Here is a 115,343-nt window from a genome sequence, read left to right on the forward strand (position 1 = left end):
AAAGCGTTAGATTGGCTTACACCATTAGAGAAATTTGCTCAGCTTGTTGATTATCATAAGACTTTTCAAACTGTCGCACCTCATGTTTGAATTCGCCCTATATTCAACTGAGCCAGAACCTAGGTCATCAGTTTGGTGCTGTTTCAGCCAGTTTTTCACAGTATGAATTCTGGCATCAAATCAATACACAAAAATTTTATCAAATTAGCTATAGCAATAGTTTTAAAGGCATCAGTTACTATGTGGGTATGCAACATACTCAAAATGATCAATACAAATTAGATAAAGACACTCAATACTTTGTGAATGTGAATATTCCTCTGTCGTTTAAAAAGAAAAATAGTAATTTACGTCTAAGTAGTGAAGTCTATCCAGATAATAATGCACTCAATACCAATCAAGTCGGCATATTTGGAAATTTAGGTGAAAATCAACAGTTCGGCTATAACTTCAATTATTCAAATAGTAAAGATAAAGATCTCTTCAGCAGTTCTTTGAGTTATCGAACTAATCCGGTTTATTTAGCATCAACTTATGCAACCGACTTTGACCAACAGCATCAATACTCTTTACAAGCACAAGGCGCTATTGTTGCACATCAACACGGCATTACTTTAGCCAATGATTTAAATGATACTTTTGCAATTATTCATGCCAAAGGCTTAGAGGGAACCAGCCTCTCCAATGGAAATAATATTAAAATTGATCGCTGGGGCAATGCGATTATTCCCTATCTAAATCCTTACCAATACAATAGTATCAACTTAAACCCCAATACAATTCCACTCAATACCTATGTTAATGCTACCCAATTACAAGTTGTACCTAAATTAAACGCCAGTATTTTGGTGGATTTTAAAGCATTAAAAAGCACAAAAGCCTTAATTGAACTTAAACACGCAAATGAGGTGCTCATTCCAATGGGTGCTCAAGTGAAAGATGCTTTGGGTAATGCAGTGACTACAGTAGGACAAGGTCAGCAAATTTTTATGCAAAATATAAATCCTGGACGCTATAGCGTTTATTGGAGTAATACTGATTCTTGTCAATTCGATATTTCCAAAGAAATATTGGAGCAAAGTAAAACTCAAATCCCTTTTGCAAGCTTTAACTTAAACTGCAAATAAACACGGAGTAATTTTATGCTGAAATATAAATTGTTATTTATGTTATCTACACTCCCTGCAAGTTTTGCAGTATTTGCAGATTGCAGTGTCGGTAGCAATTTCACCAGCGGTTATAGCATGCCAACGATGAATGCCAGTACCATGAATATCAATAAATATGAAGGAACATCAGTACAGTCCAATGTTTATTCCCGCGAAGTTGCTTCAGCAAATTTTGATATTTTCCGTGTCTATACTGGATGTACTGTTGGGGTAAATAGAACCATTTTTGGTAATGTTTTTGCCACCAATGTGACGACCTATGATGCCAATATTTCGCGCTTAAATGCTTACCCAGCTTTAGGGATTAAAGTTGAAATGGGCGATGCACCGACGAGTGGTACATTAAAAACACTAAATACTACTGAATTAGCAATTTATAGTTATAGTGGTGATACGCATGGTGTAAAAATGAGGGTGACATTATATGTTTTACCCAGAACATCAACAATGACCTCATACCCAACCACGATCAATGTTTCGAATCTACGAATAGCAACCATCAGTTTAAAACGCGTTAGTGATAATGTTCTTATTCCTGCAAATACACAAATTCCAGTGTATTTAAATGCAACAGTCAATATCTCTGAATCCACATGCTCACTGAGTCAAAGCAGCTATACCATTGCGCTACCTGATGTTAGTGTACGAAACTTGGGTTTAGTCGGAAATGAAACCGCATTGAGCTCAAGCAATACAGCAACCCTCAGTATAAATTGTGCAAATTTAAATGATGGTGCAGGTCGTGAAATAAAAGCTTATACCACCGATGCATTGAATCAATCCAATGCAACAAATATATTAGAGAATCAAATCGGGGCTGGATATGCTACAGGTGTGGGGATTCGTTTACGTGATAAAAATAATGCGATAATTAGTCTAGACCCAAACCAATCAAGAAGTACCAATAAATGGACCTTTGGTAATTTAAATACATCACAATTGATTCAGCATGTAATTAAAGCCAATTACGTAAGAACAGCAAATACCGTAACACCAGGTTTGGTGAGATCTCAAGCTTATTTAAATATCGTATATGATTAAAAAATAGTGAAATTATATTCTTTTGTTTTATTTGATGATATTAAACAAGGTTTTTGATGTTAAATAATCGACAGACTCAGAAATCAGTAAAAATAAAAAAGCGCTTTCCAGTGGTGGTAAAGCGCTTTTCTATCATAATGATTAAAGCGGATTGACATTCTTATTTTCTGGTTGAATATCTAATACCGTCTTTTCATGACGAGCACTTGCGGCAGCTTCAGCAGCGGCCAATTGTGCTGTCTGTATTTGTTCTTTTCGAAGATGATCAATATCTTTACGAAGACGCTTAACTTCCCATGCGTTTTGGAATACACGAAATACCTGTACGCCAAGCAACAATCCAAGAACAATCCCGAGCACCAAAGTTAAGAGTAGCAATAACCCTAAACGCATTGCTGGTACTTGAGTAAACAATAAATCTACAGGTAGTTCCGCTGGATTCTGCAAGACTAATGCTAAAGCGTAACCAAAGACTACCAGTAGTAATGCAATTAAGAAATAGCGCATACTCACCTCATTCGAATTTTTTTATTAATTAGCAGATTCGTTTACTGCATCACGGAGTGCTTTACCAGGTTTAAAGTGAGGTACAGCTTTTGCTGCAACTTCCACTGATTTACCTGTTTTTGGATTACGACCCACGCGTGGCTCGCGGTGATGTAAAGCAAAACTACCAAACCCACGAATTTCAATACGGTCATCTGAAGATAATGATGCAATCATTTGATCGATCATAATCTTAACTGCTTCTTCGACTAATGGCTCTGCTAAATGCGGATTTTTGAGAGCAATTCTTTCTATTAAGTCAGACTTATTAAGTGCTTCAGTTGTCATTTAAGACCTCATTAATTTTAATGCTAATTGATATACACCAGATAATATCCTTTTTAAATACAAAAAGGTAGCGCAGTCATCATATACTACGCTACCTTTTACACTATTTGAATAAAAAATATTAATTAATTACATTAAATAATACTTCTTAACAATCACTTAGTGGTTCATCTGCGCTTTGATTAAATCACCAATAGTCTTAGGACCATTGTCTTGACCAGTAGGCGCAGTTGTAGTTTTCAAGTTTGCTACAGCTTCTTTTTCTTCAGCTTCGTCTTTAGCTTTAATCGACAAGTTAATAGAACGTGATTTACGATCTACATTGATGATTTTAGCTTCAACTTCTTGACCAACTTCTAAGAATTTAGTTGCATCTTCAACGCGATCGCGGTTGATTTCAGATGCTTTCAAAGAAGCTTCAACTTCGTCAGCTAACTTAATTGTTGCGCCTTTAGCATCAACAGCAGTTACTGTACCTTTAACCAACGCACCGCGTTCGTTAGTCGCTAAGAAGTCATTGAACGGATCGCTGTTCATTTGCTTGATACCAAGACTGATACGATTGCCTTCAGCATCTACAGACAAGATAACTGCTTCAACTGTATCACCTTTCTTGTAACGACGAATAGCGTCTTCGCCTTGCTCATTCCAAGAAATATCAGACAAGTGAACTAGACCATCGATACCGCCAGGTAAACCGATGAAGATACCGAAGTCAGTAATAGACTTGATCGTACCAGAAACTTTTTCACCTTTGTCGTGTGACTTAGAGAACTCTTCCCATGGGTTCGCACGAGTTTGCTTGATACCCAATGAAATACGACGACGCTCTTCATCAACTTCAAGAACCATAACATCAACTTCATCACCAATCTGAACAACTTTAGATGGGTGGATGTTTTTGTTTGTGTGATCCATTTCTGAAACGTGTACTAAGCCTTCAACGCCTTCAGCGATTTCAGCGAAACAACCGTAGTCAGTTAAGTTTGTAACACGTGCTTTAACGATAGAACCTTTAGGATAACGGTTCATGATCGCTAACCATGGATCTTCGCCTAATTGCTTAAGACCTAAAGATACACGATTACGTTCTTTGTCAAATTTAAGTACTTTAACAGTAACTTCTTGACCCACTTCAACAACTTCTGAAGGGTGTTTGATGCGTTTCCAAGCCATATCTGTGATATGTAGAAGACCATCAATACCGCCAAGGTCAACAAATGCACCGTAATCAGTAAGATTTTTGATCGTACCAGTAACTGTTTGACCTTCTTCCAATTGAGAAAGAAGCGCTTCACGGTCAGCTGAAGATTCAGCTTCCATTACAGCACGACGAGATACAACAACGTTGTTACGCTTAGCATCAAGTTTGATTACTTTGAATTCTAACTCTTTGCCTTCAAGGTGAGTTGTATCACGAATAGGGCGAGTATCTACCAATGAACCTGGTAAGAATGCACGAACTGGACCGATGTCAACAGTGAAACCGCCTTTAACCTTACCAGAAATAACACCAGTAACGATTTCGCCGTCTTCAAAGATTTTTTCAAGTTTAGTCCAAGTTTCAGCACGTTTCGCTTTTTCACGTGATAAAACTGTTTGACCCATACCGTTGTCAAGCGCTTCAACAACAACATCAACTTCATCGCCAACTTGAACTTCAAGTTCACGTTGTTCGTTTAAGAATTCTGAACGTGCGACAACACCTTCAGATTTAAGGCCAGTGTCAACAGTAACCCAGTCAGAGTCGATGCTAACAACGATACCTTTAATAACGGCACCTTTGTCGATATTGAGAGTTGATTCGCTTTCTTCAAAGAGGGCTGCAAAAGATTCGGTCATGATATACCTAGTAAAGTCAACGGTCTTGGATCAGACAAGGCCGGTTTAGTTAAGCCATCCACATAGTCCGTATAAAACTGATCAAGCTATGCTTTGGCTAATATTTGATTAAATATTCTTTATTTAGCTAAATGTAACTCAACATAATCAGTCATCAGTTTAAACACTTCATCGATATTCATTTCTGAGCTATCAATGATATAAGCGTCTTCTGCTGGCTTGAGTGGAGCGACTGTGCGTTCCATATCTCTTTTATCTCGAGCTTGTATATTTGCTAAAATGTCGCTTATTTTAACATCCAGCCCCATTCCCTGCAACTGTTTTACACGACGCTCTGCTCGGGACTCTGCTGAGGCAGTGAGATAAATTTTTGCTTGCGCTTGCGGAAAAATAGAAGTGCCCATATCACGCCCATCTGCAACTAAGCCAGGCAACTGAGCAAAAGCATGTTGTCGATCTACCAATGCCGCTCTAAGCACTGGAATTGCTGCGACTTTTGAAGCAAATTCACCAACGCGTTCAGTCCGAATCGTTTGTGAGACATCTTCACCATCCAACAAAATCACGATTCCGTTGTCAGTACTCTTAAATACGATATCTAAATTTGTTGCAATCGTCACACTTTGTTGCAATACAGATTCAGTATCTAATGAGTCCAACAATTCTTTTTGATGCAATGACAATCCAAGCAAACGATATAGCGCACCAGAGTCTAATAAATGGAATTGATAGTAATTCGCAAGTTTTGCTGCAAGTGTTCCTTTACCAGAACCACTTGGCCCATCGATTGTGATAATTTGAATTGTCATTGAATTTCCAATTAAGCTACAGACTTAGCAAGTTTCTTAAATCCAAGTGTAATCGCTAGTTTAAGCTGTGCAAGTATTAATTTACTCACAAATGGTGCACGTGCTTGTAATTCAATCGTATAGTCAACACGGGTTTTGTTCGCATCAAGCGCTGTAAACTCAATAATTCCAATATGATGTTTAATCAATGGATTCTTAATTAACTTATATTCAATACGTTTATTGACATCCAGATGAGTAATTTGCTCTTGAATCGGTTTGATCGGACCAAACCCCATACGACGGATAGACCCCAATCCATCTGGGCGTTCAGGATCAGCAGCATCTTTCACTCGTATAACTTGGATGGGAGCAAAAGCCACATTATAAGTTGAATGTTTTGCTAACAAGTCAAAGACTTGATCGATTGGTGCATCAAACTCTTGTTTTACTTGAATAGAATTCATTGTTATATCCTTTTAAATTTTAACTATATTTTTAAACCTTAAGTTGACAATTTTAATTGTCACTAAAATCTTGTGTATTCTAGATCATTTTAATATGTCATTTAAGGTCTTTTGTTGTAACTTTAATTGTTTTTTTTGCTCACGACGCTTTTTAAAAAAATCAGACAGTTGGGTTGAACACTGTGATTGTAAACAGCCCCCTTCAAACTGAAATATATGATTGTAATAGCCAATCTCTAACAGTTGACGACTACTGATGAGTGAACCTGCTTTAGGTTCGACCGCGCCAAAAACCACACGTTTGATTCTTGCATGGATTAATGCACCGACACACATAGTACAAGGTTCAAGTGTGACATATAAAGTTGCGTCTTCAGGTAGGCGATAATTTTCAATCTTTTGACACGCATTGCGCAGTGCCTGAATTTCCGCATGGGCTGTTGGATCATGCTGAGCAATCGGTTGATTATAACCTTCACCGATAACTTGCCCCTGACTTACAATCACAGCTCCTACTGGAATTTCACCGATAGATGCAGCAAATGCAGCTTGCTCTAAAGCCAGCTGCATCCATTGTTGATCTATGTATTGTTGAGCTTCTTCAGTCATACGACCTTAAATAATACCATACTGACTTAGAAGCGCATTCCAACTGTCAATCGTTGTGACAGGTGGATTTTTGGCAAGTATTCCACGCAATGTTCGAGACTCAACCTGTTCCCACTCTGGGGATAAATCTTTATCAACCAAACGTGCACGTACACCCTCAACAAAATCAGGATGACGAATTTTCCAATCAGAAATTTGTTTTTCTAATTCAAAAACCTCAGACCAAGGATGAACTTGACGTCCCCACTGCCATAATAACCACGTAATCGCAGCAGTACTTGGTGAGCCCTTTTGTAGATTCTCGCTGGCTTGACGCAACCAATCACTACGCGCATCGCTTAGACCAATAATCGCTTCATAATCATGTTCAAAGTTTACACCACGACAAACACTATGAATCACATCCAAAGAGTTTTGCAACGGGCCTGGTGAAACAGGACGATGTAAACTATTTAAGGTGTCATCTAAAGCACGGAAATCACCAGCAGGATAATGCTCCCAATCGATATCAATCAGTTTCTGTAAAACCACATCACGTTGGGCATCACAAATATGAGTTGCCCAGCCAATCCCATAACCACCCGCTGCAGTCATGATCGAACCTGTTAACCCCGTGAATAAACCTATTGGACCACGATCTGCCAAGAAACGTGTAGCTCCCACATCTGGATATAGACCGATATTCACTTCAGGCATAGCAAGACGCGAATATGGCGTAACCAAACGGAATGGGGCCGCCATAAATAAGCCTAAGCCCCCCCCCATAACATAACCTTCACCCCAAACTACTATAGGCTTAGCATAATTATGCAACAGTAAATCTAAAGCATATTCCGTTTCAAAAAACTTATTGGCTGTTTCAACTTCATTGTTGATCACCAATTGGCGAAGTTTACGAACATCACCACCTGCACAAAAAGCTTTTGGCGTGGTTGAGTCCAACCAAATTGCCTTAACCGAGTCATCATGATGAAAATCCTCAAACAGCTTCAATAATGCCGTAACGATGGATTCATCAAGTGCATGAAGCGACTTAGGACGATTTAAGCGAATAATTCGCCATCCCTTTTTTGCTTCTTCGATAATCAGATCTGGGTGATAATTATTTATTTCGGGAGAGTTTGTCATGCGTCCAGCTGCCAGTCGATTGGCTCAATGCCATATTGTTTCAGATAATTATTTGTTTTTGAAAAAACCTTACAACCAAAAAAGCCACCACGATTTGCCGCCAATGGAGATGGGTGTGCAGCTTTTAATACCAGATGCTTCGTTTGGTCTATACGTTGCCCTTTTTTCTGAGCATATGCGCCCCAAAGTATAAATACAATGTGCTCTCTATGCTCATTCAACACATCAATCACATGATCTGTAAAATTTTCCCAACCGCGTTTTTGATGTGATGTTGGTTGCCCCGCTTCCACTGTCAACACGCTATTTAAAAGCAATACACCCTGTTGAGCCCATTTGGTGAGATCACCATGTCGGGATACAGGCACAGCTAAATCTGTATTTAACTCATGAAAGATATTACGTAAAGACGGAGGCAATGCAACGCCTCTCTGTACGGAAAAACTTAACCCATGCGCTTGATCAGGACCGTGATAAGGATCTTGTCCTAAAATGACCACTTTTACATGATTCAATGGCGTTGTGTCTAATGCATTGAAAATAAGTGAGCTGGGTGGGTAAATGGTTTTATTTGCATTTTTTTCAGTAACTAAAAAAGAACGCAAATCATCCATTTGCTGACTCAAAAGGAACTCAGCTAAACCTTCTTTCCAACTTTGATCTAACCGAACTTGATTTAATTTTGTTTGTTCGAGTTCAGATAATTGCATCAACTTTCATCCTAAATTTCATTTTCCTAAAAATTTATTTGTCCTAAGATAGATTTCACTCAAAAATCATCATTTAAATTTTAACCTGTAAATCCACTTCAGGGTTTTGAAACAGAATACCTTGTTTCAATTTTTCATACATGTCTGGGTCAGACCATTCAGATTTAACTTGCTCAGAAAAAATAATTTTATCCAGACTCAATAGCCCCATCTGAGCATTTTCAATATCTTCTTGAAAACTTTGCGCATAACCTGTATCGGTTTCATGCACAATCACAGAATAGACTTCAACATCCCCTTCCCCATTTTGGGTAATGGTTGATTTTAAAATCTGTTGAGCAAGGAAAAAGAATATCCGTGAAAACTGTTCAGCTGATGGAGAAACAGGCAAAGCCACCCAACGTGCACTAAAAGTTTTACAAGCCTGAATATATTCAGGATTATCTTCTTGCCAAAAACAGATCGCATGGTCAAAACTGTCGAAAATTTCTTTGATTACACCTTTAAGCAATCCAAAGTCATATACCATTTGACCATGATCAAGTTTTGAAGCTTTAAGTAGTAATTCAACTTTATAGCTGTGCCCGTGTATAGACCGTTTGCAACGATCTGACGTGCAATTCCGCACAATATGTGCATTTTCAAACTTAAATAACTTACGAATTAACATGAGCCAAATTTTATAAACAAATCGGTAAAGAATCTCGATTATAAAGCAAAACTCGAACCCTGAGCATTAATTTTCACGTTGATTGCAATTAGCAAAAAGGATAATCTCATTTTTTAGGCCTATTTAGCTTATCGAATCATATTTACGCAATCAACCAACCTTTTAACTACCTTTTATAGTTATTTAAAATCATATAGTTAAAAAAATATTTAGCAAAATTTTCAAAATGGCGCAAGGCTACGTGAATAAACATAAACTTGCGATTTATCATTACGCATAAAGCGCGTGGTAAATTGGCGCTTTCGATTGCTTAAAGATACTTCTATCTTAGCTTTAAAATAATTGGATGTTACACCGAAAATCTTGTCTGCTTCGGTTTTGCTTGTAGCCTCCAAGGTGTCAAATGGTGCGACTTTCATCAACTCTCCCACATTGGCAAAGTGCTCCAGTTTTTCTTGTCGCGCTTTTAAAGCTGTTTGTATACTATTTACGTCTAATTTTTCATCTATGGCTGCCAAAACCATTGCAGGTGCTGTATTGACATTAATTCGTGTGGCAATATCAGGCAGTGCCGATATATATGGTGCGATTAAATCATACTTCTTTTCTTCAAAACCACGTACTTGTTTAAGTTCTTCAACACTGGCAAATTTTCGATTTGCAGCCAAATAAGGTTTAGGCAAACCTTGGTAATAACTTGTTTCAGCGCCTAAGGAACCTATCGTTTCATTATCTGGATCTTGCCAATCAATCACTGCTTGAACAGCATCAGCGGGTAAACCGACACGAACCAACAGTTTAGAAAAATATTTCTGTGCAGCATCGTTGGGCTTACCTTCATTGGTTAATAAACTGTTTAAATTGAATTTACCTGACTCATCTTCTAACACACCTGCAACATATCCATCTTCAACCGGAAATGCTGGCATTGGTTTTGCCCAAGTTTCCTGTAAATAATCTGCCTCTTTACTGTTTTCACTGTCTTGCACCAATATTTCAGAGTAAAACGCTTCTGCACTCTTTGCATAAAAAAGGGCTTGGCTTTGACGTTTTAAAAACCCTGTACTTTCATTGGTATAATTTTGACGTTTAGCAATCGTCGCGGCAATGATGGTTGCTAAAGCAACCATTACTAAAATCGTAATTAATGCGATACCCTTTTGCTGCTTCAATTGCATGATTGATTTACCTAAATTTAGTGATCCGCATCTACCACAATACTGATTTTAAATAGCTGGGCTGTTATTGATCAAATAGTCAGAATTGAGCAAACTAAAAATCCATTCATATTCTATATCACGAATCGTGACTTTGATTTTAATCCCACGTGGTAATTGCCCTTCATTTTTAATCATATCGTTTGGCCAGCGATCTAATTCAGTTGGATTTAAAGCATCAATACGATACTGATCCACATCTGCCAATAACACACTCGACAAAGGTTGTTCTGAATTATTTCGATTTAAATTTGAATATTTCAGACGGTAAAGTTTTTTCTCTTGTGGATTGTAAACATATTCAATTCGTTCATAGGGTGACAACCCTTGTTTAAGCGGATCGGTTACACCAGTTTTACTGAAAGATAGTTTTTGGTTATCTAAGCGTAAAGCGGGTTCAATTTCCTCACCATTTCTTGCAGAAATGGGAACAATTTGCAAAGTATCACGTTGAATCTGTTGATACGCGCCTTGTAATTGGCCTAAATTTTCCTCATGCATAACATTGCGATCTTTAACTTTTATCAAATAGTCAAATATTTTCCACCCCAATGCTGACAAAACAGCAAAGATTGCGATGGCCACCAAAAGTTCAATTAAGGTAAAGCCTGTGCTTTTCTGTGAATACACAGTTTGATTTTTTTTATGCTTGATTAGATTCATCATTATTTTTCTTTGATCGGATAATTAAAGAACACCATATTGGTAATCCCTGCTTCTACTTTACCCGTATCAGGATCAAAAAGGCTCACTTGCACATCTATTTTTTGTACATTTGGGCTCAGTGTAGTTTCTGCTTTTTTATCTACCTGCCAAGTTTCACCTTGTGTGGTGATTTGTTTGGATGACGTTCCTGACAGCCATTCACTATTAATCATCATCATCGAAATTTCGTTCTGTGCAACAAACTGAGCCTTGGTTCGTAAAATCGCATTGGCTGTCGACTGTGTATATTGCATAGCTACTTTGGTCAATGCCATTGCTGCGACTGCAAAAATCGCCAAAGCCACGACCACCTCAATTAAAGTAAAGCCTTTATTTTTCTTCATCTACCTTACCCAAATAATCAACTCGAATTACCTCACCCACTGGCTTTTGCTGATAATACATTTGAATTGTGACAGGTTTGACTTCACCATTTCCAAACCAAATCAATTTAGGTGCATTATTGCCCAAAAGTTCTGAGTTATTTGCATTTTGGAATTGATGATCTTCCGTTTCAATAGAAAATGAAACGTATTCTGGTAACGCTCTTTTAGGAAAGTCTGTCACTTCTTTCCATGGTTTATTGTCAACCACTCGGGTAGGTTGTTCGGCATCTTCATTTACTTGAATATATTCAATAACGCCATATTGTGCATCCGCAACATCTGTAGCATTGTGTAAATCGAGTGCATAAATACGCGCTTGATCATTGGCTTCACGATTAATCTGCTTTAAATCCAGCAACAACATCTCACGCGCTTGCATAGCTTTACGCTGATCTACACCATCAATATTTAAAATGATCAATGAGGCTATAATACTGATGATGACGATCACCACCATCACCTCAATTAAGGTAAAACCTCGCATTTTTTGAGATGATCGTAGATTTTTCATTGCAGCTAAGCAACCTGTTCTGAGGCTTGTGGATGTTTTGGCACAGCCAATGCCTGATCAATCAATGCGACACGCAAGGTATCTCGACAACCTAAATAACGCTGATAGAAGCTTGAATTCAGTATCGCGGCTCCACCATGAGTAATTGACCAAATTGAAGCCAAATAATCACGTACAGACATCAAACTTTGAATTGACTCTAGATAACTTTCAGTCATTCGAATAATGATACGTAAACGTTGTTTACGCACTTGATAAAGTTCACTAAATAAATGATGGATGCCTTGCCCAGTGGTGGATAATCGCTCTTCGATCTGATGGAATAACACTGCACGTTCAGGATGGTGTAAATGGTGCAACATAAAAAAAGCCAAATGCTCAGGAAATGCTTTTTCAGTATCACGAACCATTTCAAGTAACATACGTTCATTACGAATGATGAGCAATATATACAACTCATCCTTACTCTGAAAATGCTTATAAAGTGTTCCCTTGGCTAGATCTAGTTCTGCAGCAAGGGCATCCAATGTCATCCCCGCTTCACCATTTTCTAAAAGCAGTTGTTCAGCAACCTGAAAAATCAATGCTTCTCTTGCTCTAAACTGAGCCTGTCGATCCATCTTCACCCGATAAACTCTCTTGTTAATTCTATCCGTTAATAAATTGAGGCACTTCTATTGATTGCTTTTTAAAAATCAGTACTTTTCAATCACTTTTGTCGAAGCAGGTTTTCAAAATTTTGTGTCGTAATGAAAGCGATCTCTTCAAGCGTTTTATCATATACATCACTCAGCGCTTTGGCTACATAAGGAACATATTTTGGTTCATTCGGCTTTCCTCGATAAGGCATAGGTGCCAAATAAGGACTATCCGTTTCAATCAACAAGCGATCTAAAGGCACTTGCTTTGCTACATCTCTTAGTTCTTGTGCGTTTTTAAATGAAACAATTCCAGAGAAGGAAATATAATAGCCACAATCTAAAACGGCCTTTGCAGTCTCCCAATCCTCTGTAAAACAATGCAAAATACCATGTGTTGATTTTTCAGCTCGAATAATATCTACAGTTTCATGTTTTGCTGAACGGGTATGGACAACTACAGGTTTTTTAACCTGTTGCGATGCGTGAATATGTCGTGCAAAACAGGCTTTTTGTTCAGTAATAAATTCTGTGCTATGAAAATAATCCAAGCCTGTTTCACCCAAGGCCCAAACTTTTTCAGCTTGCGCCAGATCAACCAGTTTTTCAACACTTGCTCGTTGCATCACAGCAGGATCTTCACATGGATGCACACCGACACTATAGCCTACATCTGAATGTCTTGCGGCAATTTCTGCAAGTGCGATATGGTCATCCAAATCTACAGAAATCCCCATAAATTTGGACACACCAGCATCTCTTGCTTGTTGTAATGCGGCATCGAGATCCCCAGCATAAGGTTCAAGATTTAACATGGTTAAATGGCAATGCGTATCAACAAACACAGAAATTCCTAAAAATTGAAAATTGGCTTACATTGTAAAGCTAGGACGGTCTAAAGACATACTGCCTGCGAGTAATTTTTCAGCTTCCATTTTGTAATAGATGCCTTTTTCACCAGTGAGTTGAATCGCAAAACCTTGTGGCTTAATTCCATTTTGCTTTTGCGAAATCCAAATCACTTTCCCTGTTAAAGGAATTTTCTGCGATTGATCCGGCAAACCTGCCAATACAAACACTTCATCGCCCATTTTTACAGGATTCTTTGACGGTACAAATAAACCACCACCTAAAATATAAGGCATATAACTGGCTTGTAAGGTTGCACGATCATTGATGTTAACTTGAATCAAACCGCCCATACGTGGTTGCATGATTATTCCCCCTGAATATTCAAATTTTATGTCACATTCATTAACTGAATCGACAATTGATCAATAATTAGATTTGTTTGTACATTTTGATCAACTTTTAGCTTCGATTGTTGTAAGTCTTGATAAATTGAGAATAAAGTTTGCAATTGATACTGCGCTGCAAGCTCATCTAATTCCAAATCTGAATTCTTTACAACTTGATTCAGCTTGACACAAATTATATCTGACAACAAGTATTCAAACATTTGTAAAAAATCATAAAAGCTCAGTTCTTTATTCCATTTTGAAGCAAACTGTAAAGGCATACTTTTCTGACTGACCAGTTTTTGCCAATCCTGTAAAAACTCCCCACGTCGGTTTAACCAATCTAGCTCAGCAAGCGCCAATGCTTGCAGTGGCATATTATTAGATAAATTCATCAACAAGTTAATTTTAGAATGCATTTCAGTTGGTAAATGCTGTTGCAAATATTGTTCTGAAAGCGTGGGGCTAATACGATCCATAGCAAAATGCTGTAATCGACTACGAATTGTTGCTGGGAGCTTTAGATAATGTTCCGCAAGTAAAATAATCTGTACCCGGTCACCTGGCTCTTCTAGCGTTTTTAATAATGCATTTGCAGAAGCAATGTTTAAAGCTTCTGCAGGTTCAATCACAATAACACGCCAACCATCTACTGTTTGCTGCACAAATGGTAGTAGATCACGGATCTTCTCGATCTTAATTTTCGCGTTTTGCTTCTTATTCTCTTCATCGGTCGTGATATTAACATAGTTAGGGTGGGTATCTGATTTGAGCCACTGACAACTTGTACACTCGCCACAAGCACCTTGAGGTGTTTTATTTAAACACAAAACCCATGACAAAAAATGTTGGGTAAATGCATGTTTACCACAACCGTTTTTACCATAGAACAATAAACCATGCCCTAATTTTGGAAAGCGACCTGTTAAGGTTTCCCATGTCTGTTGCTGCCAAGGATAAACCTGAGAATTAGAAGCATCCATGAATCAAAAACCTAAATACAAGTGAGGTAAAAACAAGTGACGCAAATTCAAACTATTCAAAAACCGCTGCATCTAAAATGTTTAAGCGATCTAAATCTTCTTGAGTATCGACACCTGGTGGTAAATTTACTTGTGCGATATCAATCGCAATACGATGTCCATTTTCTAAAACACGTAATTGCTCTAAGCTTTCCAATTGCTCCAAAACACCCATATCCCAACTGACATATTCCTGTAAAAGCTTGACACGATAAGCATATAAGCCCAAATGACGATAAGCATGTTGATGTAGCTTTTGCTCAGCCTGTTTAGCACCCTCTCGATCATAAGGAATTTGCGCACGACTGAAATAAAGCGCTTCTTTAAACTTTGACATCACTACTTTTACAATGCTGTCACGCTGAAACTCATCAAGCTGATGTATAGGCTCACATAAGGTCGACATTGAACAATCAGCTTTCTGCGCCAATAGCTCAGCAACTTGAATCACCAATTGTGCAGGCAACAACGGCTCATCACCCTGAACATTCACAATAATATCCTCAGCATCCCAACCTTTGATTCGAGCAACTTCACTTAAACGGTCTGTGCCCGAAGGATGATTCGGATCTGTCATCACAACATCCACACCTTCTGATCGACAAAGCGCTGCAATACGTGGATCATCTGTCGCTACACAAAGATCATCAAAACCCTGTACTTTTTTTGCTTGGTCGACCACACGTAAAATCATGGCTCGCCCATGAATTTCTAAAAGAGGTTTACCTGGAAGGCGTGAACTCGCAAAACGCGCAGGAATAACAATATGTTTCATCAAATTAACCTTGTATTAGATCAATACCAAGTTGAGTAAGTTGTTGGTTGAGTAATAAATAACATTCATCAGACAAGACCGCTCCAACTGGAACCACCCAAATCTCACGACTAAATGTAGAATGATTTTTCAATAAGGGTAAAAGCTTTACCGCATCTTTTTCAGTGGTGATAATCGGATTATTATCCTCAAACTGTAAATCATCAATTTCATAATCATAATGGTCTGGAAACTCATGACATTGAAATTGAGTTACACCTATACTTTCCAAAGTGTTATAAAAGCGTCGAGGAAAACCAATTCCAACGACTGCATAATAATCGAGTGTAGGATCAAACTGCTCAGATTGGTCAAAACTTGGATTTAATAGATAAGGTTCAGTCACCTCTAAATGCATATTCAGAGATGAATGTGGCTGATGGGCATGCTCAATCACGGTACCGTGTTTTAAACGACTCACAGGCTCGCGTAAATAACCTTCAGGAAGTAGCTTCTGATTTCCCAGCCCACGATTATTATCCAGCACAATCCATTCGATTTGGCGCTCTAAAGCCCAATGCTGTAAACCATCATCACTAATGATTAAATCAAGTTCATAATATTGAAGGAGTAATTCAATATTTTTTTGGCGATTCGCACCCACCACCATGGGAACTTCTGTAGACTGAACAATTAAACAAGGTTCATCGCCTACTTGATCAGGCACAGAATCTAATGTAACCAGTGCTGGAAAAGGTCCTTGACCACCATAACCACGACTAATCACGCCAACACGCACATGGTTATGTTTCAAATGCTTCACCAACTGAATCAACAGTGGTGTCTTGCCACTCCCACCCACAGTAATATTTCCAATAATCATTACTGGGACAGGTGCTTTATAGGTTTTTTTTATACCTGTTTGATACAGCTGCTTATTTACCGTAAAACCGAACTGATATAACCATGATAATGGCCGCAATGCAATCAACCACTTGGACTGTTTATTCCAAGCATCTTGAATGATTTGCGCAATAGACATGTTGGGTTATTCCTCAAAGTTACGTTCATACAATTGATAGTAAGCGCCATGCTTCGCCAATAACTCAGTATGAGTACCTTGCTCTATGATACGCCCTTTATCCATAACCACAATCTTATCCGCTTTCTCAATCGTGGATAGACGGTGAGCGATCACAATCGTAGTTCTGTTTTGATCAAGCATCGCTTCATCAAAAGCTTTTTGAATAAAGTGTTCAGACTCATTGTCCAAAGCACTAGTGGCTTCATCAAGAATCAGAATCGGTGCATTTTTAAGGATTGCACGCGCAATGGCAATACGTTGACGTTGACCACCAGAAAGACTTAAGCCTTGCGCACCTAAAGGCGTGTCATAACCTTTAGGTAATTCCATAATAAAGTCATGTGCATAAGCTGCTTTAGCTGCTGCAATAATGGCTTCTTCAGATGCTTTTTCTAACTGACCATATGCAATATTTTCACGCACCGTTCGATCAAATAAAACGACTTGCTGGTTAACCATCGCAACTTGAGTACGTAAACAACTCAGTTCAATGTCTTTTATAGGCAACTGGTCTAAATAAATTTGCCCTGCACTAATCTCCTGAAAGCGCACCAACATATTCACCAATGAAGACTTACCCGCACCTGAACGCCCAACCAGAGCAATCGTTTGTCCAGCCTGGATCTCTAATGAAAAATCATCAATTGCTTTCACTTTATTTTTATATATCAAAGACACATGATCAAACTTGATATCACCCAATAATTTAGGTGTTAAATTTCCCGTATTCTCTTCTTGTGGTAAGTCTAGAACCTCAAATACAGAATATGCTGCCGCAATACCACGTTGTAATTTTTCATTAATATCAGTGAGGTTTTTAATAGGTTTAGCCAGCAACCCAGCTGCTGTAATATAAGCAACAAACTCTCCTGCAGAAGTATCACCTAGAATTTGTGGACGTAATGCCAGCCAAATAATGATACTCAGAGCAAAGGCCATGACCAATTGTACCAATGGACTATTTAAGTTTTGTACGACGACCATTTTCAAACCACGTTTTAAGTTTTCTTCTGAAGACTTATAAAAACGTTTTTGTTCACTTTCTTCGCCAGCAAAGCTCTTTACAACAGCATTACCGCTTATTGTTTCTTGAACAATATGATTCACATCCCCCATAGTGTTTTGCACTTGAATGGAGAGTTTACGCATACGTTTTGAAGCTTTACGCACCAACAAGCCAATAATTGGCATAAAAATAAAAATACATAAGGTCAAACGCCAATTGGTGTAAAGCAGATAACCCAATAAACCTAAAGCAATTGCACCATCACGAAGTAATATTTTTAATGATTCAGATGACGCTGCGGTTAACTGCTCTACGTTATACATAATTTTTGCAGTGATATGACCTGATGAATTATCCAAATAATACTGTGCTGGTAGTTTTAAAAGTTTGGCATAAACCTCTTGACGAATACTAAATACCAAACTTCTTGAGATGACTGCGGTAAAGTAGCCTCCCATAAACAACCCTAAGCCACGGAAAAAGATCAACAGGATAATCAGTGCAGGAAACCAATCAAGATCACCACGATTGCCACCCTGAATTGCATCAATTATATATTTAAGTAACTTCGCTACGGAGACTTCAGTTGCTGCATTTATGCCAAATCCAACAATAACGAGTAAGGCTGCCCCCCAATACGGCTTTAAATACGCCAAAAGACGGACATAGACCTTAAAATCCTGATTCACTAATTAATAACCTCGAGATGGAACTTTGGTACTGATATTGATGTTAACGAAACCTAGCTGTCCTGCAACATCCATCACTCGAATAACATCTTGATGGGTTGCTTTAGCATCTGCAGCAATCACAAACATCAGATCACGATTATCATTTGCTGCTTGCTTAATTGCAGTACTTAAATCAGCAGACTCTTTACTCGAAAGCGCCTGCCCATTTACTGCATAATGTCCTGCGGAGTCTACCATGACTTCAATTTTATTTTTGTATTCTTTTGGCGGAACACCATGTGCATCAGGCAAAGAAAGATTGATTCGACTTTGCTGATTAAACGTGGTGGTCAGTAACAAAATCACCAATATAAATAATAAGCAATCAATCAGTGGAGTAAGATTGATATGAATATCTTCAACTGTTTTGCGTCTAAATTTCATGAAACACCCCTAAAACGGATTTAACCAGCTTTCTTTTTTTCACTTTCAAGGTGCGTCTGAAAAAATAAGGCTGCATGAAATAAAGTCGACTGCTGCTCTAGTTCAGCCACATATTCCTGAACTAAACGCTGATAATAACGATAAGCAAATAGTGCAGGAATGGCGATAACCATACCAGCAGCTGTGGTAATTAATGCTTTAGATATCCCTGGAATCATCATGGTTGGATTGGCATTGGAACCCAAATCAATGACCAGAAAGGACTCGATAATCCCTATCACTGTACCCAACAAACCCAATAAAGGTGCAACAGCGCTCAATGTACCTAAAAAATTTATATTTTTTTCTAGATATCCAATTTCGCGGGAAGCTGTAGCTTCCATTTGAGCACGCGCAAACGCTTCACCTTGAGTATAAGCATCTATACCATCTTTAAAAATATAGCCTAATGCTGTTTGGCAAACAGTTTGATCTTGTTCCATTTCATCTAAAACATCGTCAACATTGCGACCTTTTTGCATTATAAGCGACTTAGGTAGAACTAAAGATCGTTTCAGCCGTATAAATCTCTCGATTGAAATCGCAACAGTAAAAATTGAACATAAAACCAATGGCAGCATTAACCAACCGCCGGCTTTAACAAGTTCCCACATCTTTAGTTCCCCAAATTAATTAAATCGCTTAAACATTATTGTTCTGGTAAACAGATATTTAAAATTCCATCTAACTCATCAAGCGAGTTATAACTGATGACCAGCTTGCCTTTACCCTGTTTGTTATAGTCTAATTTTACACTTGCACTAAAACGTTCTGACAATTTTTGGGTCAGTTGCTGTACATCAGGCGCAAGTGGATCTTTAGATTTTTCCTGCTTTGGCGTATTCCAATCACGCACCAACTGTTCGGTTTGACGTACAGACAAACTCTTATCAATCACAATTTTTGCAATTTGCAATTGATCTTTAGCTTTTAGGGTCAATATCGCACGAGCGTGCCCCATGTCTAATAAACCTTGTTGCATTAAATCTTTGATTTCATCTTCTAGGCTTAATAAACGCAATAAATTACTCACGGTAGTCCGTGCTTTACCTACAGTATCTGCAATTTCTTGATGACTCAAACCGAATTCTTCATGAAAGCGTTGTAATGCCAGTGCTTGATCAACTGGGTTTAAATCTTGGCGTTGAATATTCTCAATCAATGCCAGGGCAATCGCAACTTGATCGGTCAAATCACGTACAATTGCAGGAATTTCTGTCAAACCCGCCAATTGTGCCGCACGCCAACGACGTTCACCAGCAATAATTTCATATGGAGTTTCGTCATTTTCAATAGGACGAATTACAATCGGCTGCATTACACCATGTTTTTTAATTGATGCTGCAAGTTCTTGCAAATCTTGCTCACCAATAAAACGACGGGGTTGATAAGCGCCACGTTTTAATTGGGTTACATCCATCTGTTTTAATTGGCCATGATCCAATGCTTGAACTTCAAGTTGTAATTTTTCTTTTTGGATTGAACCTAATAACGCATCTAAGCCACGACCCTTTGCCAATCCTCTTTTTTTCACGGTCATGCTTTATTTCCTTTTTTCACTTTACTCTTTTTCAACATTTCAGCTGCTAAATTTAAATATGCAATTGCACCTTTAGAGCTTTTCTCAAAATAAATAATCGGCAATCCATGTGCTGGCGCTTCGGCCAACCTCACATTACGCGGAATCACTGTATCATAAAGTTTCTTACCAAAATACTGTTCTAATTCGGCAGAAACATCACGGGTGAGAGCATTACGCGCATCATACATCGTGCGAAGTACCCCAATAATTTCCAACTCAGGGTTTAAAGCTTGTTGAATTTTATCAATAGTCTGCGTCAGATCTGCCAATCCTTCTAATGCATAGTACTCACATTGCATTGGAATAATCACTGCATCCACTGCTGCTAAAGCATTGACCGTAATTAAACTCAAACTTGGCGCACAATCAACAATAATATAATCAAAGTCTTTTTCAATTTGCTGTAAAGCGTTACGCAAAATAAACTCACGTCCATCTTGCTCTGCAATTGCTAACTCAACACCTGCCAAATCACGATTTGAACCAAGCACTTTATAACCAACTTCGGCTTTACTAATTGCAGTTTCAATCGGTACTTCACCCAGAAGTACATCGGTGACAGAATACAACAAATCATTTTTTTGAATACCCGACCCCATTGTAGCATTACCCTGAGAGTCCATATCGACCAATAAAACACGCTTTTTCAACACTGCCAAAGAGGCAGCCAAATTCACGGCTGTCGTGGTTTTACCTACGCCACCTTTCTGGTTTGCGATAGCAATAATTTGAGCCATGGTAACCCCAACCCTTAGTCTGTTTTAAATCTGTTTTAATAAAAGTAAATGACGTTGTTCGTCCAACCGAGGTACATGCAATTCAATAATGTCACAACTCCACTTATCTTTTAAAGCATCAACCTCTTCAATGGGAATCAAACCTTTCATTGACGCAATGATACTGCCTTCATGCATATAAGGTTTTGAAGCTGTCACAAAATCTGTCAATGAAGCAAATGCACGACTGGTGATCACATCAAATTGCCCTAGATCATGGATACTATCTTCGTTTTCTACACGAGTCTGAACTGCGACAACATTTTTTAGTTTTAAATCTGCAATAAATTGTTTCAGAAAACGAATTTTCTTACCATTTGAATCCAACAAAACACATTGGCGTTCAGGTTGACACAGTGCAATGATCATCCCTGGCATGCCCCCGCCAGTACCAATATCGAGTAAACGACCAGCGGGTAAATCATTTAAAATACTTAAGCTATCCAATAAATGCTTAACCAACATTTCTTTTGGATCGCGAATCGCTGTTAAGTTATAAGCTTTGTTCCACAGGACGAGTGCATCTTGATATTGCAACAATAATCCTAATGCTTCATCACTAAGTTTTAAGCCAAGCTTTAGACTGCCTTGCTTTAACTCTTGAAAAAATGGATGCATGATCAAATAACATCTTTAAAAAATTAGCTGAAAGTATACCTATTTCTCGCCCGTGGAACAGTAGTTAACGATGAGTTAATACGCACTTAGGCCTATTTATTCGCACTTAAGTATACTCACCCTGTCTTATTTGCAAATCTAAGGCTGTTAAACGCTCAGGTGTACCAACATCAACCCACGCCGCTTGCATTTTCTCTGCCGAAATTTTACCGTCTAGCATGCCTTGTTTAAGCAAAGGTGCAAGTGGTCTTTTACCATGCTCCAGCCCATCAAACATTTTTGGATTGATCACAGCGATACCACTGTAAGTTAAATTTTCTCCTTGCTGATTTTGATCAAAGGTATAAGCACGACCATTTGCCAAGGTAAAATCACCTTGTGGATGTTGTTCAGGATTATTGACAAAAACCAAATGCGCAAGATCATCAGCAAGATCCATATTCAATAATGATGTAAAATCAAAAGTGGTCCATACATCGCCATTGACCAGAATAAAAGGTTGATCACCGAGAAGTGCTAAGGCATTGATAATCCCACCTGCGGTTTCCAAGCCCTCATCTTCACGCGTCCAGCGTATAGTCACACCAAATTGTGAGCCATCACCTAACGCACCGATCAGAATATCTGCCAACCATGCAGAGTTAATCACGATTTCAGTTACACCCATTTTTTTTAATTTTTCAATATGCCATACAATTAGTGCTTTGCCGCCCACTTCCAATAAAGGCTTTGGCTTATAGAGGGTCAAAGGTCGCATTCTATTGCCTAGACCAGCTGCTAAAATCATCGCTTTCATGCTGCAACCACCTCATATGCGCCATATTTTTCTTCAAATTTTGGCAAAACCCGTGCACGAATAAAACTCATGAACGGTTGTAATTCTGGGTAAGATTTTGACTCTTCCAATAAATACCACATGACACGAGGCAAGTCCTTGAGATAACCAGATTTACCGTCACGCTCAAACAAACGAACAAAAATACCTAAAATTTTGATATGGCGCTGAATTGCCATGAAGTCAGCATCTTGTTTGAATTGATCAAAATCACGATCTTGCTTCGCAGATTCTGGCAATAAGTCATAAAATACTTTAAACCACTCATACACACGCTCAGGACTCCACTGTACGTAGGCATCACGGGTAATCGAAATCAAGTCATAAGTGTCAGCACCAATCACTGCGTCTTGAAAATCAATCACACCTTGATCTTTCTCAGCTTCAAGAATCATCAGATTACGACTATGGAAATCACGATGTACGATTACTTGAGGTTGTGCCAAAGCAGCATTGGCAAGAATAGCAAAAGTTCGTTTAATTAATCCAAGCTCATCATCTGTTACTTGGATTGCTAATGATGGTAACAACCAATCTGTTAACAATTCCATTTCTGAGATCAGCTTTTCATAGGCATATGCGGGCAAGTGTGATGAATCAGCAAAAATAGATTGCAACTGCACCAACTGTTTAAAACTTTGTGCATAATGTGCATCTACCGTTTGATCATTCAATTGTGTAGATAGCAAGATATCGCCAAAATCTTCAAGCAACAATAAACCTTGATCTAAATCCTTGGCAACAATATGAGGTACACGCACCCCATTTGTGTCAAAGAACTCATCAATCGCAACAAAAGGACGACAATCTTCCTTCTCAGGAGGTGCATCCATAAGCATAAATGTTTTATTATTCAAGGTAATTCGTGCATAACGACGGAAACTCGCATCGCCTGCTAAAAAATTGATTTCAAATTGATCTGAACTGAGTACAGATGTTAACCATGTTTGTATCAATTGTTCACGTTGTGTATTCATTTGCAATTTAATCTAATTCAGGCTGAATTTTTGAAGTGCTAAGTGTAGCTACTTATCGACTTTTTCTCTATGATGCGACAATAATTAATTGCGATTAGCATATTTGGTTAATGAGACAAATGAAGCATCAGTTTAAATTTAATCCTTTAGCGACTGCTATTTTGACACTTCTTTGTGGAAGTTCAGTATCCAGCTATGCTGAATCGACAGACACTGTTTCTGAAGTTAATAATAAGCAACTGAATGCAGCCATCAAAGAAAGCTTTGCAGGGCAAAATTTCTTTGAACAATATTATGTGGACAAAAACTCGCCTGAAGCACAGGTACGTGATTTAAAAAATCCAAGCACGCGTTATTGTGAAGGTGTTTGGGTTACTCCTTTTAGCACCCAAGCTAAATCGACAAACCCAGAAGAAGCATCATCTGTGATTACCGCAGACAATGGTTATTACAATCCCAATGGTGACTCTTTCCTGTCTGGTGATGTGGTCATTGACCAATCTGGACGTATGATCCGTGCTGATGAAGTGACCATTGATAAAACACAAACTTTCGCCAAAGCGAAAGGCAATGTACAAATGGCACAAGGCGGTATCATCGCGCAAAGTGATCAAATCGATTACAATCTGAAAGATGAAACTGGTCAGTTAAATAATAGTTTCTATATTGCAGAATTGACCCACGCACATGGTCATGCAGAAAAAATAGAAAGAACTTCACCAACCAATATCGTTCTTGAAAATGCCACCTACACCACCTGCCCACCCGATGAAAAACCCACTTGGAAAATTCAGGCCAATAAAATTGAATTGGATCAAGATACGGGGCGTGGTGTAACGCGTGGCACCAAACTCTATGTTAAGGATGTGCCTGTACTCGCAGTTCCATATTTCAACTTCCCAATCGATGACCGCCGTACTACAGGGATTTTAAATCCTAGTTTCGGTTTTACTAATGATGGTGGCTTTGAACTCGCAGTTCCCGTTTATTTAAATTTGGCGCCCAACTATGATGCCACCATTACACCACGGCTGATAACTGACCGTGGTCTTATGGCTCAAGGTGAGTTTCGTTATTTAACTGAGAACTTTGGTGCTGGTAGCGTTTGGGGAAGTTATTTACCTTCTGACCGTGATTATAATGATGAAGATCGTAAAGACCTACATTTCCTACACAAGTGGGATATCACCAAACAATGGTCAACCAATTTAGAATACAATTATGTTTCTGATAAAGATTTTTTCTCGGATCTAGATAACAATCCAAACACACGAACAGAACTTAACCAACGCCGTGCTTGGGAACTCAATTACAATCACGGTATTCCAGGGTTAAAAGCTCAACTTAAAGTTGAAGACTTCCAAACACTCGATAAAACCATCAAAGATGTTGATAAGCCATATGCCCGCCTACCGCAGTTTTTACTCAACTATGTAGCTGGAAATCCACAAGGTTTGGAATACGAGTTTAACAACGACACTGCTTATTTCCAAAAAGACATCAATGATGCCGATTATAATAACCAGCCAAGTGGTACACGTTTATATAACCAATTTGCAACACGTTATAATTTCCGTAATCCATGGTCTTTTGTAATTCCAGAAGTCTCTGTACGTAGTTTAAATACCTTTTATGATCAAACTACTGTAGATCAACTTAACTTAAATAACCAAAGCCAAGATAGCAAAAATAAATCTGTTGTTGTTCCTCAATTTACCTTGGATACGGGTTTAACTTTCGAAAAGGACGGAAAATTCCTCCAGACCATTACACCTCGCGCTTTCTACGCCTATGCACCATATAAAAATCAAACAGGTTATCCAAACTTTGATTCAACAACAGCTTCTATTAGCTATGATCAATTGTTTAGCCCGTACCGTTTCTATGGACACGACCGCTTAGAAGACAATAACTTTTTATCGCTTGGTTTAAGCTATAGCTTGTTTGATACAGTGGGCTTAGAGCGTTTAAGAGCAAGTATCGGTCAAAGTTATTATTTTGATGATCGAAAAGTTACCTTACTCAACAATACAGATGATTTAGACAGAGAAAAACATACTGGTCCTGTGCTGAGCCTTTCTAGCCAACTTTCACAAAACTTCACACTGAGTACCAATTCAGCATGGATGTCAAATGGTGATAGCGCTCAACATGACTTCCAATTGTATTATACAGGGCAACGCGGAAACCTTTATAATGTTGGTTATTTTTATCGTAATAACCTCCCTGACCGTCAACGTGCATATGATCAAGCAGTTGCATCATTTATACAGCCTGTAAAAGACAACTGGCGTATTATGGGACATGTTCAATATGACCTTGACAACCATGTCGCACGCGAATATTTATTGGGTGTGAATTATGAATCTTGTTGTTGGGGAATTTCCGTCTATGGTCGCTCGTATTTTAATGATCTAGATGATGTTTCTCTTCCTGATACAAAGCCAAAACGCGCAGTGATGGCTGAGATCACACTAAAAGGACTTGGTGGTTTGAACAACAAGTTAAGTTCATTACTTGAAAATCGTATTTTAGGTTTTGATAAAGCTAATCAATCTTGGACACATTAATGAAGACGCAAAAATTTAAAAAATTATTTAAAGCATCAACCTTAGCTTTACTCATCTCCACCGCGGTATCAGTTTATGCTGCTCCGCAGGACCAAATCATAGCAATTGTTGGTTCTACAGCAATTTTAAAAAGTGATTTAGACCAAGGTGTTGCTGAAGCGACACATCGACTTCAGGCACAAAAGAAAGAAATCCCACCACAAAACATTCTGCAACAGCAAGTACTGAGTCAGCTCATCACCCATGATGCACAGCTTGAACAAGTGAAGAAGTATGGCTTAAAAGCAGATGAAAAAAGCTTAAATGAAGCCGTATTGAAAGTTGCCCAACAATCTGGTGCAAATTCTTTAGAAGCTTTTCAAAAAAAATTAGATGCTGTTGCGCCTGGTACTTATGAATTACTGCGTAACCGTGTTGCGGAAGATTTACTCATTCAACGATTGAGTCAACAACAAGTAATGTCTCGTATCAAGATCACTGACCTTGATGTTGAAAACTTCTTAAAATCACCTGAAGGTCAAGCTGCTGTTGGTAGTCAAGTCCATGTACTACATATGCGTATTTCAGGAGAAGCGCCAGCAAGCGAGTTAGAAAGTATTGCAAAAGCAGTCCGTACTGACTTAAAAGATAGCAATGACGTAAAAAGCTTAGAAAAGAAATTTACTACAGCACAAATCAAAGTCGATGGCGCTGATATGGGCTTTCGTCCGCTTTCAGACATTCCAACAGATCTTGCTGCACGTGTGACTACCCTTGAACCAGGTCAAACCACTGACTTAATTCCAGCAAAAGACGGGGTTCATGTTTTAAAATTATTAGAAAAAAAATCGAATGAACAAAAAGCATTGGTTTCACAGTTTAATACTCGTCATATTCTGATTAAAACATCAGAAGTTGTTAGCCCTGAAAATGCAAAGCAAACCATTGACAGTATTTATAATCGCTTAAAAGCGGGTGATGATTTTGCTACGCTTGCTTCAACTTATTCAAATGATCCAGGTTCTGCTCGTGATGGCGGAAGTCTTGGCTGGGTAAGCCCTGGCATGATGGTTCCTGAATTTGATAAACTCATGCAGAGCTCGCCAGTCAATGAAATTAGCAAACCATTTCAAACTCAATTTGGCTGGCATATTCTTCAAGTCACAGGTACACGTCAACAAGATATGACTTCAGAATACCAAAAGCGTATGGCACGCCAAATTTTAGGCGAACGTCAATTCGAATCAGAATATGACGGCTGGCTACGAGAGTTACGTGCAAATACTTACATTGAAATCAAAGATCCCAGCTTAGATCCAAAGAAAAGTGAAAGTTAAGCCTGCGCTTAGTCTTTAAATTAAAAAGCCAGTGTTCTACACTGGCTTTTTAATTTAAAAATCTTGGTTTATCTTATTATTTCATAAATGGCTTGCATTGTAGGTTAAAATTGAGCTGATGAAGCATGAAGCATGAAGCATGAAGCATGAAGCAAAGAGAATAGCGAGGCTATCTTCAGGTTTCATAACGTAAACCCAAGAAAATTTTAAACACAACCCCAAGCAAGAACAATGCGTGGCTTTGTTTGCAGCGCAAGGACCAACGTTTTTACCATTACGTCTATACTCAGCGAAATGACGTTTACATCATTCAGAATGACTAAATTTCGTATCATCTAAAAACGGTGTAGGTGCAAACATAGATAAATTTCAACATAGTCTCATATTAAGAGAAGCCAATAAAAAAGAGACGCCAATTTGGCGTCTCTTTTACAATCGTTCTTGTTAAATCAAGAAATTAACGATTGTTTTCATCTTCTTGTGAATCTTCAAATTTTGTTTCGCCGCCAAAGTCAGTACCTTGACCGCCGAAGCCACCTTGACCACCGAAGCCACCTTGACCACCGAAGCCACCTTGGCTACCGAAACCACCTTGACCACCGAAACCGCCTTGTTGACCACCAAAGCCGCCTTGTTGACCACCGAAGCCACCTTGACCACCAAAGCCACCAGCTTGACCGCCGAAGCCACCAGCTTGACCACCAAAGCCACCAGCAGCGCCTTGAGCACCAGCAGGAGCACCAGCAGGACGTGGATTACGTGCAGGTACAACAGTTGAAATAGCATGCTTATAAACCATTTGGCTTACTGTGTTTTTCAACAAAACAACATACTGGTCAAAAGATTCAATATGACCTTGTAATTTAATACCGTTTACAAGAAAAATAGAAACAGGAATACGTTCTTTACGGAGAGAATTTAAGAACGGATCTTGTAAAGTTTGACCTTTAGACATTTTATACTCCAAAAAAAATTAAAATCAGCGCAAAAACTACCTTTATTTTTCAATTAAAATTTATAAAAAAGGTAGTTGTTAAATTTTGCTTTATCCGTATAAGTTTCGCAAGTCTTCTTGTGCTTGGTTTATCGTAAAAAAAGTTTGAAAAGAGTGTGTTTCTTGCAAAGATCGTAACCAAGTGTATTGACGTTTTGCTAATTGTCGTGTTGCAAAAAGTGCTTTATCCTTCATTTGGCGCTCACTTTCTTGACTCAAATCACTGTTTTTTAAAAAATCTATCGCTTGTCTATATCCAACTGAGCGTGAAGAAGGTAAATTTTCTTCAAGATCGTATTTTTTCATAAGATTTTCAACCTCATTTAAAAATCCGATTTCCCACATTTTTTCCAAGCGTAACTCAATTCGCTTGTGCAGCTCAAGACGATCAGGCAATAAAGCATAATTATGAAAATGATAACGGTAAGGTTGATTCTTCGGTTGTTCTGCCTGTAGTTGAGTAATAGGACGACCAGTAATTTTATACACTTCTAAAGCACGAATGATTCGTTGCTTATCACTGACTTTAAATTTTTCACCTGCCAACACATCAACAGATTTTAATTCATCATACACCGATTGCCAGCCTTCCGTTTCACCTTTTAACTCAATCGCAGCACGAATCGCATAATCAGCACTCGGTAAATTTGTAGAGAGCCCCTCAAGCAACGCTTTAAAATATAGCATTGTACCGCCAACTAAAATAGGTGTTTTACCGCTTGCATGGATACCATCAATCAGTCGACAAGCATCCTCGACAAATTCAGCAGCAGAATAAACCTCAAGAGGCGTAATAATATCAATCAAATGATGCGGATAACACTCCTGCTCCGCTTTGGTTGGCTTTGCAGTACCAATATCCATATCTTTATAGACCAAGGCAGAATCTACAGAAATAAGCTCATAATTCCCATGATCATACAGTTCACATGCCAAAGCAGTTTTACCGCTTGCGGTTGGTCCCATTAAATTGATGACGGGCAATTGATTTGACATGTACAACTACTCTCCTCGAGCAAATAATTTATCTAATTGGGGTAATGGAAATGCACGCCAAGTTGGTCGACCATGATTACACTGACTTGCAAATTCTGTATGTTCCATTTGTCGCAGCAAAGCATTCATTTCTGAAAGACTTAGCATTCGATGTGCGCGCACTGCGCCATGGCATGCCATTCCTGCTAAAATTTGATCACGCTTCTGTTGTAGTGCTTGAGCTTCATCATTTGGATCTAAATCATTGAGTAATTCAGGTACCAAGGATTCAAAATCTGCTTTATGTAAAATCGCAGGCACACCACGTACAATCACTTGATCATCACCATATTGATCAATTTCTAGACCTAAGCGTTCCAACTGTGGTTTTAAATCATCAACACGGGTTGCCTGCATACGTGTAATTGAAATAATTTTAGGAATAAGCAACTGCTGTGAGGTCCAAAATTCTGGTTTATCCCATGCAGATTTCATTTGTTGTAACAAAATACGTTCATGCGCTGCATGCATATCGACAATAATCAGTCCTTCCGTATTCTGTGCAAGAATATAAATTCCATGTAATTGCGCTATTGCAATTCCCAACGGATATTCATCAACCTGATGGACCTGTTTATTTTGGATTTCTTGTACAGATCGCTCATAGGACGCTTGATCTGTTAATTCTTGATCAGCATCCCCAGACTCACGTAAAGGGGCTAAATAGCTTTTCAAGGCGTTATTGAGTTGTTGAGTGCCACGATACTGCTGTTGTGGTTCATAGTGGGAATAATTGACTGTTTGGGCATGTCCATCACTAAAATCTGTTAGACCACTATGCTGTATAGACCCATCTGAATTGCTTCGGTTATTTTGATCAACCACATGTTGCTCAGCGGTTGCATTTCGATGTAAATAAAACTGTTCTTGATAACGTGGCTGAGCTGGTAATAATTGATCTGCTATTGATCCATCCTGCTTCATTGCAGAAGATAAATCCGCAGTTGCAGTTTGAAATTGAGATAAGGTGTCTTTAGCAAAATGTCGTACAAACTCATGCACTTCACGTTGATTAAGGAAGCGAATTTCATGCTTGGTTGGATGCACATTCACATCAATATTTTCAGGATCTACTTCTAAAAATAGCAAATAGGCAGCATGTTGATGCCCATGCAAAATACCATCATAAGCCATCCGTAAAGCATGCGAAATGGTTTTATCTTTGACGATACGACCATTCACATAGACATATTGCAAATCGGCTTGTGCACGCGCATCTGAAGGATGTCCTAACCAACCTGATAAACGCATACTAATACTATCTGCATCAATCCAATACGCATTTTCAGTGAATTGACGACCTAATAATTGCTGTACTCGTTGAAATCTCAATTCACCACTGTCAGCAATCGGCAAATTGAGACGAATATTATCATTATGTTCTAAAACAAAGCGGATATCGAAATGCGTAAGTGCCATTCGACGTACAATTTCTTCAATATGACCAAATTCAGTACCTGGTTTCTTTAAGAATTTACGCCGCGCAGGCACATTAAAAAACAAATCCTGAATACGGATATGTGTACCTTGTTGGGTTGCTACTGCTTGAATATCTTGATGATCGAATGCTGTACCATTGACTTCCAGTTGGTAACCGACACCTGAATCATCCTGACTACTGGTTAATGTTAAACGCGAAACAGCGGCAATAGATGCAAGCGCCTCACCACGAAAGCCCAAACTCATAATTGCTTGTAAATCTTCAGCAGATTGAATTTTACTGGTTGCATGACGGGTAACTGAAAGTGCTAGATCCTCAGCGTGAATACCTCGACCATTGTCAATAATTTCAATCAGGGTACTGCCGCCATTTGCCACACGAATAATCAGCTCAGTCGCACCTGCATCTATCGAATTTTCAAGTAACTCTTTCACTACAGATGATGGGCGTTCAATCACTTCACCTGCAGCAATTTGGTTGGCAAGGGCTGGATCTAAACTTTGGATACGTCTTAAACTGATATCTTCACGTTGCATTCAATTAACCTAAAATATAAAAAAATCAGAATATCTGGTTGGTTTAAAATGCTGAAAGCATTGATCAACTCAACGCTTCAATCAATTCAGCAGAAACACTTTCAATCATCACTTCACGAGCAACTTCATCGTCTGTTTTTAAAATAGTAATCACATGATCTGCTTGTGGGATCTCATCAGCGCCTTTAGAAGGCCATTCAAATAAAAATAAAGCATTCTCGACTTCCAAATAATCTCGAATACCCATTAGTTCGAGTTCATAAGGATCATTTAGACGGTATAAGTCAAAATGAAAGATATCTTTCACATTGATCTTGTAAGGTTCTACCAATGTATATGTGGGACTTTTCACCGCACCTTGATGCCCTAAACTTTGTAACCAATAACGTGTGAGTGTGGTTTTTCCCGCACCTAAGTCACCGATTAAATAAATTACGCCTTTTGCAATATGTTGAGCGAGCTTTTGTGCCAACATTTGGGTGTCTTGTTCATTGCTCAGAGTTAATTTATATGAATATTGCATAACGCTCACGATATGATTCAAACTAGACAATATGATAGCATTGCGTGACTTTAAAACCTATGTTGCATTGTTTAGAAATCATGTTTTGATACTTTCCAACGCGCTTAGACAACTCACTTTAAACTTATCTGCATAAAAAATACGCTTATGAAACCCGTCACCCTTGTTTCAGAATATCAACCGCCAATGAGAGATGGTGTAACAGCTTCAAAAGTTTATCTCCCTAAATTAGAAAATTTACCTACAAATTTATTCAGTTATTTATGTAACCATTTTCCGCATATTTCAACCAATGAATGGCAACAACGTTTTGAAGATCAACTCATCTTGGATATGCATGGTCAAGTATTAACAATAGATCATCCCTATCTAGCGAATACTCATCTTTACTATTATCGATTTCTAACGCATGAGATTTATGTGCCTTTTCAAGAAAGTATATTATTTGAAAATGAGGACTTCATTGCCGTAGATAAACCTCATTTTTTGACCATCAGTCCCTCAGGCCAATATATACAAGAAACATTATTAGTCCGTTTGAAAAAAACCACAAATAATCCTGACTTAACCCCCATCCATCGTTTAGATCGTGAAACTGCTGGCATTGTAATGTTTTCTAAATGCCCACAAACACGTGGTCTATATCAACAAATGTTTGCACAACGGCAAGTCAATAAAACCTATCAAGCAATTGCAAAATTTGATTCTGAGTTAAGCTTTCCACGTTCTGTAGATTTAAGAATGGAAAAGGGCGAACCTTTTTACACCATGAAAGTTGTTGATGGAAAATCAAACTCATATACCGAAATTGATCTCATTGAACATAATCAAATTTGGGCAAAATACTTACTTAAGCCATCAACGGGTAAACAGCATCAATTACGGGTACATTTAAATTGGTTAAATATTCCAATTAAAAATGACCCCTTTTATCCGCGAGTTCAACATAAAGATGCTGCTGATTTTTCACAACCTTTGCAGCTTTTAGCCAAAAAAATTCAGTTTCTTGACCCAATTAGACAAGTAGAATATTGCTTCTGTTCTAACTATGAATTGACACTGTAATTTTGACGTAATGACAAATATATGACTTTTTGGCGATTAAGCATTGAAATTCCGAAAGCTTTGATTAAAATAAGCATTCAAACTCTAATTTTGTTTGGTCACTATTCATGAGAAAAACCGAAGTCTATCAAGTACGTCTTGATTCACAAGAAAAAAAACTAGCATTTGCTGTTTTTAAACAATTGGGGATTACGCCTGCACAAGCAGTTCGACTGTTTTTTAAACAAGTTGTCATCACAAAATCCATCCCTTTCGCTATAGAAAATCAAAATATCAATATGGATCAGTTACTCAAGCTGAGAAAACTTAAGCAAGACCAACAAAACGGGCAACTCAATTCATCTGTTGATTTAAATGATGACGATGAAGATCTATTTGCAGAGTTAAATGCCATCTTGGGTGAAAGTGACAAAAAATAACACTGTCGCATTTTTAAACAAATAATTAAGTTTACTTTTCTATTTTTTGGTTATGCTCTTTTGCAAAGATAAAAATCATTGCAAGGAGTAATAAATGATCGTTAGACGAGCGACCAAAGAAGATTTAAATCAACTTGCTACTTTATTTGATGAATATCGCCAATTTTACGGCGCATCTTCCAATATCCAACAGTCCTTTAATTTTTTAAAACAACGTTTTGAAAATAAAGAAAGTGTAATCTTCATCCATGTCAAAGATGATGTTTTTACAGGCTTTGTGTTGTTATACCAAGGCTTTTCATCTGTTTCTTGTTCAAAGTACTATATTTTAGATGATGTTTATGTAACACCTGTTTTTCGTCGACAAGGTTCTGCCAAGCAACTGATTGATACTGCAATTCTTTTTGCACGTCATGAAGATGCGCAACGAATCAGTTTAGAAACCCAGAAAAATAATTACCATTCACATCAGCTCTATGAGCAAATGGGTTTTGTTAAAGACAATGAATTCCAGACATTTCATTGTTTTCTTAAGTAATTTGTACTATACAATTTTTAATCAATTCAATACAGGTTTCAACATCTTTGCGAATTTAAGTACATTGGGTATCGTGTCCTGTGAAATAGGAAAGACCACAGCACAGGATTTTTTACTATCCAATACTGTACTTTCATGTCCTAAATAACACTTTAATTTGAGCAATTTTATCAAATTCTTTTTGATTCACTTTAACCACAACTTTACGAAAAGAATGTTCTAACCAATTTTTATAACTTTCGGCATCAGCATCTTGAACAAATTGTAAATGCGCAGCCAAAACTGCATGCGCAACAAAAGTTGGAACCATAAAGTCTGGCATTTTATCTAAAACAGCAATAAAGAGCTTTAAAGCCATGATCAAATCACTATTTGTTCATTTTGACTATTTCTAGCAGCATTCACCTGATCTTCTGTCAAATAAACCCACTCGCCTTCAACCAATTCTTTAAGTGCTAATTGTCCGACTTGTGCACGATGCAAGCTTTCAACCCTATTACCCACTGCAGCTAACATCCGTTTGACTTGATGATAAACCCCTTGGTGTACAGTCATTTGTAATGCATATTCAGCCAAGCGCTGTACATCTGTTGCTGCAAATGTACCTTTTTCATTGCGTAATTTTACACCCTGTTCAAGTTGTTGAATCTGATCATCTGTAATTGGATCTGCTGTTTGTATTTGATAAACTTTAGCCACGTGCTTTTTAGGATGAGTCAATGCTTGCAAAAACTGCCCATCATCCGTGAGTAGCAATAGACCCGTCGTGTCCTGATCTAAACGACCAACAGTTTGTAAACCACGGTTCATAAGTACATCATCGAATAAATCAAAAACACTAAAATGGTGTGTTGATTGATGGGAACATTCGTAATCCTGCGGTTTATTTAAGGCAATATAGACTTTTTCACGGTATTTAAATGTTTCGGTATAGACTGAAAATACTAGATTTTGGGTATCAAGCTTAAATTTAGGGTCTGTAACGACCTCGTTTTGGATTTGAATTGCACCATTTTTGATGAGTTGTTGGCAATGCTTACGTGAACCAAAGCCTTGTGATTGCAACATTTTTTCCAAGAACATAAATCAATACCTTAAAAATTCACGATACATTTTAAAGTATCGTGAATTGAAACCCAAACAACATTCAGGCTTTTTTAGCCTTATTGATTAATCAATATATGCTTTTATCAAGTATTAAAGATAAATGACTTATGTACAGCAACACCCGCCAATGCTCCATCTGCAACTGAAAAAGCAACTGAACCACCTGAACGGGTGATATCACCACAAGCATATATCCCTTTAAGATTGGTTTCTTTCATGGCTGTGGTTTGAATGGCTTCGCTATATTCATTTACATCAAGCGCTACACCCAGTTTTTTGATCCAAGGGGCATTGATGCGCATAAAAGTGGAAATGAATAATCCATCTAATTGAACCTGCTCACCATCTTCCAAGACTAAATCACAATGATTGTGTATTTTAAGAATTTTGCGGGTATCCAATTTCACATTTCTTTGTTTAAGCTGTTTAAGTATGACGGGATCTAATTCAGCTTGTGAAATTGCATCATTTAAAAATAAAGTGGTATTGCCCCAGTCGGGTAACATCAGTGCCATATGGATCGAATGTAAACCTGAACATAACACTCCAAGTGTCCCCAGATTTAACTCATAGCCATCACAGTATGGACAATGAAAAATACTTTTCCCCCACCGTTCTGCTAAACCATCGATTTTAGGTAAATCATCGTTAACGCCTGTAGCAATAATTATTTTTTTGACTTTAATGATTGTACAGGTCTCATCAGCTTGATCTATTTGAATTTCATATTGCTGCCCGATAGCTCTCACATCGGTGACTGATGCGTTAATACATGACAAAGTTTGATATTTATCTAACTGTAATTTTGCATCACGAATAATTGCTGCTGGCGTATTGCCATCTTGGGTTAAGAAATTATGCGAATGTTCAGCAAAACGATTACGACGCATGCCTGCATCAATCATTAACACTTTTTTTCTAGCACGAAGCAATGGTAATGCTGCTGATAAACCTGCATAACTCCCACCAATAATTGCTACATCATAGTTCATTTTCCACACCAATAGGTAACTTTTAAAGTTACTATATTCAGTTATTTTTATAATTGCAACTTTTAATGTTACAATTAGAAAAAGAGCGTTGACTTAAAAACTATGCGTAAAGACAGTAAGCTTTCTCGAATGTTGCATGTGCTATTACATATGGCACGTGAAAAAAAACCGTTCACCTCTGAACAAATTTCAATCATGTTAGACACCAATCCTGTCGTAGTGCGTCGTACCATGTCTGGTTTAAAAAAAGCAGGCTTTGTTCATGCAGACAAAGGCCCTGGTGGTGGCTGGACTTTAGTGCAAACCTTAGAACAAATATCATTATTTGATATTTATCAGGCTGTTGGAGAACCTACTATTTTTGCGATTGGCAATGAACAAGAAACACCCAACTGTCTGGTTGAATTGGTGGTAAATAAGGCTTTAAACCAAGCCATGAAAGAGGCACAAAACATTTTAATACAACAGCTTAAATCAACAAATCTGTCTAAACTAGCACAAGACTTTGAGTATGAATGGAATTTATTGGGTGCTGAAACTCAAAAATTTATTGTCCATTAAATCCGCATTCAGCTGAATTTAAATGTAACTCATCGCCTGACAAGACAAATTCACATGCTGCTTTTCAGTATAATGGGGCGATATATTAATTTTTAATGATGAATATTGATGAGTTTTTCTAGTCTAGACCTAAATTTAATTGTGCTTCTTGTTTTATTGGTCTGCGGCATTTTCAGTCACAATACTGCGGTCACCATTGCAGCTGGGATTTTGATCGTCTTTAGAATCACACCGTTAAGTGAATTTTTCCCATTATTACAGACCCACGGTTTAGAAGTAGGCGTTATTATTTTAACTATTGGTGTGCTTACTCCAATTGCCAGTGGCAAAATCCCTGGTGATGTCATTTTAAAATCATTTATGCACTGGAAATCATTAACAGCTATTGCGATTGGTTTATTAGTTGCATGGTTAGGTGGCCGTGGAGTTTCCTTAATGACCAGCCAACCCAATGTCGTTGCAGGTTTATTGATTGGAACTGTCGCTGGAGTTGCTCTGCTCAGAGGTGTACCTGTGGGTCCCTTGATTGCTGCAGGAATTCTATCTTTACTGATTGGAAAAACTTAAAGTATTTTAAAATATACTCTCTTAACCCTGATCTGATAGTTTCGAGATTTGCTTAAAACTATCAGGTTAAGTAGAGCTACATTCAACTCATAAAATTGATAAATGCTTATACATAACGATTGGCAGATACTCTCAATGCATATGATCCACATAAATGATATTGAACAAACCTAAACTATACTAAAATTTATTTCAAATTAAAGATTTTAAATCTCAAGTGTTTAGGTTGATGATTTTTCTAGAACGTTTATGTTCATACATTTTAAGGTCTGCAAATTCAATCAACTTATTGAGTTCAATGCCATCTTCAGGAAATAAAGCCAGACCTACACTTGCACCCATAGTCAATTTGACGTTTTCAAATACAAATGGTAATCCACATGCTTCAACAATACGATTCATGACTTTTTTTGCCAACTGTTGATCGCCAAGACTGCTTAAAATCACTGCAAACTCATCGCCCCCCAAACGTGCAACCAAATCATCGTGTCGCGTAGTATTGACAATACGTTTACCAATTTCCTTTAATGCCTCATCACCTAAACGGTGTCCATATTGATCATTGATTGGTTTCAAGCCATCCATATCAATGATCAAAATCCCAAGTAGTTTTTGTGTACGTTTCGCTTTTTCAACACCTTGTCTTAGACAATCAAGAAACAAAGCACGATTGGCAAGTCCTGTTAACTGATCCTGTGTGGCAAGTTTATAGAGTTCTTGGGCACCAAACTTACTAGCATGATACATTGCAGCAGCAATCAGTTCAGACATGAGAGTAAGTAAATTTATATCACTTTCTTTAAAAGCATTTACGCGTTCTGAATAAATTTTTAATACACCAATCGGTTCATCACAATGAATTAGTGGTACAACAGCCATAGAACGCAGCCCAACCCGTCTACATGCTTCACGATCTACACGCGCATCAGTTTCACTATCTTTACAATACAAAGTCGTATTCTGCGCGATACAGAGCCCTGAAAGGCTAGAGCCCATCTTTAATCGTAGGCCTAGAAATTGATTAGCGCCATTTGAAACGGCACGATAAACCATATCACCTTCTTCAGCGAGCTCTACAATTGCACCTTTTGCATGGGTAATCAATTGAACTTGCTCTGCCACTAAAGTCATGACAGCATTGATATCTAAGCCTAATTTTGCAATTGCTGTCTGCGTCTGAATCACTGACAGTAATTGTTTTGAGGTTGGTTGTTTCGTTTTAGACATACATCATCCTAGACGAGGGTGATCCAATTTAAGTATATAAGGTCAAACTCTACATTGATGAAATAAGTATGAGTGCCTACTAGCGCTAGCTTCATTTCAAAGCCTGAATAAGTAAATTATTATCAAGCACAGAGTTTATGACATACATATTATGATGATTCATATTTAAAGTATATTACTGTGTTCATTAAATTTTTGAGTAAAATTCAATCCATTACATCTTTTAAGCTTTAATTTAACTCAAACATTCAATCACTCATCTAATCATTTTTGAAAGTTTAAAGTCTTAAATAGAAAATCTTAGTCTAAATCAAGATTTACCACCCCAATATAGATCTTATAAAACTGTTTCATATTCAAATGAGTAATGAGTAATGAGTAATGAGTAATGAGTAATGAGTAATGAGTAATGAGTAATGAGTAATGAGTAATGAGTAATGAGTAATGAGTAATGATAAAACTAATTTAAATACGAAAAACAGCCACTTTTATGGCTGTTTTCAAATCCTTAAGTGATCGCATCACTTTTTGTAAAAGAACATTTAAAAAAACTTTGTGATGGTTTGAATGACTATAGCATTCACAATATCAACAAAAAATGCACCTGTTAGAGGGATAATTAAAAAAGCTTTATGCGATGGCCCATAAGTATTCGTCACTGCTTGAATATTGGCAATGGCAGTTGGTGTTGCGCCTAAATTCACCCCACACTGACCTGCACACAATACTGCTGCATCATAGTTTTTACCCATAACACGGAAAGTAACAAAAAACAGATATAAAGCAAGAAAAATAGTCTGAACAATCAGAATAATCACCAAAGGACCTGCTAAATCAGCAAGTAGCCATAATTGTAAAGACATCAAGGCAATAGCTAAAAATAATGCCAGCGACGCATTACCAAACACATCAATACAACGGTCAAACAGTTCAATTTTAAATACATATTCCAACGTATTACGTAAAAATACTCCACATCCCAATGCCCATACAAAGGTCGGTAGCTCAAACCATTGCCCTTTGGCAACACCTGTCATAAAGTTAGCAAATACAATACACAGTGCAAACATTCCTATGGTTTTAACTGCATCATCAGCGGTGATTAAACGGGTTTTTTCTGGATATTCAAATGGCGCTGTTTCAGCCGATGGGGGAGCTTGCATACGCGTTGCTGATGGCGCAATTTCTTCAGCCAATTGATAGCGACGAATCAGAAACTTTGCAACTGGACCACCCATCATTCCACCAATGACCAGACCAAATGTCGCACTCGCCATTCCTAAGACAACCGCACCTTTGATACCATAATTTTCTTCAAAAATACTGCCCCATGCTCCAGCTGTACCATGTCCACCAGTTAAAGTGACGGATCCTGCAATCAAGCCAATCAAAGGATTTAAATCCAATACAGTTGCCAAACTTATACCAACAGCATTTTGCAATAACACATAAATCACCACGCAAACCATAAAAAGAAGCAGCGATTTACCTCCTTCTTTTAATTTAACCAGACTTGCACTCAGTCCAACAGAAGTAAAAAACATCAACATAAAACTTTGTTGAATATTGGCATTAAAATTTACGGTTAAATTAAATTGCTTAAACAGTACAAATGTTACAGCAGCAGCAATTAACCCACCTACGACAGGTTCAGGAATATTATATTGCTTTAATATACTGATCTTATTTACAAGAAAATAACCAATAAAAAGAACGGCTACAGCAATTGCAATCGTGCCAAAAATATCAACATTAATGTTCATTGTTAACCATTCAAAACTTTTATGGCGTTATTAATACTTAAATTTACTCAATAATTCATTAAAAAATATGTAAAACTATTATTAGTCTATTCATTGGTCAAAATATTTAGAAGAATTTTCATCACTAAGCAGATTGAAATTATCACTTTTATTGTGAAGCTTTTAAAGCAAGGATTGATTCGTCTTAGCCAATGTAAGAATCGATAGAGCTATACAGATGATGACCTAATTAAACATTGATAAAGGTACATTAAAATAAAATAAGGAAGCGATGTGCTTCCTTGTTTCTATTCTCATAAAGTATTCATCTATTTTTTAACTTCTATTTCAGCTGTAGAATTTGAATCATTTTTATACTCTGACATTGTCAATAATTTAGAGCTTTCTAAACGATCATCAGCATCAAAAACCATTTCATAAGAAGTTTTTTTCCCATTAAAAGCTGATTCTGTTGGTGTGCCAATAATTTCCCAAAGTCCTAAAGTGAAGACATCTGCCGCACCGTGCCAAACCGCACGGCTTATTTTATTAGCCTTTGAATATCCCTGCATAAATGTGTAAATTTCATAACGTTTACCATTTTTAAATTCAGATGTAATAGGTGCCCCAATTTCAGCAATAATTAAACTACGATCTACGCCTTTATTAAATATTGATAAATCTTTTTTTGTTGGTTGCTTTGTTGCCATGACAGCAGCGCAGCCTGTATTTAGAGAAATTACAGCAAATAAAACAATTTTTGATAAACTTTTAATTTTCATACTTAATTACAATCCAATGCGTTATGTCGACAATCCATTCTTTTGTTCAGTTGTAATTGCCTGATCTTTTACATTGTATCTGAAGTGTAACTTTAGAAAAAGTTATTTTTAATCGTTACACTTCAATTTTTCATTTATTTTTTATTGTATAAATCCCTTTTTAATCATACTCACTCAGGTAACTTATATCCGCAATTTGGACAGAAACAATACTTGTTTTTTTCTCTTTCCAATTCCTGCTCTTTACGTTCACGAATCAGTTGTAAAACAATATCTCGCGTCTGCTCAGCGGATAAGCCAACATCTCTACGAATCTCATCAATTTTGTCTTCATCATGAATAATATCAATTTCGCAACTTTCTAACAGATCTCGAAACTTCAACTCCAGTTGTTGTTTTCTTAACTCTAATTCATTGGCTAAACCATTTGCCAAAATACCTGCAGGTAAAGCGGCTAATCCGACGCCAAGTATGGTAATCAATGCACCAAGAAAACGTCCAAGGGGTGTAATCGGTGTTACATCACCATAACCAACAGTGGTTAATGTCACCACGGCCCACCACATAGATGCAGGGATTGAGCTAAAGACATCAGGTTGCGCTCGACCTTCCACGACATAGATACCTGCTGCTGCCATTACGATCATAATGACCAAAATAAAAATTACTGCTTGAAATGAACCTTTTTCACGTTCTATAACACGCAGTAAAATCTGTAGTGAAATGAAATATCGGGTAAGTTTCAATAAACGTAATAAGCGTAAAATCCGCAAAAATCTCAAATCAATATGTACAAAGAAGTTGATATATGCAGGTAAAATCGCCAGTAAATCGATAATCGCAGCACCACTGGTCACATATTTCCAGCGTACTCTCCACTCAGAATCAAACGGTTCTTTTTCTACAACACTCCAAAAACGTAAAATATATTCAGCTGTAAATACAATGATTGAAAAATCTTCAAAAGCATCGAAATAAAGTTGATAGGCTTTATAGACATCATTGATTGATTCTAAAAGTACCGCAACAACATTACCAATAATTAGAAAAATCAAAGAAAAATTGATCGCACGACTAAACCATGTTTCATAATCTTCATTATGCAAATTGTCATATACAAATTTTCGAAGTGTGTACCAAGCTGTGAATCGCATGCATTATTCTTTATTTTAAAAATAAAGCATCTTAATACTTCTCGATTTAATTGCACATCTTCAGCTACTTGAGATTACAATTTTGTTGACTATTTTGAATGTTAAAGCCTCGAACTCAAAGTATAAATATATCTTATTCATTGCATAATTTTTTGTTATAGAATAAATAAGATTACAATGTCTTATTGAATCATATGCATTTTGTGAAGGCGCGGTTGAATTTTATCGTTTTAAAGCTATTTTTATAAATTTTTTAAAGCGTAGAATAAGGTCGCGGACAGTATCGTTAAAGGCACCCTTTCCTCTAAAGATACTATCCGCTAAATCAAAGCCAGTCTCCCAAATGTCTTTGATTTGATAAGTTTATTCTAACGTTCTACTGAATAGAATGTTTCCCGTATTTAATATAAATCTCCAGTATTTTCGGAATGATTTTTCACATATTTCATTATTATCGAAAATATTTTCTGTGGTAAAGCTCATGAATGAAAGTCAGTACACTTTAGATAGGATTGATCGCAAAATTTTATCGGCACTTCGAAAAGATGGACGTTTAACAGTCGCTCAGCTTTCTGATCTGGTTGGACTCTCCTCTTCACCATGTTGGACACGCGTTAAACGTCTAGAATCTTTAAATGTCATTGAAGGCTATACTGCAACCATTAATGCCAAAGCCATCGGGATTAATGAGCTATTTTTTATTGAGATCACTTTAGAACGTCATGACGACGAGATCTTAGAACAATTTAGTGATGCGCTTAGTCAAATGCCTGAAGTTATAGAAGCGCATTTGGTAACAGGTGATTATGATTATTTGGTCAAAGTTGCGGTGAAAAATGCTGAACATTATGAACGCTTTTTACGTAAAAACTTATATTCAATGAAAGGTATTCGTCATACCCGCTCTATTTTTGCTTTACGTCCTTTAAAGCTTGAAAATAAATCAGACCTAATGATGATTGAATGAGCAAAAAAACTGAGAAGAGTTTTCATATTTAGACTGAAAACTCTTGTTTTTAGCATATTTTTCAGCCAATTTAAAGATACAAAAAGCTTAACACCTACAAAAAATAGTACTTTAGTCTAAGACTTTTTTGAATATTTATTACACAAATATACTAATCAAATTTTAATCTGGTTGTTTTTCGTACACATCTTTACAAATTTAAAAACAAATTATTTCATATATTTAAATCATTTACGAAAAAAATCATTACACAAACTAAGATTTATGTAACTTTTCTACATTACAATATTATTAAAACTTGATGAAACAGGAAATATATGAAGAGATTTTTTAAATACCTACTGATTGTCATCGGGGTTATATTTGTTATTGGATTGATCTTTTTATTTAGACCAATTGCTTCTAAAAAAGTCAACACAACAGCAGATGAACCAGTTGTAGATGTGGTACTTGTTGGTGGCGGTATTATGAGTGCAACCTTGGGGACTTACCTCAATGAAGTTGAACCAGACTGGACTATCAATATGTATGAGCGTTTGGATCAAGTAGGTCAGGAAAGTTCTGCGGGATTCAACAACGCAGGAACGGGACACTCTGGCTTTATGGAAATGAACTATACCCCTGAGAAAGACGGTAAAGTTGATATTAAAAAAGCCATTGATACTGCTTCACAGTTTGAAGTAAGTAAACAATTCTGGGCTTATCAAGTCAAAAATGGCGTGCTGGGTCAACCAAACAGCTTTATTAATCCTGTACCACATATTGCCTTTGTTTGGGGCGATAGCGTGAACTACATGAAAAAACGTTATGAAGCGATGAGCCAAAGCCCAATGTTCGAAGGATTAAAATATACTGAAAATCCTGCTGAAATTAAGCAATGGGCGCCTTTAGTTATGCAGGGCCGTGATGCAAACCAAAAAGTTGCTGCAACACGTATGGACGTAGGTTCTGATGTAAATTATGGTTCAATTACGACTCAATTAATTGATCATTTGAAAAAACAGCCTAAATTCAAACTTGAAACTTCATCTGAAGTAACAGGTATTAGTCAAAATGCAGACAAAACTTGGACTGTATCGTTTAAAAATCTAAAATCCAATACAACCAGTCATGTTAAAACTCGCCATGTGTTTATTGGTGCGGGCGGTGCTGCAATTAGATTATTACAAATGACAGGTCTGGAAGAAACTAAGCAATATGCTGGCTTCCCGATCGGTGGTATTTTCTTGATGACAGACAATCCGGCTGTTACATCACAACATACTGCAAAAGTCTATGGTAAGCCTGAATTAGGTGCACCTCCAATGTCTGTACCACACATTGATACTCGTTACGTTGATGGTAAAAAGTATGTATTGTTTGGTCCATTCGCAACCTATTCAAACAAGTTCCTAAAAAATGGTTCTCAGTTTGATTTGATTGATGCGACCAACAAAAACAATGTGATTCCGATGGCAACCATTGGAATGGAAAATCTGGACTTGGTGAAATATTTAGTCAGCCAAGTGGCGATGTCTAAGCAAGATCAGTTCAATGAATTGAAAAAGTATTATCCAGATGCAAAAATTGAAGACTGGACTTTAAGCCAAGCTGGCCAACGTGTTCAAATCATCAAAAAAGCACCGGGTAAACCTGCAACACTTCAATTCGGTACTGAGATTTTCACCTCTAAAGATGGTTCAATCACAGGTCTTCTTGGTGCTTCTCCTGGTGCATCAACCTCTCCATACATTATGTTGAGCTTGATGGAAAAAGCGTTCCCTGAGCAAGTGAAAGGTAAATGGAATCTAAAATTGCATGAGATTGTGAAGTCTTATCAACAGGATTTAAATACCAACCCTGCTCTGCTTGATCAAGTGCGTACATATACCAGCTCAACTTTAGGTTTAAACTACACACCTACTCGTAAAGCTGCAAATGATGCGACAGCCGCTGCTGCACCTGCTGTAGCAAATGCACATTAATTTTCTTGTGTAAAAAAGATGAGCTACGGCTCATCTTTTTTATGGCTGAATATCTCATTTTGTGTTTTAATACGACCAGTATGAGATGAGCCTTATATAAGTATAGAGTGATCTATACGACTAGCCCCTGAATAAGGGGCTTTTTATTGTCTGATCATTTTATCTATAAGTTAAATGAGTATTATTATTTTAAAACACAGTTAGAATATAAAAGTGATAAATTTCAAAGACACATACGGGTTCATTTTAATTATATCAAGTTAGATTAAATTGTTTAAAATCATTATGCATAATGAGATAAATAGAAAATGAAGATCAATCGTAGAAGATTAATAAATATGAGATATAGAATTAGGACTTATTTTTAATCAAGCTATATATAAGCTGTTTTAAATTATCTTGAATATCTTTTGGGAGTTGTATAAATAGTGCATCTATGGGCATCTGATCCCAGTTCTCAGCAATGTTTTCATCATCATCTAAGCTTTCTGCCAATAAAAACAATTGTGCTACAGTGCAATTAAAAGCCTCAGCAAGGTACTGGAGTATTGCAGGACTGTACCCTTGATTGCCATTCTCAAGATTGGAAATATTACTTTTTGAAGTATTGGAAAAATCGGCTAATTGCTGCTGAGTCCAGCCTTTCCGTTTTCTCAAATAACGTATTGCATGACCTATATTCATTCTTTGATATTAGCTTAACAAAGTATCTTAGACGTATTGCAATGCAATATATTCTGCACCATAAGTATTGTTTTACAAAACAATAGTTTTGCAATACAATACACATTGATTCACTAAAACTTAAAAAAATGATGACGTATTCTAATATTATTCAAAATTTATCTGCGGATTTAGCAAGTTCATTTGCCTTGATTCAAAGTATGCTTAAAAACTATTTTATGGATTTAAATATTTTAGTGGTTAATAAAGATGAGTTTGACTACTTCTGTATGGCATTATTATTTACCATATGTTCAAAAAATCTAAGCAATGATGATCAACAACTCATTTTATCTGGTTTTAAATACTCAGAATATGCAAAAATAAAAGTTAATTATTATATTGAGTATTTTAATTTAGACTCCTCTTGTCTTATCGATGATTTAAATATTACTCCATTAACAAATACATTATTTGATTCTGTGAACACTGATTTTGATCCATCGAGTATCAATCATTATGTCGTTATTTTAGATTTTAAAAATATGATGGCTGATGTTATAAAAAATCTATATATTTAAACATCTTATTTATAGCAAAGTAAAAAAAAATTAAAAGTTATTCCCTAAATTCTCCACATTTTTACATGGTTGCAAATTGTAAGTCGGTGAATACTCCTACTGTCGCTAGTGTAGATTATTTCTCTTCTATAGAGAATTTCTTAAAAAATCACTGAGTTGTCTTTACAACATTCTCCTGAATAAAAGATTTTGAGATAAATTTTCCTATTTGTGTTTATAAAATTTGAATTTAAGGCAATAATTCAATAAGATAAATAAAATCAACAACAAATTATCATTGATAATGTTAAATTCAAAAAATTTTACGGAATCTACAAGTGCCGATAGCACCATTCTAGGTTTTGATTATCAATTTTTTTTCTTTCTCTGTAAATTGCTAGAGTTAAAGACAGGTGAAACTATAGGTTTAGAAGTAAAAGATGATGTACATGTAACAAATAAAGATGGTTCAACATTACTTTATCAACTTAAACACTCCATACAAAAAAATGCCGATGGCAGTATCAAAAATTTAACAGAATTAGATACTGATCTTTGGAAAACCTTATCTAATTGGTGTAAAGTAATTATTGATAAGAATGATGGTAGAGCAAAAATAGAGCAACAACTTGAATTTATAAATCAGCATGAGTTCCTATTAGTTACCAACAAATCACTAAGCGACTCCAATGAATTTATCAATATACTTTATAAATTTCATAATAAGCGCATTAAATTTGAAGATTTTTATAATTATTTAGTTAATGTTAAGTCATCAACATCAGATAAGAATATTTTAACATATATTGATAATTTAATAAATTTAGATATAGATTGTTTAGAAAATTTCTTATCTAAAATTTCCATTATTTTAAGTTTTGATAATATAATAATTAAGATAAAAAATAATATTAGATCAAAAATGGTGGATGATGAAAAAATTAATGACATACTTGTCCGGCTGATTGGAGTTATAAAATTAGACAACTATATTGAATTAAAATCAGGAAATAAATATGAGATAAAATTTGAAGAATTCCATAACAAGTATCGAAATATTTTCAACACAGCCAGAAATAAGCTACAAAAAATCCCATATAATTTTGATATTCCCAAAGATTTATTTTCCCAAAAATTTATTCTAAGATTATTAGAAATTGGAGCCATTCAACCAGAAGATTACGATTATGCAATTGACTTGACAACTTATAAACTGAGATTAGAGTTTTCTCTAATGCATTGGCATCAATCGGGTGACATAGTAATAGATGAAATTGAATACTTTCATGAGGATACACTTCTATTAATTAAAAATAATTTTAGATTTGTATTTAATAGATGTCAAGATAATGATGAAATAGTTCAAACCGCTATAAAAATATATTCAGATTTACTAACAAAAAAATTTACTATTATTGGAAATGAGCTTGGTTATGATCTAAGTAATGGTGAATTATACTTTTTATCAGATACAAATCAAATAGGCTGGCATAAAAATTGGGATAAAAATGAAGATTGAAAGTTACAATAATATTGCCATGTGCACTTCGAGTTTACACCTTATTATATCAAAGAAAAAAAGTATTGAATTATCAAAAGCATTATTAATTTATCCATTAATTATGCATGATGAAACTTTAATTTTTTTAGCAAAGAAAAGTACAAAACCAAGAAGATTAAATTCACTTATCTCAACACACCCTTTATATTTTATAAATTATAACGAACGTTTTATCAATAGCTTACCTATAAGCTTAAATTCAATTCAATTTTTACTATCAACTAAAAAAATTTTATTTCAGAAAAATTTAATTTGTAATTCAGAATTAAAGATTACCAAACAATACGGAAAAAGGCTTTCACTTGTTGAGAAAGCTAGTGATAAAATAATTTATTTATTAGATCAACCTCTAGAAGAGCTTTACTTAAATTTAAGGGTTACATTATGAAATTCGGAATAGATGAAATAATTTTATGGTCTAATAAAAATAAAGTCAGAAGAATTTATTTCAAAAGAAATAAAATTAATATGATTAGCGGAAAAAGTGGCATGGGTAAAACTTCTATAATGAAAATTATAGATTACTGTTTTCTTGCATCAAACCATAAAATCACACACAGCATTATTAATGAAAATATTGCTTGGTATGGTATAAAATTTTACATTAATAATAAAGAATTTATTATTGCCAGAAAATCTCCTAATGGTGAAATAGTTTCTAAAGATTTCTATTTTTCCAATTTAAACTTAAATCCAACGATCCCTAATGCAAATATTGATATTTCAGATTTGAAAAAAATTATTGATTCAGAGTTTAGTATCAACAATGATACAACGCTAAGTCATGGTGGAAATTATCTAAAAAAAGATTCAAAAATTTCATTTAGATATTTTATGCTTTTCAATACAATTTCTGAGGATATTATTACAAATACCAATCAGTTTTTTGACAAGCAAAATCAAGAAAGATATCGTGAAGCGTTACCAAGAATATTCGATCTAGCTTTGCAAATTGATAATGTAGAAAATATTTTAAAAAGAGAGTTTAAAGATAGTCTTCAAAAGAAAATTTCTAAAGAGTTACAAAAAGGAGAAATTATAAAAAACAAATCCTCTTTTTTTGATTTAGAAAGAAATAATGTTCTTAAAGAAAGCTTATCTTTAGGTATTAACTTAAAAAATATAAATGAAAAATTTGAATACACTAAGATATTTTCAGAAGAAGATAATAAAGATTATTCTAATTTCTCAGATAACTTAATGAAACTATATTCTGTTCAAATCAAGATTAAACGGTTAAATAGGCTAAAAGTAGATTACTCAAAGTATAAAGATAGCTTAGCAAAAAATCTTGACAGCCTACTTCCTATTGATTTAATTTTTTCAAATGATGAAACCATTATTAGTGAAGATTTCCTACCAATTATGGAAAAATTAAAAAAAGAATTATTGTCAATAAAACTACTTATAGTAGATAAACAACCACTAGAGCTAGAAATTAAAAACAACTTAATAAAATTAAAAGATGATGAAATAAAACTAAAAAAGCAAATTGAGAACTACCCATATGAAATAAAGGCATTAAAAGATTTCGATCAACTTATTACTTCAGTAGGGAGAATTAATGCAAAAAATGAATTGTTTACAGACGTCGAAAATAATGAAACATATAATAAATCATTAGTTAACAATCTACAAAATCAACTAGATGGCATTGATATCTTAGATGTTGAAAATGAAAGATACCATATAAGAAATTTAATTGATGAAATTGGTAATAAGATGAAATCTTATATAAAAGATTCATTAGATAACTATAGTGATTGGAATTTTTATTTTAATTATCAAGAAAAAATAACTCAACTAAAAATGCCTGCTTCTTCAATCACAGAAAATGTTGGAAGTAGTTCAAATCATATGTTTTTACACCTCCTTCATTTTTTGACTTTACACTATGTTATTATTTTAAAAAAATCACCCTACGTTCCTGGTTTCTTATTAATTGATCAACTTAGCCGCCCATATTATGGAACCGATAAAAATGCTATCGAAGAAGATAAGTTTCTAATTGAGAATAATTCTGATGAAAATAAAGTTTATTCAGCATTGAATCTATTGAATGTATTCATAGATGTAATAAATAGAAGACTAAAACATGAATTTCAAATTATTCTAATTGAACACATCCCAAAGGAATATGCCATAAAATACAAAAATTTTCATATAGTTGAAAATTTTGATTCAGAAAACCCTTTAATACCACCTAGTTGGTATAAATAAAACTAAGGGCTGAATAATCAGCCCTTAGTTTTAACTCAATTTAATCTATTTTTCAATAAATTAGCTTAATTGAGCAGCAGCAATTTTCTTAGTATCGATGTCTTTAGCAGCATCTGTATACTCGCCCATCTTGTCGAAGTTCAAGTATTGATAGATGTCAGCAGACATGCTGTCGATTTGAGCAGCATATTGTTGATACTCTTCTGGAGAAGGTAATTTGCCAAGTACCGCAGCAACAGATGCAAGCTCAGCAGAAGCTAAGTATACATTTGCGCCTTGACCTAAACGGTTCGGGAAGTTACGCGTAGAAGTCGATACACAAGTTGTGTTCGGAGCTACACGTGCTTGGTTACCCATACATAATGAACAACCTGGCATTTCAGTACGCGCGCCAGCTTTACCATAAATGTTATAGAAACCTTCTTCCATCAATTGATGCTCGTCCATACGTGTTGGTGGAGCCAACCATAAACGAGTAGACAATGAACCACCTGGTACTTTATCAAGTAATTTACCAGCTGCACGGAAGTGACCAATGTTCGTCATACAAGAACCAACGAATACTTCATCAATCTTAACGCCTTGAACATCAGAAAGAAGTTTAGCGTCATCTGGATCGTTCGGGCAGCAAAGAACTGGTTCTTTAATGTCAGCAAGATCAATTTCATACACTTTAGTGTATTCAGCATCAGCATCAGCTTTAAGAAGTGATGGATTCGCTAACCATTTTTCCATGTTCTCAACACGGCGAGCCATAGTACGTGCATCGCCATAACCTTGAGAAATCATCCACTTCAACATGGTGATGTTAGAGTTCAGGTATTCAGCAACTTTCGTTTCAGAAAGTGTGATTGAACAACCAGCAGCAGAACGTTCAGCAGAAGCATCAGAAAGTTCGAATGCTTGCTCTACAGTTAGGTCAGTTTCCATTTCTGTTAAGTCGATTTCTAAGATACGACCAGAGAAAATGTTTTTCTTACCTTTTTTCTCTACAGTTAAGTCACCCGCTTGAATCGCGTAGTAAGGAATTGCATGTACAAGGTCACGTAGCGTGATACCAGGTTGCATTTTACCTTTGAACTTAACAAGTACAGACTCAGGCATATCTAATGGCATAACACCAGTTGCAGCAGCAAACGCGACTAGACCAGAACCCGCTGGGAATGAAATACCGATTGGGAAACGTGTATGTGAGTCACCACCAGTACCAACTGTATCTGGAAGAAGCATACGGTTTAACCAAGAGTGAATAATACCGTCACCTGGACGTAATGAAACACCACCACGGTTCATGATGAAATCAGGAAGCGTATGTTGCATTTGAACGTCAACTGGTTTTGGATATGCAGCTGTGTGACAGAAAGATTGCATCACAAGATCAGCAGAGAAACCTAAGCAAGCTAAGTCTTTCAATTCATCACGTGTCATCGGACCAGTCGTATCTTGCGAACCAACAGTCGTCATTTTCGGTTCACAGTAAGTACCTGGACGAACGCCTTGACCTTCTGGAAGACCACAAGCACGGCCAACCATTTTTTGAGCTTGAGTAAAGCCTTTACCAGTGTTTTCAGGTTGAACTGGAACACGGAATAAAGTAGATGCTGGCAGACCTAAAGCTTCACGCGCTTTAGTTGTCAAACCACGACCAACGATTAAGTTGATACGACCACCCGCACGAACTTCGTCAAGAAGAACAGGCGTCTTCAACTCAGATTCAGCGATTTGCTCGCCTGCTTTAAATGCAGTTACTTTTGCTGCAGCATGATCAATTTTAAGAACGATTTCATCGCCCATGTTCATGTTAGCAACATCAATTTCAACAGGTAACGCACCAGCATCTTCCATTGTGTTGAAGAAAATTGGAGCGATTTTAGAACCTAAGCAGTAACCACCGTCTTTTTTGTTCGGGATGTGAGCAATGTCATCACCAAAGAACCAAAGCACTGAGTTAGTCGCTGATTTACGAGAAGAACCGGTACCAACAACGTCACCAACATAAGCAACTTGGTTGCCTTTTGCGATGAGTTCTTTGATTTGGTTTAATGGACCAACTTCACCAGGAACTTCTGGGTTGATACCATCACGTACGTTTTTAAGCATTGCGTTTGCATGCAATGGGATATCTGGACGGCTCCAAGCATCTTGTGCAGGAGACAAATCATCAGTATTTGTTTCGCCAGTTACTTTGAAAACAGTAAGTTTGATTTCTTCTGGAACGTCTTTACGGCTAGTAAACCATTCAGCATCAGCCCAAGATTGCATAACGGCTTGTGCATTTGCATTACCCGCTTTGGCTTTTTCAGCAACGTCATGGAACGCATCAAATACAAGAAGCGTTTTTTTCAATGCTTCAGCAGCTAAGCTTGAAAGTGCAGCATCATCAAGTAATTCAACCAAAGGTGCTACGTTATAACCACCAAGCATAGTACCTAATAAGTAAACCGCACGCTCTTTAGAAACCAATGGAGAAGTCGCTTCACCTTTAGCAACAGCAGTCAAGAAAGCAGCTTTTACATATGCAGCTTGGTCAACACCTGCTGGAACACGGTTTTCAAGCAAATCTACTAAAAATGCTTCTTCACCCGCTGGTGGATTTTTTAGTAATTCAACCAAGTCAGCAGTTTGAGCATCGTCAAGTGGCTTCGGTGGGACTCCGAGTGCGGCACGTTCTGCAACGTGTTGGCGGTAAGCTTCTAGCACGGTGTAATTCCTCTTTTTAAAAATTTACCTGTGAATTCCTGCTTATTAAAGCTTCACAGGCAATATGGACTGTCAAATTTTACTAAAAATCAAGCCAAAAGTTAATGCAATGAGCGTATTAATTCGTGATGACCATTATTTTATAAATAAATACTCATCACTTTTCGCTTCATTTAACTACAGATCTACACAGTACGCTTTCATCAGACGTTTATGTAAATTATTTCTCAAATTAAATCGAAAAATCCCTAAAAATACAGGGTCTGTTGACAATTTGTCTATGTTTGCGACTACGGGTGTTTTTTAGATGATACAAGGCATGAAATATGAAATTTAGTCATTCTAAATGAATAGTTAGTAACGATGTAGCAGCAAAAAACACTCTAGTCCCCCCGCTGCGCCTTGCGCTGCAAACAAAGCAGTGCTTTGTTCTTGCTCAGGGTTGTGGCTAAAATTATCTCAGTCTGCGTTATGAAACTCAAAAATAATCTCGCTATTCTCTTCGTTTCATACCTTGCCTGCTCAATTTTAGCCTACAACTCAAACCATTTATGAAATGCCAGCAGACCCTTATCTTTGTAAAACATGAACTTCTCTTTAATCCGAAAGAAGTTATGCCTACATGGCTTTTAGACTGTTTTAGCCATAAAAAAAGCAACATATGTTGCCTTTTTTTTAGAGCAAAGTACATTCCACCTTAGTGGACTGTTGTACTGTCTACATACTTTTGAAATTCTGTACGACAACCTTCAAATTTCATTTGCACTTCATCTTCATGAAACATTGAATGTTCAGTACACGCAAATGAAATTTTTACTTGGTATAACTTCGCTCGTTCGTCAATGACTTCTTGGAAAAAAACTTGATCACCTAAACTCAGCACATAATGACTTCCGCTAATCACAGCGACACCATTGTCATCTTCTAAGAGCAAATCTGCATTATGTAAATAAGCAACTACTTCCATTGTCTCACTCCTATGCTACTTTTTGTTTTCTATTTCTATATTGTATATATGCTTTTCAATTTATATGCTAATCATTTTTTGTGACGAGGCTTGTCGATTACTTAGAGATTCTCGATAACCCAACATAAAAAACACGTCATGGTAATCTTTATGCAAAAAACACATATAAATGATTTAAAGGGATGGACACTCAAAAGTGTGAATGTATTGACCATTCACGATTCGCATTTCTAATTTACACAAATTCTATTCTTTCATTGTCTGCTAACCAAGCATATTGCCTATTTTGGTACTTTAAGCCATAAAAAACCGCTCCTTAGAACGGTTTATAATCTGGCATTTTTTTGGGATCATGCGGTGTATTTAAACACTGTTCAAATGCTTCGTTCTTAAACTTTGCTTGAACTGCATCTTTATCCGCTTTTAGCTCTGCATCTGATAATGCATAGACTTTTTCTAAATACTCAAGTACAAAGCCTTTAGTCGTTGGATCAGTGACTTTATTTGCATACTCAATTGCTTCTTTCTTGGTAATCCCATTTTGACGATCTAGAGTAATAGAGCGTGCAGCATTACCAATACTGGTACAGTAACCTTTCCAAATTTCTTCAGGAGTTGCAGGCTTTTTCTCAGTACAACCCACCATCAATAAAACAGTGCTTATCGCACCTAAAATTACGAACTTCTGCATTAAAAAATCTCCAATTCCACACTATGATACTTAATTTTTCAGTAAATTGGAGAGTTTCTTGCTTTGAAATTTTACATTCCTCGCCAATCTACACGTGCATTGCGCTCAGTTGCGTAAATTCTTTTCACGTATTGCCCTAAAGGAAGTTCTAACAAATGTTGGCTAAATTCGGTAAACTCTTGAGAAATATTTTCTGCATATTCCTTTTCCCACGGTGTCGCAGGTAATTCTAATAAAGGCGCAAGAATTGAACATACTGAAATATCTGCCAAACCAAGGCGATCACCCACAAAATAGCGGCAACCGTTATCAATCAAGATCTTATTTAAACTGTCGATAGTCAGCTCTAAATTGTATTTAGATTCTTCGACTTTCTCTTTGTCCAATTGATAACTTTTTGAAACCATAGTTTTTAGAATAGGCTTTGAAATTTTTTCAAATTGACGTAAATAGCCTTTTTCACCAATCATAATTTCTAGCGGTTCATCGCCTTCTGCTAAAGCATGTGCCAATCCCCAACGGCGTACATGAATACCTAACTCATTGGCAATCAGATCAATTTCTAAGGTTTTTTCACGAAGCGTGTGATCGGTACGAAGCAGTCGATGTTCAGGATAAACATCATCTAGATACAATGCGATTTGAGTCGACCCCGCAATAAAACGTTCTCCATCTTTTAAAATAGGCAGCTTGTTTTGCCCTGTTTTAAGTTGTGCAAATGCACGATGGACACCTGGGATTAAATTCTGCGCAACAAAATCCAATTCTTTATGATCAAGCAACCAACGGGCTTTTTCACAGTAATGCGAGAGTGGGAATTGGTACAACGTACGCATGTAGTCTCCAAATTATTTTTTTAATTAAAAGCTTAGATAAATCTAAAAGTTAAGATTAATCCTGAGTGATCTTATGTACTTTAGACATTCATCACCTGAATTACAATGTACTTTTTACTTCAATCGCTCGTCATATGACCCAATGCTTATTCTATGGTTATATCAGTTTCTTTATTCTTTATTCGCAATAGGAATAACAAAGCTGACTCAAACTAAAAATCAGACTAGAATAACTTAAACTAAATTATAAATTTCAATATGTTAACTTATACTCAATATTAAAAAACTTTGCGATTTTTATCCTAACAATAATTTTAGATAAGTTAAGCACAATAGTTCGTTTAATTTTTACCGTAATATTGCTTAGCGTTTTGGTATCTATTGAAAGGTGCCAATATGTCTAGTTTGAATTCTTCTACCTCAGCCTTTGTGATCCAAAACGATCAACAAGCCATAAATGCGGCTTACCAAGTTGCTGATTTTGCTTTGGTAGAACGAAATATACGTGATCAACAACGAATTTTACCTGTTGATGTCATACAAGAATTAAGCCTTAAAGGATTAGGCGGAATTCGTATTGCCAAAAAATATGGTGGCGCTCAAGTTTCAAATAAAACCCTTGCGCATGTTTTCCGTATTTTATCTAAGGCAGATGCCAGTGTTGGCCAGATTCCTCAGAATCAATTTGGTTTGTTAAATGCCATTGAGCACATTGCCAATGAACAGCAAAAACAGTTTATTTATACTGAAATTTTAAATGGTAAACGTCTTTCTAACGGTGGTCCAGAACGCAATACTAAAGATACCCGCACCATTGAAACACGTTTAGAACAGATCAATGATCAATACCTTTTAAATGGTGAGAAGTTTTATTCAACGGGTTCACATTTTGCCGATTGGTTGGCGATACGCGCAATTCACCCAGATGGTCATATTGTTTTAACGATTATTAATGCAAAAGCTGACGGTGTTGAAATTGTTGATGATTGGGATGGCTTTGGACAACGTACAACGGCAAGTGGCACAGTGCGTTTAAAGAATGTTGTGGTTCACCCAGATCTTATTATGGATGAAAAACCACTTGCCGATGCTTCAAAATATCGTGGTGCGTACTCACAACTGATTCAGGTTGCGATTGATGTGGGCATTGCAGAAGCTGCGTTTGCAGATACTTTATCTGCAATCCATAAAGCGCGTCCAATCATTGATGCCAATGTGGATAAAGCCAGTTTTGAAGCGTATACCCTACAAGAAGTCGGTAAGCTCAATATCTTACTCGATGCATCCATTTTATTACTGGATGAAGCCGCAGAATATTTAGATCAATTAGATTCACAAGATATCGTCAGTCCTGAACAAGCCAGTAAAGCCTCCATTATCGTTGCTGAGGCAAAAGTGTATGCCAATGATGCAGCACTACTTATTTCTGAAAAATTACTTGAATTGGGCGGTAGTCGTTCAAGCCTAGAAACTCATAATCTCGATCAACACTGGCGTAATGCTCGTGTGCATACCTTACATGACCCTGTGCGTTGGAAACTTCATGCCATTGGAAACTATTACTTAAATGGTACGCAAAATCAACGCCATGCGTGGATTTAAAGTTAAATAACTTCGTTACTCATCAGGGAAATATATATGACAACTTATCAAGATATCAATAAAACATTGGATGTACACAATCATCCCTTTGCGCAAGCACATATTATTCAAAATGATCAAGAAGCATTAGAAATCGCGCAACAGTTGAGTCAGCAATTTAAAGAGAATGCGGTACTCCGTGATGCTGAAAGAATTTTACCATTTGATGAGGTTGAAGCTTTTAGTCAATCAGGGTTATGGGCGATCACAGTACCACGGCAATATGGTGGTGCAGAGGTCTCTAGTCATACTGTTGCTAAAATAATTGCATTATTCAGTGGCGTAGATGGCTCTCTTGGTCAAATCCCTCAAAACCATTTTTATGCACTAGAAGTATTGCGTAATACAGGCACCGAGCAGCAAAAGAAAAAAATCTATAGCGAAGTACTTCAAGGCGCACGTTTTGGCAATGCTCTCGCTGAATTTAAGACCAAGACTGCTGCACAAAAGCATACCCAGATTAGTCAAACTGAACATGGTTATGTGGTCAATGGGGAAAAGTTCTATTGCACGGGCAGTCTATTTGCCCATCGTATTCCAACATTAGTTCGTGATGCTGAAGAACGTGAATATTTGGCTTTTATTTCTGCAGATGCACAAGGCTTACAACGTATCAATGATTGGTCAGGCTTTGGACAAAAAACCACAGGCAGTGGTACCGTTAAATTCAATCAAGTTTTTGTTGAATCTGAATATGTCATTCGTTTTGACACTGCATTTTCTGAACCCACCCTTGTTGGGCCATTTGCACAAATTATGCATGCTGCGATTGAAACAGGCATTGCGCGTGCAGCATTTGAAGAAACAATAGAACGGGTTAAACAAGCACGCGCATGGATTGATGCCAATGTAGAACGTGCAGACCAAGATCCACTGACCATTTATGAATTAGGTCGTGTTGCTGCTGATGTAAGAGCAAGTGAGGTTTTATTAAAACAAGCTGCTCAATCTATTGATGCAGCAAAACCACAACCTACAGTTGAAAATATTGCCAAAGCCTCACTAGATGTAGCTAAAGTCCGTGCACACAGTACAGAAACAGCATTAAAAGCGTCTTCAAAATTGATCGAGTTGGCCGGAAGTCGCGGTAGTCAACGTGCCGATGGCTTAGATCGACATTGGCGCAATGTACGGGTACATACACTGCATGATGCATCACGCTGGAAATATTATTTTATTGGAAACTATGTATTAAACAACATCCTTCCACCACGCAGAGGGACATTGTAATGACACATACATCTCAACATACAGCACCTAAAAAACAAATTTTACTCAATGCTTTTGACATGAACAGTGTCGGCCATATCAATCACGGCTTATGGACCCATCCGCGTGATGAATCTCATCGTTTTAATGAGCTCAATTACTGGACTGATCTCGCTAAGACCTTGGAGCAAGGTTTATTTGATGGGTTGTTTATCGCAGACATTACCGGTGTTTATGATGTTTATCAGAATGGTATAGATTTAACCTTAAAAGAGTCCATTCAACTGCCGAGTCATGACCCATCTACCCTGATTTCTGCAATGGCAGCTGTTACCCAAAACCTAGGTTTTGGCGTGACCGTAAACCTTAGTTATGAAACACCGTACCAATTCGCACGGCGATTTGCGAGTTTAGATCATCTCACACAAGGTCGGATTGGCTGGAATATTGTGACAGGTTATTTAGACAGTGCTGAGCGCTTGATTGGGCAAAAAGGTCTAAAAGATCATGACTTACGTTATGAACAAGCTGAAGAATTTTTAGAGCTTTGCTATAAGTTTTGGGAAGGTTCTTGGGAAAATGATGCAGTACAAAAAGATAAGCAAAAGCGTATTTTTACTGACCCGAAAAAAGTTCATCAAATTAACCATCAAGGGCGCTTTTATCAAAGCGAAGGGGTTTTCCAAGTCTCACCTTCACCACAGCGTACCCCTGTGCTCTTTCAAGCAGGTGCTTCACCACGCGGTTTAGCATTCTCCACACGTCATGCGGAATGTGTCTTTATTGGGGGTGATCAACCTGCAAAAATCAAACAACAAGTGGACAAGATTCGAGAATTGACTGTGCAGCAAGGCCGTAATCCCGAAGATATTAAAATCTTTGTGGGAATCACAGTGGTTACAGCAGAAACAGATGAATTAGCTCAAGAGAAATTAGCTGAATATGCCCGCTATGCAAGTCCAGAAGCAGGTTTAGCACATTTCTCAAGTTCAGTCGGTATAGACCTATCCAATTATGCTGATGATGAGGCAATCCCATATCAACAAACCAACAGTATTGCTTCAGTCAATAATAAATTTAAGGAAAACCAAATCACGCCTAACGATCTTAAAGCACAGCATCAACTCGGTGGTCGTTATCCACTGATTGTTGGAAGTGGTGAAACAATTGCTGAAAAATTAATTCAGTTGATTGATGAAACAGGTATTGATGGCTTTAACTTAACTCGTACTGTTGCGCCTGAATCACATCATGACTTTATTCGTTTTGTTATTCCTGAACTTCAACAACGTGGCAGATTTAAAACCAAATATGAAAATGGTTCTTTACGTAACAAAATCTTTAAACAGGGTGATCATTTAACTCAACAACACCCTGCTGCTGATTTTCGATGTCAAAACTCAAATCATAACAACAGCATCGAAACGGCAGATCGGCAAAAGCAAACTGCCTAAATAACCTAATCAGCAAACATGATGAATTGAATAATTTCACTTTAAGGGGTGTCACATGACTCAAATAAACTCACCTGCAAATGGTAATCCATCCAAAAAATCAGGCTCCAAGAATAAATTTATTCTGCTTGGTGTGATCATTATTGCCGTGATTGCAGGACTTTTTTATTGGAACCAACATAAAAAAGCCGGTTCAGAAGAAATCACCATTGGTATTAGCCCACCCTTTGCCAAGCCTTTACAAGTTGCAGCAGAGGAAGCCAAGAAACAAGGGATTCATATTAAACTGGTGGAGTTTTCAGATTGGAACACACCGAATATCACACTAAATCATGGTGATATTGATGCAAACTATTTCCAACACCAACCATTTTTAACCAATGCGTTAAAAGAAACTGATTTTAAACTGAAACCGATTGCCACTGGTGTGGCAACACATGTGGGTTTATATTCTAAAAAATATGATTCTTTAGCGGCTGTCCCTGAAAATGCACGTGTGGTGATTCCAAATGACCCAGTCAACCAAGGTCGCGCACTGTTGCTTTTGCAACAGGCAAAACTCATCACCTTAAAAAATCCGAATAACCATTTATCGAACTTACAAGACATTATCTCAAATCCTAAAAACTTTAAATTTATTGAAGTTGAAGGACCTCAAACTGCGCGTGCTGTAGATGATGCTGATTTAGTATTTAGCTACCCGCTTTATTTACGTCTTGCAAAAACCATTGATCCAAACAAAGCATTATTACTCGATGATAATACCAATACCCGTTATGCGATCTTGTTTGTCGTAAAAGATGACTATGAGCAAAAGCACCCAGAAAAAGCCAAACAGTTAAAAGAGTTTGTAAAAATTTACCAGACTTCGGACAAGGTCAAACAGGCTTTGAATGATGATATTGGTGAAAATTTATGGTTCCCTGGTTGGAAATAAGGAATAACTCATGTCCCAAGTTTCCAAACTCAAAAACAAGAACCTGCTGATTGGTCTTGCTGTTGTCATCGTATTATTGGGGCTGTTTACCTATCGTTATGTACAAAATCAACAAAAGGATAATGTACTCACGATTGGCATTAGCCCACCTTATGCAGAATTACTACAAACAGTTGCCAAAGAGGTAGAGAAAGATGGTATCCATGTCAAACTGGTCGAATTTTCAGATTGGCAAGCGCCCAATGTTGCGGTGCAAAACCGTGACATTGACGCCAACTTTTTCCAACAAAGTGTATTTTTAAAAAATGCCATTAAACAAACCAATTACGATTTGCATGCTTTTGGTACAGGTAGCGGCAGCCATGTCGGTTTATATTCAAAACAATATAAATCCTTAGCAGCTTTACCTCAAAATGCTCGTGTTGTCATCCCCAGTGACCCCGTTAACTCTGCGCGTGCTTTGATCTTGCTACACCGCGCTGGGTTAATTCAAATCAAAGACATCAACAATGAACTTTCAACACTTCAAGATATTGTTGCAAACCCAAAACACTTGAAGTTTTTGGAAGTTGAAGGTCCACAAACAGCTTTAGCTTATGATGATGCAGATCTGATTTTTGGTTTTCCGCATTACTTAAATATGGCAAAAAAAGCCGATCCGCATAGTGCGCTGTTTTTAGATCCCGTTGATAAAAAGTACGCCATTCTTTTTGTGACACGTACCGATTATCAAGACAAAAATCAAAAGTTAGAGAAATTTATTCAAGCTTTCCAAAACTCACAGCAAGTTCGAGATATTTTAGATAAAGATTTCGGCAAAGATATGTGGTTTGCAGGCTGGAAATAAGGAGAATAGAAATGGTGAGTTTCGGTTCGCATGTTGATTTTTCAGTCCCTCATATCAAAATTCGTGATCTGAATAAATACTATGATGGGCAAGATCAACAGATCCATGCATTAAAAAATATCAACTTAGATATTCCTCAAGGCAAGATTTTCGGCATCATCGGTAAAAGTGGTGCAGGTAAATCTTCCTTAATCCGAACCTTAAATGGTTTAGAAGGTATTTCTGAAGGCAGTATTCATATTCATCAACAGAATTTGGCTGAACTCAGTCATGCTGAATTGATTCAAGCACGGCAAAGAATCGGGATGATTTTTCAGCATTTTAATTTAATGTCTGCCAAAACCGTTTGGGACAATGTGGCATTGCCTTTAAAAATTGCCCATGTCGATAAAGCTGAAATTGAAACACGTGTCAACGATGTTTTAGATCTGGTCGGATTGGGAAATAAAGCACATAACTACCCTTCACAGCTGTCTGGTGGTCAAAAGCAACGTGTTGGTATTGCTCGTGCGCTGGTGCATCATCCAGTAATATTATTGTGTGATGAAGCAACGTCTGCACTTGATCCTGAAAGTACCTCAGTGGTTTTATCCTTGTTGAAAAAAATCAATCGAGAATTGGGGATTACCATTGTTTTAATTACCCATGAAATGCAAGTAATTCGTGAAATTTGCGATCAAGTGGTGGTGATTGAACATGGTGAAATTGTTGAGTCAGGACAAGTCTGGTCCGTGTTTTCACAGCCTCAGCAGAAAATCACACAAGAATTGTTAAACCTAGAACAGCTCGATTTGCCCTTTCCAGTGCATACAGAGCTGCAACAAGATTCCACCCATAGCATTTTAAAACTACGTTATGAAACCGATCCGAAAAACTCACCTGATTTAGTGGAACTTTTTAAAGTTTTTGAAAAATCGGTACATTTATATCAAAGTCACATCGACAATATCCAAAACCATTTGATTGGAACACTGATTGTCGGTACTGAACAAACCCATTTAGACCTGCATAATTTACAAGAAAGGTTAAAACATCAAATTGCGCAAATAGAGGTACTTGGCTATGCAAGAGCAACTCATTGATTTATTGCTGACCGGAACCATAGATACCTTACTGATGGTTGGTGTATCTGCCATTGTTGCCTTTTTGATCGGTTTACCTTTGGCCGTGATTTTGGTCAATACATCTGAGCAAGGGATTTACCCATCTAAAAAGATTAACCATGCATTAGGCACGGTGATTAATATTACCCGATCTGTTCCCTTTTTGATTTTAATGGTGGCACTGATTCCTTTAACCCGTTGGATTGTCGGAACCAGTTACGGAGTCTGGGCAGCTGTTGTTCCATTAACGTTAGCCGCGACACCTTTTTTTGCCCGTATTGCAGAAGTTAGCTTGCGTGAAGTCGATCAAGGTCTAATCGAAGCTGCACAAGCAATGGGCTGTAACCGTAAGCAAATCGTTTGGCATGTACTTTTACCTGAAGCCCTTCCCGGTATTGTGGCAGGTTTTACAGTCACAATTGTCACCATGATTAACTCCTCTGCAATTGCGGGTGCAATTGGTGCTGGTGGCTTAGGTGATATTGCCTACCGTTATGGTTATCAACGCTTTGATATGCAAATGATGTTTGCTGTGATTGTAGTCTTGGTGGCTTTGGTCATGATCGTTCAGGCATTTGGTGACAGTTTGGCAAGCCAGTTGGATAAGCGGAAGATTTGAACGGATTGATCCTTTTTTAAAATACGAACCCTATGACGTTATTTAAAAGGAAGATTTAGTTCCTTTTAAATAACGATTATTCTAAAATTATAACATTTGCATTAATCGCAATTACATTTTTTAAATGCTGAAGCCGGTTGAGGTTCAGTCGCTATACCAGACAATATCAACTCTTGTTCAAATTGTTCAGCAAGAAGTGAAGGCTCATATAAACCAACATAGCAACTACTGGACTTGGCTGGTTTAATATACATTTTGTCAGTATGCACTTCGACAGTCACATCTTTACCACCATCTTCTGACATTAACGTACAAAAGAAATTAGCCTTGCAAGTATATGTTTTATTTTCGAGTTTAAATTGGATCCACCAATAATCTACACCGACTCTTAGAAAACCTGTCCAATATTCTGCGACACAAATCAAATAAGGTTTTTCTTTCTCTAAAATGTCCTTATCGCCATAATTATATACATCTGAATCATAACGATGTAAAAACTTGATTTCTGATATAGTCTTATTTGTCTTATTGACAAGGTTTACATTTGAATAATGTTTAGTCATTTTAAGTACTGCTATTCAATAAGGAAGTTAAAAAATAACCAATAAACTTTGATCAACATATCCCTGAAATCAGGTAAATATTGTATAGATATAAGCATACTAGGGTTGGGAATATCCTAGTCAATAGAATTTATATGCCTTCACAATTTCTCTAACTGCACTATTATTTTTGCTCAATAAAACTCTATTTACACTCAAATATTTAGCACAGGATATAATATAGTCATGATCTGTTTAAAAACTTATAGGTCTCAGACCTGACTTTGTCATGGCTTTCATGTAAAATCATCCGCAATTTTTATATAACACTTTGTGAGTTATTTCATGGGTTTTAATTGCGGTATTGTCGGCTTGCCGAACGTTGGTAAATCTACACTTTTCAATGCATTGACTAAAGCTGCTATTGCTGCGGAAAACTTCCCATTCTGTACCATTGAACCAAATACAGGCATCGTACCTGTACCTGATCCACGTTTAGACAAATTAACAGCCATTGTTAAACCACAACGTGTTATTCCAACTACGATGGAATTTGTCGATATTGCAGGTTTAGTTGCAGGTGCATCTAAAGGCGAAGGTTTGGGTAACCAATTCCTTGCAAATATCCGTGAAACTGATGCAATTGCACACGTTGTACGCTGTTTTGAAGATGAAAACGTAATTCATGTAAATGGTAAAATTGATCCATTAGATGATATTGCAACGATTAATACTGAACTTGCACTTGCTGACTTAGAAACCGTAACGAAAGCAGTTACACGTTTGGCAAAATCAGCTAAAAGCGGTGATAAAGAAGCGCTTGCAACAAAATCTGTTTTAGAAAAAATTCTACCTTTACTTGATGAAGGCAAGCCTGCTCGTGCAGCTGATTTAGATGATGATGAACGTAAACTTGTGCGTGGTTTTGGTTTAATGACATTAAAACCAACCATGTATATTGCAAACGTTGCAGAAGATGGTTTTGAAAACAACCCACACCTTGAAGCTGTGAAAAAGTTAGCTGCTGAGGAAAATGCAATCGTTGTTCCGCTTTGCAACCAAATCGAAGCTGAAATTTCATTGTTGGATGATGAAGATCGTGCTGAATTCCTTGAAGCATTAGGTATGGAAGAACCAGGTCTAAATGTGGTGATTCGTGCAGGTTATAGCTTACTTGGCTTACAAACTTACTTTACAGCAGGTGTTCAAGAAGTACGTGCTTGGACTGTAAAAGTGGGTGCAACTGCACCTCAAGCTGCGGGTGTAATCCACACTGACTTTGAGAAAGGCTTTATTCGTGCAGAATGTATCGCTTATGATGATTTCATCCAATACAACGGTGAAAACGGCGCTAAAGAAGCAGGAAAATGGCGTTTAGAAGGTAAAACTTACATCGTTCAAGATGGTGATGTCTTGCACTTCCGTTTTAACGTATAAGCAGATCTCATTCTTTGATGAGACAGGTTGAAGACTTCTTCAACCTGTTTTTTTTCATCATAGAATCTTTCGCTGGTTTTAGTTTGGTTTATAAATGTCTGACGAATACTTAAAACTTGTTTTCTAAATCTAGATTCAACGATCTGTTGATTGATTTGCGGATCACTTTGACCAATCCCCTTATCGATCTAATTTTAACTCTGCTTTTTAATGAAACACGTATTCAGGTTTTTATAAAAAAATATCAACATTTAAAATTATAATATTCCAGTAAATATACGCGATATTTATTTACATCTTAAAACGCGCCAAGCGTCTATCGCTAAGCCCCTGCCTCAATTGATCATCTCTATTTTGAAATCAGCTACACAATAATAAAGTTAAGTTGGTTGCACTTTTGATGCTCATATATAATAATGATAATTATTAGCATTATCACTATACTCAACATAACAGGATTGATTCATGGCTTACTCGCTTCCACAACTGCCTTATGCATACGATGCACTTGAACCTAATATTGATACAAAAACAATGGAAATCCACCATACCAAACATCATCAAACCTATATCAATAATATCAATGCTACAGTTGAAGGTACGCCATGGGAAAAGTTGTCGATTGAAGAACTGGTTTCAAAAGTGAATGAAGTTCCTGCTGATCTTAAAAATAGCGTGATTAATAATGGTGGTGGACATGCTAACCACTCTTTATTCTGGACAGTAATGAGTCCTCAAGGTGGTGGAGAGCCAATTAAACAAATCGCTGAAGCAATTGACAGAGATATTGGCGGTTTTGAAAACTTCAAAGAAGCTTTTACCAAAGCAGCACTGACACGATTTGGCAGTGGCTGGGCATGGTTGAGCGTTACCCCTGAAAAGAAAGTCATCGTAGAAAGCAGTGCTAATCAAGATTCACCACTGATGAATGGAAATATCCCGATTCTGGCTTTAGATGTCTGGGAACATGCTTATTATTTAAAATACCAAAATCGTCGTCCCGAATATATTGCGGCATTTTATAATGTTGTGAATTGGGAAGAAGTGAATCGCCGTTATTTAGAAGCAATCCAATGAAATACTATACAGACCATATGACGATGCCAATCTTCAATTCTTCAATGATTAAAAAAATAAAATTTTATATTGGTTGCGCCATTTTTTTCTTTGGTTTAGTGATTTTTATCAAAGAATTCTTATTCTAAGACAAACAAAAATATAGAAGTCGATACCCTTTAAGTCAGTTTAAATTCCTGACTTAAAGGGTTTTATCATGAACTAGATTCTTTATCTTTCTAATTATTTCGCGTGTAAAGCGTCTAATGATTTTTCATCCATGGCAGTTCGTTGCTTTCTCGCTTCTGTTAGCATTTTTTCTTGTAGATCTTTACGAAAACCCAGCAAGAATACAAATTCAGCTAAAACAAATAATGGACCAATTGCTAAACCGACTAAATCGTCAACAAATGCGGGTTTTTTCTTTTCATAAAAATGCCCTACAAATTGGAATACCCATCCTACAACAAAAGTACCAATACTAATACTTAACCAAGTTCCCATGCCCAATTGCGCAATTTTATAGGCAAATGGATAGGCTACTGCATAAATAACCAACATTAAAAAGCCCAATGATTTATCCAGACTCAAATAATAAATCACACTTAAAACCAATAGAATCAATGCCAAAGTGATTTCAAAACTTGAAAGCATCACCCCTGCTCTAGCCGTTAAACACATGATTGAAAATACGATCATCGGAATACCAATAAAATGCGTAAATACATTTTTATGGTCTAAATGATAAGCTGCGTATTGGCTAAGAAGTTGCTCTAATCTATTCATTTTCAGCGTCCTTGTTAATCTCTTCATTTCACTATATAAAAGCGCTAAGATAAAAGTTGTCGTCTACCTGACAACTTGAATTGATTTTTCATTTAAATTTTCAAAGAAGTAGATAACAACAGCTTTCACAATAAACTTATTGATACATTATGGCCTGTGATTGTGTCATATTTCTGCTAAATTATTGCTCTTGAAGGAGGATTGTAAATGGTTCTACTCAGCGCTTATCGTTACTGATTTTATCTAAGGTAATTTCTACCCTACTAACTGCTGTTAGATATATTTTAAAATCAAAGCAAAGATTAACCATGATATATAAAAGGACATATTGTGCTGAATTCAACGGATCTTGAATTATTATCAAAGAATTTATGGTATTCACAACTGCCTATTCCTTTTCAACAATTGATTCAACAACGAGCCCATTATCAAAAATTTGAGCGTGATCAAGCGATTTTCAGATCAGGCGATCTATTTAATGGCATCTATGCCGTCTTAGATGGTCGGGTACGCTTAGGCTATATTGATATTGAAGGAAATGAATCCGTTGCTGCTATTGCAGAACCAATTATGTGGTTTGGAGAAATTTCTTTGGTGGATCAGCAACCACGTTCTCATGATGCAATTGCTGTTGGAAAATGTTTAATTTTACATCTCCCCAGCCAAGCGATTCAGAAAATTTTAAATGACTATCCGCAATATTGGTTCCATATCGCCCAATTGACCAGTCAAAAACTTCGCTATGCTTTTTTAGAACTCATTTCAATTCAAACCCAACATATACGACAACGATTAGCTCAGCGTTTGATGTTTATCTTAAACGGCTATGGCAATCATATCCGTATTGAAAATAACATCATTCATTTATCACAAGAACAATTGGCATTGCTGCTCAAATGCTCACGTCAGACCATTAACCAAGAATTACATTTACTCGAACAACAAGGCGTTTTAAAAATTGCCTTTAAAAAAATAGAAATTTTAGATATCAAGCAATTACATTCTATTGCTCACTCACTAGGCCAACTCTAATTTAACACATCACTTTTCTACTTTTAGATAAATATTAAATTCACCTTAAACGGCTGGAATATATAATCATTTCATAAATAAAATATACAAATAATCTATTCTACTTTGTGAAAAATACAATTATATTTTAGCGAGGCGCTAATGCCATCTCAATAAAAGTTGAAATAAATGAAAAAAATCACAACATTGCTCACAGCGGGATTATTCACTGTACTTAGCGCTTCTGCTTTTGCTTGTCCTAAAGGTACAACATTGGTTGGTGGTACAGGCCCAAACCATAAAGGTGGCAAATGCGTCGCTGCAAATCCTGCAGCTCAAGCGACTCAAAAAGCGACCACTGCAAGCACAAAAGCCAAAGCAGATGTGACTCAAGCCAAAGACAAAAGCATAGCTGCAACCAAAGCTGTTGAAGCGAAACCGAAAGAAGCAGCGACAAAGCTAAAAACAGAGACTGCCGCAAGCAAAGCAAAAGCGGAAGCAACAACCAAAGCTGTAAAAAATGACGCCGCTACAAAGTCAACTGCTGCTAAAGACAAGGCCGTGAAAACAGCATCGACCAATCCGTTAAAACCTTAAGCAACGAAAAGCTTACTTAACGAACGTTCATATGAATTAAAAAAATGGCGCATATTTGCGCCATTTTTTCTAAGACCATTTAAAAAATATTATTATTTGCTTTGGTATTGCCTAAACTTGGATTTTCAATTGCATCTTTGCATTGTGCTTTATCACGTTCATATTGCGATTGATTTTTTTGCATCTCACCATCTTTTTCAAGTGTCGATCTTGCCCAAGTATCTAAACTGGTCATGGCTTTACGACACAAAGCGTATTTACCTTCTGTCACTGAATCGGTCATTTTGACGTTGATACGCCAGTCTGTACTTAACTTTCTTAAAGGTTTACGTACATTATCTTCAATCAAATTTAATTGCTTACGGTAGACAAAGGGTTCAACCTGATTAATCAATTTCCATGCTTCGTTGGCATAGGTTGTCGCATCATTGGTTAGTTTTGGCGCAGCTTTAATTTCAACTTTTTCTTTAGGTTCAGAAGATGAATTACCACATGCTTGTAAACCTAAAACGCCTAACATCAAGGTCATACTCAATAATAATTTCGACTGATTTGCGAACATATAAAGTTACGCCTAAATAAACATTTCGCTACTATGCTAGTAAATTCGGGTAGAATACACAATCTTGATTTTACCTTTTGTTTTACTCTCGTTTTAGGTGTCCTGTGTCAGAGCACAATCCCTCAGTCCAAACTGCTGGCTTTTGGCAAGGCGCTAAAGACAGTCAAGCCATCATCTTTACTTATCTGCCTGTATCTTTTGCCTTTGGTGTATCCGCGACCCAATTTGGTTTTAGTGCATGGGAAGCCTTATTTCTATCTTGCTCTATGTACGCTGGGGCTAGCCAATTTCTTGTGGTTGCATTATTGGGCAGTGGTACATCTATTTGGATGACAGCACTTACAGTCATTGCACTGGATATTCGCCACGTACTTTACGGGCCAGCCTTACAAAACCTGATTCAGGACCGTTTAAACCTAAAAAAGACTGCAGTATGGGCATGGGGTTTAACCGACGAAGTTTTTGCGGCTGGAATGATTAAACTTTCCCAACGTCGTCAAGAATGGTCAGAGTCTTGGATGCTAGGACTCAGCTTGTTTAGCTGGATGTCATGGGCCTTAGGTTCATTTTTAGGTGGTTTATTTGCAGATCAAGTCAGCGACTTGCCGCAATTTTTACAAGCCGCTTTAGACTTCTTGTTACCTGCATTGTTCTTAAGCTTCTTACTGGCAGCCTTTGAGAAAAAACATACTTTTGTGGTTGCCGTATCTTTAGTGGTTTCCGCATTGGCCTGTTATTTTATCAACATGTCTGCAGCAATTTTTATTGGGATTGCGTCTGGAATTTTAGCGGGATTATTTAAACATTATGTATTAAAGCAAACTGATGAAGTGAGTATTTAAAGTGGATTTACAGATTATTTTGGTGGGGATATTGGTCGGTATTGCAAACTTTGCTTCACGCTTTGGTCCATTCTATCTGCTGCAAAAAAGCCAACAACACACACAATCTCGTGGCGCAACATGGTTAAAAATTGCATTAGGCAGTATCGGCATTGCAGCAATCAGTTCAATGTTAATTGTTGCCACTCTTCCGCCATTGATCGAAACCCCAAATAAAAGTTTTGCGATGTTGGTGGGCTTTATTGTACTCACAGGATTGTATTTTAAATTTAAAAGAATTGTCTTGGCGACTCTCACAGCAGCATTAGCCTATGGTTTGGTCTATACCTATTTGTAGTTTTGTTGATTGTAGTTCATTTTAATGCATCAGCAAATCAGCGTTTAAAATTTAAGTCTCTAGGATTTAAAATGCTTCCATCTAATCAATTTACAATAAAAAACCATGTGAATTAATTGGTTGTGTATGATTTCTTTCCAATATAATATTTAAAATACGCAACTTGATATGTTTATCGCACACTTACCTTCTGGCTATATACTTGCTAAACTTTTACTCCAGAAATTTAAACAGACAAAAATCACCAATAAAGCTTTTTTTACGCTGATTATGCTTGGTGCAGTTTTTCCTGATATTGATTTATTCTATTTCTATTTATTCGATCATAGATCGGTACACCACCATAAGTATTTTTTACATTGGTTTTCATTTTGGATTCCAATCTTTCTAATTGCTTTATTTTATTTCATCCATTCAAAATATACCGCTAAACCTGCCCTAATGATCAGTCTTTTTTCGGGTGCTGCCCTGCTACATATCGGGTTGGATACTTTTGTAGGTGATGTTTGGCTTTTTGCACCGTTTATTGATCAACCCTATGTGTTTTTTGAAGTAAGCTCACGTTATCAGCCGTGGTGGTTAAACTTTATTCTGCATTGGTCGTTTTTTATAGAACTACTGATCTGCCTTATTGCATTGATTATGTTGGTTGGTAAAAAGAATTGATCAAAAAATTATTGATCAACTTTCTTGCGAAAATTCAAAGCTACTTCATTTGCAGTGACAAACAATCTAGAAGCTAAAGACTTTATAAAAAAATCTGTTAGACAATATCATTATTTTATGTCAATCAGCCCTTAACACACGCCTGAGTTCTGCTATGCTAACAGTCCATAAGACAAGCATGGAAGAATAGCATGAGCGTTACTATTGGTACTCCACTTCAATCATCTGCCTTTAAAGTTTTACTGTTAGGTTCAGGAGAGCTTGGTAAAGAAGTGGTGATTTCATTACAACGACTTGGTGTTGAAGTTCACGCGGCAGATCGCTACGAAAATGCACCTGCCATGCAAGTTGCTCATTTCTCTTATAGCTTAAACATGGCGGACGCAACAGAATTAAAAGCTTTAATTGAAAAAGTAAAACCTAATCTTATTGTCCCAGAAATTGAAGCGATTGCTACTCAAGTATTAGTCGAAATCGAACAACAAAATATTGCAACAGTGATCCCTTCAGCAAAGGCAGTGAATTTAACGATGAACCGTGAAGGGATTCGTCGATTAGCGGCGGAAGAACTTGGTTTACCCACTTCCGCTTACCGTTTTGCCAATACCTTAGAAAGCTTCCGTTCTGCATGTGATGACATTGGTTATCCGAACTTTGTTAAACCTGTAATGTCTTCCTCTGGTAAGGGGCAATCTCGTGTCAAAGAATATGCTGAAGTAGATGCGGCTTGGGAATATGCTCAAACTGGTGGTCGGGTAAATCAAGGTACAGTCATCGTTGAGTCACAAATTGACTTTGATTTTGAAATCACCTTACTCACTGTACGTTCGAAAAATCCAGAAACAGGTGGAATTGAAACCGCTTATTGTGATCCGATTGGACACCGTCAAGACTCAGGCGACTATGTAGAAAGTTGGCAGCCCCAAGCAATGACAGAAGCAGCTTTAAATGAAGCCAAACGCATTGCCAATAAAGTCACTGTAGCACTTGGTGGATGTGGGATTTTTGGGGTAGAACTGTTTGTAAAAGGTGATAAAGTATGGTTTAGTGAAGTATCACCGCGTCCACACGATACAGGCTTAGTCACACTTGCATCACAATTCCAAAGCGAATTTGAATTACATGCACGTGCGATTTTGGGTTTACCTGTCAATACTGAACGACATAGTATTGCTGCAAGTGCTGTAATCTATGCAGGTATGGATGCAAAGAATCTTTCATACTCTGGCTTAAATCTTGCTTTGCAAAATCCTGCGACAGACTTACGCCTGTTCGGTAAACCTGAAGGATTTAAACGTCGCCGTATGGGCGTGGCAACAGCACGTGCTGAAACAACAGACCAAGCACGTGAACTTGCACAAGAAACGGCTGCAAAAGTCACAGTTCATTTAAACAACTAGCCAATATATTTGCGGACAAGACATCCATGATCAACACCTCTCCTCTGTTGGAATATGTAACTGATATACATGACATTAAAGCGATTAATCAATGGCGTAGCGATGTCGAACAACAGTTAAATGAGGCTTATGATCATGGTACAACAATACGCGAAATTGTCCGTACCCGCTCAAATGTGGTAGATGAAGCCCTTATGTTTCTATGGAAACATTCCGGGCTGGATCAAACAGATCTCGGTTTATTTGCTGTTGGCGGCTATGGACGGCGCGAAATGTTGCCCTATTCCGATGTCGACATCATGATTCTTTCAGAAGAAGATCTTTCTCCTGAACAAGAACAAACGGTGACGCAATTTATTTCTACACTTTGGGATGTGGGGAATTTTAAACCCGGTATCAGTGTACGTACTATCCGAAGTTGTTTTGAACAAGCCACCAATGATCTCACTGTTGCAACCTCACTGATTGAAGCACGATTGATTATTGGTAATCAACATCTGGCAAGATGGCCTCGTCGTGTCGTTTCACAAACTTGGACAGATAAGACTTTCTTTGATGCCAAGATGGATGAACAAGCGCAACGTTATGCGCAACATAACAATACTGAAAGTAATTTAGAACCCGACATTAAAAATGCACCCGGCGGTATTCGGGACATTAACCAAATTGGCTGGATTGCCAAACGGCATTTTCGAGTCAATCGTATTTACGACTTGGTTCATTTGGGTTTTATTTCTGAATTTGAATTGGGCGTTCTAGAGGAAGCTGAAAACTTTCTTTGGGAAATCCGCCATCATTTACATCGTTTAACTAAACGTGATGAAAATCGTCTATTGTTTGATTATCAACGTGATATTGCTGCTAAATTTGGCTATACGCGAGAAGATGATCATCATCCAAATTATCCAATTGAACAGTTCATGAAGCGTTATTATCGTACCGCGCAGCAGGTTTCGACCTTAAATGAAATGTTATTGGCTTATTTCAATGAGTCGGTGATTACTCCACGTTTACCCGACTATGAACGTAAAATCGAAAATATTAACGAACATTTTAAACTGGTTGATGGCAAGCTCGCAGTTCAACAACATAAAATTTTTTCCGAAAATCCAAGTGCGATTTTAGAAATTTTCTATATCTTAGCGAATCGCCCTGAAATTGAGGGTATTCGTGCACGTACACTGCGTCTTTTGACCTTAGCTGCAAAAAGAATTGATCAAGCATTTCGTGATAATCCAACCCATCAAGCACTATTCATGGCGATCATTCGCTCTCCATATCGTTTATACGAAACCATGGTGGCAATGAAGCGTTATGGTGTATTAGGAAATTATATTCCTGCTTTTGGGCAAATCATGGGACTGATGCAATATGACTTGTTCCATATTTATACCGTCGATGCACATACCTTACTGTTAATTCGTAATTTAAATCGTTTTAAAGAACCCGGCTTTGCCAAAGACTATCCTGTTGTCAGTTCTGTATTTCAACGCTTAGTCCGCCGTGACATCGTATTCCTTGCTGCATTATTCCATGATATTGCCAAAGGCCGTGGTGGAGATCACAGTGAACTTGGCGCTGAAGATGCAATTGAATTCTGTCTTGCGCATGGGTTTACTGAGCGCGAATGTAATCTGGTTGCTTGGCTCATCCAAAACCATTTACTGATGTCGATGACCGCACAGAAAAAAGATATTTCTGATCCAGATGTGGTGAAAGAGTTTGCTGAAAAGCTTGGTGATATGGAGCATTTAGATTATCTCTATACACTGACAGTTGCCGATATCAATGCCACCAATCCAAAACTTTGGAATACATGGCGCTCTTCTTTGATGCGTCAACTCTATACCCATGCGCGTGATGTAATTCGTTCTGGTTTGGGTCGACCTGTTGATTATCAAATGCTGATTGAAGATACCAAATTCTCTGCAAGCGAAGTCTTGGTGGATGAGTTTCCACTCGATCAAGTTGAAAAGGTTTGGCAAGAGCTTGGGGACGAATACTTCCTTAAAGAATCCGCAGATGAAATTGCATGGCATACTCGCGCCATTTTGCAACACGGCGACAACCCTGCACCATTGGTGCTCATGCGTGCGCACCGTAAAGCCGCACAAGATGCTGTACAGATCTTTATTTATACTCAAGACCAACCCAATCTGTTTGCTACCACAGTGGCAATTTTGGATCGTATGAATTTAGATGTCCAAGATGCACGGATTATCACTGCAACCAAAGCCTTTAGTTTAGATACTTATGTGGTCTTGGATCGTTTCGGTACCTTATTAACCGATCCTGAACGTGAAGAAACAGTCAAACAGGCGTTAATTAAAGCCTTAAGCGAATCAGATAAATATCCGGGTTTGATGCAACGTCGTATTCCACGTCAACTTCGCCACTTCGATATTGAAAATACCGTGGATGTAACACTGAACGAAGCTTTGCAGCAAAATATGGTAGAAATCTCTACTCTCGACCAACCGGGCTTACTCGCACGCGTTGGTGGTTTATTTATGATGCAAGGTTTAGACATACATTCTGCTAGAATCGCCACGCTGGGTGAAAAAGCAGAAGATATTTTCTTTGTCACCAAAAAAGATGGCACCCCCCTCACTGAAGCTGAGGCTGAAGTCTTTACCGCAAAATTAAAAGCGGCATTAGACGAAGCATCCAATCAAATCTGTGGGCAACATTAATCTTACTTTCTATCGTGGTAATTGTTTCATGAACTCTAGTTTGTCTTTATTACATCCTTATCCATTTGAAAAGTTAAGCCAGCTTTTTCAGGATGTAAAACCTGCAGATTTACCTTTGATCCCACTTTCAATTGGAGAACCAAAGCATCCTGCTCCTGAGTTTGTGAAGCAAGCGATCATTGATAATTTTCAGCACCTTTCAACTTATCCAAACAGTAAAGGTTTACCCGAACTTCGTGAAAGTATTGCTCAGTGGCTAACCCGTCGTTTTAAGCTGAATGCGATCAGTGCGGAAGATCATGTTCTTCCGGTAACAGGTACACGTGAGGGAATTTTCTCTTTTGTACAAGCCTTGATTAATCGTGATGACGCACCTTATGTGGTAATGCCTAATCCGTTCTATCAAATTTATGAAGGTGCGACTCTTTTAGCTGGTGCCAAGCCATACTTTGTCAACTGTACCGACGACAACAATTACCTTGGTGATTTTGATGCTGTACCTGCTGAAGTTTGGGAAAAAACCGCACTTTTGTTTGTTTGTACGCCGGGAAATCCTACTGGTGCGGTACTTTCAAAAGCACAATTTAAAAAGCTAATAGCACTTTCTGACCAATATGATTTTGTGATTGCGTCTGATGAATGTTACTCAGAATTATGGTTTGATGAAGCACCTATCGGCTTATTGGAAGTCTGTGCTGAATTAGATCGTGACGATTATAAAAATTGTATCGTGTTCCATTCACTGTCTAAGCGTTCAAACTTACCGGGTATGCGCTCAGGTTTTGTTGCTGGTGATGCAAACTTACTTAAACCTTATTTAAAATTCCGTACTTATCACGGCGCTGCAATGCCAGTCCAGCATCAATTGGCTTCAATTGTTGCTTGGAACGATGAAACACATGTTGAAGAAAATCGTAGACTGTATCGTGCTAAGTTTGATTTGTTCCAAAATGAACTCGGTCATCTTTTACCATTACAAAAGCCTGATGCAGGTTTCTATTATTGGTTAAAAGTCGATCATGATGAAAACTTTGCCAAAATGTTAATGGAAAAAGCCAACATTAAAGTTTTACCGGGGCGTTATTTGTCTCGTGATACTGAACAAGGCAATCCTGGTGAAGGTCATGTTCGTATGGCATTGGTCGCAGATATTGCTCAATGTGAGCAAGTGATTCAACGTCTAAAAACCATTTTATAAAAATATACTATTATAAAAAATGCCCCAAATTTGGGGCATTTTTTTGTGGTGTTTAAAAATCAAAGGTTGCACTTAATTTAAAGGTACGGGGATCACCTAAAGACAAATAGGTATAGTCATTTACAGATGCTGAAGCCCAATAATCCTTGTCTAAAACATTGGTCACTGAGAAATTGAATGTTGTCGGAACTTTATTAATTTTGGTCTTATAATTTGCACCAACATCTAATCTAGTCCAATCGTTAATTTTCAACGTATTGGCATTATCGGCATATGTTGAACCCGTATACACAACACGACCATTTACACTAATATCCTGTTCAACTGGTAATTTCCAATCTGCTTCTAGATTCGCTTGAAACTTTGGAACGCCAATAACTTCATTATTATTGTATAAACCTTGATAAGTATCCTTCTGTTTGGTATCAATCCACGTCGCACCACCCAAAATCTTAACGAAGTCAGTTAATTGACCATAGGCATTAAATTCAAGACCTTGATGGATATTGGTTGCCTGACTCAATTGTGGGGTTCCAGAAGTATTCACAGAAGCTTTTCGACGGTCTGTATAGAAGTAACTTAATGCACCACCGAGGTGATCATTTTCGAACTTTAATCCAACTTCTTTCTGCTTAGATACAAAAGGATCAGCAATATAGTTATTACCAACACTATCCTGTATCGCATCCCCTTGTACCAAAGCTTCTATATAATTAGCGTAAATTGCCATTTCAGGGGTTAATTTATAGCTCATACCTAATGCTGGCGTAACTTTGTTTTTATTAATATCGTACTTATAAGTGCCGTATGAATAAACATCTTGTTTAATTTCTTGATAGCGTGCACCAAGCATTACTGTCAAACGATCATCTAAAGCAGAAATATTATCGCCTAAAGCTACACTTTTTAAAGTATTCACTCCTGCTTTAGGATATGTACCAGCGGCACCTAACCATTTATTAATATTTGAGCCATCTGTATAAATAGGATTATAAAAATTATCGTCTAAACTTGTTGCATAACCATAACTATATCGTTTATCTGCTCGATAGATCGACCCAGAAAAAACCACATTATGCTTTAAAGTACCTGTATCAAATTTAGTTTTTACTCCAATTTCTGCACTGTTATTGGTATCTTTACGTGGAATGGTCGATGCCGATAATTTGGCAGCTCCTGTTTGAGTATTACTTAATTGCTGACTTGAATAGACACCATCTTCTTCTGTTTTACGGAATCCATAAGCGGCATATGCAGTTGTTGCATCATTTAAATCATATTCCGCACGGAAGCTACCAAAAATATCTTCTTCATTTGAATATGTCCATGACTGACCATGATAATTCGCATACTGTGATGCACTTGGTAATGCAGTTACGCTATTGGTTAAACGCAAACTTGGGCGATTTTCACTTAAACGGTTGTTGGTATATCCCAAATCACCAGAGAGGCGTAATTGTTCACCTTTATAATCCATCGCAATTGAAGCGACACCTAGTGAATTATCTTCTTTGTCAATTTCTGTATTGCCACCATGATATGCCGTATTTACACGCACACCAAATTTCTCATCTTCACCAAAACGTCTCGATACATCTGATGAAATATAGCCACCATTAAAATCTGTACCTACATTGATACGATTTAATGGCTCATTTCCCGCTCTTTTAGGCAACAAATTAATAGAACCACCAATCCCAGTTCCTCCGGGAATCGCTCCATTTAAAAATGCTGAGGCACCTTTAAATACTTCGACACGTTCAAATAACTCCGTTGGAATATATTGACGAGGAAGTATTCCATATAAACCGTTATAAGCCGTATCATCAGAAGCTAGCACAAAACCACGAATAAAATATGCTTCCTGAAAATTCCCAAAGCCCTTTGCTGTACGCACAGCTGAATCTGCCTGAAGTACATCTCCCACACTCTCAGCTTGACGCTCTTGAATATATTGATTGGTATAGCTAGTTAGATTAAACGGTGTATCTATATTTTTCTGATTGCCAAATATCCCAACTTTACCACCAGAAGCCACCTGTCCTCCAGCAAATGCTGGCATTAAACCCTCTGCTGATGCATCTGCACTTGCGACTACTGTAATCGTACTCAGTTGTTTTGCATTGCCATTGCTCGACTGAGACAATGAAGCATCTTGTTGTTCAGCATGCGCAATTGCAGCACTTGTCGCCACTGCCATCATCACAATTAAGGGTTTAATTTTTCGCATAGGAGGCTCTAAAACAGTCATCTAAATTAAGCCGCCATATTAAATGATAATCACTCTTGCTTAAACTTACTTTCTCATTTTATAAGCGTGATTTTTTAAATAAAAAAGCAATATATCATGGTATTTATTTATTAAAAAAATTACAAATTGAGAATAGCCTTGTAGTTTTTATAAAAAATTATACTAATCACTAAAGTTTTCATATTAAAAACATATAAATAATTTTATCCGCTCAACCTATCTAATAATCAAGGCCTTAAAACAACAAATGTCGCTAACTTGAATGCCCCCTCTATAGCAAAATTTAACCGCTTAACTTTCAAAAAATCACATTAAGCGCTGTATTGCAACTTGACCAAACATAGAGCCTTTAGAGATACTCAACTTATCTCTACTCATTTAAAAAACTAAAATGAAATCGCATGACCCAATGAAAAAAAAGCGCATAAACTCAAAACTCGGGATCATTATTGCAATTATTTTTATTGTGCTAATCGTCGCTTTTATTGGATGGAAATCTTCAAATAAAAAACAGACTTCTTCAGAAAATGCAGCAACATCCGCGTCTAACGCAAAACCAGCACTAACTGTAACGGTGATACAGCCCGAGGTACAAAACTGGAAGCAAAACTTTACAGCCAATGGCAATATTGCTGCATGGCAAGAAGTGGTGATTGGCAGTGAACTTTCGGGGCAACGAATTACCAAAGTGAATGTCAACGTTGGAGATAGCGTACAACGTGGGCAAGTTTTGGCTGAAATTAATAGCGAAAGTATTCGTGCAGAATTGGCGACAGCAAAAGCCAATTATGCAGAAGCGAAAGCTGTGCTAGCGGATGCCAGCATCAATAATCAACGTATTCAACAACTCAAAAATACCGGTGCAATTTCACAACAAGAAGCAACAAAATATCTAACCTCTCAAAGTACAGCTCAAGCCCGCTTAGATGCAGCCAAAGCCCAAATTGACACCAATCAGCTTCGTTTAACACAAACTCAAGTGATTGCACCCGATCATGGAGTTATTTCAGCACGTACAGCAACAGTTGGCTCATTGGCACAAACGGGACAAGAACTGTTCCGCTTGATCCGTGATAACCGTTTGGAATGGCGTGCCGAAGTAACCTCGACAGACTTATATAAACTTAAAAAAGGCATGACAGCGCATATCATCTCACCTGATCCTAGCCGTTCAGCCGTTTCAGGTAGCGTTCGGATGATTGCACCAGTCATTGACCCGCAAACACGTTATGGCTTGGTCTATGTGGATATACCTACTACTGATGCTGTTCGTATGGGTATGTTTGTCAAAGGTGAGTTTGATCTAGGCGAAAAGCCAGCACTAACAGTGCCTCAAACCGCAGTACTTTTACGAGATGGTTTCTCTTATGTGTTTATTGTCAATAAAGATAATCGAGTAACTCAACAGAAAGTCACACTTGGTCGACGTTTAAATGATCGTGTTGAAATTGTTGATTTAGCAGCAAACACTCAACTGGTTGCCTCTGGAACAGGATTCTTGTCAGATGGTGATTTAATCAAACGTGGGCAAGCGATTCCAGATACACCATTGACCAAACAACTCGTTAGCACGCAGGAGAAATAACATGAATTTCTCCGCTTGGTCGATTAAGAATCCGATTCCCGGTATTTTGCTTTTTATCATGCTTGGTTTAGCGGGTTTGATGTGTTTTCATTGGATGAAAATACAACAATTTCCCGATATTGAACTACCAATGGTCACGGTCACAGCTGCTTTACCAGGTGCAGCACCTCCCCAACTGGAAACTGAAGTTGCACGTAAAATTGAGAACTCGATTGCAACCTTACAGGGGCTTAAAAATCAATATACCAATATCCAAGATGGTGTAGTCACCGTAACCGCAGAGTTTCAACTGGAAAAACCACTACAAGAAGCTGTTGATGATGTACGTAACGCCGTTTCACAAGTACGTTCAGATTTACCCGCGGATCTTCGTGATCCAATTGTCAGTAAAATTAACCTTTCAGGTTCACCAATTCTCACCTATACCATCCAATCCCCCCGTATGGATGAGGAAGCATTGTCTTGGTTTGTGGATTATGACGTTGCGCGTGCTATGTTAAAAGTCAAAGGGGTTGGTGCGGTTTCTCGTGTAGGCGGTGTCACTCGCCAAGTTGAAGTTGAGGTTGACCCTGAAAAACTCTTGGCATTAAATGCCACAGCAACAGACATCACCCGACAATTACGCCTTGTTCAACAAGATGCTTCTGGCGGACAAACCAAAATAGGTGGCAGTGAACAGTCTATTCGTACTATTGCCACAGTAAAAACTGCTGCTGAAATTGCAGCAATGGATATTTCCTTGAGTGATGGTCGCCATATTCGGCTGGATCAAGTTGCCAGTATTCGCGATGGCATTGCTGAACGACGCTCTGCTGCACTGTTAAATGGTCACCCTGTGATTGGCTTTGAAATTACTCGCAGTAAAGGTGCGAGTGAGGTTGATGTTGAAATCGGTGTAAAAGAGGCGCTTGAAACATTAAAAGCATCTCATCCCGATATTAAAATCACAGAAGCATTTAACTTCGTAAACCCCGTGGTTGATAACTATAAAGGTTCGATGTCTTTACTCTATGAAGGTGCGCTTCTTGCAATCTTGGTGGTTTGGCTATTTCTACGTGATTGGCGTGCCACGATCATTGCTGCAACTGCTCTACCTTTGTCAATTTTACCTGCCTTAATTGGGATGTATTACTTAGGTTTTACTTTAAATATTGTCACACTATTAGCCATGTCTCTGGTTGTTGGGATACTGGTTGATGATGCCATTGTAGAAATTGAAAATATCATCAGGCATCTTCGAATGGGGAAAACACCTTATGAAGCTGCGATGGAGGCAGCCGATGAAATTGGTTTAGCCGTGATTGCCACAACCTTTACCTTGATCGCAGTGTTCTTGCCCACTGCCTTTATGAGTGGAATTGCGGGTAAATTCTTTGTGCAATTTGGCTGGACAGCGGCTTTGGCTATTTTTGCCTCGCTCTTGGTGGCACGCTTACTGACGCCTATGATGTCAGCCTATATTCTTAAACCATGGGTTGGTAAAGTTGAAAGTCATCATGATAATCAAGTATTAGATGATCAAAGCCAAACAATCAAAGATCATGGTGATCTTGAACTTCAACATGACCGTGCCAAAGATGGTCGGATGATGCGCGCATATATGCGGATGGTTACGTGGTGTTTAAATCATCGTTGGATTACCTTAAGCAGTGCGATCATATTCTTTATTGCTTCACTGATGCTCATCCCATTACTCCCTACAGGCTTTGTTCCACCACCTGACACTGGGCAAACCCAAGTGCGTGTAGAGCTTCCACCAGGTTCACAATTTCCAGATACCTTAAAAGCAGCAGAATACGCCCGTAGTTTAATAAAGGATCATCCTGAGATTAAAAGTATCTATACCACCATTGGAGGTGGTTCAGCAGGTACAGATCCATTTGCGGGGGGTGCATCGAGTGAACCAAGAAAAGCAACATTAACCATTCAAATCACAGCACGTTCTGACCGCGCTGCGAGTCTACAAAAAATTGAAAATGACTTGCGACAACGTTTAGCCCCACTGCCTGGCGCACGGATTCAAGTCGGTATTGCAGGCAATAACAGCCAGTATCAAATTGCGCTGTCAGGAGATGACCCAGATGTATTAATCACGACAGCACGTCAAGTAGAACGAGAAATTCGTACTATTCCAAATATTGGCAGTATTACTTCAAGCGCAGCATTGATTCGCCCTGAATTGGTGATTCGCCCTGACTTTGCAAAAGCTGCGGATTTAGGCATTACCACGCAAAATATCGCTGAAACTGTGCGTATTGCCACGGCGGGAGATTTTGATCAGAACTTGGCAAAATTAAATCTTTCGCAACGACAAATTCCGATTGTCATCAAACTGCCATTGTCTGCACGTCAAGACCAAGATCTAATTAAACGCTTGATGATTACAGGTAGTAAAGGTCCAGTGATGTTAGGCACCATTGCACAAGTCAATATTGAAAGTGGTCCTTCACAAATTGACCGTTTTAACCGTTTACGTAACATCAACTTTAATATTGAGCTCAATGATCAGCCTTTAGGCGATGTTGCGGCTGCTGTAGATAAACTTCCAACCATCAAAAACTTACCACCGACAGTAAAACGTACCAATCTGGGTGATGCCGATGTGATGGAACAGCTCTTTGCAAGCTTTGGTTTAGCTATGCTGACAGGCGTATTGTGTATCTATGTCGTCTTAGTGCTACTGTTTAAAGATTTCCTACAACCGATCACCATTTTAGTGGCATTACCTTTGGCGCTGGGTGGTGCGTTTGTGCTACTGCTTTTAGCAAAAAGTAGTTTTTCGATGCCAAGTTTGATTGGCTTAATCATGCTGATGGGAATTGCCAGTAAAAACTCTATTCTTTTGGTCGATTATGCAATTATAGCCCGCAATCAACGGCAGTATTCACGTATGAATGCCCTATTAGATGCCTGCCATAAGCGTGCACGCCCCATTATTATGACCACTTTAGCGATGGGTGCGGGGATGTTTCCGATTGCCTTAGGAATAGGTACAGATCCAAGTTTTAGAGCACCGATGGCAATTTCTGTAATTGGTGGACTGATTACCAGTACCTTTTTATCATTATTAGTTATTCCTGTTGTGTATACTTTTATTGATGATATTCACAACATGTTATTTAAACGTAATAAAGCCAATAAATCGAACGAAGCAAGCGTATCTCATTCTTGATTTTTAAAATTGAATCAGATGACAACATAATGTAAAAGAGAATGCCTATCTAGATCTTTATTAGATAGGCATTTTTTTATTTGAGCTAATTTTATTTGATTAATTCAGCAACAAAGCCGCAGCAAATAAGCCAAAGCAAAAGGATGAAAGATAATAAATATATTTGATTTTGGTTTTAAACCAATGCATAGCTTTATTTTGAGTCATCAATCGCACCAAAAACAAGTTCCAGATCAAAACTACACTCACCATCCACAGACAGGTTAAAGTCAGTTGAACAACATTATAGTGTTGATAAATTGCCATAATAATACTGCTATAAAACAGAATATTTTTAGGATTTAATAAACTCGACTGTACCCCCAGTAAGACATATTTCATCCATGCAAAGGTTGGTTTATTTTGGTGTTCTAGATGATAATCCCCTATTAGCTTAGCTTGTTGTGCAAATATGAAACACCGATAAGACAAATAACTTAAATAAGCAATACAGCCCCATTTTACCAGCTTTAAAATTTCATCATCGAGTTTGCCAAGAAAAAACAATGCGCTCAAAATAAGACCAATCACGGCAACATTTCCCAAGACGATCCCTAAGCAAACAGCTCTCGCTGCATGTGGTCCATTTCGAAACAACGAAGTTAAAATAAGAAAAAAATCAGGGCCAGGCGAAAGCAAAGCAATGAAATGGGTGACCATCACAATAATGAACAGTTGCATTACTCGATCCAAAAAATATTTAGATAAGCTTAAATATTTTTAGAACCTATTATCTTGTAGATAATTGCGCAGTTAGAGCATGACAAACTGAGCTTGAAACTGCTTCGGTGTGATTCCAGTATGCGATTTAAACACATGATGAAAATGACTTTGGTCTGTAAATCCCAAATCATGTGCAACTTGAATAATTGCTTCTCCAGACTTCAAACGCTTTCTGGCTATATTTATTTTTTGATTTAATTGATACGCATGTGGTGTTAAGCCAAAATTATTTTTAAACAAGCGAATAATGGCATAACGACTAATCCCTAGACTTTGACTGAGATCTTCTAAAGAAAGCATCTGTTTACTGTGATTCATATCATCAATCATTGCACCCAAATGCTTTTGAAAATAATCAGACTGCTTTAATAACATAAATTCAAAATTGGGCAATAATATTTCACTCAGGACTTCAATTAATTGTTGTTGTTTGAATAAAATCGATATGGTTGGATCAAATAACAGCTGATTTAACTGCGTAAATGCTTGGTATATATGTGGGTTTGTTAAAATTTGTGGTTTTAGCAGTGGAATATGATGAGGATAAAGCTGCTCGATATCTTTGACTAATTCTGAAACGAGTTGAGCAATCCAATGTGCATCTAGATGCATCATCTGATAGCTCCATGCTTGATTTTCTAATGGATTACATGCGTGTTCTACCTCCGCAGGAATGATTACTACGCTTCCTGTTTGAATGTGCTCCTCTCTGGCAAAATAGCTACTAAAACGGCTTATTCCACAATCCACAGCACCAATCGAGAATGTCGGGTGGCTATGTGGTTTATAGCAAATACGGCTTTGACATGCCCTACGTGTTTCGACATAGGGCATTTGCGGATCAGTCCAAAATTCAACTGTAGTGTCTAATTGCATCATATCCTCAGTCTTATTTTGGTCTTTACAACAGGTTATTCTGCTAAAGCTTTTTCAATATCCTGTTCTATATCCTCAGGCTTCGTGGTTGGTGCATAGCGGTTAATCACTTCGCCTTTCTTATTAATTAAGAATTTGGTGAAGTTCCATTTAATACCATTGCCAAGTATGCCTTTGCTGTTATTGGTTAAATAACGGAATATCACATGTGCTTCAGGCCCTTTTACATTCACTTTAGCGAACATGGGAAAAGAAACGCCATAATTGCGTTGGCAATAAGTGCCGATTTGCTCATTTGTACCAGGGTCTTGTCCACCGAACTGGTTACAAGGAAATCCTAAAACTTCAAGACCTTGGTCTTTATATTTCTCGTAAACCTTTTCTAATCCTGCAAATTGTGGAGTAAAGCCACATTTACTTGCAGTATTTACAATCAATAAAACTTTTCCTTTATAATCAGAAAAAGATTTATTTTCACCCTCTAACAGCTCAGCCTCAAACTGATAAATGTTGGTCATGGATACGTTTCCTCGTCGCCTTTTTCTTGTGATTTTAATTCTAAAGAAGCGGAATTTACGCAGTAGCGTAAGCCCGTTGGTTGTGGTCCATCTTCAAATACATGCCCCAAATGAGCGTCGCAATGATGGCATATAATTTCTACACGTTCCATACCATGTGAATGATCATCTTGTTCTTCTATAACAGTATTATTGATTGGTTTAAAAAAGCTTGGCCAACCACAACCACTGTCATATTTGGTTTCTGAAGAGAATAATTCTTCCCCACAACATCGACATACATAGGTTCCATGCTGCTTGGAATTCCAATACTTTCCAGTAAAGGCAGGTTCAGTACCCTTTTGTCGAGTGATTTTAAATTCCTCTGGTGATAACTCTCTTTGCCATTCTCGGTCTGTTTTATTGAGTTTTCCCATCATTAAACTCCTTTAAATCTTTGACATTCAATGTCATGCTTCAGTACTTCCATATTTACGCTAGAGCTTGGAAAATTTCTAGCTAAATTTCAACATAGATTGTGATATTTCAGTAATCTATTTTTTTAACTCAAAATAATTGGATAAAATTATGTCCGTTTTAGGTAACACAACCCCACGTGAAATCAAGAAATCGTCAAAGCTAGAGCATGTTTGCTACGACATTCGTGGACCAGTGTTACGAGCGGCCAATGAGATGGAAGAAGCCGGTCATAAAATTATTAAATTAAATATCGGTAACCCCGCCCCGTTCGGCTTTGAAGCCCCGCAAGAAATTATCAATGATGTGGCTTTAAATTTGCCTAATGCTGTGGGTTATACAGATTCAAAAGGGATCTTTCCTGCACGTAAAGCCATTTGTCAATATTATCAGCAAAAAGGTATCTTAGATTTACATGTTAAAGATGTGTATATCGGCAATGGGGTATCTGAACTGATCGTTATGGCGATGCAAGGTTTATTGGATGATGGCGATGAAATGCTGGTTCCAATGCCGGATTACCCATTATGGACGGCAGCCGTAAATCTATCAGGTGGTACAGCGATTCACTATAAATGTGATGACCAAAACTACTGGTATCCTGATATGGCGGATATGGAAAGTAAAATCACCCCGAATACACGTGGTATTGTGGTGATTAACCCAAACAATCCAACGGGTTCAGTCTATCCGCGCCATGTTTTAGAACAGATTGTCGCGTTGGCAAAAAAACATGATCTGATTTTATTTGCAGATGAAATTTACGACAAAATTGTTTATGACGGTATCGAACATGTCTCTATTGCAGCATTAGCTGGAAACCATTTATGTGTTTCTTTTAATGGTTTATCTAAAGCCTATCGTATTGCTGGCTACCGTTCTGGTTGGATGGCGATTACGGGTGATAAATCACGTGCAATGGATTACATTGAAGGCTTGGACATGCTTGCCTCTATGCGTTTATGTGCCAACCATCAAGCTCAATATGCGATTCAAACCGCTTTAGGAGGCTATCAATCAATTAATGATTTGATCCGCCCAGGTGGTCGTTTATATGAACAGCGCAATATTGCTTGGGAAATGCTTAACGATATTCCTGGTGTATCGTGTGTAAAACCAGAAGGTGCAATGTATTGTTTCCCTAGACTGGATCCTGAAATCTATCCAATTGAAGATGATGAAAAATTCATGCTAGATTTCCTCAAAGCTGAAAAAGTTTTACTGGTTCAAGGAACAGGTTTTAACTGGCCTACACCTGATCATTTCCGTGTGGTATTTCTCCCCGCAGAAAATGAATTACGTGAAGCAATGAACCGTTTAAGTCGTTTCTTGGCAAAAATGCGTTAATCTTTATAAAGTAAACATAAGCTATAAAAGGCATTCAAAATTGAATGCCTTTTTTATTGCTCAAGCATCTGTACAACTGTACAACTAAAAACTTATTCATTGACGTTATATTGCGCAACATCTTTATTGAATGCTGAAAAAACACACTGGCAAACACTTTATCCAGTTTTAATAGTATGTAACTATAAATTTGAGTGATTATTTGAAAAATTACATTTTTAAATAAGTATGGGCAACAGCTCAGTATTTATATAGATTTAAAAACTGGTACAAAAAATGCTTATGACCAGAACAATGATTGAAAAGGATAGTTTATGAAAAAGACGGTTACTGCACTTACACTTGCAATTGGCATGCTTTTACCCTTTACGAGTTATGCAAAAAATAATGTCGTTGTCGTCGCAACTGGCGGTACGATCGCAGGTGCTGGAGCAAGTTCTACAAATAGCGCAACATACACTGCTGCGAAAGTTCCTGTAGATGATTTGTTGAATGCAGTTCCGCAAATTCAAAATCTTGCCAATGTTACAGGGGTACAGGCTTTACAGGTTGCTTCAGAAAGCATCACTGACAAAGAGCTTTTAACCATTGCACGCAAAGTGAATGAGTTGGTTAAAAAGCCTGATGTAAATGGCGTGGTGATTACCCATGGTACAGATACTTTAGAAGAAACTGCTTATTTTCTAAGCCTTACGGTTCATACAGATAAACCAATTGTCGTTGTTGGTTCTATGCGTCCACCTTCAGCGCTTTCAGCTGATGGCCCTTTGAACCTTTATAGTGCTGTTGCGCTTGCTGCCGCAGACAGTGCCAAAGGCAAAGGCGTTTTTGTGTTAATGAATGATGATATTTTTGCAGCACGTGATGTGTCAAAGACCATCAATATTCATACCGATGCTTTTGTCAGCCAATGGGGCGCTTTAGGTACACTGGTTGAAGGTAAACCTTATTGGTTTAGAAACGTTGCAAAACGTTTTAACAATAGCTCCGAGTTTAATATTGAAAATATTCAAGGTGATGCGTTACCAATCGTTCAAATCGTTTATGGTTCAGGCAATATGCTTCCCGATGCCTATGTGGCCTATGCAAAAGCGGGTGCTAAAGCCATTATCCATGCAGGTACAGGTAATGGTTCCGTTGCGAACTATATTGTTCCGACATTAAACCAACTTCAGCAACAAGGTGTACAAATCATTCGTTCTTCACGTGTTCCACAAGGTTTTGTGTTACGTAATGCTGAACAGCCTGATGATAAATATGGTTGGGTTGTTGCTCACGATTTAAATCCGCAAAAAGCAAAACTCTTAGCGGCTTTGGCACTCACTAAAACCAAAGATGCAAAAGAAATTCAACGGATGTTCTGGGAATACTAAGCTTAATATTTAAATTAAGCTTAAGACCAGCACAAAGTTAATTGTAAAAGAATGCATTAAACCGTCAAATTAATTCGGCGGTTTGATTTTAGATTGAATGGATAATGAGTTAGGGTCTGTTGACGATTCCTCTACGTTTGCGACTATGTGTGTGTTTTAATCGATATTAGACGCGAGTTACGATATTTAGTTACTCTAAATGATGAAAAATATCGTTTCGCAAGGTAACGCGTAGCGGCAAAAAACACGCTAATCTGCTGTTAAATCCAATTGATCAAGGATATAGAGTGTATTGCCATCAATGATATTTTTATCGTGATCCAAATACTTTTGTTCCAATACCCCATCCGTTTCAGAAAAAGCATAATCATCATCATTGAGAACCCCTAAATGCTGTTCATCAATCACCCATAGACCTTCAATTTTATCGTGCGGATACTGTAAACGCGCAACCAAATCCACCACTAAAGTTTTTTCTACTGGGTAGATACCCTGTTGAGCCAGACCAGTCCAGCCTGCTGTTAACACATATTGTTCTAAGGTTTTTTCAGCTATTAACAACCCGAGTTGTTCATCTTGCCGAATCGCTGAAGTTGGCTTTAGCTTTTCCAAATCAGTGGCATGTTGCAGATTTATTTTATAAATCCGTTTAAATGCTTGAGGATTATCTTTATAGAAATCATCATCACGCTCTGCGACTAGAAATTGTGAGGAACTCAATGCGGTAATAGCCGTATTTGAATAAGCCTTAGGACCTCCTTCTTGTTGATACAGATACTGAGAAACGACTTTGCTTTCTAAATCAATCATCACAATACGTACAAGATCTGATTTACTTACCGAAGCATCGGGATTGCTCATAGTGGATTGCATGATGCCCACCAGCTTTTTTTGATCAGGTGTAATAGTTAAACCTTCCATTCCTCGATTCTGGCGTCTATTGGCATATTCTTGAGGCAATAAATAACCCGATGTTCTTCGCTCATCTAATACATAGGCATTGATACGATCAATTTCTAGCCCATCAGCATTAAAATGCACAATATGAGGACCATATTCATCGCTGACCCAAAAAGTACCATCTTTGAGTGCAACCAAACCTTCAGCATCCAATCCAAATTCATCTGTCCCTATGGCTAATTTCTTTCCATCTTGGTCATAGGCGATTTCTTTACTTGCACCAAAATGCTGATTAGGCAAACCAGTAATATTTCTGCCTGTTGGATCTTTTAATAAAATTTCTTTTATTTTCTGAATAGTTCCATCATTTTTTAGCTCAAATAATCCAATTTTAGGGGTATAGTCAGGAGCTAAAAAGATTTTCCCATGATCCTGATTGACGTTATACGTGGTATTCGGTCCACGATCTGTAAGTGCATAAAATTGATGCTTTTCTATAGGGTGTGCTGAAATTTCTGAACCAAACCCACCACAACGAACTTCAATAAAATGACCAGGTTTTGCACCGTCAGATATATTATGAATGTTTAAAACCTCATAAGGTAAACGCACACCTTGACTAAATTTTTTATAAAGCTGAAGATCTTTGTCAATATTGCTTAGGTTGATATGCTGTTCAGAAGACAATAAGTCCATATGCCAATCTCATTTTTTAATATTCTGTTTATTTTCTATCATGAAATCAGATAAACCACAGTAAAAGAAATGCGATAAACTGTATATATACACATTCAAAGTCAGTATAAATGAAAAGATTTTTTGCCCTATCGCTGATTGTTTGTTCTACATCCCTACAATTGGCAAATGCTGGGACGACGTTTAAAAAAGTTTCTGAGTGTCAGAGTGATTATTTTAATGGCGATTATTGTTCTAAAGCCAACCTTGCCAAATACAAAAATGCGCTTAAATCAATGCCGCCCAATTTTGATAAAAAATATATTTTACTCAATACGGGAAATTCAGACTCTTTAGAAATGGTTGCTTTAGATACCCAAACGGGTATTGCCTATCCACTCAATTATCAGTTCACGGGTTGGGAGGATAATGAAGGCAATGTAAAAAAGAAGCCTGCTTATTCATTTTCATTGAATGACTCCAAATTATGCTTGATGGGCTCACAATTCGATGGTGATCATCCTGGAACACATGAAACCTATAGCAATATCAAAAATTGTTTTAGCATCAGTCATCAATATGGCCATACAAACTTTGAATCAAATTACGCTGACCAAGTTCAATATGAATATGACAATAAAAGCAAAACGTGGAAGCCTTATCCGCGTTAAATTTTAGATCCACAAAAAAGAGGCTTTCGCCTCTTTGCTGAATTTAACAATCCTTTAAATATGAGACTTAAACTGATTCAGGTTTAGTCAATTCAGTCATTGGCCAACGTGGTGTTGTCGTCACCGATAAACCATCTTTTTGTCCAGCTTTTAAACGCTGATAGCCTGCAAACGCAATCATTGCGCCATTATCTGTACATAAAGCAGGTTCTGCATAATAAACCGTTGCTTTAATTTTGGCTAAGTCTACTTCCAAACGCTCTCTTAACCGTTTATTGGCACTGACACCGCCCGCAATTACCAAACGCCTTAAACCCGACTGTTTTAAGGCTTTAATCGACTTTTTAACCAAAGTATCCACTAAAGCTTCTTGGAATGAAGCCGCAATATCTGCATCACGTTGTTCTTCACCTAATTTTTTTAACTGCACTGAAACAGCAGTTTTTAGACCACTAAATGAAAAATCTAACCCTTGATGCAACATTGGACGGGGAAATTCAAAAGCATTTTTGTCACCTTGTTCCGCCAATTTTGAAATATTTGGACCACCTGGATAAGGTAATTTCAACATTTTTGCGACTTTATCAAAAGCTTCACCAGCGGCATCGTCAATAGACTCACCTAGAATTTCGTACTCACCAATTGCGTGTGCTGCCATCAATTGCGTGTGTCCACCTGACACTAATAATGCGACAAACGGAAATTCAGGTGGATTTTCGGATAATAATGGAGCAAGCATATGACCCTCCATATGATGCACACCAATTGCGGGTTTATTCAGCGCAAAAGCCAAGGTGCGACCAAATAATGCCCCTGTCATGAGTGCACCCATTAAGCCAGGGCCGCGCGTATACGCCACTGCATCGATCTCTGATTTTTTTACATCGCTTTGCTCAAGCAACTGATTAATCAATGGAATTAACTTCCGAACATGATCTCGAGAGGCCAACTCAGGGACCACACCACCATACTCTGCATGCAATTTAATTTGACTATATAACACCTGTCCTCTTAAGCCGACTTCATTGTCATAGAGCGCTAATCCTGTTTCATCACATGAAGTTTCTAAGCCCAGAACGATCATTAAATTGCCTTTTACCCATTTCAAAATATTGCTAAAGCTATTATAGACTTGTGGTATGAGATGTAAATGAGTAAAATACTGACCTTCACTTGTGATCTAGGGTAATTCGACCCTGATCTTATCCATAACTTAATGAGGATTCTTCATGCCACAAGTTAAATTGAAAGAAGGCGAACCAGTAGACGTAGCTATCCGTCGTTTCAAACGTTCATGCGAAAAAGCTGGTGTTTTAGCTGATGTTCGTAAACGTGAATTCTACGAGAAACCTACTCAAGAACGTAAACGTAAAAAAGCTGCTGCTGTTAAACGCTACCAAAAGAAATTGGCGCGTGAATCAGTACGTACTACTCGCCTTTACTAAGATTAATTTGTGATTGATTGACTCACCTGGACAGATAAATGACTACTTTAAAAAACCAAATAACTGATGTTTTAAAAGCAACAATGCGTGCTAAAGAAATGGGTAAGTTAACGGTAATTCGTGGTCTACAGGCAGCAATCAAACAAATCGAAGTCGATGAGCGCATAGAGCTTGACGATACTCAGGTTCTTGCGGTCATTGAAAAGCAAATCAAACAACGTAAAGAATCGGTCAAAGCCTTTGAAGGTGCAGGCCGTGAAGATTTAGCTAGTAAAGAACAAGCCGAAATTGAGGTGTTATCTCAGTTTCTACCTGAAGCTATGTCAGAGGACGAGCTTGATTCTCTCATTGCGCAAACTATTACTGCGCAAGGTGCAACTAGCATGAAAGATATGGGTAAGGTGATGAATTCTCTACGTCCGATCATAGCCGGACGTGCCGATCCAGCACAAGTTTCTGCAAAAATTAAAGCAAAACTTGGCTAAACCCAACGTTCTTAAATCTGAATTTCTGTTTGATTTGGTCTATTTAACAACTTAAATAAAAATTATTTTGCAATGAAATAGTTTCTTGTTAAATAGCCCAAAATCTTTAATCTACAATATCACTTAATTTATTTTCTATCTGATAATGGCAAATATCTCTAAAGCCACCATCGACTGGATTCCATACAGATTGATATTGAATATTTTTAAGTAAAAACCCTGCTTTTTCACATAATTTTCGTGCCAATATATTTTCTGCATCGACATAAGCATTTAAACCGACAAAATTCCATTTCGAAAATAAATTACTTACAAATAGTATTAGTGCTTGTGACATGTAGCCTTTTTGCTTAAATTTTGAGTTTCCCCAAAACCCAATAGATGCAGTATTTTCCAACCAATTAATTTCATGGATATCGACAACCCCTAAAAAATCATCAATTTCTTTTAAACGGATAATAAATACAAAGTTCTCTTTATTTAACAACGCCACCAAACGAGATTGGCAAAATGCCATTGAAGCATGCAAATTAGGTTCTTCCAATGCCCATAATAAACTTGCAGGAAACTTTCTAAGCTCAGTTAAGCTATTTTTTATTGCGCTATATAAATCTTCAGCATCAGATACTTGAATGATGTTGAGAACAATTTGCTCATTCTCAATTTGAAATTGGCTAAAATCCATAAATAATCTGGCTCAGATGTAAGATGTAAGATGTTAAAGATAACCCTATTTCAAATCACACTGAATATTATATTTTTTAAGTAGCTGCATTTCAGGTGACAACATCACTTTATCAATCACATTTTGTTTGGTCATAGATTGCGCTGATGGTGGGAGGGATTGACGATTTTCATCTGTCGTTTTATACATATCATCGACATATTTTTTAACAATGCCACAAAATTGTGACTCTTGTTGTGGGTTAAACTGGCTCAATTTCGGATCTAAGCTACGTAAAAAAAATTTCATATCTGCACTGTATTGCGCCGAAATACGCTCAACTTCTCGAACATAGCTTTCTGGTACTGCTGCAAATGTTGAGTGAGCATAGAAAAAAATACTGAATGCGATTAAAATTTTCTTCATGTGAATCAAATACTTTATTATAACTTTAAGTGATTTTAGCTTAACCTGTTCAAGCAAGAATAGAAAGTAAATTTTCTTTAATGGCTCATTTAAAATCACTCATTATTTTTAGTTTTTTAATCTAAGCTTTTAGAGTTTCAACCAGGCTTTTAAATTTTTAGCTTCCGTTCATCTTGCATCACTTTTAAACGTGTATCGATACGGGCACTCATCGCATTATTTTCTTTAGCCAAACGCTTGGCATGTAAAAGTGATTTAATTGCATTTTCTTCATCACCAGACCAATATTGAACTTCCGCCCGATTTCTTAGCACATTGACTGTACGCATTGGATTCTTTTTATCTAAATTTGCCGCTTGTTGTAACAATTGCCAGCCAATAATGTCCTTATTATTTTTATTCACAAAGCGATTAACCAGTTGCTCAGCTTCTTTGGACTTTTGTTGTCGAATATAAACTTCAGCTAATTTATAACTTAATGCACGATTTTCTGGGGTTATGATTTGCTTACTGATGATAGTTTGATAGGCATCGTCTAGCTTATTTCGCCCTAAATAAATATCAGTTTGAATCAATGTAACCAACGTATGCTCAGCGTTAACCTTCTTAGCTAAATTCAGCTGGGTTTGCGCATTGTCATAATCACCCTGCAGTAAATAAAATTCACTTAAAGCCAATAAACCCGCTAAATTATTGGATTGTGCTAAAGCCAGCAACTGACGATCAGTCGCCTGTCCCGAAATCACTGCGGTATACCATTTAATAATATTAAAATCAGATTGTTGAGCACGAAAAGGAACTTTTGGAAATTGATTTGCCCTTAATCTTGCTTCACTCATACGCTCAGTTGTTAAAGGATGAGTTAACCAAAAATCAGGTAAAAAACTCAAACGACTGGTAGACCGATGCATGGTTTCAAAGAAATCAGCCATACTTTCTGGGTCATATCCTGCACCATACATAAACTGCATGCCAATCCGATCAGCTTCACGTTCTTGATTTCGACTATAACTGAGCTGCTTGTCCATTAATGCAGCTTGTGTACCCATCATCACCGCCCCACCAATATCACCATCCGCTTTGGACGCCAATGCAGCACCGACAATAATTCCAGCAAGTGCCAACAAACCTTGCCCTTTAAATGCTTCTTGTGAACGGCTGTAATGACGTTGTGTGACATGGGCAATTTCATGTCCCATCACACTGGCAACTTCATCCATATTACTTGAAGCTGTAATCATTCCACTATTTAGGGCAAACATACCGCCAGGTACTGCAAATGCATTGATCTGAGCATCTTTGATCACCACCAAGCCTACTGGCTGTGAAAGCTGGGTCTGACTGAGAATTTTTGAAAAAACCAGCATAAACTGGTCTTCCAGCCAAGGATCTTGAAGAACTGGCATTTGATGTTGAACTTGACGATAAACTTTTTCACCAATGGTTTTTTCTTTTTGTTGATCAATAAACCCTACTCCACTGCCAATCTCAGGTACTTCAAATTGAGTACTATTCTGAGTTGGCAAAAAATCATCAGCTGAGCTCATTGAAGTGCTTAAGCAGAGACAAAGGCTGAGGAAGGTCTTGTTCAATTGATCATCCCAATTATTTTAATATTCTAAATATAACATTGAATTTAGTACAAATTCGCAATGAAGTGTTAGGGGGCTGTAAACATTTCATATGTAATTTGCATTGTCAGCAAACATTCAACATCAACTAAAAGTTTTCATTGACTAAATATCTTGGTGTGCGTTGTTCCAAAGCATCGACTAAATTTTGAAAAGCCAGTTCCGCCATTTTCTTACGCGTCTCGGCGGTTGCTGAACCGATATGCGGTAAAGTCACGACATTGTCCAACTCAAACAATGGCGATTGTTGCAACGGTTCTTTTTGGTATACATCTAGACCCGCAGCAAAAATTTGACGGTTCCGTAAAGCCTCTGTTAATGCATATTCATCCACTACTGAACCACGAGCAATATTGACAAAAACAGCATGCTTTTGCATCAAAGCAAATTCTTGAGTCCCGATTAAGGCTTTAGATTGGCTATTTAAATCTACCGCGACCACAACAAAATCGGCTTGTTTTAGCAGTGCTTCAAGACTTTTATATTGTGCATTAAACTGTTGTGCCACTTCGATTTTTTCACGACGATTATGATATAAAATATTCATATTAAAGCCATAAAACCCACGTCGCGCAATAGCTGCACCGATATGACCTAAACCGATTATTCCTAAAGTTTTACCGAAAATTTCTTGACCAAATTGTGTCGCATTGACTGTACGCTGCCACTCACCTTGTTTGGTCCAGTGATCTAGACTTGGCACTTTACGTGCAGCACTCATTAACAAAGTAAAGGCTAAATCCGCGGTCGTTTCTGTTAATACATGTGGTGTATTCGACAGCCAGATTTTCTTTTGATTTAAATAATCAACATCGTAATTATCATAGCCCACACTAACAGAGGAAATAATTTTTAATTTTTCTGCAGTTGCGATATTGCTTTCATTAAGCAAACGACCCGCACCAATCATTGCATCCGCATCAACAACTGCTTGACGAATTTGTACATTGATATCTCCTTGCTTAGGATTCAATACAACCAACTGATATTTTTCTGCTAATTTTGCTTGAACTTCTGAGTCGATTTGACTAAATACAACCACTTTTTTATTCATATCCAAGAAAACCTCTCAGTACAGATTTTTAAAGCTAATTCACTTTATTTTGCATAAATTGCCATAGACGGCGTTTTAATAAAGGTTGGTCAATCATCTCTTGTAAACTTGCCAATTCGAACATTTCAGTATTATTTAAATAAGGCAATTGACCAAGACTGATGACTTTGCGCTCTTGTCTTAAGGCATCAACAAACCCTTGAATATATATCGCAGCCCCTCTTCCATCTTGAAGCTGCACCATTGGAAAAGGCCATTTCAAATCATAAAAGTGCCCTACAAAGGCTTGCTGTATATTGCTCCATAGCGTGAATTGGTCAGTGCTGACTTGAGTACAATCAACAAAGATGACACAGCTTTCAATGCAATAGGCTTGGATTTCAAATGGCGCAATTTGTAATGCAGGCTCAACAGTAAAGTTTGTCTGTTGCTGAATTTGCTCAGGTGCTGAAACTTCTTCAGTTTGCTTTGTTTCAGGATTTCGTTTTAATAGAGAAACTTCAGGCTGATGTGCTTTTTCAATCTGTGACGGATGTACATTTTGATTTTCTAGTTTTGCATTAGATTGAGTTGAATGAATGTTCAACTCAGGCACAACAGCAATATTCTGTTCAACTTGAGCAATATCACGGTATAGCGCATTTTCATAATGACGTGTTTGAACATCAACCTTGGGGATCCAAAGCTCTATTCCCATCGTAGCCAAAATGCTACGCTGATGTTCTGATACATTCATATTCATTATGGATTCAATACACACTATTCAAGCTATATTTTAGCTGTGTTTTGACTTTTTTGTCGCACTAATCAAAGTAAAAAAACACGATAAATTAAATTTAAGCGCAAGAAGATGTTACATGCTGATTTTAGCGACAATCATTGAGCACCAACTCACTATAAAGATGTGATTAAAATTCCGTACTTTGCCGTAAGATACATCCCCTGACGAATGATATCTGTACCATTGGCATGATCAACTTTGAGTTCTTGAGTCAACACATCAAATTGAAAAGCATCATAACAATCTTGATGTTGGCATAACCAATTTAAAGTATCAGCAAGATGTTCATCGACAATATAATTTTCAGCTAAAAAATCTTTAGACATTATGATTCAAAGACAATAAAAGAAGAATAGCGTTATTCTAACGCAAATTTAGCAACACCTTAAAAAAAACAGGCTTAAGCATTAAACATATACAAGACATAAGCAATCAACCGAGTACGCCGATGAACATAAGGATGAATAGATAATCTTACAAACTAGATTTTTATTATTTTCATTTAGAGAGGTAACGCTTTCTAAATATCACCATATTTTCTCGTATGATCATAATATAGTGATATTTTGCAATCGCTTCTAGAAAATTAATGATGAGCACCACACTTACGACACTCTTTCACCACACTATTATGTCCAATTTCATATTCAAAACTGTGGATACACAATAATTTTCTGATTTTTTGAAACATTTTAAAACTCCTTTTAATATCTTACACCAATATAGTTTCATCCTAAAACATCAATGCCTTAACAAGACATGTGATATGTTTAGCATATCTACATATATCTGAGTAATACTTTTTCCTAGTTCTTTAGTCTGATACCGCAAATTTCATCATCAAATTTTCAAATCGTGATAATCCAACTAAGTTATTGTTTTTTCTTGGTTAAAACTATAAAAATATTGCAAAAATATATTGTTTTTAAGCTTGATTTAATCTGACTTTTATATAGGATGAAATGATAGCTTTTTTTATTTAACAATTTTTTTCACTTAGAGAGCTTCAGAGAAAAAAACAATTTAAGCCTATCAACAAGATTATAAAGGAATTTTATATGCAAGGACGTATGATGCAGCAACCATTATTAATCAGTAGCCTCATTGAGCATGCTACTCGTTATCATGGTGATACTGCGATTATTTCAAAAAATACTGATGGTACGATTACAAAAACAGATTGGACACATGTAAGTGAAAACGCGAAACGCTTTGCCAATGCGCTTGCTGGACTGGGTTTAGGTTTAGGCGACCGAGTTGCAACGATTGCATGGAATAATCATCGTCATCTTGAATCTTGGTATGCAATTTCCGGAAGTGGTTTGGTCTGCCATACCATTAACCCTAGACTCTTTCCTGAACAATTAATCTTTATTATCAATGATGCTCAAGATAAAGTAGTTTTATTTGATAAAACATTTTTACCACTAATCAAAGCTGTGAAAGCCCTTACCCCTAATGTAGAGCATTTCGTCTATCTGGGTGCTTTTGACCAAGATATTGCTGATGCCCTCCCAGAGGTTAAATTCTATGATGTGCTGATTGCAGAACATTCAGTACAGTACCAGTGGCCAGATTTTGAGGAAAATACCGCAAGCTCACTATGCTATACCTCAGGGACAACAGGTAACCCCAAAGGCGCATTATATAGTCATCGCTCAACCATTTTACATACCTATGCGATCGCACTACCCGACTCTCTAAATTTATCTGCAAAAGATATTATGTTACCTGTTGTTCCAATGTTCCATGTCAATGCTTGGGGTACACCTTATGCCGCAGCTATGGTTGGTTGTACATTGATACTCCCGGGGCCAGGTTTAGATGGCGGCAGCTTAGTACAAATGATTGATGAATATAAAGTCAGCATTGCGCTTGGTGTACCAACCATTTGGCAAGGCTTGCTTGCAGCAGCAAAACAATCTGGTAGTACTCTTGAAAGCCTTAAACGCAATGTCGTTGGCGGTTCAGCCTGCCCACCTGCGATGATGAAAGCATTTAAAGACATTTATCATTGCGAAACTATTCATGCATGGGGCATGACTGAAATGAGCCCATTGGGCACAGGTAACCAACTCAAAGCCAAACACCTAAATTTAAGTGAAGAAGAACAATTCAAAGTTCGCTTATCGCAAGGTCGCCCACCTTTTGGCGTAGATTTACGTATTACCGATGAAGAAAATGGCACACATGAAGTTGCTCGTGATGGACATAGCACTGGGAATTTGCAAGTAAAAGGTCATTGGATTATTGAATCTTATTATGGAAAATCTGAAAAAGCGTTAAGTGCTGATGGTTGGTTTGATACTGGTGATATCGCTACGATTAATGAGGATGGCTATCTACTGCTAAGCGATCGTGCCAAAGATTTAATTAAATCAGGTGGCGAGTGGATTTCTTCTGTTGAGCTTGAAAACATTGCTATGAATCATCCTGAAATTGCTATGGCTGCTGTAATTGCAGCAAACCACCCGAAATGGGATGAACGCCCTGTGGTAATTGCGATTAAACAACAAGGTACTCACATTACTGAACAAGATTTACTGGATTACTATGCAGATAAAATTGCAAAATGGCAAATCCCAGACAAAGTCATTTTTGTAGATTCCATTCCTTTAACAGGTACTGGCAAGATGTTAAAGCGTGATTTACGTGAACAATATAGTGATGTGTTATTAACGGAATAAATCCTTTGAATAAGCTTTAAAGAATTACTAACGAATCATATCGAATTGAAAAGCCCAATGTGCCATTGGGCTTTTTCTATTTCACAAAAAAAAACTAGATATTTAAACCAATGATTCACTTTGAACAACTAGCTTAAATAAGCAAAATAAATACAAGATAAATACTCCTAACATATACATTTTTTTGGCTTTTCAATCGTATGTACAATATTTTGCGCTACGCACATTCAAACCATTTAACGATCTGCGCGGTTTACCTCAATGACTCATCTCATTTTATATAAGCATAAAAAACTCGGATCGAAATCCGAGTTTTTCAATATTGTTCAACTACATTTCAATGCCAATCGCATCTAAAATGTTTTATCAATGTCTAGAACCGCCAATGATAGAACACATCAATGGCTTTTTCTAAGGACTGACTTGCTTCCAAATACAAACGTTTATTCATTTGATAACGTAAAGTCAGTTTATTCACTGGTGTAAATACCCCCACACCATAACGAATATACAAGTCTGGCGTAATATATCCAGTCAAACTGACCTGAGTATCATCACCTGTACCCTGCGCATCAAAAGATAAACCACTTAAACCAAAAGTACGTCCAATTTGATTGGTAAATGCTCGCGTTCCACCTAGACCCAGACTAATCCCTGCTGCCGCAATAGTATTGTTTACATCCGATTTAAAGCCTTCAGCATTACTTAAACCACTCGAACCTTCATTAATACGTCCTGTGATTAAAGCATTCATTGCTTCCTGATCTGACAGTCCAGCATCGTTATAAACTTGGATATTTGGACTTGAAGCAGTACCTGTAATACGAAGTCCTACTGTGCTTCCAGAAATACTCTTATTGGTATCGACATCTAATGTAGGATTGGACAATGGTCCATTAAAACGAGCAATCGCACGATTCAAATCCAAGCGTTGACCATAAGCCTCAACGGTTACTTTCTGACTAACACCAATTGCGCCATTGGCACGCATCGCAGTTTCTAAACCGCGTTGAGACAGGTATAGACGTCCAACCAATGGAATACGACTGTTAAACCCTTGGAAAATCACCTTATCACCTAAGTTTACCGAGACATCTGCACGTATAGACCACGGTTGTGCTGCTTTAAGCACAGCCAACTGATTTTGACCTTCTTTCACAATACGAACATCAGGTGATACATTGACTACTGTTGCACTTGATTCAGGCATTGAAATTAATGCACTAGGAACATCAACCTTACCTTTCACTGTAATTTTTTTACTTAAAGGTAATGCATCCAATTCGATATCTGTATCAACAATTGCAGTAATGAGCGGTGCTTGACGAATCAGCAATTTATCGCCATTTAAACGTAATTGTACATGAGGGTCATTTTTCCAATCGATACTACCGCTAATTTTACCTACACCACGACCACTATTAAAAGCACCATTAATTGTTGCAACATCTTGACGAATTGAAGTGTAAATCTGAACATTATTTAAGTTCACAGGCAGTGAAATCATACTAATTTCACCATTTTTCAATCGCATTTCACCATCAAACAATGGCTGTGTGAGTGTCCCGTTAATTTTGCCTGCAAGTGATAACGTTCCATCGAGTTTACGAACATCGGCTATAAACGGTTTTAATATTTTCAACTGAACTTCGTTAAATGCTACCTCTCCACGCATCGGCTTAGACGCCACATATGGGTTCACAATAACGCTGGCATATCCCGTCCCCACATTAGGAGCTTTCAAATCAACACGTAATAACAATCCATCTTTTATGCTTTTCGCAATTACACTGGCTTCGTCATAGTTCATTGAAGTCGAAGGGTCATTAGGATCTTCAGCAGCAATACCAATTTGCCCATTACGGGTAACAAGTTTAGCATCCAGTTTAGGTTGTGCACCTTTAGCCCATGATGCTTTTGCATAACCATTTAATTTGCCAGTTAATGCTAAACCTTCTGGCATAAATGCTGCAAAATCATTCAGATCCAGATTCTTGGTGAGGAACGAAACATTACCATTTTGCTGACTTGCACGTATGGGTTGATCAAAACACAATTGGCTTTGCTGGCTTGACCAACAATGTTGACCTACATATAGCTCCGATTTTGAGGCATTAAAAATGACCGGTGCATTTTGCTGTTGCAATAAATGCGCTCTTACAGAGTCAAATTCGCCTTTCTGAATCTGACCTAACCAATCGTTTTGGGCATTAAATCCGCCTGCAAGTTGCACATAGAACTTAGAATAATAATTCCACGCCTGAATCTGCAATAAATGTGCTTTACGAGTTCCTGAAAGTGTAATCCCTGCATGCTGGATTTCACGATTCCCACTACGCAAAGTATCCATTTGCGCAACCATTTTAGAAGCTACAGTTTCTGAGGTTGGCAGTTCACCTTTCAAGCTTAATTTTTTAATGCTTAAACTGTCATTAAAACTAAAATTATCGACAGTGAGGTTGGCAGTTGCACTCAAACGCGGCTGGGCTTGTAAATTTAAATAACCATAAGCTGTACCACGTAATCCTGGATAAAGCTCATATAATGCAGGTGCATTGACTTTTAATCTTAGATTCTGTGCATTTCCTGTAGCCTGTACTTGATTGTTGGCATAAGACAAAAATAAATTATTTGCCTCAAATTGCTGTGGCATGAGACCCTTTAAATCAGAATTCAAAACGACTGCAAGGTTACCACGCCCTCTCAATGGCTTATTATTGATCATGCCTGCAATATTCAATTGTTGAATATTGATTTTCTTCATACGATCTGACCAATTCCCCTGAGTCTTCACATTACCAGAGATTTCACCACGTACAGAAGAGACAAAATACTGCGGTTTAAAACGCACCAAAGATGCATTGATGTCCCAACCGATACCATTACTGATATGAACCAAACCATTGGCTAAAATTTTTCCTGCAATACCATCATGTTGTAGCTCAGATATTTTGATTAGCTCAGGTGTACCCGAAACTCTAATCTTCAACAAACCACTACCTTGTTTCATCTGTGATGCATTTAATGCACCATCATAATTCACTGCAAAGCCTTTAAAAGCACCACCGGCATTGGCGTCATTGAAAATAACTGCTGCAGTACTTTTACCAGTCAATTGGATTGTTTCAGGATTGGCTTGATTTGCGAGTCTACCTGTTAAATTAATCGCATCAAAGTTAATCAGTTGTTGATTTGGTTTTGCAAATCCATTGGCTTTTATTTGTCCATTGATTAAATCTACTGGTGCAGTTGCAATGATACTTTGTGGATTGAAATCTTTTGCATTTAACAAAGCATTCCATTTTAACTGACGTTTTTCAGTTGGTAATTCCACAACTGCATTCCCAGATAAACTGCCTTTAGCAGCCACATATTCAAATGCAGGGACATGTAAATCATTACCTTTTAAGTCCAGCTGAGCTGTGTATTTACCCTCAGGCAAACTGCCTTTTTCATGCTGACGCACAACGGTTGCCACATGAATGTTTTGCTGATCATCAACCAGTGCAACTTCAACCTGACCTTGTTCACTACTCAACCAACCAACATAAGGCACTGCTCGGTCAATATTTTTCCAGTTCACACCCAATAACATAGGTTCAGGCTTTTTACCCTTTTGTTCAGCTTGATCTAATTTAACGTTCCAAGCTTCATATTTGTCAAAATCCACATTGGCGGTTAAATGCATACCTTGTTTAAGTGCACCTACTGATCCAATTTTGGCATCAAGTGAAACAGGTAAAAAGTCTTGAATCACTTGTGGAATAATTTTATCTTTTGGATTAATTCGATCTAAACGACCTTGCACATCCCAATGTACATGATCTTGCCAACTCACCAAGCCAGCAAGATTTAAAGCACCACCCATCAATTGACCATTTAAGTTGTTAATATTCAACTGATTGGTTAAATCGGTATGCGCTAAAGCAGTATATTGACCTTGCGGAATATTTTTACCACTGATATCAGTATTGATATCTAGGTTTAGGCCTTTAACATCACCATGGAATTTTGCCAAACCATTTTTAGAAAGTAATTCTTGTTCCTGTAACAGCGGCCAGTGATAATCTTTAAACACCAAAGCACCATTCATTGGAACATCGTGACGCATTGGGTGAATTACTGCCCAACCTGTTAAAAGATCGGGAGTTTTGGTTGCAACGCCAGCTTTAATAGTGTCGAGTGAGCCGCGCGCATGTACATAAATATCTTCAACATTTAAACTTTTTAAACTTGGGATTTTTAAAATAGCTTTAGCATTAAGCGGATAATCTCCTTGTTTAAAGTCCATATTACCTGTTGCGTCTTTTACAGATAGATAGCCCATGTCCATTTTAGAGTTTTCAAATTTAAGCTCTGTACCAGACCACAATGCGTTTTCTAAATGAATATCCTTAAAATCAATTTTTGTAGATGATGTTTGAAACTGCATGTGATCTACATTTGCCTCATCTAAACGTAAAACAAAAGGTAGTTTGATTTCGCTAAATTTAAATGGCTCATCACTTGGAGGGGTTTTACTGATAATTCTTAAATTATTGACATCGGCATGGCTGAGATGAATTTCTTTGTCTAATATTGCTCTCCAACCTAATGAAATATCTGCACGATCAATTTTGACATCAACCGAACTCAAGGTAACCAAAACATTTTTTAGAATAATCCCTTGAAGTAGATTTCCACTTTCATATTGATAATCAATAATTTTCTGACTTGAAGCTACCCGATCCAATAAAAACTTACTGCCTTTATCGGTACTAAACATCACAGCCAATGCAGCAATCAATAAAATAATGACCAAAAGCAATGACATCAGAATATTACGTAATATATTACGCTTCTTCGGAGCTTGCTCTTGCTTTAGTTGATCATTTTGAACATCTTGATGTTCTTCATCAGCCATAATATTTCCAGTATTTCTCTTATATTTTTAGTTAATTAAAGTTGTGAACCAATAAAGAAGTGCAGTCGAATTGGATGTGCAGGATCTGAAACACCTGATGCAACATCAATACGAATCGGACCAATTGGTGACTTCCAACGTATTCCTAAGCCTAAGCTATATTGGGTATCGTTACTAAATGATTTATCGTAAGCATTACCAAAATCGCTGAATATAGCTCCACGCCAACCCTCTTTAAATTGGTAATTGTATTCCAATGACCCAACAGCCAAACCTTGACCACCCACTTTATAGCCATATTCTGTTGGGGAGAGGCTCTTATAGTCAAAACCTCGTAAACTTTGATCGCCACCAGCAAAGTATCTTAAATTATAAGGAACTTTTTCAAAATCCTTAGCAAAAATATAACCAACATTTAAGCCACCTACAAACTGATGATTATCATTTTCACCGAACGAATATAAGCCTTTCCAATCCGCGCTCGTAATTGCCATATCAGTATCTGAAAGTAAGGATTGACTTCCAAGCTGAATTTTATAACTTTGTTTATATCCTCGTGTTGGATTGATACGATTATCACTGGTTGTTTTGGTTGCTTCATAACCCAATAACAATGACTGTTGTTCTTGATTAGAGCCAGGAATTAAAAAAGCGTCAGGAATATTGGCAATATCTACAGGGCCATTTTGAGTGACACGGTCTAAACGGTAACGCACACCTAGAATATGTTGCCACTCTTTTCTTGAACCTTTAATAATACGGTCAACCCCAGCAACAGCAGACTCGATGACCAAGTCCATGTCATTACCAATACCATCACGAGTTTCGCGTTCATAACCTGCAACTAGACTAAAGTAATCATTTAGTGGATGTTTATAAGGAATGTTATAACGAGCATCAATAGCTTGGCGGATTTCTGACAATTCCATATTGGCATCAAAAGAATGTCCCAGATGATTGACAATCGCACGTCTATATTGACCACGTAAACGTACGCCCGTATCCGTCCCATAACCAATACCCGTTTCTAAGCTGTTTAAGCGGTCCGCATTTAAGGTCACGATCACTGGGATCTTTTTATTCTCACGAGCCTGATCTTTGAGTAGATCTTCATCTGATTCTTTTTCTTTCTGTTGCGCTTGAAGCTGCTTTAAGTTTGGATTGACTTCTTCCCCTTGCGTCCCCGCAAACTGATTTTCATTGACCACATTTTGAGTCACTTCTTTATCTGACAAATGTGCTTTATCTGCATTGGTTTGAGCAGACAATGTAGTTTCAGTAATTTTCTGCTGGTCCACTAAGGCTTGCAGGTCTGCGGGAAGTTCAAGTGGTTTTACAATTGCATCCGGCTTAACCGCATCAACCAAGGTATAGTTAAAATAACGCGAGTTGGTTAAGTTGTTGGCCAAACCATTGACACGCCATGCGGTATAATCCGCTCCATCTTCCCACGGTGCTAAGGTTTTTAGTATTTTTAAATCAATCGGGAGTGGCTTAGAAGGATCACTCATTCTAAACTCCACATCTTGCAATTTATAACGATCACCCGTTTCGTATTTTAAATCAATTTTGGCTTTGTTTTGCGGTTGCTCAACTTTGACATCATGTAAACGCCAATAACCATCAAAAAATCCGTTATTTGAGGCTGCATCCACAATTCGGCTTTTTGTAGATTCATAGGCGCCGTGATTGAGAATATCACCTTCTTCTAAATCAGGAAGTACGCCAATAACTTGGAACTGTGCCAGTTTAGAACCTGCCCCAGTAAACTCAATATTTTGTTCAGCCACTTTGACTGGATCATGTGGCGTGACTTTAACACCTAAATGAGTATCATCAATTTTGCTAAATTTGAATTCCGCATTGTAATAGCCCACCGCTTGGGCAGCCTGTACAGCGAGTGTTCTCAACTGTGGTACTGAACCGTTAAAATCAGAATATGCTTCTTGGGTAAAGGTGCCTAACTTTGCTTTTAAATTAGTTGCAAGAACCGCAGGCGCACCCGTCACTGAGACACCGATTTTTGGAATTGGTACACCGTTGTCTTGTGGTCCACGAATTTTATTGACTAAACTTTTAAAGAAGCCAGGTTTAGCCTTTTCTTCATCAGTATTACTCTGTGTATTATCAACCAAAGTTTTACCCGATTGATTTTCTTCTACAGAAATTTTGTTGTCTGCACGAATAGTTTGTATAAGTTCATCAACATTGACCGGCGCTTGCGTAATTTCATTCAATTCTTGCTGGGTCGCATTAGTCACTTCAACTTGAGGTGCTTTGGTCACCCCATTACGAAAATTCTGTGCATCCGTTTTTGCATCTTCTGCAACTTTATAAATTTCATTTGCTAAAGACTGATCCACAGCAACAGCAGGTAACTCTTCAAGATCTTCAAATTGGATCGGCTTAAAATCATCTTGCACCCCCATATTTTTTTCTTGTTGTTCAAGCATTTTAACGCTATCTATTTGATCAGTTTGTTGAGCTTGTTGAATTTTCTGATCTAACTGGTCGATCTTTTCGTTGGATACGCCTTGTTGAATGGCCGCTGATTCTAATTGTTCTTGAGTATTGCTGATTTTTTCAGAACTTGTACTGATGGTTTCAGAGCTTGATGGCAAGTTCTGATTGCTTTGTATTTGATCGGCATAACTGACAGGGATCGCAAAAACACTTAAAAAAACACTTGAACATATCAGTTTATTGATATGATAACGGTCAAAGTGTAAATGTACACTATGTGAAAGCACAGATTTTTTAAAATTAATTTTTGCTGGCATACCAAGCTCGAATGACCTAAATTTATTTGTAGAAAGATCAATTATTAAAAATCTTTCAAATACCCAAACCAATTGGTTTTACACATGATTTAAGTTAAAAACATGATACATGATTTTGAGAGATAGTTACCATTTCAACACATTTCTTATATATAACTAAATGAAGTCGTCTACAATGGAAAAAAATGAGCATATTTTAGGGACAAGACGTTTTTTACCGATGTTCCTTACCCAGTTTTTTGGCGCCCTGAATGATAATGTTTATAAACAATCATTATTACTCGTCATTACCTATGGTTGGATTCATCATCAGTCTGCCAATATCAGTACACTCAACAATCTCGCTGCGTTACTGTTTATTCTACCCTATTTCATCTTCTCTGCGACCGCAGGTCAAATTGCAGATAAATACGAACGCTCATTTTTAGTCCGAAGTATTAAAATTTTAGAAATCATCATCATGCTGATCGCCTCAGCAGGTTTTTTATTGGGTAATCTTTGGATTTTACTCTTCGCCTTATTTTTAATGGGCACGCATAGTACTTTTTTTGGGCCAATCAAATATGCGATTTTGCCTGAAATTTTAAAACCCAATGAACTGATGTCTGGTAATGCCCTGTTTCAGTCAGGCACATCCATTGCGATTCTAATTGGGATGATTTTAGGCGGCGCAGTCATTTCGCTGTCACAAGGCAATATGATCTGGATTTGCTTAACCATCGTATCTATTGCAGTAGTAGGTTATTTATCCAGTCGTTTTGTCCTTAAACAATCTACTTCAAATGAAGACTTAGAGATCGATTGGAATTTCTTTCGTACCAGTTTCCAAACCATCCGCTATGCTAAAAGTTTACCGTTAATTTTTATCGTACTTTTAGGCAATTCTTGGTACTGGTTTTATGGTGCAACTTATCTCACACAAATCCCGCAGTTAACACAGCAAAACCTACATGCCAATGAAAATGTTGTTAGTTTATTGCTTACATTTTTTTCTGTCGGCATTGGCGTAGGTTCGTTACTGTGCCGTAAAATTGGCGGTGCAGAAGTGAATATCAAAATGGTACCGCTTGGTGCGATTGGCTTAACGCTATTTGCACTCTATTTAGCAACTAGTTTGGCTTTTGTTCCAGAACGTACCGGTGATCTGATTGCGATTTCTGATATGTTTAATTCAGGGGCAATTTATTATCATGTCATGCTTGCAGTCACCTTATTGGGCATAAGTGGAGGTTTTTATATCGTTCCACTTTATGCCATGATGCAAGCCTATGCCCCAAAATCTCACCGTGCACGTGTGGTTGCGGCAAACAATATTTTTAATGCAATATTCATGGTTTCATCGGCAATTTTTTCTATTCTCATCTTAAGTATTTTGAAAATAGATATTAAAATCTTATTCTGTATCACAGCTGTGCTGAGTGCTATTTTTAGTACTTGGTTATTAATTCGTTTAAAACCATTAATAGCGACAACTCAGGTTTCTTTGGAGGACTAATATGCGTCAATATACTGGCATCGATAAATTGATCAATTCATTTGACCAAGCTTTAAGAAGTTTAGTACCTGGTGCAACTTCGGCACAAAGAAGCAATCCATCCAATGCAGTCGAAACTAAGCTGGCTGTCAGTGAAGCACGTCATGTTGCAGGCTTAATGCGCGTTAACCATAGTGGTGAAGTCTGTGCTCAAGCGCTTTATCATGGGCAAGCATTAACAGCCAAACTTCCAAATGTACGTCGTGAAATGGAATTTGCAGCAATTGAAGAACAAGATCATTTGGCTTGGTGTGAAGATCGTTTAAAAGAGCTCGACAGTCATACCAGTTTGCTGAATCCTGTATGGTACGGTCTTTCTTTTGGTATGGGTGCGCTTGCTGGCATTGCAGGTGATAAATACAGTTTAGGTTTTGTGGCTGAAACTGAACGCCAAGTCAGCTTACATTTACAACACCATATCAGTCAGCTTCCAGCTCAAGACGAGCGCTCACGTAAAATATTGGTGCAGATGAATGAAGATGAACTGCATCATCGTGATACAGCATTAACTGCTGGTGGTGTAGAGCTGCCTATTCCAGTGAAGATCACCATGACTGCTATTTCTAAACTGATGACCAAGACCAGTTATTTTATCTAATTTATCTCACAGCATGATTTAACTGATTTACAAGCCCACTTGCTGGGCTTGTTTTTTAGCATTTTACTAAGTTCTGTTTAACCCACATTTTGATATAGAGCTGTGGGTTAAAATAAAAAATTAGTCAGCAACACCCAAAAGTAATTTAGCTGTATTCGGTGGCAATTTTGCAGTTGCGACAGGCAATAAAGATGGATTGAGCGGATATTGAGTTCCATCAAATTTCAACATCACTTGCCCATGCTTTCGGCTATAAACCAGCACTTGCTTCCAACCATTATGCATATATGTTGTAGAGTAAACTGGCGTATCCACCAAGGTTGTTTTACTTAAAAAGTCAAACTGGTGATTAGATTTTCCTTGAAAGATCAGCATTGTACAACCACCAGACCCACACCAATCTTGCCCTTTTAAAAGCACGATGGCTTCATCTTGCCCATCTTGATTGAGATCATCAAATGCCACATCAAATAAAGCTTGATCTTGTGTATAAGCATTCACTTTTTGCTTAAGATTGTTATCCCGCTATTGTAAGCTTTGCACTTCACTTACAGCTTGTACTGGTGTAACAGATTGTTCAGGTAAATGGCGACATGCACTAAATAAAAGCACACAACTGAATAATGCCAAGGGCTTAAAATACATTGTTTTTTAACCTATTTATTTTAAAGACTATAAAATGATAACTGGAAATTGATCTGCGGAATGTTTGAATAATGCATCTTCCCAAAGATCAGACATCGGCACTTTAACATCCAACGCCAATGGTAGTTTCTTTGGATTAAATTGCATTGCAGTTAAATGAGATCCCCATGCAATGAGATCAATATCCAAGGAAATTTGATGTGATGGGCGTACACGACCTGAGTCTGCTTCCATCTTTTTTAATAAAGATAGCATTTCATCTACAGACAGCTGGCTTTGAACCAAACATGCAGCATTCCAATAATCTGCACCAATTCCATCACGGCATGGAATTAAATAGATTGGAGAAAATGACACCATTCCCAAATGGGCAATCTGAGCAAATGCTTTTTGAAAATTTTGTTGTGGATCGCGATTACTCGCTAGAGCTAGGGCGAATATCATTTCGGTGTCGTTCAAGACGAATTCCTACAGAATTTGCTTGCGGGATAATGGCAGGCTTACGGATCGTAATCATAATCGATTCAATAGGCGGAAAGGTAGAGAAAAGCGTATTCAACACCAATTTGGCTGCATGTTCGATCAATTTTGGTGCAGCATCCTGAATCACTTTGGCAGAAATTTCACAAATTTCAGCATAGTTCAATGTATCGACTAATTCATCTGAGTTAGACGCTTGTTCTAAACTGGTTTGAATGTGGAGATCCAACATTAAAGGTTGGATAATTTGCCGTTCCCAATTGAAGCAGCCAATCACAGTCTCAACTTTTAACCCTTCAATGATAATTGCATCCATGACGTTTATAAATTCTCAATTTAAATAAAAAATGCCCTTTTAAAAAAGGGCCAAGCAAGATTATACAATCAGACCTAGCCACTTTTCCACAAGGAGAAAACATCTATATCAATGTTTTAACAGTGACACAGGATCAATATTTTGCACCATCTGTAAACGTTGATCAGCATAAATATCGGTATATGGCGCAAGAACACGCATAAAACGATCAAAATATAGCATTTGCTTAAATAATAACGCGAAGTCTCGTGGGAAACGAATACCATGACGCTCGCCTACACCCACCATATCCATCATGATGTCATTTAAATCTGATGGATTAGACGTCATAATTTTTTGTGGATCTGCAAGTAGTACCCCACTAAATAGACGCTCTAAATCTTCTGCCAAAACCTGAGTATCGACTTGAGTACTGGTCATACCCATACCCAACATATTTTCAGCCATCAACGTGTAATCTGTCTTTTGTAAAGCATCCATAAATGCCATACATGCTTGCCAAACTTCAGGTTTTAACTGTCCTACGATACCAAAATCAATAAAACCAATACGGCCATCTTCAAGTAACATCAGATTACCCGCATGCAAATCGGCATGGAAAGACTGGCATAACATTAAACTACCAAACCAAGTATTCATGGCGGTAATCAGCACTTGAGATGGATCTTTCGCGACTTTTCTGACTACATCAAAATCAGTCAGTGGCACACCATACAAGCGTTGCATGGTGAGTACACGGCGTGTTGAAAATTGATGATAGACCTTTGGAGCTGTTGCTGCCGTGTTTTGAGATACATTGAGATAATTCACAAAATCATCCAAATTTTGTGCTTCTTCAATGAAATCAACTTCACGCACCATACGTGTTTTAATTTCATCAACAATATCTGCCAATGAAGCAAATTTTACTTTTGGAATCGCTTTTTCCAAAACCTTGGTTGCCCAGTGCAATACATTTAAATCGGTATAAAGAATAGTTTCTACACCAGGTTTTTGCACTTTAATTACAACATCTTCACCAGTCACCAATTTGGCAGCATGAACCTGGGCAATAGATGCTGAAGCAAGAGGCTTTTCATCGATAGATGCAAAGATTTCACTTAAATTACGCCCAGCAAATTCTTGTTCCAACACGCCCTGAACATAGCTAAAAGGTAAATAAGGCGTTTGGTCTAAACAGCCTTGAAACTCTTCAACATATTCACGAGGAAATAAAGATGGCGTACTGGCAATAAATTGACCCAATTTAATATAAGTTGAGCCTAATGATTCAAAGGTTTCACGCATCAGTTTGGCATTACTTGGTTTTTCAGTGGCATATTTAATACCTGCTTTGGCCGCGATAACAGCAGTTTCCCCAACTCGGGCAACTGAACGTAGACCATCTAAAAAGATATTATTTTTCATAATGTCAACATTAAATTGAATTTGTATAAGTGTAGCAAATTAATCAGCATTTGCAGTATGGCTTGCCTGACAGTTTGTACAATCTCTATCTTTTTCAAAGGCTAAAATTCGTTGTTTCATTGTTATCCCATCCCATAGCAACAGTTTTTGCTTCAATGGGGTTTTCGCTAAACCTAAAAATAGAAGAGCATGATGTGCCTGTAAACTTGCCATGACATTGGGTGTGGTGGCTAATACACCTGAGTCAGCACAGCGAAGACTTTCATTATGCTGTTGCGCTTTGGGAAATAAGCATTCATAACAAGCTGAATCACCATCAATCATAAAGAGCTGACCTTGAAAACCAATCGCAGAAGCGCTAATCAATGGAACATGCAGCTGGGTACAAATGTGGTTCACCAGATAACGGGTGGTAAAGTTATCACAACCATCTAAAACTAAATCCTGCTGAGCAATCAAAGCTTGCGCATTATTTTCATCCAATTTACTGATATAACTTTCTACTTGGATAAAAGGATTAATTGTTTGCAATCTCTTGGCCAATATCTCTGCTTTATAAAATCCTACATCTTGCTCAACATAAGCAATTTGTCTTTGTAAATTACTCATTTCAATTGTATCAGCATCAATCAGACTAATTTTCCCAATACCTGCACGTGCCAACAATTCGGCAGTGGTACACCCTATTCCACCGCAACCAACAATCAGTACATTGGCGAGTTTTAATTTTTCCTGTGCCTCAATATCCCAACCATCAAGTAAAATTTGACGAGAATAGAGATGCATTTCAGATTCGGTAAGTTCTAGATCATGTTCAAGCATTGGTGGATAAACTTTTCAATTTTAAATAGTATAAAGTAAAAACTTTATAGATGAGAAATAACTAAAAATAAGCTTCAATCCTTGTGATTAAGCTTTATCAATTAGCTCAATGTTTTCAACAGCCCATTCGCAAGTGCATTAGGATATGGACCAACCCAGAATACTTTCAGAATTAAACTGATTCATTTTCTATAAATTATATTTTTATGATATTTATTCTCAAAATTCATTCAAATATTGAAAAAATATAAAAATCAATCTACATTAATACAGAAAATTTTTTCAAGCTGGATAAAAATATGGAATTGGATCGTTACGACAAACAAATTTTAGAAATTTTAACTCATGAAGACATCAATCTAAATGAATTGTCAGAACGTATTAACCTATCTGTAAGTTCTGTTCATCGTCGTATCAAACACTTGATCGAAACCGATATCATGACCAATCTAAAGCGTGATATTAATTTTGAAAAGTTAGGCTTTAAATTACATGTCATTTTACAAATTTCCCTAAGTAAACATGACACAGATACCTTTGCTAAATTTTTAGAAGAACTCGAAAACATCCCTGAAGTGATTAACGCCTTTTTAGTGACTGGGCAAACCGCCGATTTCCTTGTCGAAGTGATCGCAAAAGATATGGAGAATTACAGTGAAATTTTACTCAAGCGAATTGGTAAAATTGAGCATGTGGTTGCACTACATTCAAGCTTCGTGATTAAAGAATATAAACATGTGTTTAATTGTACTGGCCTACTCAATCGAATTTAAATTTTGTATTGAACCAGTTTAGCTTTTGCATGGTGCATCCAACCAAATTAAAACCAATAAAGTAAAGCTACTCTCATTGGTCTTAAACATTTATTTTATGATGTTTTAGAAAGGTAGAATTTAGAATCAAAGATATCACATTGTATTTGAATGGATCTTTTTATGAGATTTTATTTAGCTGAAGAATATCAACCCCAATGTAATGCACGGTTTGCGTATTATAAAACTCAAATCAATGCACTTTTAATCAATGCAAAAATTGAGCACATTGGTGCCTCTTCGATTCCCAATGCAATCTCTAAAGGAGATTTAGACGTTTATATTGCAGTGGATCAATCTGAATTTAATGATGCAATTCAAAAACTTTATCGATTAAATTTTCAAGAGAAATTAGAAACACTGAGAACAGATCAATTGTGTATGTTGGAATCGCTCAATGGTGATGATGTCGTCTTTCAACTTGTTGTTAATGGTTCTGAATTTGAGTCATTTATTAAATTTAGAGATACACTCAGGCAGTCCTCTAAACTGGTGCAAACTTACAATGATCTAAAAAAGCGTTGTGAAAATTTAGATATGATCGATTACCGGATTGAAAAAAATAAATTTATTTCCTCTGTTTTAAATCAGCAATAAATTTTCTCTCAATAAAAACGCACCCCAAGGTGCGTTTTATCTACTTAAATCAGACTTAACTGTCTAATTCAGCCAATACTTCATCTGTGAATTCAACGTTGGTATATACGTTTTGAACATCATCAAGATCTTCAAACATATCAATCATTTTAACAATGAGTTTTGCTTGATCCACATCAGCGATCAATGCTTTTGTAGATGGACTCATAACCACTTCTGCATTATCTGATTTTAACCCAGCAGCAGTTAATGCATCTTGTACATCACCAAAACTTTCAGGTGTAGTGATTACTA

Annotated in this window: 111 protein-coding genes (1 of these 111 running past the window's edge); 44 read left to right on the plus strand and 67 right to left on the minus strand. The window is 37.3% G+C overall.

From position 1 onward, the window contains the following. Nucleotides 1–86 precede the first annotated feature (86 nt). Together ACG9ZL_RS04480 and ACG9ZL_RS04485 are read left to right on the plus strand one after the other, a co-directional pair. Nucleotides 87–1,127 carry a fimbria/pilus outer membrane usher protein gene (locus tag ACG9ZL_RS04480; protein WP_419359214.1) on the plus strand — a complete coding sequence of 347 codons (1,041 nt, stop codon included), beginning with the start codon at nt 87–89 and terminating at the stop codon, nt 1,125–1,127. 15 nt (nt 1,128–1,142) lie between these two features. Further along, complete coding sequence (locus tag ACG9ZL_RS04485) at nt 1,143–2,210, plus strand: fimbrial protein (RefSeq protein WP_336951419.1); 1,068 nt, start codon at nt 1,143–1,145, stop codon at nt 2,208–2,210. A 141-nt stretch (nt 2,211–2,351) separates the two neighbouring features. On the opposite strand, the gene ACG9ZL_RS04490 is transcribed toward ACG9ZL_RS04485, so the two are convergent. The 27 genes from ACG9ZL_RS04490 to ACG9ZL_RS04620 all read right to left on the minus strand — a co-directional run bounded on the left by ACG9ZL_RS04490 (nt 2,352) and on the right by ACG9ZL_RS04620 (nt 23,761). Next, nucleotides 2,352–2,717, minus strand: a complete 366-nt coding sequence (locus ACG9ZL_RS04490; RefSeq protein WP_336951420.1) for a lipopolysaccharide assembly protein LapA domain-containing protein — start codon at nt 2,715–2,717, stop codon at nt 2,352–2,354. 24 nt (nt 2,718–2,741) lie between these two features. Next, on the minus strand, nt 2,742–3,044 hold the full coding sequence (locus ACG9ZL_RS04495; protein ID WP_004720793.1) for an integration host factor subunit beta: 303 nt from the start codon (nt 3,042–3,044) through the stop codon (nt 2,742–2,744). A gap of 159 nt (nt 3,045–3,203) precedes the next feature. Continuing rightward, nucleotides 3,204–4,886, minus strand: a complete 1,683-nt coding sequence (rpsA, locus tag ACG9ZL_RS04500; protein WP_336951421.1) for a 30S ribosomal protein S1 — start codon at nt 4,884–4,886, stop codon at nt 3,204–3,206. Between the two features lie 119 nt (nt 4,887–5,005). Then, nucleotides 5,006–5,695 carry a (d)CMP kinase gene (cmk, locus tag ACG9ZL_RS04505; RefSeq protein ID WP_419327458.1) on the minus strand — a complete coding sequence of 230 codons (690 nt, stop codon included), beginning with the start codon at nt 5,693–5,695 and terminating at the stop codon, nt 5,006–5,008. Between the two features lie 11 nt (nt 5,696–5,706). Beyond that, on the minus strand, nt 5,707–6,141 hold the full coding sequence (locus ACG9ZL_RS04510; protein WP_336951423.1) for an SRPBCC family protein: 435 nt from the start codon (nt 6,139–6,141) through the stop codon (nt 5,707–5,709). A gap of 84 nt (nt 6,142–6,225) precedes the next feature. Next, a complete protein-coding gene (tadA, locus tag ACG9ZL_RS04515; protein ID WP_336951424.1) occupies nt 6,226–6,750 on the minus strand; it encodes a tRNA adenosine(34) deaminase TadA in 525 nt (174 codons plus the stop codon). 6 nt (nt 6,751–6,756) lie between these two features. Then, a complete protein-coding gene (locus ACG9ZL_RS04520) occupies nt 6,757–7,878 on the minus strand; it encodes an enoyl-CoA hydratase/isomerase family protein (protein WP_336951425.1) in 1,122 nt (373 codons plus the stop codon). Next, nucleotides 7,875–8,588 (minus strand): uracil-DNA glycosylase, encoded by a 714-nt coding sequence (gene ung / locus ACG9ZL_RS04525; RefSeq protein WP_419327453.1) that lies wholly within the window; start codon nt 8,586–8,588, stop codon nt 7,875–7,877. The genes ACG9ZL_RS04520 and ung overlap by 4 nt, the downstream gene beginning before the upstream one ends. A 73-nt stretch (nt 8,589–8,661) precedes the next feature. Beyond that, on the minus strand, nt 8,662–9,258 hold the full coding sequence (locus ACG9ZL_RS04530) for a 6-pyruvoyl trahydropterin synthase family protein (protein WP_336951426.1): 597 nt from the start codon (nt 9,256–9,258) through the stop codon (nt 8,662–8,664). A gap of 221 nt (nt 9,259–9,479) precedes the next feature. Continuing rightward, nucleotides 9,480–10,436: a type II secretion system minor pseudopilin GspK gene (gene gspK, locus ACG9ZL_RS04535; RefSeq protein ID WP_336951427.1), complete on the minus strand. Its 957-nt coding sequence runs from the start codon at nt 10,434–10,436 to the stop codon at nt 9,480–9,482. A 48-nt stretch (nt 10,437–10,484) separates the two neighbouring features. After that, on the minus strand, nt 10,485–11,141 hold the full coding sequence (gspJ, locus tag ACG9ZL_RS04540) for a type II secretion system minor pseudopilin GspJ (protein ID WP_336951429.1): 657 nt from the start codon (nt 11,139–11,141) through the stop codon (nt 10,485–10,487). After that, nucleotides 11,141–11,524 (minus strand): type II secretion system minor pseudopilin GspI, encoded by a 384-nt coding sequence (gene gspI, locus ACG9ZL_RS04545; RefSeq protein WP_419359217.1) that lies wholly within the window; start codon nt 11,522–11,524, stop codon nt 11,141–11,143. Before gspI ends, gspJ begins: the two co-directional genes overlap by 1 nt. Continuing rightward, a complete protein-coding gene (locus ACG9ZL_RS04550; protein WP_336951431.1) occupies nt 11,511–12,077 on the minus strand; it encodes a prepilin-type N-terminal cleavage/methylation domain-containing protein in 567 nt (188 codons plus the stop codon). The genes gspI and ACG9ZL_RS04550 overlap by 14 nt, the downstream gene beginning before the upstream one ends. Nucleotides 12,078–12,082: 5 nt before the next feature. Further along, a complete protein-coding gene (locus tag ACG9ZL_RS04555) occupies nt 12,083–12,697 on the minus strand; it encodes a TetR/AcrR family transcriptional regulator (RefSeq protein ID WP_004821232.1) in 615 nt (204 codons plus the stop codon). A gap of 89 nt (nt 12,698–12,786) precedes the next feature. Continuing rightward, nucleotides 12,787–13,560, minus strand: coding sequence for a TatD family hydrolase (locus ACG9ZL_RS04560; RefSeq protein ID WP_419359220.1), 774 nt, complete (start codon nt 13,558–13,560; stop codon nt 12,787–12,789). A 27-nt stretch (nt 13,561–13,587) separates the two neighbouring features. Continuing rightward, nucleotides 13,588–13,929 (minus strand): PilZ domain-containing protein, encoded by a 342-nt coding sequence (locus ACG9ZL_RS04565; RefSeq protein ID WP_336951434.1) that lies wholly within the window; start codon nt 13,927–13,929, stop codon nt 13,588–13,590. A gap of 26 nt (nt 13,930–13,955) precedes the next feature. Then, nucleotides 13,956–14,936 (minus strand): DNA polymerase III delta subunit-related protein, encoded by a 981-nt coding sequence (locus ACG9ZL_RS04570; protein WP_336951435.1) that lies wholly within the window; start codon nt 14,934–14,936, stop codon nt 13,956–13,958. Between the two features lie 52 nt (nt 14,937–14,988). Beyond that, nucleotides 14,989–15,750: a 3-deoxy-manno-octulosonate cytidylyltransferase gene (kdsB, locus tag ACG9ZL_RS04575; protein WP_336951436.1), complete on the minus strand. Its 762-nt coding sequence runs from the start codon at nt 15,748–15,750 to the stop codon at nt 14,989–14,991. A gap of 4 nt (nt 15,751–15,754) precedes the next feature. Further along, nucleotides 15,755–16,771 (minus strand): tetraacyldisaccharide 4'-kinase, encoded by a 1,017-nt coding sequence (gene lpxK / locus ACG9ZL_RS04580; protein ID WP_419359222.1) that lies wholly within the window; start codon nt 16,769–16,771, stop codon nt 15,755–15,757. Between the two features lie 6 nt (nt 16,772–16,777). Continuing rightward, nucleotides 16,778–18,508 carry a lipid A export permease/ATP-binding protein MsbA gene (msbA, locus tag ACG9ZL_RS04585; RefSeq protein WP_336951439.1) on the minus strand — a complete coding sequence of 577 codons (1,731 nt, stop codon included), beginning with the start codon at nt 18,506–18,508 and terminating at the stop codon, nt 16,778–16,780. Nucleotides 18,509–18,511: 3 nt separating this feature from the next. Beyond that, on the minus strand, nt 18,512–18,934 hold the full coding sequence (locus ACG9ZL_RS04590; protein ID WP_336951440.1) for an ExbD/TolR family protein: 423 nt from the start codon (nt 18,932–18,934) through the stop codon (nt 18,512–18,514). A 20-nt stretch (nt 18,935–18,954) separates the two neighbouring features. Continuing rightward, on the minus strand, nt 18,955–19,587 hold the full coding sequence (locus ACG9ZL_RS04595; protein WP_336951441.1) for a MotA/TolQ/ExbB proton channel family protein: 633 nt from the start codon (nt 19,585–19,587) through the stop codon (nt 18,955–18,957). A gap of 35 nt (nt 19,588–19,622) precedes the next feature. Continuing rightward, nucleotides 19,623–20,513 carry a ParB/RepB/Spo0J family partition protein gene (locus tag ACG9ZL_RS04600; RefSeq protein WP_004720851.1) on the minus strand — a complete coding sequence of 297 codons (891 nt, stop codon included), beginning with the start codon at nt 20,511–20,513 and terminating at the stop codon, nt 19,623–19,625. Beyond that, nucleotides 20,510–21,292 (minus strand): ParA family protein, encoded by a 783-nt coding sequence (locus ACG9ZL_RS04605; protein WP_004720853.1) that lies wholly within the window; start codon nt 21,290–21,292, stop codon nt 20,510–20,512. The genes ACG9ZL_RS04600 and ACG9ZL_RS04605 overlap by 4 nt, the downstream gene beginning before the upstream one ends. A 24-nt stretch (nt 21,293–21,316) precedes the next feature. Continuing rightward, on the minus strand, nt 21,317–21,949 hold the full coding sequence (rsmG, locus tag ACG9ZL_RS04610) for a 16S rRNA (guanine(527)-N(7))-methyltransferase RsmG (protein WP_336951442.1): 633 nt from the start codon (nt 21,947–21,949) through the stop codon (nt 21,317–21,319). Between the two features lie 106 nt (nt 21,950–22,055). Then, nucleotides 22,056–22,745 (minus strand): N-acetylmuramate alpha-1-phosphate uridylyltransferase MurU, encoded by a 690-nt coding sequence (gene murU / locus ACG9ZL_RS04615; protein WP_336951443.1) that lies wholly within the window; start codon nt 22,743–22,745, stop codon nt 22,056–22,058. Next, the gene (locus tag ACG9ZL_RS04620; protein WP_336951444.1) at nt 22,742–23,761 is read right to left on the minus strand and encodes an aminoglycoside phosphotransferase family protein; all 1,020 of its coding nucleotides are present in this window, start codon (nt 23,759–23,761) and stop codon (nt 22,742–22,744) included. Before ACG9ZL_RS04620 ends, murU begins: the two co-directional genes overlap by 4 nt. A 119-nt stretch (nt 23,762–23,880) precedes the next feature. Between ACG9ZL_RS04620 and ACG9ZL_RS04625 the strand changes: the two genes are divergently transcribed. Together ACG9ZL_RS04625 and ACG9ZL_RS04630 are read left to right on the plus strand one after the other, a co-directional pair. After that, the gene (locus ACG9ZL_RS04625; RefSeq protein ID WP_096734006.1) at nt 23,881–26,331 is read left to right on the plus strand and encodes an LPS-assembly protein LptD; all 2,451 of its coding nucleotides are present in this window, start codon (nt 23,881–23,883) and stop codon (nt 26,329–26,331) included. Beyond that, a complete protein-coding gene (locus tag ACG9ZL_RS04630; protein ID WP_419359224.1) occupies nt 26,331–27,647 on the plus strand; it encodes a peptidylprolyl isomerase in 1,317 nt (438 codons plus the stop codon). The genes ACG9ZL_RS04625 and ACG9ZL_RS04630 overlap by 1 nt, the downstream gene beginning before the upstream one ends. 457 nt (nt 27,648–28,104) lie before the next feature. On the opposite strand, the gene hfq is transcribed toward ACG9ZL_RS04630, so the two are convergent. The 4 genes from hfq to tsaE form a co-directional block, all read right to left on the minus strand. Next, entirely contained in the window at nt 28,105–28,602 is a 498-nt protein-coding gene (hfq, locus tag ACG9ZL_RS04635; protein WP_419327444.1) for an RNA chaperone Hfq, read from the minus strand. 90 nt (nt 28,603–28,692) lie between these two features. Further along, the gene (gene miaA / locus ACG9ZL_RS04640; RefSeq protein ID WP_336951446.1) at nt 28,693–29,637 is read right to left on the minus strand and encodes a tRNA (adenosine(37)-N6)-dimethylallyltransferase MiaA; all 945 of its coding nucleotides are present in this window, start codon (nt 29,635–29,637) and stop codon (nt 28,693–28,695) included. A 6-nt stretch (nt 29,638–29,643) separates the two neighbouring features. After that, the gene (gene mutL / locus ACG9ZL_RS04645; protein ID WP_419359226.1) at nt 29,644–31,653 is read right to left on the minus strand and encodes a DNA mismatch repair endonuclease MutL; all 2,010 of its coding nucleotides are present in this window, start codon (nt 31,651–31,653) and stop codon (nt 29,644–29,646) included. Nucleotides 31,654–31,717: 64 nt separating this feature from the next. After that, nucleotides 31,718–32,176: a tRNA (adenosine(37)-N6)-threonylcarbamoyltransferase complex ATPase subunit type 1 TsaE gene (gene tsaE, locus ACG9ZL_RS04650; protein WP_419359228.1), complete on the minus strand. Its 459-nt coding sequence runs from the start codon at nt 32,174–32,176 to the stop codon at nt 31,718–31,720. Nucleotides 32,177–32,323: 147 nt separating this feature from the next. Between tsaE and ACG9ZL_RS04655 the strand changes: the two genes are divergently transcribed. From ACG9ZL_RS04655 to ACG9ZL_RS04665, 3 genes are all read left to right on the plus strand, one after another. Continuing rightward, nucleotides 32,324–33,241, plus strand: a complete 918-nt coding sequence (locus ACG9ZL_RS04655) for a pseudouridine synthase (RefSeq protein ID WP_419359230.1) — start codon at nt 32,324–32,326, stop codon at nt 33,239–33,241. A 107-nt stretch (nt 33,242–33,348) separates the two neighbouring features. Further along, a complete protein-coding gene (locus tag ACG9ZL_RS04660; protein ID WP_419327440.1) occupies nt 33,349–33,660 on the plus strand; it encodes a type II toxin-antitoxin system RelB/DinJ family antitoxin in 312 nt (103 codons plus the stop codon). 94 nt (nt 33,661–33,754) lie between these two features. Beyond that, nucleotides 33,755–34,198, plus strand: coding sequence for a GNAT family N-acetyltransferase (locus ACG9ZL_RS04665; protein WP_004821200.1), 444 nt, complete (start codon nt 33,755–33,757; stop codon nt 34,196–34,198). Between the two features lie 133 nt (nt 34,199–34,331). Here ACG9ZL_RS04665 and ACG9ZL_RS04670 read toward each other — a convergent pair whose 3' ends face one another. From ACG9ZL_RS04670 to ACG9ZL_RS04680, 3 genes are all read right to left on the minus strand, one after another. Further along, nucleotides 34,332–34,556, minus strand: a complete 225-nt coding sequence (locus ACG9ZL_RS04670; protein ID WP_419359232.1) for a peptidyl-tRNA hydrolase — start codon at nt 34,554–34,556, stop codon at nt 34,332–34,334. A gap of 2 nt (nt 34,557–34,558) precedes the next feature. After that, nucleotides 34,559–35,281, minus strand: coding sequence for a pseudouridine synthase (locus tag ACG9ZL_RS04675; RefSeq protein WP_419359234.1), 723 nt, complete (start codon nt 35,279–35,281; stop codon nt 34,559–34,561). Nucleotides 35,282–35,388: 107 nt separating this feature from the next. Then, nucleotides 35,389–36,297, minus strand: a complete 909-nt coding sequence (locus ACG9ZL_RS04680; RefSeq protein ID WP_419359235.1) for an NAD(P)/FAD-dependent oxidoreductase — start codon at nt 36,295–36,297, stop codon at nt 35,389–35,391. Nucleotides 36,298–36,399: 102 nt separating this feature from the next. Between ACG9ZL_RS04680 and ACG9ZL_RS04685 the strand changes: the two genes are divergently transcribed. Together ACG9ZL_RS04685 and ACG9ZL_RS04690 are read left to right on the plus strand one after the other, a co-directional pair. Further along, nucleotides 36,400–36,858 (plus strand): RrF2 family transcriptional regulator, encoded by a 459-nt coding sequence (locus ACG9ZL_RS04685; RefSeq protein WP_419359236.1) that lies wholly within the window; start codon nt 36,400–36,402, stop codon nt 36,856–36,858. Nucleotides 36,859–36,966: 108 nt separating this feature from the next. After that, the gene (locus tag ACG9ZL_RS04690) at nt 36,967–37,425 is read left to right on the plus strand and encodes a DUF441 domain-containing protein (protein WP_336951457.1); all 459 of its coding nucleotides are present in this window, start codon (nt 36,967–36,969) and stop codon (nt 37,423–37,425) included. Nucleotides 37,426–37,638: 213 nt separating this feature from the next. Here ACG9ZL_RS04690 and ACG9ZL_RS04695 read toward each other — a convergent pair whose 3' ends face one another. From ACG9ZL_RS04695 to ACG9ZL_RS04710, 4 genes are all read right to left on the minus strand, one after another. After that, nucleotides 37,639–38,652, minus strand: coding sequence for a diguanylate cyclase domain-containing protein (locus tag ACG9ZL_RS04695; RefSeq protein ID WP_336951459.1), 1,014 nt, complete (start codon nt 38,650–38,652; stop codon nt 37,639–37,641). Nucleotides 38,653–39,194: 542 nt separating this feature from the next. Beyond that, the gene (gene gltS / locus ACG9ZL_RS04700; RefSeq protein ID WP_419327437.1) at nt 39,195–40,415 is read right to left on the minus strand and encodes a sodium/glutamate symporter; all 1,221 of its coding nucleotides are present in this window, start codon (nt 40,413–40,415) and stop codon (nt 39,195–39,197) included. Nucleotides 40,416–40,723: 308 nt separating this feature from the next. After that, nucleotides 40,724–41,176, minus strand: a complete 453-nt coding sequence (locus ACG9ZL_RS04705; RefSeq protein ID WP_419327436.1) for a hypothetical protein — start codon at nt 41,174–41,176, stop codon at nt 40,724–40,726. Nucleotides 41,177–41,346: 170 nt separating this feature from the next. Beyond that, nucleotides 41,347–42,330 carry an ion transporter gene (locus tag ACG9ZL_RS04710; protein WP_419327435.1) on the minus strand — a complete coding sequence of 328 codons (984 nt, stop codon included), beginning with the start codon at nt 42,328–42,330 and terminating at the stop codon, nt 41,347–41,349. A 481-nt stretch (nt 42,331–42,811) separates the two neighbouring features. Between ACG9ZL_RS04710 and ACG9ZL_RS04715 the strand changes: the two genes are divergently transcribed. After that, nucleotides 42,812–43,297, plus strand: a complete 486-nt coding sequence (locus ACG9ZL_RS04715) for an Lrp/AsnC family transcriptional regulator (RefSeq protein WP_419327434.1) — start codon at nt 42,812–42,814, stop codon at nt 43,295–43,297. Nucleotides 43,298–43,614: 317 nt separating this feature from the next. Further along, a complete protein-coding gene (mqo, locus tag ACG9ZL_RS04720) occupies nt 43,615–45,261 on the plus strand; it encodes a malate dehydrogenase (quinone) (protein ID WP_419359238.1) in 1,647 nt (548 codons plus the stop codon). A gap of 351 nt (nt 45,262–45,612) precedes the next feature. Here the strand turns inward: mqo and ACG9ZL_RS04725 are convergent, their stop codons facing one another. After that, nucleotides 45,613–45,945, minus strand: coding sequence for a helix-turn-helix domain-containing protein (locus tag ACG9ZL_RS04725; RefSeq protein ID WP_004821175.1), 333 nt, complete (start codon nt 45,943–45,945; stop codon nt 45,613–45,615). 128 nt (nt 45,946–46,073) lie between these two features. Here ACG9ZL_RS04725 and ACG9ZL_RS04730 point away from each other — a divergent pair, with 128 nt between their 5' ends. The 4 genes from ACG9ZL_RS04730 to ACG9ZL_RS04745 all read left to right on the plus strand — a co-directional run bounded on the left by ACG9ZL_RS04730 (nt 46,074) and on the right by ACG9ZL_RS04745 (nt 50,265). Then, nucleotides 46,074–46,505 (plus strand): hypothetical protein, encoded by a 432-nt coding sequence (locus ACG9ZL_RS04730; RefSeq protein WP_419359240.1) that lies wholly within the window; start codon nt 46,074–46,076, stop codon nt 46,503–46,505. 283 nt (nt 46,506–46,788) lie between these two features. Continuing rightward, nucleotides 46,789–48,003 carry a hypothetical protein gene (locus tag ACG9ZL_RS04735; protein ID WP_419359241.1) on the plus strand — a complete coding sequence of 405 codons (1,215 nt, stop codon included), beginning with the start codon at nt 46,789–46,791 and terminating at the stop codon, nt 48,001–48,003. Beyond that, on the plus strand, nt 47,993–48,433 hold the full coding sequence (locus ACG9ZL_RS04740; RefSeq protein WP_419308253.1) for a three component ABC system middle component: 441 nt from the start codon (nt 47,993–47,995) through the stop codon (nt 48,431–48,433). The genes ACG9ZL_RS04735 and ACG9ZL_RS04740 overlap by 11 nt, the downstream gene beginning before the upstream one ends. Next, the gene (locus tag ACG9ZL_RS04745; protein WP_419359244.1) at nt 48,430–50,265 is read left to right on the plus strand and encodes a DUF3732 domain-containing protein; all 1,836 of its coding nucleotides are present in this window, start codon (nt 48,430–48,432) and stop codon (nt 50,263–50,265) included. The genes ACG9ZL_RS04740 and ACG9ZL_RS04745 overlap by 4 nt, the downstream gene beginning before the upstream one ends. A 60-nt stretch (nt 50,266–50,325) precedes the next feature. Here ACG9ZL_RS04745 and ACG9ZL_RS04750 read toward each other — a convergent pair whose 3' ends face one another. The 4 genes from ACG9ZL_RS04750 to ACG9ZL_RS04765 form a co-directional block, all read right to left on the minus strand. Beyond that, nucleotides 50,326–52,965 carry a bifunctional aconitate hydratase 2/2-methylisocitrate dehydratase gene (locus tag ACG9ZL_RS04750; RefSeq protein ID WP_209826267.1) on the minus strand — a complete coding sequence of 880 codons (2,640 nt, stop codon included), beginning with the start codon at nt 52,963–52,965 and terminating at the stop codon, nt 50,326–50,328. A gap of 697 nt (nt 52,966–53,662) precedes the next feature. Then, a complete protein-coding gene (locus ACG9ZL_RS04755) occupies nt 53,663–53,932 on the minus strand; it encodes a hypothetical protein (RefSeq protein ID WP_004720907.1) in 270 nt (89 codons plus the stop codon). 316 nt (nt 53,933–54,248) lie between these two features. After that, nucleotides 54,249–54,623, minus strand: a complete 375-nt coding sequence (locus ACG9ZL_RS04760; protein WP_336953003.1) for a hypothetical protein — start codon at nt 54,621–54,623, stop codon at nt 54,249–54,251. Between the two features lie 71 nt (nt 54,624–54,694). Next, complete coding sequence (locus ACG9ZL_RS04765; protein WP_004821170.1) at nt 54,695–55,459, minus strand: glutathione S-transferase family protein; 765 nt, start codon at nt 55,457–55,459, stop codon at nt 54,695–54,697. 396 nt (nt 55,460–55,855) lie between these two features. Between ACG9ZL_RS04765 and ACG9ZL_RS04770 the strand changes: the two genes are divergently transcribed. Genes ACG9ZL_RS04770 through ACG9ZL_RS04800 form a run of 7 tightly spaced genes read left to right on the plus strand, consistent with a single transcriptional unit; the run spans nt 55,856 to nt 63,269 of the window. Then, nucleotides 55,856–57,061: an SfnB family sulfur acquisition oxidoreductase gene (locus tag ACG9ZL_RS04770; RefSeq protein ID WP_419359245.1), complete on the plus strand. Its 1,206-nt coding sequence runs from the start codon at nt 55,856–55,858 to the stop codon at nt 57,059–57,061. A 36-nt stretch (nt 57,062–57,097) separates the two neighbouring features. Continuing rightward, entirely contained in the window at nt 57,098–58,330 is a 1,233-nt protein-coding gene (locus tag ACG9ZL_RS04775) for an SfnB family sulfur acquisition oxidoreductase (RefSeq protein WP_419359246.1), read from the plus strand. Next, complete coding sequence (locus ACG9ZL_RS04780) at nt 58,330–59,763, plus strand: LLM class flavin-dependent oxidoreductase (RefSeq protein WP_419359248.1); 1,434 nt, start codon at nt 58,330–58,332, stop codon at nt 59,761–59,763. Before ACG9ZL_RS04775 ends, ACG9ZL_RS04780 begins: the two co-directional genes overlap by 1 nt. A gap of 55 nt (nt 59,764–59,818) precedes the next feature. Then, entirely contained in the window at nt 59,819–60,700 is an 882-nt protein-coding gene (locus ACG9ZL_RS04785) for a MetQ/NlpA family ABC transporter substrate-binding protein (protein WP_419359250.1), read from the plus strand. Nucleotides 60,701–60,710: 10 nt separating this feature from the next. Next, nucleotides 60,711–61,547: a MetQ/NlpA family ABC transporter substrate-binding protein gene (locus tag ACG9ZL_RS04790; RefSeq protein WP_336953008.1), complete on the plus strand. Its 837-nt coding sequence runs from the start codon at nt 60,711–60,713 to the stop codon at nt 61,545–61,547. An 11-nt stretch (nt 61,548–61,558) separates the two neighbouring features. Beyond that, entirely contained in the window at nt 61,559–62,629 is a 1,071-nt protein-coding gene (locus ACG9ZL_RS04795) for a methionine ABC transporter ATP-binding protein (RefSeq protein WP_419359252.1), read from the plus strand. Continuing rightward, on the plus strand, nt 62,610–63,269 hold the full coding sequence (locus ACG9ZL_RS04800; protein WP_336953011.1) for a methionine ABC transporter permease: 660 nt from the start codon (nt 62,610–62,612) through the stop codon (nt 63,267–63,269). The genes ACG9ZL_RS04795 and ACG9ZL_RS04800 overlap by 20 nt, the downstream gene beginning before the upstream one ends. A gap of 101 nt (nt 63,270–63,370) precedes the next feature. Here ACG9ZL_RS04800 and ACG9ZL_RS04805 read toward each other — a convergent pair whose 3' ends face one another. Beyond that, nucleotides 63,371–63,832, minus strand: a complete 462-nt coding sequence (locus ACG9ZL_RS04805) for a hypothetical protein (RefSeq protein WP_336953012.1) — start codon at nt 63,830–63,832, stop codon at nt 63,371–63,373. Nucleotides 63,833–64,156: 324 nt separating this feature from the next. On the opposite strand from ACG9ZL_RS04805, the gene ychF reads away from it, so the two are divergent. Continuing rightward, a complete protein-coding gene (gene ychF / locus ACG9ZL_RS04810) occupies nt 64,157–65,248 on the plus strand; it encodes a redox-regulated ATPase YchF (protein WP_336953014.1) in 1,092 nt (363 codons plus the stop codon). Nucleotides 65,249–65,713: 465 nt separating this feature from the next. Next, nucleotides 65,714–66,325, plus strand: coding sequence for a superoxide dismutase (locus ACG9ZL_RS04815; RefSeq protein ID WP_419327426.1), 612 nt, complete (start codon nt 65,714–65,716; stop codon nt 66,323–66,325). 222 nt (nt 66,326–66,547) lie between these two features. Here ACG9ZL_RS04815 and ACG9ZL_RS04820 read toward each other — a convergent pair whose 3' ends face one another. Next, nucleotides 66,548–67,090 carry an Mpo1 family 2-hydroxy fatty acid dioxygenase gene (locus tag ACG9ZL_RS04820; protein ID WP_336953017.1) on the minus strand — a complete coding sequence of 181 codons (543 nt, stop codon included), beginning with the start codon at nt 67,088–67,090 and terminating at the stop codon, nt 66,548–66,550. Between the two features lie 330 nt (nt 67,091–67,420). Between ACG9ZL_RS04820 and ACG9ZL_RS04825 the strand changes: the two genes are divergently transcribed. Both ACG9ZL_RS04825 and ACG9ZL_RS04830 read left to right on the plus strand, forming a co-directional pair. Then, on the plus strand, nt 67,421–68,122 hold the full coding sequence (locus tag ACG9ZL_RS04825; RefSeq protein WP_336953018.1) for a Crp/Fnr family transcriptional regulator: 702 nt from the start codon (nt 67,421–67,423) through the stop codon (nt 68,120–68,122). A 168-nt stretch (nt 68,123–68,290) separates the two neighbouring features. Next, a complete protein-coding gene (locus tag ACG9ZL_RS04830; RefSeq protein WP_419359254.1) occupies nt 68,291–68,698 on the plus strand; it encodes a hypothetical protein in 408 nt (135 codons plus the stop codon). Between the two features lie 79 nt (nt 68,699–68,777). On the opposite strand, the gene ACG9ZL_RS04835 is transcribed toward ACG9ZL_RS04830, so the two are convergent. Further along, complete coding sequence (locus tag ACG9ZL_RS04835; protein ID WP_419327423.1) at nt 68,778–69,260, minus strand: hypothetical protein; 483 nt, start codon at nt 69,258–69,260, stop codon at nt 68,778–68,780. A 104-nt stretch (nt 69,261–69,364) separates the two neighbouring features. On the opposite strand from ACG9ZL_RS04835, the gene ACG9ZL_RS04840 reads away from it, so the two are divergent. From ACG9ZL_RS04840 to dapC, 6 genes are all read left to right on the plus strand, one after another. After that, nucleotides 69,365–70,102, plus strand: coding sequence for an AzlC family ABC transporter permease (locus ACG9ZL_RS04840; RefSeq protein ID WP_004720941.1), 738 nt, complete (start codon nt 69,365–69,367; stop codon nt 70,100–70,102). A gap of 1 nt (nt 70,103) precedes the next feature. After that, a complete protein-coding gene (ygaH, locus tag ACG9ZL_RS04845; protein ID WP_004821146.1) occupies nt 70,104–70,439 on the plus strand; it encodes an L-valine transporter subunit YgaH in 336 nt (111 codons plus the stop codon). Nucleotides 70,440–70,607: 168 nt separating this feature from the next. Beyond that, nucleotides 70,608–71,105: a metal-dependent hydrolase gene (locus ACG9ZL_RS04850; protein ID WP_336953021.1), complete on the plus strand. Its 498-nt coding sequence runs from the start codon at nt 70,608–70,610 to the stop codon at nt 71,103–71,105. Between the two features lie 191 nt (nt 71,106–71,296). Further along, nucleotides 71,297–72,505 (plus strand): formate-dependent phosphoribosylglycinamide formyltransferase, encoded by a 1,209-nt coding sequence (gene purT / locus ACG9ZL_RS04855; protein ID WP_336953022.1) that lies wholly within the window; start codon nt 71,297–71,299, stop codon nt 72,503–72,505. Nucleotides 72,506–72,531: 26 nt separating this feature from the next. Further along, the gene (glnD, locus tag ACG9ZL_RS04860) at nt 72,532–75,198 is read left to right on the plus strand and encodes a [protein-PII] uridylyltransferase (protein WP_336953023.1); all 2,667 of its coding nucleotides are present in this window, start codon (nt 72,532–72,534) and stop codon (nt 75,196–75,198) included. Nucleotides 75,199–75,226: 28 nt separating this feature from the next. Further along, nucleotides 75,227–76,396, plus strand: coding sequence for a succinyldiaminopimelate transaminase (gene dapC / locus ACG9ZL_RS04865; RefSeq protein ID WP_419359256.1), 1,170 nt, complete (start codon nt 75,227–75,229; stop codon nt 76,394–76,396). A gap of 52 nt (nt 76,397–76,448) precedes the next feature. Here the strand turns inward: dapC and ACG9ZL_RS04870 are convergent, their stop codons facing one another. Further along, the gene (locus ACG9ZL_RS04870) at nt 76,449–78,626 is read right to left on the minus strand and encodes a TonB-dependent receptor (protein ID WP_419359257.1); all 2,178 of its coding nucleotides are present in this window, start codon (nt 78,624–78,626) and stop codon (nt 76,449–76,451) included. 430 nt (nt 78,627–79,056) lie between these two features. Here ACG9ZL_RS04870 and ACG9ZL_RS04875 point away from each other — a divergent pair, with 430 nt between their 5' ends. Together ACG9ZL_RS04875 and ACG9ZL_RS04880 are read left to right on the plus strand one after the other, a co-directional pair. Continuing rightward, on the plus strand, nt 79,057–80,232 hold the full coding sequence (locus ACG9ZL_RS04875; protein WP_419359258.1) for an efflux RND transporter periplasmic adaptor subunit: 1,176 nt from the start codon (nt 79,057–79,059) through the stop codon (nt 80,230–80,232). Nucleotide 80,233: 1 nt separating this feature from the next. After that, entirely contained in the window at nt 80,234–83,404 is a 3,171-nt protein-coding gene (locus ACG9ZL_RS04880; protein ID WP_419359259.1) for an efflux RND transporter permease subunit, read from the plus strand. Nucleotides 83,405–83,503: 99 nt separating this feature from the next. Here ACG9ZL_RS04880 and ACG9ZL_RS04885 read toward each other — a convergent pair whose 3' ends face one another. The 4 genes from ACG9ZL_RS04885 to msrB form a co-directional block, all read right to left on the minus strand. Next, nucleotides 83,504–84,124, minus strand: coding sequence for a LysE family translocator (locus ACG9ZL_RS04885; protein ID WP_419359261.1), 621 nt, complete (start codon nt 84,122–84,124; stop codon nt 83,504–83,506). A gap of 72 nt (nt 84,125–84,196) precedes the next feature. Next, a complete protein-coding gene (locus tag ACG9ZL_RS04890; protein WP_419359373.1) occupies nt 84,197–85,042 on the minus strand; it encodes an AraC family transcriptional regulator in 846 nt (281 codons plus the stop codon). 35 nt (nt 85,043–85,077) lie between these two features. Continuing rightward, nucleotides 85,078–85,560, minus strand: a complete 483-nt coding sequence (locus tag ACG9ZL_RS04895; RefSeq protein WP_419359263.1) for a glutathione peroxidase — start codon at nt 85,558–85,560, stop codon at nt 85,078–85,080. Next, the gene (gene msrB, locus ACG9ZL_RS04900) at nt 85,557–85,976 is read right to left on the minus strand and encodes a peptide-methionine (R)-S-oxide reductase MsrB (RefSeq protein ID WP_004720961.1); all 420 of its coding nucleotides are present in this window, start codon (nt 85,974–85,976) and stop codon (nt 85,557–85,559) included. The genes ACG9ZL_RS04895 and msrB overlap by 4 nt, the downstream gene beginning before the upstream one ends. A gap of 151 nt (nt 85,977–86,127) precedes the next feature. Here msrB and ACG9ZL_RS04905 point away from each other — a divergent pair, with 151 nt between their 5' ends. Beyond that, complete coding sequence (locus ACG9ZL_RS04905) at nt 86,128–87,363, plus strand: pyridoxal phosphate-dependent aminotransferase (protein WP_336953032.1); 1,236 nt, start codon at nt 86,128–86,130, stop codon at nt 87,361–87,363. 314 nt (nt 87,364–87,677) lie between these two features. Continuing rightward, nucleotides 87,678–88,736, plus strand: coding sequence for a type II asparaginase (locus tag ACG9ZL_RS04910; protein ID WP_004720964.1), 1,059 nt, complete (start codon nt 87,678–87,680; stop codon nt 88,734–88,736). Nucleotides 88,737–88,985: 249 nt separating this feature from the next. On the opposite strand, the gene ACG9ZL_RS04915 is transcribed toward ACG9ZL_RS04910, so the two are convergent. After that, a complete protein-coding gene (locus ACG9ZL_RS04915) occupies nt 88,986–90,332 on the minus strand; it encodes an esterase-like activity of phytase family protein (RefSeq protein ID WP_419359265.1) in 1,347 nt (448 codons plus the stop codon). A 110-nt stretch (nt 90,333–90,442) separates the two neighbouring features. On the opposite strand from ACG9ZL_RS04915, the gene ACG9ZL_RS04920 reads away from it, so the two are divergent. Continuing rightward, nucleotides 90,443–90,982 carry a hypothetical protein gene (locus ACG9ZL_RS04920; protein ID WP_419359267.1) on the plus strand — a complete coding sequence of 180 codons (540 nt, stop codon included), beginning with the start codon at nt 90,443–90,445 and terminating at the stop codon, nt 90,980–90,982. 67 nt (nt 90,983–91,049) lie between these two features. Here the strand turns inward: ACG9ZL_RS04920 and tsaD are convergent, their stop codons facing one another. Further along, nucleotides 91,050–92,066: a tRNA (adenosine(37)-N6)-threonylcarbamoyltransferase complex transferase subunit TsaD gene (gene tsaD, locus ACG9ZL_RS04925; protein WP_336953035.1), complete on the minus strand. Its 1,017-nt coding sequence runs from the start codon at nt 92,064–92,066 to the stop codon at nt 91,050–91,052. A 145-nt stretch (nt 92,067–92,211) separates the two neighbouring features. Between tsaD and rpsU the strand changes: the two genes are divergently transcribed. Then, nucleotides 92,212–92,427, plus strand: coding sequence for a 30S ribosomal protein S21 (gene rpsU, locus ACG9ZL_RS04930; RefSeq protein WP_001136722.1), 216 nt, complete (start codon nt 92,212–92,214; stop codon nt 92,425–92,427). A 38-nt stretch (nt 92,428–92,465) separates the two neighbouring features. Then, nucleotides 92,466–92,912, plus strand: coding sequence for a GatB/YqeY domain-containing protein (locus ACG9ZL_RS04935; RefSeq protein WP_004720970.1), 447 nt, complete (start codon nt 92,466–92,468; stop codon nt 92,910–92,912). Between the two features lie 106 nt (nt 92,913–93,018). On the opposite strand, the gene ACG9ZL_RS04940 is transcribed toward ACG9ZL_RS04935, so the two are convergent. The 6 genes from ACG9ZL_RS04940 to ACG9ZL_RS04965 all read right to left on the minus strand — a co-directional run bounded on the left by ACG9ZL_RS04940 (nt 93,019) and on the right by ACG9ZL_RS04965 (nt 97,794). Beyond that, entirely contained in the window at nt 93,019–93,597 is a 579-nt protein-coding gene (locus tag ACG9ZL_RS04940; protein ID WP_419327419.1) for a GNAT family N-acetyltransferase, read from the minus strand. A gap of 45 nt (nt 93,598–93,642) precedes the next feature. Beyond that, nucleotides 93,643–94,002, minus strand: coding sequence for a hypothetical protein (locus tag ACG9ZL_RS04945; protein WP_419327418.1), 360 nt, complete (start codon nt 94,000–94,002; stop codon nt 93,643–93,645). 149 nt (nt 94,003–94,151) lie between these two features. After that, entirely contained in the window at nt 94,152–95,549 is a 1,398-nt protein-coding gene (locus ACG9ZL_RS04950; RefSeq protein WP_419330590.1) for a M48 family metalloprotease, read from the minus strand. A gap of 172 nt (nt 95,550–95,721) precedes the next feature. After that, on the minus strand, nt 95,722–96,687 hold the full coding sequence (locus tag ACG9ZL_RS04955) for a 2-hydroxyacid dehydrogenase (RefSeq protein WP_419327416.1): 966 nt from the start codon (nt 96,685–96,687) through the stop codon (nt 95,722–95,724). A 34-nt stretch (nt 96,688–96,721) separates the two neighbouring features. Beyond that, the gene (locus tag ACG9ZL_RS04960; protein ID WP_419359269.1) at nt 96,722–97,429 is read right to left on the minus strand and encodes a hypothetical protein; all 708 of its coding nucleotides are present in this window, start codon (nt 97,427–97,429) and stop codon (nt 96,722–96,724) included. A 152-nt stretch (nt 97,430–97,581) separates the two neighbouring features. Further along, the gene (locus tag ACG9ZL_RS04965) at nt 97,582–97,794 is read right to left on the minus strand and encodes a hypothetical protein (RefSeq protein WP_419327414.1); all 213 of its coding nucleotides are present in this window, start codon (nt 97,792–97,794) and stop codon (nt 97,582–97,584) included. Between the two features lie 732 nt (nt 97,795–98,526). Between ACG9ZL_RS04965 and ACG9ZL_RS04970 the strand changes: the two genes are divergently transcribed. Then, nucleotides 98,527–100,155, plus strand: a complete 1,629-nt coding sequence (locus ACG9ZL_RS04970) for a long-chain-fatty-acid--CoA ligase (protein WP_419359270.1) — start codon at nt 98,527–98,529, stop codon at nt 100,153–100,155. Between the two features lie 373 nt (nt 100,156–100,528). Here ACG9ZL_RS04970 and ACG9ZL_RS04975 read toward each other — a convergent pair whose 3' ends face one another. Both ACG9ZL_RS04975 and ACG9ZL_RS04980 read right to left on the minus strand, forming a co-directional pair. Then, nucleotides 100,529–105,058, minus strand: coding sequence for a translocation/assembly module TamB domain-containing protein (locus ACG9ZL_RS04975; protein ID WP_419359272.1), 4,530 nt, complete (start codon nt 105,056–105,058; stop codon nt 100,529–100,531). Nucleotides 105,059–105,093: 35 nt separating this feature from the next. Continuing rightward, nucleotides 105,094–107,838 (minus strand): autotransporter assembly complex protein TamA, encoded by a 2,745-nt coding sequence (locus tag ACG9ZL_RS04980; RefSeq protein WP_419359274.1) that lies wholly within the window; start codon nt 107,836–107,838, stop codon nt 105,094–105,096. Between the two features lie 175 nt (nt 107,839–108,013). On the opposite strand from ACG9ZL_RS04980, the gene ACG9ZL_RS04985 reads away from it, so the two are divergent. Further along, entirely contained in the window at nt 108,014–109,333 is a 1,320-nt protein-coding gene (locus ACG9ZL_RS04985; RefSeq protein ID WP_419359276.1) for an MFS transporter, read from the plus strand. Nucleotide 109,334: 1 nt separating this feature from the next. Then, a complete protein-coding gene (gene coq7 / locus ACG9ZL_RS04990) occupies nt 109,335–109,970 on the plus strand; it encodes a 2-polyprenyl-3-methyl-6-methoxy-1,4-benzoquinone monooxygenase (RefSeq protein WP_004720993.1) in 636 nt (211 codons plus the stop codon). Between the two features lie 120 nt (nt 109,971–110,090). On the opposite strand, the gene ACG9ZL_RS04995 is transcribed toward coq7, so the two are convergent. The 5 genes from ACG9ZL_RS04995 to ACG9ZL_RS05015 form a co-directional block, all read right to left on the minus strand. Then, entirely contained in the window at nt 110,091–110,471 is a 381-nt protein-coding gene (locus ACG9ZL_RS04995) for a COG3650 family protein (RefSeq protein WP_419359278.1), read from the minus strand. Nucleotides 110,472–110,642: 171 nt separating this feature from the next. Next, nucleotides 110,643–111,074, minus strand: a complete 432-nt coding sequence (locus ACG9ZL_RS05000; protein ID WP_016539512.1) for a 2-amino-4-hydroxy-6-hydroxymethyldihydropteridine diphosphokinase — start codon at nt 111,072–111,074, stop codon at nt 110,643–110,645. Next, on the minus strand, nt 111,031–111,411 hold the full coding sequence (folB, locus tag ACG9ZL_RS05005) for a dihydroneopterin aldolase (protein WP_004720998.1): 381 nt from the start codon (nt 111,409–111,411) through the stop codon (nt 111,031–111,033). Before folB ends, ACG9ZL_RS05000 begins: the two co-directional genes overlap by 44 nt. Nucleotides 111,412–111,519: 108 nt before the next feature. Further along, the gene (locus ACG9ZL_RS05010) at nt 111,520–112,818 is read right to left on the minus strand and encodes an ABC1 kinase family protein (RefSeq protein WP_336953054.1); all 1,299 of its coding nucleotides are present in this window, start codon (nt 112,816–112,818) and stop codon (nt 111,520–111,522) included. Between the two features lie 39 nt (nt 112,819–112,857). Continuing rightward, nucleotides 112,858–113,640 (minus strand): HesA/MoeB/ThiF family protein, encoded by a 783-nt coding sequence (locus tag ACG9ZL_RS05015; protein WP_419359280.1) that lies wholly within the window; start codon nt 113,638–113,640, stop codon nt 112,858–112,860. A gap of 299 nt (nt 113,641–113,939) precedes the next feature. Between ACG9ZL_RS05015 and ACG9ZL_RS05020 the strand changes: the two genes are divergently transcribed. Together ACG9ZL_RS05020 and ACG9ZL_RS05025 are read left to right on the plus strand one after the other, a co-directional pair. Next, nucleotides 113,940–114,413, plus strand: a complete 474-nt coding sequence (locus ACG9ZL_RS05020) for an Lrp/AsnC family transcriptional regulator (RefSeq protein WP_336953058.1) — start codon at nt 113,940–113,942, stop codon at nt 114,411–114,413. 162 nt (nt 114,414–114,575) lie between these two features. Beyond that, nucleotides 114,576–115,049, plus strand: coding sequence for a GrpB family protein (locus ACG9ZL_RS05025; RefSeq protein ID WP_419359281.1), 474 nt, complete (start codon nt 114,576–114,578; stop codon nt 115,047–115,049). A gap of 55 nt (nt 115,050–115,104) precedes the next feature. Here ACG9ZL_RS05025 and ACG9ZL_RS05030 read toward each other — a convergent pair whose 3' ends face one another. Continuing rightward, nucleotides 115,105–115,343: the end of a YebC/PmpR family DNA-binding transcriptional regulator gene (locus ACG9ZL_RS05030; RefSeq protein ID WP_004821088.1), read on the minus strand. The gene runs 511 nt beyond the window's last position; only the last 239 of its 750 coding nucleotides appear in the window; its start codon lies beyond the right edge, outside the window; it ends in the stop codon at nt 115,105–115,107.

This window comes from Acinetobacter legionensis (assembly GCF_048551735.1).
In the GTDB taxonomy this organism is placed as follows: Bacteria; Pseudomonadota; Gammaproteobacteria; order Pseudomonadales; family Moraxellaceae; genus Acinetobacter.

What these genes read in the sequence shown, in the direction of transcription:
- ACG9ZL_RS04485 (WP_336951419.1), top strand. Translation starts at nt 1,143, where the DNA reads ATGCTGAAATATAAATTGTTATTTATGTTATCTACACTCCCTGCAAGT.
- ACG9ZL_RS04490 (WP_336951420.1), bottom strand. Translation starts at nt 2,717, where the DNA reads ATGCGCTATTTCTTAATTGCATTACTACTGGTAGTCTTTGGTTACGCT.
- ACG9ZL_RS04495 (WP_004720793.1), bottom strand. Translation starts at nt 3,044, where the DNA reads ATGACAACTGAAGCACTTAATAAGTCTGACTTAATAGAAAGAATTGCT.
- rpsA (WP_336951421.1), bottom strand. Translation starts at nt 4,886, where the DNA reads ATGACCGAATCTTTTGCAGCCCTCTTTGAAGAAAGCGAATCAACTCTC.
- cmk (WP_419327458.1), bottom strand. Translation starts at nt 5,695, where the DNA reads ATGACAATTCAAATTATCACAATCGATGGGCCAAGTGGTTCTGGTAAA.
- ACG9ZL_RS04510 (WP_336951423.1), bottom strand. Translation starts at nt 6,141, where the DNA reads ATGAATTCTATTCAAGTAAAACAAGAGTTTGATGCACCAATCGATCAA.
- tadA (WP_336951424.1), bottom strand. Translation starts at nt 6,750, where the DNA reads ATGACTGAAGAAGCTCAACAATACATAGATCAACAATGGATGCAGCTG.
- ACG9ZL_RS04520 (WP_336951425.1), bottom strand. Translation starts at nt 7,878, where the DNA reads ATGACAAACTCTCCCGAAATAAATAATTATCACCCAGATCTGATTATC.
- ung (WP_419327453.1), bottom strand. Translation starts at nt 8,588, where the DNA reads ATGCAATTATCTGAACTCGAACAAACAAAATTAAATCAAGTTCGGTTA.
- ACG9ZL_RS04530 (WP_336951426.1), bottom strand. Translation starts at nt 9,258, where the DNA reads ATGTTAATTCGTAAGTTATTTAAGTTTGAAAATGCACATATTGTGCGG.
- gspK (WP_336951427.1), bottom strand. Translation starts at nt 10,436, where the DNA reads ATGCAATTGAAGCAGCAAAAGGGTATCGCATTAATTACGATTTTAGTA.
- gspJ (WP_336951429.1), bottom strand. Translation starts at nt 11,141, where the DNA reads ATGATGAATCTAATCAAGCATAAAAAAAATCAAACTGTGTATTCACAG.
- gspI (WP_419359217.1), bottom strand. Translation starts at nt 11,524, where the DNA reads ATGAAGAAAAATAAAGGCTTTACTTTAATTGAGGTGGTCGTGGCTTTG.
- ACG9ZL_RS04550 (WP_336951431.1), bottom strand. Translation starts at nt 12,077, where the DNA reads ATGAAAAATCTACGATCATCTCAAAAAATGCGAGGTTTTACCTTAATT.
- ACG9ZL_RS04555 (WP_004821232.1), bottom strand. Translation starts at nt 12,697, where the DNA reads ATGGATCGACAGGCTCAGTTTAGAGCAAGAGAAGCATTGATTTTTCAG.
- ACG9ZL_RS04565 (WP_336951434.1), bottom strand. Translation starts at nt 13,929, where the DNA reads ATGCAACCACGTATGGGCGGTTTGATTCAAGTTAACATCAATGATCGT.
- ACG9ZL_RS04570 (WP_336951435.1), bottom strand. Translation starts at nt 14,936, where the DNA reads ATGGATGCTTCTAATTCTCAGGTTTATCCTTGGCAGCAACAGACATGG.
- kdsB (WP_336951436.1), bottom strand. Translation starts at nt 15,750, where the DNA reads ATGAAACATATTGTTATTCCTGCGCGTTTTGCGAGTTCACGCCTTCCA.
- lpxK (WP_419359222.1), bottom strand. Translation starts at nt 16,771, where the DNA reads ATGTCTATTGCGCAAATCATTCAAGATGCTTGGAATAAACAGTCCAAG.
- ACG9ZL_RS04590 (WP_336951440.1), bottom strand. Translation starts at nt 18,934, where the DNA reads ATGAAATTTAGACGCAAAACAGTTGAAGATATTCATATCAATCTTACT.
- ACG9ZL_RS04595 (WP_336951441.1), bottom strand. Translation starts at nt 19,587, where the DNA reads ATGTGGGAACTTGTTAAAGCCGGCGGTTGGTTAATGCTGCCATTGGTT.
- ACG9ZL_RS04600 (WP_004720851.1), bottom strand. Translation starts at nt 20,513, where the DNA reads ATGACCGTGAAAAAAAGAGGATTGGCAAAGGGTCGTGGCTTAGATGCG.
- ACG9ZL_RS04605 (WP_004720853.1), bottom strand. Translation starts at nt 21,292, where the DNA reads ATGGCTCAAATTATTGCTATCGCAAACCAGAAAGGTGGCGTAGGTAAA.
- rsmG (WP_336951442.1), bottom strand. Translation starts at nt 21,949, where the DNA reads ATGCATCCATTTTTTCAAGAGTTAAAGCAAGGCAGTCTAAAGCTTGGC.
- murU (WP_336951443.1), bottom strand. Translation starts at nt 22,745, where the DNA reads ATGAAAGCGATGATTTTAGCAGCTGGTCTAGGCAATAGAATGCGACCT.
- ACG9ZL_RS04620 (WP_336951444.1), bottom strand. Translation starts at nt 23,761, where the DNA reads ATGAATACACAACGTGAACAATTGATACAAACATGGTTAACATCTGTA.
- ACG9ZL_RS04625 (WP_096734006.1), top strand. Translation starts at nt 23,881, where the DNA reads ATGAAGCATCAGTTTAAATTTAATCCTTTAGCGACTGCTATTTTGACA.
- ACG9ZL_RS04630 (WP_419359224.1), top strand. Translation starts at nt 26,331, where the DNA reads ATGAAGACGCAAAAATTTAAAAAATTATTTAAAGCATCAACCTTAGCT.
- hfq (WP_419327444.1), bottom strand. Translation starts at nt 28,602, where the DNA reads ATGTCTAAAGGTCAAACTTTACAAGATCCGTTCTTAAATTCTCTCCGT.
- miaA (WP_336951446.1), bottom strand. Translation starts at nt 29,637, where the DNA reads ATGTCAAATCAATTGCCCGTCATCAATTTAATGGGACCAACCGCAAGC.
- mutL (WP_419359226.1), bottom strand. Translation starts at nt 31,653, where the DNA reads ATGCAACGTGAAGATATCAGTTTAAGACGTATCCAAAGTTTAGATCCA.
- tsaE (WP_419359228.1), bottom strand. Translation starts at nt 32,176, where the DNA reads ATGCAATATTCATATAAATTAACTCTGAGCAATGAACAAGACACCCAA.
- ACG9ZL_RS04655 (WP_419359230.1), top strand. Translation starts at nt 32,324, where the DNA reads ATGAAACCCGTCACCCTTGTTTCAGAATATCAACCGCCAATGAGAGAT.
- ACG9ZL_RS04660 (WP_419327440.1), top strand. Translation starts at nt 33,349, where the DNA reads ATGAGAAAAACCGAAGTCTATCAAGTACGTCTTGATTCACAAGAAAAA.
- ACG9ZL_RS04665 (WP_004821200.1), top strand. Translation starts at nt 33,755, where the DNA reads ATGATCGTTAGACGAGCGACCAAAGAAGATTTAAATCAACTTGCTACT.
- ACG9ZL_RS04670 (WP_419359232.1), bottom strand. Translation starts at nt 34,556, where the DNA reads ATGGCTTTAAAGCTCTTTATTGCTGTTTTAGATAAAATGCCAGACTTT.
- ACG9ZL_RS04675 (WP_419359234.1), bottom strand. Translation starts at nt 35,281, where the DNA reads ATGTTCTTGGAAAAAATGTTGCAATCACAAGGCTTTGGTTCACGTAAG.
- ACG9ZL_RS04680 (WP_419359235.1), bottom strand. Translation starts at nt 36,297, where the DNA reads ATGAACTATGATGTAGCAATTATTGGTGGGAGTTATGCAGGTTTATCA.
- ACG9ZL_RS04685 (WP_419359236.1), top strand. Translation starts at nt 36,400, where the DNA reads ATGCGTAAAGACAGTAAGCTTTCTCGAATGTTGCATGTGCTATTACAT.
- ACG9ZL_RS04690 (WP_336951457.1), top strand. Translation starts at nt 36,967, where the DNA reads ATGAGTTTTTCTAGTCTAGACCTAAATTTAATTGTGCTTCTTGTTTTA.
- ACG9ZL_RS04695 (WP_336951459.1), bottom strand. Translation starts at nt 38,652, where the DNA reads ATGTCTAAAACGAAACAACCAACCTCAAAACAATTACTGTCAGTGATT.
- gltS (WP_419327437.1), bottom strand. Translation starts at nt 40,415, where the DNA reads ATGAACATTAATGTTGATATTTTTGGCACGATTGCAATTGCTGTAGCC.
- ACG9ZL_RS04705 (WP_419327436.1), bottom strand. Translation starts at nt 41,176, where the DNA reads ATGAAAATTAAAAGTTTATCAAAAATTGTTTTATTTGCTGTAATTTCT.
- ACG9ZL_RS04710 (WP_419327435.1), bottom strand. Translation starts at nt 42,330, where the DNA reads ATGCGATTCACAGCTTGGTACACACTTCGAAAATTTGTATATGACAAT.
- ACG9ZL_RS04715 (WP_419327434.1), top strand. Translation starts at nt 42,812, where the DNA reads ATGAATGAAAGTCAGTACACTTTAGATAGGATTGATCGCAAAATTTTA.
- mqo (WP_419359238.1), top strand. Translation starts at nt 43,615, where the DNA reads ATGAAGAGATTTTTTAAATACCTACTGATTGTCATCGGGGTTATATTT.
- ACG9ZL_RS04725 (WP_004821175.1), bottom strand. Translation starts at nt 45,945, where the DNA reads ATGAATATAGGTCATGCAATACGTTATTTGAGAAAACGGAAAGGCTGG.
- ACG9ZL_RS04730 (WP_419359240.1), top strand. Translation starts at nt 46,074, where the DNA reads ATGATGACGTATTCTAATATTATTCAAAATTTATCTGCGGATTTAGCA.
- ACG9ZL_RS04735 (WP_419359241.1), top strand. Translation starts at nt 46,789, where the DNA reads ATGTTAAATTCAAAAAATTTTACGGAATCTACAAGTGCCGATAGCACC.
- ACG9ZL_RS04740 (WP_419308253.1), top strand. Translation starts at nt 47,993, where the DNA reads ATGAAGATTGAAAGTTACAATAATATTGCCATGTGCACTTCGAGTTTA.
- ACG9ZL_RS04745 (WP_419359244.1), top strand. Translation starts at nt 48,430, where the DNA reads ATGAAATTCGGAATAGATGAAATAATTTTATGGTCTAATAAAAATAAA.
- ACG9ZL_RS04755 (WP_004720907.1), bottom strand. Translation starts at nt 53,932, where the DNA reads ATGGAAGTAGTTGCTTATTTACATAATGCAGATTTGCTCTTAGAAGAT.
- ACG9ZL_RS04760 (WP_336953003.1), bottom strand. Translation starts at nt 54,623, where the DNA reads ATGCAGAAGTTCGTAATTTTAGGTGCGATAAGCACTGTTTTATTGATG.
- ACG9ZL_RS04765 (WP_004821170.1), bottom strand. Translation starts at nt 55,459, where the DNA reads ATGCGTACGTTGTACCAATTCCCACTCTCGCATTACTGTGAAAAAGCC.
- ACG9ZL_RS04770 (WP_419359245.1), top strand. Translation starts at nt 55,856, where the DNA reads ATGTCTAGTTTGAATTCTTCTACCTCAGCCTTTGTGATCCAAAACGAT.
- ACG9ZL_RS04775 (WP_419359246.1), top strand. Translation starts at nt 57,098, where the DNA reads ATGACAACTTATCAAGATATCAATAAAACATTGGATGTACACAATCAT.
- ACG9ZL_RS04780 (WP_419359248.1), top strand. Translation starts at nt 58,330, where the DNA reads ATGACACATACATCTCAACATACAGCACCTAAAAAACAAATTTTACTC.
- ACG9ZL_RS04785 (WP_419359250.1), top strand. Translation starts at nt 59,819, where the DNA reads ATGACTCAAATAAACTCACCTGCAAATGGTAATCCATCCAAAAAATCA.
- ACG9ZL_RS04790 (WP_336953008.1), top strand. Translation starts at nt 60,711, where the DNA reads ATGTCCCAAGTTTCCAAACTCAAAAACAAGAACCTGCTGATTGGTCTT.
- ACG9ZL_RS04795 (WP_419359252.1), top strand. Translation starts at nt 61,559, where the DNA reads ATGGTGAGTTTCGGTTCGCATGTTGATTTTTCAGTCCCTCATATCAAA.
- ACG9ZL_RS04800 (WP_336953011.1), top strand. Translation starts at nt 62,610, where the DNA reads ATGCAAGAGCAACTCATTGATTTATTGCTGACCGGAACCATAGATACC.
- ACG9ZL_RS04805 (WP_336953012.1), bottom strand. Translation starts at nt 63,832, where the DNA reads ATGACTAAACATTATTCAAATGTAAACCTTGTCAATAAGACAAATAAG.
- ychF (WP_336953014.1), top strand. Translation starts at nt 64,157, where the DNA reads ATGGGTTTTAATTGCGGTATTGTCGGCTTGCCGAACGTTGGTAAATCT.
- ACG9ZL_RS04815 (WP_419327426.1), top strand. Translation starts at nt 65,714, where the DNA reads ATGGCTTACTCGCTTCCACAACTGCCTTATGCATACGATGCACTTGAA.
- ACG9ZL_RS04820 (WP_336953017.1), bottom strand. Translation starts at nt 67,090, where the DNA reads ATGAATAGATTAGAGCAACTTCTTAGCCAATACGCAGCTTATCATTTA.
- ACG9ZL_RS04830 (WP_419359254.1), top strand. Translation starts at nt 68,291, where the DNA reads ATGAAAAAAATCACAACATTGCTCACAGCGGGATTATTCACTGTACTT.
- ACG9ZL_RS04835 (WP_419327423.1), bottom strand. Translation starts at nt 69,260, where the DNA reads ATGTTCGCAAATCAGTCGAAATTATTATTGAGTATGACCTTGATGTTA.
- ACG9ZL_RS04850 (WP_336953021.1), top strand. Translation starts at nt 70,608, where the DNA reads ATGTTTATCGCACACTTACCTTCTGGCTATATACTTGCTAAACTTTTA.
- purT (WP_336953022.1), top strand. Translation starts at nt 71,297, where the DNA reads ATGAGCGTTACTATTGGTACTCCACTTCAATCATCTGCCTTTAAAGTT.
- glnD (WP_336953023.1), top strand. Translation starts at nt 72,532, where the DNA reads ATGATCAACACCTCTCCTCTGTTGGAATATGTAACTGATATACATGAC.
- dapC (WP_419359256.1), top strand. Translation starts at nt 75,227, where the DNA reads ATGAACTCTAGTTTGTCTTTATTACATCCTTATCCATTTGAAAAGTTA.
- ACG9ZL_RS04870 (WP_419359257.1), bottom strand. Translation starts at nt 78,626, where the DNA reads ATGCGAAAAATTAAACCCTTAATTGTGATGATGGCAGTGGCGACAAGT.
- ACG9ZL_RS04875 (WP_419359258.1), top strand. Translation starts at nt 79,057, where the DNA reads ATGAAAAAAAAGCGCATAAACTCAAAACTCGGGATCATTATTGCAATT.
- ACG9ZL_RS04880 (WP_419359259.1), top strand. Translation starts at nt 80,234, where the DNA reads ATGAATTTCTCCGCTTGGTCGATTAAGAATCCGATTCCCGGTATTTTG.
- ACG9ZL_RS04885 (WP_419359261.1), bottom strand. Translation starts at nt 84,124, where the DNA reads ATGCAACTGTTCATTATTGTGATGGTCACCCATTTCATTGCTTTGCTT.
- ACG9ZL_RS04890 (WP_419359373.1), bottom strand. Translation starts at nt 85,042, where the DNA reads ATGCAATTAGACACTACAGTTGAATTTTGGACTGATCCGCAAATGCCC.
- ACG9ZL_RS04895 (WP_419359263.1), bottom strand. Translation starts at nt 85,560, where the DNA reads ATGACCAACATTTATCAGTTTGAGGCTGAGCTGTTAGAGGGTGAAAAT.
- msrB (WP_004720961.1), bottom strand. Translation starts at nt 85,976, where the DNA reads ATGGGAAAACTCAATAAAACAGACCGAGAATGGCAAAGAGAGTTATCA.
- ACG9ZL_RS04905 (WP_336953032.1), top strand. Translation starts at nt 86,128, where the DNA reads ATGTCCGTTTTAGGTAACACAACCCCACGTGAAATCAAGAAATCGTCA.
- ACG9ZL_RS04910 (WP_004720964.1), top strand. Translation starts at nt 87,678, where the DNA reads ATGAAAAAGACGGTTACTGCACTTACACTTGCAATTGGCATGCTTTTA.
- ACG9ZL_RS04915 (WP_419359265.1), bottom strand. Translation starts at nt 90,332, where the DNA reads ATGGACTTATTGTCTTCTGAACAGCATATCAACCTAAGCAATATTGAC.
- ACG9ZL_RS04920 (WP_419359267.1), top strand. Translation starts at nt 90,443, where the DNA reads ATGAAAAGATTTTTTGCCCTATCGCTGATTGTTTGTTCTACATCCCTA.
- tsaD (WP_336953035.1), bottom strand. Translation starts at nt 92,066, where the DNA reads ATGATCGTTCTGGGCTTAGAAACTTCATGTGATGAAACAGGATTAGCG.
- rpsU (WP_001136722.1), top strand. Translation starts at nt 92,212, where the DNA reads ATGCCACAAGTTAAATTGAAAGAAGGCGAACCAGTAGACGTAGCTATC.
- ACG9ZL_RS04935 (WP_004720970.1), top strand. Translation starts at nt 92,466, where the DNA reads ATGACTACTTTAAAAAACCAAATAACTGATGTTTTAAAAGCAACAATG.
- ACG9ZL_RS04940 (WP_419327419.1), bottom strand. Translation starts at nt 93,597, where the DNA reads ATGGATTTTAGCCAATTTCAAATTGAGAATGAGCAAATTGTTCTCAAC.
- ACG9ZL_RS04945 (WP_419327418.1), bottom strand. Translation starts at nt 94,002, where the DNA reads ATGAAGAAAATTTTAATCGCATTCAGTATTTTTTTCTATGCTCACTCA.
- ACG9ZL_RS04950 (WP_419330590.1), bottom strand. Translation starts at nt 95,549, where the DNA reads ATGAGCTCAGCTGATGATTTTTTGCCAACTCAGAATAGTACTCAATTT.
- ACG9ZL_RS04955 (WP_419327416.1), bottom strand. Translation starts at nt 96,687, where the DNA reads ATGAATAAAAAAGTGGTTGTATTTAGTCAAATCGACTCAGAAGTTCAA.
- ACG9ZL_RS04960 (WP_419359269.1), bottom strand. Translation starts at nt 97,429, where the DNA reads ATGAATATGAATGTATCAGAACATCAGCGTAGCATTTTGGCTACGATG.
- ACG9ZL_RS04965 (WP_419327414.1), bottom strand. Translation starts at nt 97,794, where the DNA reads ATGTCTAAAGATTTTTTAGCTGAAAATTATATTGTCGATGAACATCTT.
- ACG9ZL_RS04970 (WP_419359270.1), top strand. Translation starts at nt 98,527, where the DNA reads ATGCAAGGACGTATGATGCAGCAACCATTATTAATCAGTAGCCTCATT.
- ACG9ZL_RS04975 (WP_419359272.1), bottom strand. Translation starts at nt 105,058, where the DNA reads ATGGCTGATGAAGAACATCAAGATGTTCAAAATGATCAACTAAAGCAA.
- ACG9ZL_RS04980 (WP_419359274.1), bottom strand. Translation starts at nt 107,838, where the DNA reads ATGCCAGCAAAAATTAATTTTAAAAAATCTGTGCTTTCACATAGTGTA.
- ACG9ZL_RS04985 (WP_419359276.1), top strand. Translation starts at nt 108,014, where the DNA reads ATGGAAAAAAATGAGCATATTTTAGGGACAAGACGTTTTTTACCGATG.
- coq7 (WP_004720993.1), top strand. Translation starts at nt 109,335, where the DNA reads ATGCGTCAATATACTGGCATCGATAAATTGATCAATTCATTTGACCAA.
- folB (WP_004720998.1), bottom strand. Translation starts at nt 111,411, where the DNA reads ATGGATGCAATTATCATTGAAGGGTTAAAAGTTGAGACTGTGATTGGC.
- ACG9ZL_RS05010 (WP_336953054.1), bottom strand. Translation starts at nt 112,818, where the DNA reads ATGAAAAATAATATCTTTTTAGATGGTCTACGTTCAGTTGCCCGAGTT.
- ACG9ZL_RS05015 (WP_419359280.1), bottom strand. Translation starts at nt 113,640, where the DNA reads ATGCTTGAACATGATCTAGAACTTACCGAATCTGAAATGCATCTCTAT.
- ACG9ZL_RS05020 (WP_336953058.1), top strand. Translation starts at nt 113,940, where the DNA reads ATGGAATTGGATCGTTACGACAAACAAATTTTAGAAATTTTAACTCAT.
- ACG9ZL_RS05025 (WP_419359281.1), top strand. Translation starts at nt 114,576, where the DNA reads ATGAGATTTTATTTAGCTGAAGAATATCAACCCCAATGTAATGCACGG.